Raw genomic sequence first — 115,343 nt, 5'->3', positions numbered from 1 at the left:
ACGCGCTGCCGGAGATCATCCACGATCTGCACGGCGGCCAGAGCGCCTACACCTGGGTCGTCACCGCGTCCCTGCTGGCGATGACGGCGACCACCCCGCTGTGGGGCAAGCTGTCCGACCTGTTCAGCAAGAAGCTGCTGGTCCAGGTCGCGTTGATCATTTACGTGGCGGGCTCGGTCGTCGCCGGCCTGTCGCAGAACACCTCCATGCTGATCACCTGCCGTGTCGTGCAGGGCATCGGCGTGGGCGGTCTGTCCGCGCTGGCGCAGATCGTCATGGCCGCGATGATCTCCCCGCGTGAGCGCGGGCGTTACAGCGGTTACCTGGGCGCCACGTTCGCCGTGGCCACCGTCGGCGGTCCGCTGCTGGGCGGTGTCATCACCGACACCGACTGGATGGGCTGGCGCTGGTGCTTCTACGTCGGCGTGCCGTTCGCGGTGATCGCGCTGATCGTGCTGCAGAAGACGCTGAAGCTCCCCGTGGTCAAGCGCGAGGGCGTCAAGGTCGACTGGGCGGGTGCCTTCTTCATCAGCGCGGCGGTCTCGCTGCTGCTGGTGTGGGTCACGCTGGCCGGTGACAAGTACGACTGGATGTCCTGGCAGACCTTCGTCATGGTCGGCGGCGCGATCGTGCTGGGCGCGATCTTCGTGTTCGTCGAGTCCAAGGCGAAGGAGCCGATCGTCCCGCTGCGGCTGTTCCGCAACAAGACGATCACCCTGGCCTCGGTGGCCTCGCTGTTCGTCGGTATCGCGATGTTCTCCGGCACCGTCTTCTTCAGCCAGTACTTCCAGCTGGCGCGCGGCAAGTCGCCGACGATGTCCGGTGTCATGACGATCCCGATGATCGCCGGTCTGTTCGTCTCCTCCACCGTCTCGGGCCAGGTCATCACCCGGACCGGCCGGTGGAAGGCGTGGCTGGTCTCCGGTGGCGTGCTGGTGACGGCGGGTCTCGGCCTGCTGAGCACCATCCGGTACGACACCGACTACTGGCAGGTCGCGATCTTCATGGCCCTGATGGGCCTGGGCATCGGCATGATGATGCAGAACCTGGTGCTGGCGACCCAGAACCAGGTCTCGGCCGCCGACCTCGGCTCCGCCTCCTCCCTCGTCACCTTCTTCCGCTCCCTCGGTGGTGCGGTGGGTGTCTCGGCGCTCGGTGCGGTGCTCGCCAACCGCGTCACGCACTACGTCCAGGAGGGCCTGGCCGAGTTGGGTCCGAAGGCCGCGCAGATGGGCCACGGCGGCACCGGCGGCGGGGGCATCCCCGACCTCGACGCGCTGCCCGCCCCCTTCCGTACGGTCATGGAGAGCGCTTACGGGCACGGCGTCGCCGACGTCTTCATGTGGGCCGCTCCGTGCGCCCTGCTGGCCTTCCTCTTCACGATCTTCATCAAGGAGGTCGCGCTGAAGACCCGCGGCGGGCTGTCCGAGGGCTCCGAGGGTTCCGAGGGCGACGCCCCGGCGGCGGCTCCGGCCGCCCGTGCGGAGGAGCTGGAGCCGGCCCTGGCCGGTGCCCCGTCCGTGACCCCGGCGGCCACCGCGGCCACCGCGGCCACCCCGGCCCCGGCAGCCGCGCCCCGTCCCGTCCAGGACACCCAGCCGATCGCGACGCTCGCCCCCGAGGCGGACGCCCCGACCGGCCCGGCGATCCACGGTTTCGTCCGCAACGCCGAGGGCAACCCGGTGCCGCGGTCCGCGGTCACGCTGATCTCGCTCGGCGGCGAGCAGCTCGGCCGGTCCGTCGTCGAGACGAACGGTTCGTACGCGCTGAACGCCCCCGGCGCCGGCAGCTACGTCCTGATCGCGGCGGCCGACGGCCACCAGCCGCAGGCGTCCACGGTCGTCGTCGGCGACCAGCCGCTCGCCTACGACATCCTGCTCAGCGGCACCAGCGGCCTGTGCGGCCAGGTCCGCGGCGCGGTCAGCGGCGACCCGGTGGCGGGCGCGATGGTCGTCGTCACCGACGTCCGCGGCGAGGTGCTGGCCACCGGCACGAGTGGCGAGGAGGGGTACTTCTCCTTCGACGAGCTGGCCGCCGGTTCGTTCACCATCGCGGTGAACGCCGCCGACTACCGTCCGATCGCGCTGCCGGTCGAGGTGAGCGTGCAGGGCACGACCCGCGTCGAGGTCGAGCTGCTGTCCGGCGCCCGGGTCCAGGGCGTCGTGCGGGCCGGGGCGGACGGCCGTCCGCTGCGGGACGCGCGGGTCACCCTGGTGGACGCGGCGGGCAACGTCGTGGCCACCGCCACGACCGGTGAGGACGGCGCGTACGCCTTCACCGATCTGGACGCCGGCGAGTACACCGTCATAGCCAGCGGCTATCCGCCGGTCGCGAGCGGCCTCACGGTCGACGCCCGCGGGGTCGACGGCCACGACGTGGAACTCGCCCACCCGGAGGACTGACCGAGGTCCGGGCGCTCTGGCTCCATCAGGGGCCGCAGCGCCCGGCCCGGGTTCGTCGAACCCGGCCGGTCCCCCACCCGGTGCCGTACGCATCCCGCGCACGGCACCACCAGCCCGGGAATCGCCCGGGCCGCCAGACCCCGGCCCGCGACGCGCTATGAGCGGAGACGCGGGCGGGCCGGGCCCCAGGGCCCCGGACGGCACCTGCGCACAGGCAGGGGACGGCCTGCAGACTGCCGTCCGGGGCCCGACATGTGTACGAGGGAGGAAAACGGGAGTGGGTATGACTTCGACCGGAGCGTCGGCCGCGGGGGTGCGGGCCCAGGTCCGCACGCGGGACGGCTGGGCGGTGCAGCACGCGGTGCTCACCGTCACCGACATGACGGGCTCGCAGGTCCTGCGCGCCTCGGCCGACGAGGAAGGCGTGATCCGCAGCCCCGAACCGCTGCCCGCCGGCTCGTACACGGTCATCGTGACGGCCGTCGGCTACGCCCCGGTCGCCTCCAGCGCGATCGTGACGGCCAGCGGCCGGCTCAACGCCGGGAACGTGGTGCTGGCCCGCCAGGGCGGCACCGAACTGCCGCCGCCCGGCGCCTGGACCATCGACCCCGCGCACTCCACGGTGGCCGCGGTGGCCCAGCACCTGGGGATCTCCAGCGTGCACGGCCGGTTCACCGAGTTCGGCGGACGCATCCAGATCGCCGAGAACCTCGCCGAGTCCCGCGTCGAGGCCGTCATCCAGGCCGCGACGATCGACACCGGCAACGCCATGCGGGACGGCCACCTGCGGTCCGCGGACTTCCTGAACGTGGCCGAGTACCCGGAGCTCACCTACCGCAGCACCGGCCTGGAGCCCGCGGGCCCGGACCGCTGGACCGTCCACGGCGAACTCTCGCTGCACGGCGTCGTCCGCCCGGTCGACCTGGACCTGAGCTACCTCGGCTCCGGCCCCGACCCCTGGGGCGGCACCCGCGCGGCCTTCCACGCCACCGCCGACCTGCGCCGGGACGACTTCAAGCTCAACTACAACCAGGTCGTGGCCGCCGGCATCGCCGCCATCGGCACGACGCTGAGGGTGGAGCTGGACATCCAGGCGGTACAGGGGGAGTCGCTGCCGGCGGTGTAGCGCTGGGGCACGCCGGACGGCTTGTGGTGAGCCGTCCCGGCTCCACCAGGTGTCCTGGTATGCGAATGACAATGGGGCGCGTTCCTTGGATTGAGGAACGCGCTCCGTTGTTGTTTGCGTGCGGGGTTGTTTGCGGGCGGGCGGCCGAGCGGTGACGGCCGTCGGCCTGGGGGACGTCGAGGTGTCCCCTATAAGGGCGCTTCCTACGGGGGTCCCTTACGGGGATCCCCCCTACGGGATTCCTCTTCCGGAATGCCCCTTACGGGCCTGTCCCCTACGGCAGCACACCTACGGCCTGTCCCTTACGGGCATGCCCTGACATGTCTCCCCTACGGACGTGCCCAGACGAGCCCCGACGCGCGTGCCCTGACACGTCTCCCCTACGGGCGTCAGCGTGCCGCAGTCGCGCGGGACGCCCCCTGCACGCGGGCCGGCGCTGCCGCGCCCGCGCCCGGGGGCGGCGCCTCGGCCCCGGGGAGGCCGGGACCCGCTGCCTCGGGTGACAGCCGGGCGGCCGGTGCATCCGGGCCCCCAGCGCCGAACGAGGCAGTGGAGGAATCCCCGGACGAGGCGGCGGAGGACGGGGCCCGATCGCGCGGAGCCCGATCGCGCGGAGCCCGATCGCGCATCGCCTCGATGCCGGCGATCTGGAGATCGAGCGCGAAGTCGAAGTCCCGGTCGCGCCGCTCCCGCGCGCTCGCTCCCTTGGCGCTCCCCACCGCCGCGTCGGCCAGTTCGAGCGCCTCGGCGAACCCGTGCCGGCCCTGGACCGCGCCCATGAGTTCCTCGTGGTACTCGTCCATGGTGATGCCCACCTCACGGCAGCGCCCTTCGTGCAGGACCTCCACGGTGCTGAAGCCGTAGACGAACTGGAAGAGCGAACCGAGCGCCGCCGCGTTCTGCTCCAGGGGGAGGCCACTGCGGCGCATCGTGCGCATCGTGGCGTTGGAGAAGGCCATCGACCGCGGGCCGATGTTGATGTACTCGCCCAGCAACCGGGCCGCCCACGGGTGCACGAGCAGCATCCGGCGGTACTCGTGGGCGAGGTGCCGCAGGTCGTCCCGCCAGTCCGTACCGCCCTCGCCGGCCCCGGGCAGAGCGGCCGAGGGGAAGGAGGACACGACGGGAGCCGTCACCCGGGCGCCGGTCGCCCCGCGCGCGCCCTCGCACCCGGCGATCACACGCGCCCCACCGGTAACTTTCACCCCACCGGCAGCTTCCACCCCACCGGCACCTTCCACCCCGCCCGCGCCTTCCGGCTCGCCCGCGTCCTCGTCACCGGTCCCGCTCACGCCATCGCCCGCCCGTGCCCCGGGCGGCAACGTCAGCTCGCCGCACACCGCGTCCAGAGCCAGTTCCAGCAGTTCGTCCTTGGTGTCGACGTACCAATAGACCGACATGGCCGTCACGCCCAGCTCGGCCGCGAGGCGGCGCATCGAGAACTTCGCGAGCCCGTCCGCGTCCAGCAGCCGCACCGTGGCCGCGACGATCTTGTCGAGATCCAGACCGGCCGGCTGCTCGGCCTTCCGCTTGAGCGGTCGGCGCTCGGACAGCCATACGCTGTTCAGCCGCTTCTTCGCGCTGCTGTCCGTCGCTGCCATGGCGCGCCTCCCCACTCTCCGTACGCGGTGCTCCGTACCCGATGCTATTCCGCTTGCACCCCGCGCGACCCCGGATGACGGGCCCCTTCCGCGGCCCCGCCACCGTCGCCGGAGCGGCCTTCCGCACCGGTCGGCTCACCGGCTCCCAGGACACCGGCCGTCCCGGACTGCCCGTCCGTCTCCGCCTGTCCGTCCGGCCCGTCACCGTCCGACGCGGCCCCGGCCCCGTCGGCCCCCGCGCGTTCCGCCCGGCGCAGCAGCAGCGCCGCGACCAGGCCGCCGAGGAAGACGGCGGCGGCGCCCACCAGTTGGCTGGTGCCGATGCCGGTGGCGAACGCGTCCCGCACGGCCGTGCGCTCCGCGTCCGTACGGGTCATCGCCAGCGCGGCGGGCAGCGATCCCGCGCCCACGGCCACGGCCGGGAGCAGCGCGGCGAACCGGAAGTTGAGGACGGCGCCCAGCACCGCCACGCCCAGCCCCTGGCCGAACTCCATCAGCGTGCCGTTGACTCCGGCACCCACCCCCGCCTTGGCGGGCGGTATCGCGGACATCACCGCGTTGGCCATCGCGGGCATGGAGACGGAGATGCCGACGCCCATAAGGATCAGCCCCACCAGCATGCCGCCGTAGGAGTGCGCGCCGAGCAGGGAGATGGCCACCAGGCCGCCGGCCAGCAGGCTCATGCCGGAGACGATCGAACCCGGGGTGCCGATCTTCGCCAGCAGCCGCGCGCCGACACCGGAGAAGTTGAGGACGACGACGGTCAGCGCGAGGGGCGCGATGCGCAGTCCGGCGTCCAGCGGCTCGAATCCCAGGACGAGCTGGAGGTGCTGGGTGAGCAGGAAGAGCGAACCGCCCATGCCGAACGCGACGAGGATCCCGCCCGCGACCGCGCCGACGAACCGGCGGTCCCGGAAGAAGTGCATGTCCAGCATGGGATACGGGGTGCGCAGCTCCCAGGCCGCGAAGACCGCCAGCCCGACGACGCCGACGGCGGCCGAACCCAGCACCCGCCCGGAGAGCCAGCCGTGCTCCGGCCCGGAGATGATCGCGAAGACGACACCCACCATGCCGACCATGGACAGCACCGCGCCGAGCAGGTCGGGCCGGTCCCCCGTGGCGCTCTTGGATTCCGGTACGAGCTTGGCGGCGGCGATGACACCGAGCACCGCGACCGGGATGTTGATGAGGAAGATCGAACCCCACCAGAAATGATCGAGCAGCGTTCCGCCGATGAGCGGACCTGCCGCGAATCCGAGCGAGTTGACCGCCGCCCAAATGCCGATTGCTTTGGGGCGCTCGGCCTCGTCGAATATCTGGACGACGACGGCGAGCGTGGTGGTCATCAGCAGCGCCCCGCCGATCCCCATCCCGGCGCGCGCGGCGATCAACTGCCCCGACGTCTGCGCGAATCCGGCCACCGCCGACCCGATGCCGAACAGCACCAGCCCGATGACCAGCATCTTCTTGCGCCCGTAGCGGTCGGCGGCGTTCCCGGCGGTGAGCAGCAGGCCGGACTGGACGAGCGAGTACGCGCTGATCATCCACTGGACGTCGGCGGTGCTCGCGCCCAGCTCGCTCGTGAGGGAGGGGACGGCGACGTTCAGGACGGTGTTGTCCAGCAGGACGGTCAGTTGGGCGAGGCAGATGACGCCGAGGACGATCCAACGCGTGGGGTTGCGGGTCGGGTTCTCCGGCGGCGAGGTTCCGGTGGACATCGTGGGCATAGGGGCTCCTACGAACGCTGCGAACGGTTCTGCCGCAGCGTACGGTTGCCCCTTCTACACCGTACAGCGATTTATCGCCGCCCCTCGCCTGGCGCAGGACTCAGCGCCATCCGTCCACAGCTGCCGCCCGATCCGCCGCGCGGGGCAGTGACGGTCCCGCTGCCCCACTCCCCCTTCAGCCACCGCTGACGGCCACCGGCTCGCCGGAGTGCTCGTCGCCGGTCGCCGGCTTGATCAAGTAGCCCACGCCGCGCCGCGTATGGATCATCGGGCAGCACCCCGCGTCGATCTTCCGCCGCAGGTAGGAGATGTAGAGCTCGACGACGTTCGCCCGGCCGCCGAAGTCGTAACTCCACACCCGGTCCAGGATCTGCGTCTTGCTCAGCACCCGACGCGGATTCCGCATCAGGTAACGCAGCAGCTTGAACTCCGTGGCCGTCAGATGGATCTCCCGCCCGCCCCGCCACACCTCGCGACTGTCCTCGTCCAGCTCCAGATCACCGACCACGAGCCGCGACCCGGTGCGCGCGGGCTCGGCACCGGCCCGCCGCAGCAGCCCCCGCAGCCCGGCCACCACCTCCTCCACCCCGAACGGCTTGGTCACGTGCTCGTCCCCACCGACGGTGAGGCCGGCGATCCGGTCCTCCTCCGCACCCTTCGCCGTCAGGTACAGCACCGGCACACCGGGCAGCCCCCGGCGCAACCGCCCCAGCACGTCCGGGCCGTCCGGACCGGACAGCGGCATGTCCAGCACCACCGCGTCCGGCCGCCACACCTCCGCGGCCCGCAGTGCGCCGACTCCGTCCGCCTCCGTACGGACCTCCCACCCCTCGTACCGCAGCGCCATCGACAGCAGATCGGCGAGCGCCACCTCCCCGACGACGACCAGCACCCGGGACGGGCCGCCGGGCACCGCTCCGTACGCCGCTCCGGGAGCCGCTCCGCGCGCGGGGTCCCAGGCGGCGGACGCGCCCACGGCCCCGGCGCCGCCCGGCGCGCCGACCGGTGCATCGCCCGCCGGGCCGGTGGCGGCGCGTGCCGCAGACGTGTGCGCGGCGCTCTGGGCGGACGGACGGAGGGCCGAAGCAGTGATCCCCATGGCAGTCATACCAACCACCCTTGCCGCCGCTCCTGAAAGCTCTCTTGCCCCTTTCTGTGATTTACCTGAGAAACACTCCCCGCACCGTCTCCGCACAGCCCACCCCCAGAGAGGCCCCGCCCCCGACCGCGAAACGTCCGGCACCCCGGCAGGCGTCCGCCAAGGCGCCAACCCCAACTGCCGCCGCTCCGGCACCCGTTGCCCCCGCCACACCGGGAATAAGCCGACGAACCCTCCGGTTACCCGGCCATGACCTTGACCGAGCAGTTCACGGAACGGTTCGGGCGGTTCGGCATCTGGAGCCTCGGGCTGCGCGACGAGGAGCCCGGCCGCACGGACGAGGTACGCGAAGCCGCCGCGGAGCTGGACGCGCTGGGCTACGGGGCGGTGTGGATCGGCGGCTCCCCGTCCCTCCGGCACGCCGCGACCCTGCTGGAGTCGACATCCCGCATCACCGTCGGAACCAGCATCCTCAGCATCTGGGACCACCCCGCGACCGAGGTCGCCGCGGAGCACGCCGACCTCAGCTCCGCCCACGACGGCCGGCTCCTGCTGGGCCTGGGCGTCAGCCACGCGCCCTTCCCCCAACGCCAGGCGCACCCGCTGGCGAACCGGCCCTTCACGGCACTCCGCGCCTACCTGGACGCCCTCGACACCGCGCCCGCCCCCGTACCCGTCGCACAACGCGCGCTGGCCGCCCTCGGCCCCCAGATGCTCCGCGTCGCCGCCGAACGCTCCCTGGGCGCCCTCCCGTACCTCGGCACCGTCGAACACACCGCGCAGGCCCGCGCCACCCTCGGCCCCGACGCCTTCCTCGCGCCGGAACTCAAGGTGATACCCGACCCCGACCCGGCCCGGGGCCGCGCCATCGCCCGCACCTACCTGGGCACGTACCTGGCGCTGACCAACTACCTCAACAGCTGGCGCCGACTGGGCTTCACCGACCAGGACTTCGCGAACGGCGGCAGCGACCGCCTCATCGACGCCGTCTTCGCCATCGGGGAACCCGAAGCGATCCGCGCACGTGCCGAACGGTTCCTGGACGCGGGCGCCGACCACATCGCCCTGCAAGTCGTCACCGCGGGCCCCCGGACCGCTCTCCCCCGCGCCGAATGGCGCCAACTGGCATCCGCACTCCCCCTTTCCCCGTCGTCACGCTCCACCCACTGACGATCTCGGCACCGTGCCGCCACGCCGCCCTTGAAGGAACCAAAGGCCCTGCTCAAAGGGCCCTACGTAAAGGGCTTCGCCAGGCAAACCACCGTGGAAGCCGTTCAACCGGCCGTCATCAGCACCCCGATGGCCGGTCCGGCCCCCTCTTCCGGCCCCATGAACCGCTCGGCCCCCATGAACCGCTCGGCCCCCCGAACCGCTCGCCACCAACCCTTGACCGGTTCACCGCCACCCCGTGATCGGCCTGCCGCCGGCCCCCGTCCGCTCACCCCCAGCCCGACTATTGATCACCGCCCCGCACCACCCCCTCTCCGAACTCCGTCAGCTCCTCTTCGGCTCCTCGCCAGCTCCTCCCTCCCCCGTTCGTCGGCCGCACCGCCCACGACCGAAACGAACCATCCCGAGCAACGAACCACCCCGCGCCTGGACCGAAACACCCCCGCGCTCCCGGTCCGACCCCATCGATCGGAGATCCCGCCGATCGAAGCTCCCGCCGATCACCACGACCTCAGCATGACAGCGACCACTGACAATCCGCCCCGACGGCGATCACGGTCGTTCCCTCGGACCACGGTCGTTCCCTCGCGATGGCGATCGCCGGACATCCCGTCGCCCGCCCTTGACCGCCCACCACCATCGCCCCGTACCGTCCCGCGCATGAAGATCCTCGCCATATCCGGCAGCCTGCGCGCCCGTTCCACCAACAACGCGGTCCTGCGCTCCGCGCTCGACCTCGCCGACGTGCCCTCGTCCATCGCCGACATCGCCGGCCTCCCGCACTTCAACCCGGACCTCGACTGCGAGGACGCGACCGCCCCTGCTCCCGTGGCCGCCCTGCGCCGTGCCGTGACGGACGCCGACGCGGTGCTGATCGTGAGCCCCGAATACGCGCACGGCGTCCCCGGCGTGCTCAAGAACGCGCTGGACTGGCTGGTCAGCAGCGGCGAACTCGTGGGCAAGCCGACCGCCGTCATCACCGCGTCCCCGTTCCCCACCGGCGGCGACCACGCCAACGCCCAACTCCGCGAGACCCTACGCATGCTCATGGCCGACCTCGTCCCGGACGCCCACCGCGAACTCCCGGCCATCGGCCCGAAGACCGACCCCGCCCTCGGCGTCGTCACGGACCCCGTAACCCTCGACGACCTCCGCACGGCCGTAACAGCCCTGCTCACCACCGCCCGCACGACCGCCTCCGAGCCGACGGCCACCTGACCCCCGACCGGACTCGACGCCCCGGGGCACCCCCTCCCGCGCCTCGGAGCACCGGCCCCCCGCACACAAGCCCCGGCCGACAAACCCCCGAGCCCACAAGCCCCCGCGCCCCGCCTCCGTCCCCGTCATCAGCGCCCCACCGCCCCGCCTTCCCCCCAAGCCGCGAATTCCTCACCAGCGCCCTACCACCCCGCCCCTCAGAACAACCCCTCCTGCACCCCCTCCCCCTTACACCCCCCGGCACCACTCCCGCCCGACCCCCGGCCCGCACCCGCACCGTGGTGGCCCGCCCCCGCGCCGCCCCCAGCACCCACCCCGCCGGCAACCACGCGTCCAGGACGTACACCCCGCCCCCACCCGCGTCCCGCAGATACACATCGGAGCCGGCCCCGGCCACCACCTCCCCGACGATCTCGTCCCCGGCCGCCAACCCCACGACCTCGCCGACGCCCTCCCCGGGGATGCGCGCCAGCCCGAAGACCTCCGTATGGTCCGTGCAGGCGAACGGCACCGGCTCCAGCGTCTCCGGCCAGTCCGCCAGCGCGCGGGCCGCACCATGCAGCTCGCGCAACGCCTCGGCCCGCTCCGACACCGGCGGCAGCGCCGACCGCGCCGCCCGCTTCGCCGCCTTCCCGAACCGGTCCGGCACCTCCAGCGCGCTCCCCAACAACGCCTCCGCACGCCGCGCCGCCATCAACGGCCCGCGCCCCAACCAGGCGTACGCGACGGCGCCCTGCTCCAACAGCCGTGCCGCGCCGCGTTCGACGGCCGTGATGCCCACCTTGAGGAGTCCGGGGCCGAAATAGGCCAGGTAGACGCCGTACGGGCGGGGATCGTCGGCCATCGTGTCCGCGGCGACCGAACGCGACCGGTCCAGCCGCGCGCAGTCCGCGCACTGGTTCCGCGCGCTTCCGCCATCGAGCACCGCTCCGTGCGGGCACGTCGTCCACCGCGCGCCGCGCCGCACCCCGAGGCACCGCCGCTCCCCGTACACGGCGAACGCCACTTCCCTGCCGACGGGCAGCGCGCTCCATCGCTCCGCGCGCCGCTCCGGGCTGTACCAGCCGAGCCCCTGCCGCTCGCCCGACCACCGCGGGCCCGTACACCGCCACACGCCTTCACCCTACGAGCCACGGCACGGCGCCCGCCCTCGCCCGCACACGCGAAAGAGGCCCGGCACACATCGTGTGCCGAGCCTCTTCCCGCAGTAGCGGGGACAGGATTTGAACCTGCGACCTCTGGGTTATGAGCCCAGCGAGCTACCGAGCTGCTCCACCCCGCGTCGGTGATTCAGAGCTTACGCCACAAACCCGCCCGGAGGGAAATCGTTTGTTCCGCCGCCCCACCGACCCGTCCGCTTCTCAGGGCTCCGTGGCGATCTCGACCCGTACTCCGACCGCCTCCACCCCGGCGACCACGCGGTCCCAGTCCTCCCAGACGGCCCGCATCCGGTCCCGGACGGCGGCCCCCGGCACGACCAGCACGCCGATCCCCTGCGCCCGCAAAAACGCGGGCAGGTCGCTGCTGGGCCGCAGCACGGACCACACCTCGTGCCCCGCGCACACGTAGCCCTTCCGCTCCATCCACCGGCGGAGGAGCGCGAGCTGCCCTTCCCAGTCCTTCTCGAAGTCCGTGAAGATCGGGGCGCCGCACGTACTGTCGTCGATCTCCCGCGCCCCGAAGACCCACCCCCACGCGCGGGGACGCTCCCCCGCGACGCCGACCGTCCCGGAACCCCGCGTCTCAGGCATGAGCAGGACGTTAGTGCCCACGCCCACCGCCGGGCACCCCACCCGCCCGGACCGGCGAACACCGGAGTTCCCCGCCCACCGCGTCCCGCCACCCCAGGCCCCGCACAAAGGCACCACGGGTCGGCGGATCCCCCGCACAGCCACCACCGGCCCACGGGACGCCCCCACCCCGGCCGGACGTCTACCCTGACGAACGGAAAGATCCGGACGGCCGCGTGCCGCGGGCCCCTCGCCCCCAGCGATGACGGACCGGCACCCACCATGGCGTCCGGCGCCCGCGCGGCCCGGCCCGCGCCCCACGAAAACGAAAGGGCCCCAGGTCAGCCCCGATGAGCGAACGCGGATACACCCCGGAGCAGGATGCGGACGGGAAGACCTGCCAGTGGTGCCAGGGTTCCGGCTACGTGACCCGCGTCCTGGCCTACAACCCCGGCGTGGACCCCTTCAAGGGCCCGACCGAAAGCGTCCACCGCGCCGGCCAGTGCAAACACTGCCGGGGAACCGGCACCTACGACTCCCACCTCGACCCCACCCTCGAACACTGGCGCCGCGCACGCCCCGACAGCTGAGGCCCTACAGGCCGCGTGGAAGCACCGGGAAGCCGGGCCCGGCGACCGGCCGCCGAGCGGTCCCGCACACCCCGCATACGTACGGCTGTCCGCTCACCCTGCGCGACCACCACCAGGCTGCGGGCGAGCGCGGAACAGGCCCGTGCGGCGGTCCGGGCAGGCTCTCCCGAGCGCCGAGTGATCAGCAGGACCCGCGCCCGTCGCGCCGAACGCTCCCGCACGCACGACAAAACCCCCTCCGGCGATCCGGAGGGGGTTTGCTGGGCTGTGCGCTCGGCAGGATTCGAACCTGCAACCTTCTGATCCGTAGTCAGATGCTCTATCCGTTAAGCTACGAGCGCTTGGCTTTCCGGCGGTTTTCCCTGCCGGTCGGCGTTGCGGGAACAACATTACATGACCTGCGGCGTAGCGCGAAATCCGTTCACCGCACCCGCTCCGACCTGCGAAAACACGAAGACCGCCGGGAAGCGGTGATCACTCGCCCCAGGGTGAGTCCTCGATGATCCGGACGAAATCGGGGCGCTCGTACCCCTCCTCGAAACGCGCCAGCACGTCCGCCTTCACGTTGCCGAACGCGGTCTGCGGGCGGTGGGCCAGCCCGCCGTGGAAAGCGCGCAGGATGCGGCGCTTGAAGTCGGGGCGGGGGTGGGCGGCGGTGATCGCCTCCCGGGTCGCCTCGGGGAGGTCGGCGTAGCCGATGCCCAGGACGTCCAGTTCGACGCCCGCCGTCACCAGGGCCACCTCCGGGGCCATGTGGTGGGGGATCTCCGGAGTGGTGTGCAGGGCGATGCCCTCCCAGACGAGGTGGGCGCGGTCCTCCGGAATGCCGCGTGCGGTCAGGAAGCGGCGGGCCTCGTCGGCGCCGTCGATCTCGAAGCGCTGCTGGGAGTCCCGGTACTTTTCGGTCAGCCCCAGGTCGTGGAAGAGGGCGCCCACGTAGAGCAGCTCCGGGTCGAAGTCCAGGCCACGGGCCTGGCCGTGGTGGGCGCCGAAGAGGTAGACGCGGCGGGAGTGGTGGTAGATCAGGTCGTCGGCGACCTCACGGACCAGTTCGGTGGCCTCGCGGGCGAGCTTGCTGTCGGGGACGGCGATGCCCCCGATGGTGGTGGCGGTGGCTGCGTCCGTCACGGGGGTGCGGTCGGATCCTGCGTGGGATGCGTTCGTCATACGAGGAGCATCGCGCCGGGGCGACGCGCGGCGCCCGGTCCGATCGGGACGTGGATCCCTCGGATGTGGACACGCGGGTGGCGGGCGAGCGGGGGCGTGGGCGGGAGTCGCGTCCTGTAAGACCGGCAAGGCCTGTCAGGCCGGTCGTTTACGCCTGCGAACGAAGGCTGGTGGCGAGGCGGACCGCAGGGCCGCGAAGGGGACGGCCTCAGCGGGTCGTCGTGCGGAAGCGGGCGCGGTAGGCGGAAGGGGTGACACCGAGGCGGCGGAGGAAGAGGCGGCGGAGGGATTCGTCGCTGCCCACACCGCTGCGGCGGGCCGCGGCCGAGACGCTCTCCCCGCCCGCCAGGAGGCCCTGCGCGGTCTCCAGGCGGACGGATTCGACGTACGCGGCCGGCGTGGCACCGGTGTGGGCCCGGAAGAGGCGGGCCAGGTGCCGGGGGCTGACCCCGCCGCGGGCGGCCAGGGCGGCGAGGGAGTGGTCGGCCGCGGGGTCGGCGGCGATGGCGTCCAGGAGGGCCCGCAGGGTGTCGTGACGGGGCCGCGGGGTGCGGGCGGGCACGGAGAACTGCGACTGGCCGCCGGGGCGCTGCATGAAGACGACCAGGTCACGGGCGACCTCGCGGGCCAGCGCCGGGCCGTGGTCCTCCTCGACCAGGGCGAGGGACAGGTCGATGCCCGCCGACACGCCCGCGGAGGTCAGGATCGCGCCGTCCCGTACGTAGATCGCGTCGGGGTCCACCGAGACGGCCGGGTGGCGGGCCGCGAGGGTGGCCGCGTGCCGCCAGTGGGTGGTCGCCCGGCGCCCGTCCAGCAGCCCCGCGCCGGCGAGCGCGAACGTCCCCGCGCAGACCGAGGCGACCCGGCGGGACGCGGCGGCGAGCCCCATGACCGCCTCCAGGAGCCCCTCGGGGAAGCGTCCCCGCGCCAGGTCCTCGGCGCCAGGCACGAGGACGGTGTCGAGGCCGACGGCGGCGTCGAGGGCAGGCGCGGATGCCGGGTGGACGACCGGGGCGGGAGCCGCTCCGTCCACCGGGTGGCTGCCGCGAGGCGCGGGGACCAGGAGGGCGCCGGGGGCCGGGACCGAGGCGTCCCGCTGGTGCGGTGTGATCATGGCGCGAGCCGACGGGGTGACGTCACCGGCCGGGGCGTAGGGAGCCAGGGCGCCGGGAGCCGGGGCGACGGTGGCCGGGGCGTCGGCCACCGGCGGAGCGCCGTTCCCGGCTGTGGCGCCGTTCTCGACCGGAGCGCCGCCCATCACTGTGGCGCCCCGGCCTCGTGCGCCGCCCTCTCCCGGGCCCGCCCCCGGAGCCCCTTCCGGGGCCGTATCCGGAACCACCACGCCCGCGTCGACCACCAGGCGCGTCCCCGACGCCGTGGTGACATCCCGGCCGTCGGGGGAGCAGATCAGCGTCTCGTATCCGCCGCCGAGCCGGTTCGCGGCGCTGAAGACCTCCAACGGGCCGGTGACGTCCAGCAGTCGGGCGCCCTCGAAGGCCAGCATCACGATGCGGCGCACGGCGGTGGCCGGGGGCCGTACGGGCGGGGTGGCGGGCGTGCGTCCGGACGGGGCCATGAGCGGAGCGTACGCGCACAAAAACGTTCAGGCCCTGATCGGATTCGACCAGGGCCTGAACGGTAAAGCGGAGGCGGAGGGATTTGAACCCTCGATGGGCTTTAAGACCCAAACCGCATTAGCAGTGCGGCGCCATAGACCGGACTAGGCGACGCCTCCATACCCCACTCGCGCTGACGCGTGCGGCGTGACCAGATGATGGCACAGCTCACGGTGCCGCCACCAATCGCCCCCTACGGTACTAGGCAGGCGGCCACCCGGGCAAAGGCGTTCCCGCGGGCGCGTGGCGCCGGGCCCGTCCGCCGCTCCGGCGCCCGGCCACCCGGATACCGGACGGACGGCGGGCAGCGCCTTCGGACGCCGGACCGGCGCCGAATGATGCCTCCGGAGACCGACTGGGCGATCCCTCCCGGATACCGGACGGACAGCGGGCGGACGGCGGACGGCACTCCCGGGGGCCGGGCGGACGACGCCTCCCGGACGCCGGGCGGACGGCAGACGGCACCCCGGATGCCGGGCGGAAGCCGGGCAGCGCCCCCGGATGCCGGGCGGATGCTCGTACGCAGAAGCGAACGGTAGGGGTCGAAACGCCGCGCGCTCCGGCGCGTTGGACGGGATGGGGGCGCGTGCGGCGGTGAGCGAGCCTCCGTACGCGGTCCGGTCAGCCGTTGTCACGCGTCACGCTCCAGGAGCCCGCCATGCACCTCCGCCGCCGTTCCCCCTCCGCCCCGGCTCTCCTCGCCACCGCTGCCGCGACCGTCGCGAGCGTGGTGGCCCCGTCCGTACCGGCGGCGAGCGCGTCGGCCGCCTCGTCCGCCGCCCCCGCCGTCTCGCACAGATACGGATCGCCGCGGACGAGCAGCGCCGCTCCCGTGTCACCCGGCGCCCGGACCGCGGGCGCGCCGGTCGCCTCCCCGGCCGCCGGCGGCTCGTCCGTCTCCTCCGCCGCCGTCGCGACGCCCGGCAACCGCTACGACACGTCCATGCCGCCCACGTCCCACCTGGCCCCCGACACGCGCGAGAAGCACGGAGACCGGCTGACGGTCATCGTTTCGGGTTCCGGCGTTCCCGGGGGCGACGGGAGGTACCGGCTGTCCTGCCACCCCACCGGGGGAGGGCATCCCACGGCGCAGGCCGCCTGTGACCGGTTGGACCAGCTCACGACGTGGGGGCGGGACCTCTTCGCGCCGGTGCCGCCGGACGCGCAGTGCTCGTCGCAGTACGGCGGCCCGGCCACCGCGCACGTCACCGGGAAATGGGCGGGCCGCCAGGTGGACGCGTACTTCTCGCGGCGGAACGGCTGCGAGATCGCCCGTTGGGACCGATTCGTCCCCTTCATTCCGGCCATCGAGCGCTGACCCGCGGCACACCCGTCCCCGGCAACGGCACACCCGTCCCCGGCAGCGGCGCATCCGCCCTCGGCGGCGCGTCCGTCCGTCGCGGCGCGTCCGTCCGTCGCGGCGCGTCCGTCCGTCGCGGCGCGTCCGTCCCTCGCGGCGCGTCCGCCCTCCGGGAATCGGCGCGCCACGCCCGGGGGACGGAGGTGTCTCCGCGTCAGGAGACGTGGGGGCGTGGGACGGAGCGCGGTGCGAACGAGCAGGAGGCCGGGAGCAGGGCGAGGAGTGGGGCGGAAGGGCGGAAATGGGGGCGCAGAGGTGCACGGGGGCAGCGCGGGCCCATGGCCGAACCTGGTCCTCATCCGCCTCCGCGCCCCCATCAGGTGCCCGTAGACTCCTTTCCAGTGACCCGCCGCGGCGGTGTCGGCAAGGTGCGGTATCCAGGGAGGAAGCGTCGTCGTGAGCAGCAGGCCATCCCGAGGCGCTGCTCGCCTCGCAGCCATACTCGACGCCCTCCCCGACGCCCTGTTGCTCGTCAACTGCAACGGGACGGTCGTCAACGCGAACTCCATCGCCCTGGAGACCTTCCAGGCCCCCGGCACCGCCCTGGTGGGCCGCGGACTCCTCGACCTGCTGCCGACGTTCGACTCCAAGCGCATCCCCGGTTCGATGCGCCGCCCCGACGAGGCCGACGACCCCGGCACCAGGCCGACGCGGATGATCGCCCGGCGCACCGACGGCACGGAGATGCTCGTCGAGGTCACCAGCGCCAACCTGGAGGACGGCCGCACCCCGTACGAGTCCGCCTTCGAGGCCGCGTACGCCGACCACCGCACCGCCTACACCGGCGACGAGCTGCTGATGCTCGTCGTGCGGGACCTGACCGGCACGCTGGACACCGAGGCCGAACTCGCCCGCCAGCAGCGGCAGACGGAGATGATCCTGCGCGCCGCCGCCGAGGGCGTGGTGGGCGTCGACTCCGAGGGCCGGATCGTCCTCGTCAACCCGTCCGCCGCGCAGATCCTCGGCTACCGGGCCAGCGAGCTCGGCGGCCGGAAGCTGCACCCGCTCATCCACCACTCGCGGCCGGACGGCGCGCCGCTGGCGTGGGACGAGACGCCGCTCGCGGACACCCTCAAGTCCGGGCGCAAGCACCGCGTGCGCAACCAGGCGCTGTGGGCCAAGGACGGCCGCTCGGTCGCCGTCGACCTGACGACCGCGCCGGTGCGCGACGGCGACCAGCTCGTCGGCGCCGTGATGACCTTCACCGACCGCCGCCCGTACGACGCCCTCGCCGCCCGGCACGCCCAGTTGCTGGCCGTGCTGGACCACGCGCTGCGCGGGCCGCTGGAGGAGCTGAAGGCCGAACTCGGCACGCTCGCGGACGACCCTGCGGGTCAGCTCTGGCCCGAGGCGAACCAGATCCTGCGCCACCTCACCGCCGGCTACGGACGGATGACGACGCTGCTCGACAACGTCCTGGACTTCCAGCGCCTGGACGCCGGCGGCGAGCGGTTGCGGCGCGCCAAGGTATCGCTGGAGTCGGTGGTCGCGGCGGGCGTGGACGGCGCGGTCGAGCTGATCGGGCCGGGCCGGGCGCAGTTCGCGGTGCACGCGCCCGAGATGGACGTCGAGGTGGACGCTGAGCGGCTCGCCCAGGCGCTGGCACATCTGATCGCGGACGTGGCGGGTGTGGACGCGACCGGGCGGGCCACCGGGCCCGCCTCCGGGGCGACCGGCCAGGCATCCGGCGGGGTCGGACGAGCCTCCGGTCCGGCCGGCGGCACGGAGGGCGCTCCGGCCGGGGATTCGACGATCGTGGTCGCGGCGGCGCGGCGCGGCGAGGTCGTCCGCATCGAGGTGCGCGGTCCGCACAGTGGGGGCGACCCGGTCCACCAGCCCATCGTGCGCGGCATCGTGCGGCGGCACGGCGGCGTGCTCCAGCCGCACGAGGTGCCGGGCGCGGGCGGCAGCGCGTACGTCCTGGAGGTGCCGGTCGGCGCGGCGGCCGGTCCCGCCGCGGACGACGGGCAGCCGCGCGAGGCGACCGGGAACGAGACGACGGTGATGCCCGCTCCGCGCGAGCGGGCACGCGGCACCCGCCAGGGCGGGGCTGCTGGGGCTTCCGGTCCGGTGGGGGCTTCCGGGGGGGCTGGGGCTACCGGGGCTGCTGGGGCTTTGAGTGGGGTCGGCAGTGCTTCTGCTTCGGGGAGTGCCGGTGGTTCTGGCGGAACCGGTGGTTCTGATGGCTCCGGCGGTTCTGGTGGCTCTGGTGCCGGGCAAGGTGGGCCTGGGCGGGGAGCTGGTGGCTCGGGTTCCTCGTCGGCGGCCGGGAAGGGCGGTACGGACGCGGGTACGGCGGCCGGCCGGGTGCCGGGGGCCCGTACGGGTGCGGCGGATCGCGGGGAGGGGCCTGCTGCTGGGCGTCGGGCGGTCTCCGGGCCGGGGACGGTTTCTGGGCCGGGGGCGGTTTCTGGCCCGGGGACGGCGCCGGGCGGTGCGGATTCTGCGGGTGCTGGCGTTCAGGGTGCTGCCCGGACGTCTCGGCGCGCTTTGGGGGCGCCGGGTGCCGCGGGTGGTCCGGGTGTTCCTGATCCGGGGGTTCCTGGGTCGACCGGGCCGGGGAGCGCCGGTCCTGGTGTGACGGGGCCTGGCGGGGCCGTTCCTGGTGGGGCCGTTCCTGGTGGGGCCGTTCCTGGTGGGAGCGGTGGTCAGGTGCCGGGGGCTCGTCAGGCGCCGCGAGCCGGGGGGCCGTCCGCGGCGACTTCGTACGGAAACGGGGAGGTGGCCGGGGCCGCCCTGGGCACCCGGCCTGGCGCTGCCGGTCAGCCGTCCAACGGCGGGCAGACGGGCGGCGCAGGGCAGACGGGCAACGGGCAACCGGGCATCGGCGGACAGCCGGGCGTCGGTGCTGGCCCGCACGTCTCAGGGCCCGCAGGTGACGGCCGTCAGGCGGGCGTCGGCGGACAGGCAGGCGTCGCCGGACAGCCGGGCGCGCCCGTAGTCGTCGAGCCGGGCGGCGGCAACCAGTCCGGCTCCGGCAACCAGTCCGGTCCCGGCCGTCAGCCCGGCTCCGGCAACCAGCCTGCCCCCGGCAGCGGTGACAACCACCCCGGCGTCACCAGTCGGCCGAGCGCCGTCGCCCCGCAAGGCGCCGGTGACCGGCCGGGTGCGCACGGGCGCGCGGACATCGCCCACCAGCAGGCGGCCGACGGCCGACCTGCGGTCGACGTGCGTCCGGGTGCCGGCACCCACGCCGGTCCCACCGGCCCCGCACCCGAAACCCACCCGGCCCCTGACGGCGTCCCGGCCGCGCCGCCGACCGGCGCCGAGACCGTTGCGCCCACAGGGCGGCGGCGGGCGCGGCCCGAGGCCGAGCCGGACGGGGCGCTGCCCGCGCTGCCCGCCGGGCCCGGTGACGCGGGACAGGGTGCCGTGGCCGGGTCGGCGCCCCAGCCCACCGGCCGACGTGCCCGTAGGGCGCTCGCGGACACGGCCGAGCGGTCGGTGCCCGGCCTGCCCGAGGCGTCCTCCTCGGCACAGTTCCAGCCTCCCTCCCAGTTCCCGGGCCAGATGGAACGGCAGTCCGCGCCCTTCCCTGCCCAAGGCGGGCCGTCCTCCCCGCAGGACCGGCTCCAGCCGTCGGGCCCGCTCCCGGCGCAGGACTGGCCGGCGGACGCGCCCGCGCCGGAGCACGCCTCGGCACCCGTCGGCGGGCGGGCCGCGTTCGCGCTGCCGCCCGCCGCCGCCGACCAGGGGCCGCAGGCCCGTTCCGCGGATCAGGGGGCGCAGGCCCATTCCGTGGGCCAGGGGCCGCAGGCGCGTCCCGCGCTGCCGACGGTCTCCGACCAGTTGCCCGCGCAGGCGTCCGGCGCCGCCGGTACCGGTCGCCGCCGGGCCCGTCGGCCGGTGGCCACCGGCCCGGGCGTCCAGGAACCGCCCGAGGGCGCCCACCCCGACGCGCGTCACATCGGTGCCCAGCGGCAGGCGAACGACGGCGCGGCGCTCGCCCCGAGCTGGTCCGCCGAGCCCGAGCCGACCGGTCGCCGACGCGCCCGTAGGGCCGCGGCCGAGGAGCGCGCGGCGGCGGCGATGGCCGACTCGGAGTCCACGGGCACGTTCGTCGCGGGCCCGGAGGGCCTGGTGGCGTACCCGGCCGCGGCCACGCCGAAGCCCGGGCCCCAGGCCGAGCCTGCGGACGCCCGCCCCGATGAGGCGCGGTCCTCCGGCAGCCACGTACCGCAGACGCACCCCTCCGGCACTCACCTACCGCAGGCGCAGCCCTCCGGCGAGAACGTCGGCAACGGGCAGAGCGTCGGCAACCCCGTCGGCGACGCTCCCGCACCTGTTCCCGCTCCCGCTCCCGACGCGAGCGTCGTCGACGCCGGGCGTGCGGACAACGGTGTCGGTGGCCAGGCGGCGCACGGCCGTCCCCCCGCCGCCGAGGTCGTCCCCGGCGCCCCGGGAACCCTGGGCGCCCCCGAGGGAACCGTCCCCGCCCCCACCGGGCGACGCCGTGGCCGACCCAGCCCCGCGGAAGCCCTCCCCCAGCCGCCGCAGGCACCGGCCGCCCCGGAGGAGGGCGGCCCCGCCGCGGGTCACTCGCACGGCAGGGCCTTCAGCGTGCGCACGCTCGGGCAGGGCGTGCCGTTCGCCCAGCAGCTCACCGACCAGCGGCAGCCCCCGGCTCCGGGCGGCCCGACCCCGCCCGGTGGGGCGCCGGGCGTCCCGGCGGCCGGTTCCGGGCGGCGGCGGAAGCTCGCCACGCCGCCGGAGCCGGACCGTACGGCGCCGGCCGACGCCGAGCCCCGGCCGCAGGCCCCCGCGCCCGCCGTGCCCCCCACGCCCGCGCCGCCGCACCTGCTCGGTTCGCCGGAGGGGCGCGCGTACGCCATCTCCGCGCCGGACGAGGGCAGCGAGGGGCCGGAGTTGCTGGACGGGCCGAACGGAGCGGTGGAGGTCACCGACCGCCAGCCGCTGCCGATGGACGACGAACTGCCGCCGGAGCCGCTGGACAACCCGCGGCGCCTGCTCGTCTGGCCCGCCCCGGACCCCTCCACCGAGCAGGCGCTGAACGACCGCGGCTACCGTCCCGTGATCGTCAACTCCCGCGAGGAGGTGGACGCGCAGATCGCCGCGTACCCGGCGGCGCTGTTCGTCGACCCGCTGACCGGGCCGATCACCCGTAAGGCGCTCCAGTCCCTGCGGGAGGCGGCGGTCGCGGCCGAGGTCCCCGTACTGGTCACGGCCGGTCTCGGCCAGGCGACCAGAGAGGCGGCGTACGGCGCCGATCCGGCCGTGCTGCTCAAGGCGCTCGCACCGCGCGACAGCGAGGTGCACCCGCCCCGGGTGCTGCTGATCGAGGAGAACGACGCCATCGCGGGCGCGCTGACCACGTCGCTGGAGCGGCGCGGGATGCAGGTCGCGCGGGCGGCCTCGGACGCCGACGCCATCGCGCCGGCCGCGCAGACGCGCCCCAACCTGGTGGTGATGGACCTGACGCAGGTACGCCGCCGCCGGGCCGGGATCGTGGACTGGCTACGCGCCAACGGCCTGCTCAACCGCACCCCGCTCGTCGTCTACACCTCGGCCGACCTGGACCCGGCCCAGCTGCCTCGGCTGGCCTCCGGCGAGACGGTGCTGTTCCTGGCGGAGCGCTCGACCAGCGCGGACGTGCAGTCGCGGATCGTGGACCTGCTCGCCAAGATCGGGACGAACTGAGGGAGCCCTTTGTCGGCCGGAGGTGCCCTCGACGGCCTGCGGTGCCCTTCGGGCTGCCCGGGGTACCCGACGACGGCCCGAGGGGGCGCCTCAGCGGCCCGAAGGCTACGGGCGGGTCCTGTCGTCGGCGCGTTCTTGGGGGATGCGGTGGGCCATAGACACTGTCTATGGCCCCCGTCGCCGACGCGTCTCCAGGGGGTGTGGTCGGCCGTAGACACTGTCCACCACCCGGTCGCCGACGCGCCTCCAGGCGGCGCGGTCGCCTGTAGACACTGTCCACCGCCCCGTCGCCGACGCGCCTCCAGAGGGTGCGGCCAGCCATGGACACGCCCAGCCACACCCCCACCTTCAGCGCGCCCCTAGGCAGTGCGGTGAGCCGTAGACATCGTCTACGCCCCGGTCGCCGACGCACCTCCAGGCGGCGCGGTCGCCCGTAGACGCCGTCTACCGCCCCCATCTGCAGCGCGCCTCCAGGCGGCCCGGTCGCCCGTAGACGCTGTCTACCCCGCCCCCGTCATCGGCGCGCCTCCAGGCGTTCCAGAAGGCGCGCCAGACCGTAGACACTGTCCACCACTCCCCCTCAGAACGTCGTCAGCCTCTCGGCCCCCGGCATCGGCCGGCATCCCCCGCAGGCCCCCTCACTCCACCCGCGTCACCTCCAGCTCCCCTTCGGCGTACTGCCCCCGCAGGACCTTCTTGTCGAACTTGCCGACGCTCGTCTTCGGCACCGCCGGGATCGCCGTCCACCGTTCCGGGAGCTGCCAGCGCGCGACCCGTTCGGCCAGGAAGGAGCGAAGGTCCGCGAAGGCCGGCCGCGCGCCCTCGCGCAGCACCACGGCCGCCAGCGGGCGCTCGCCCCACTTCTCGTCGGGCACGGCCACCACGGCGGCCTCCGCGACGTCCGGGTGCGCCATCAGGTGGTTCTCCAACTCCAAGGACGAGATCCATTCGCCGCCCGACTTGATGACGTCTTTGACCCGGTCGGTAAGCGTCAGGAAGCCGTCGGGCGTGATGGTGCCGACGTCCCCGGTGCGCAGCCAGCCGTCCGGGCTGAACTTGTCCTCTGGGCGGAGCGCGGCGTCCTCGGGCCCGCCGTAGTAGGCGCCCGCGATCCACGGGCCGCGTACCTCCAGTTCGCCCGCGGACCGTCCGTCCCAGGGCAGCGCCGTACCGTCCGGGCCGACGATGCGCGCCTCGACCGAGCAGGGAAAGCGCCCTTGGGTGGCCCGGTAGGCCCACTCCTCCTCGTCGCTGACTCCGGCGGGCGGGTGCGAGACCGAGCCCAGCGGGGAGGTCTCCGTCATGCCCCAGGCGTGGACGACGCGGATGCCGTGCCGTTCCTCGAACGCCCGCATGAGCGACGGCGGGCAGGCGGCGCCCCCGATGACGGCGGTGCCGAGGCTGGAGACGTCCCGCTCGGTCGCGTCCAGCTCCCCGAGCAGGCCCTGCCAGATGGTCGGCACTGCCGCCGCGACGGTGGGCCGCACGCTCTCGATCATGTCGGCGAGCGGTGCGGGCTGGAGGAACCGGTCGGGCATCAGCAGTGACGCGCCCGACATGAAGGCGGCGTGCGGCAGCCCCCAGGCGTTGACGTGGAACATCGGCACCACGGGGAGCGCCGTGTCCCTAGGGGAGAGCGCGAACGCCTCGGCGCTGTTGACCTGGAGGCAGTGCAGGTAGATCGAACGGTGGCTGTAGACCACGCCTTTGGGGTCGCCGGTCGTCCCTGAGGTGTAACAGAGCATCGCCCCGGCCCGTTCGTCCAGTTCGGGCCACGCGTACTGCTCCGGACGCCCGTCGAGCAGCGCCTCGTACTCGTGTACCTGCGCGCGACAGCCTGCCAGCACGGAACGGTCCCCCGGCCCCGCCACCACGACGTGCTCCACGTCCGGCAGGTGGGGCAGCAGCGGCGCGAGCAGCGGCAGCAGCGTGCCGTTGACGAGGATGACCCGGTCCTGCGCGTGCCGGACGATCCAGGCCAGTTGCTCGGCCGGGAGCCGGAGGTTGAGGGTGTGCAGCACCGCGCCCATGGCGGGCACCGCCAGGTACGCCTCCAGGTGCTCGGCGTTGTTCCACATCAGTGACCCGGTCGCACTCCCCTCGCGCACGCCCAGCTCGCGCAGCGCGTGCGCGAGTCGCGCGGCGCGGGCGCCGATCTCGGCGAAGGTGCGGCGGTGTGGCTCGGGCTCCCCGGTCCAGGTGGTGACGACCGCCCCGCCGTGCACCCGGGCTCCGTGCTCCAGGATGCGGGTCACTGTCAGCGGTACGTCCTGCATCGTGCTCAGCACCAGGGGCCTCCCGAAGGACTGGTTACGTGCCAGTAATGTGCCGCCGATTCTGCTGACGTACCGGGGGTATGTCACTAGGCCCGTCAACAAGGGCAGCCGGTGGCGACCGCTTCAGGAGTGTTCTGGGCCGATGGCCCTGACCAGAGGTTTTCGGGGACCCGGCTCTCGTTCCGTCACGCCGCCACGGACAGCTCCGGGTCCTCGCGCAGCTTGGCCAGGGCCCGGGAGACGGCGCTCTTGACCGTGCCGATCGAGACGTTCAGCACCTCGGCGGTCTGGGCCTCGCTCAGGTCCTCGTAGTACCGCAGGACGACCATGGCCCGCTGGCGGTCGGGCAGCCGCAGGACGGCGCGCCACATCGCGTCGCGCAGCGCCTGGGACTCGGCCGGGTCCGGGGCCGGGGTCGGGTCCGGCTCGGGGAGTTCGTCGCAGGGGTACTCGTCGACCTTGCGCTTGCGCCACTGCGACGTGCGCGTGTTCACCAGGGCGCGGCGCACATAGCCGTCCAGCGCCCGCTGGTCCTCGATGCGCTCCCACGCCACGAACGTCTTCGCCAGTGCGGTCTGCAGCAGGTCCTCGGCGTCGTTCGGGTTCGCGGTGAGCGAGCGGGCGGCCCGCAGCAACACGGGGCCCCGGGCCCGTACGTACGACGAGAACGACGGGAACACAGCAGCCGTCGCGGCGCTTGTGCACACTGGCGTGGTCATGTGCCAACGCTAGAAGCGAGAGGCACCACCACGGATCGGCCCGAAGTGCCGACCATGCATCCGTCTCAGGTTGTAGGGGTAGGGCTTGCTGCACCTTCTCAGGACGTACGGGGCGGTCACCGGGCTCAGGGTCTTACGTCGGTCTTTCGGGCGGTCGTCCGGCGGTCTTTGGGGTGGTCGTCCGCCGGTCTTTCGGGCGGTTGTCCGGCAGCCTTTCGGTCAGTCGTCCGGCGGTTCGGCGCCGACGGGGGCCGAGCGGGACTGAGCGGGACGAGTTGCCTTGCGGTGCCGCCTCCCGGTGATGCCTTGCGGTGACGCCTTGCACTGATGCCTTGCGCTGACGAGGACAGGGACGAGGACGAGGACGGCGGGGACCGGGACGGTCATGAGGCCAGGTGCCCCGGTGGCCCCCTCCGCGTCCGCCCCGGTGGGTGCCCGCCGCTATCTGATCCACGCCACCGGGGCGTCCACCCTGTTGCGGTCGATCTTCAGGGCGTGCCCGCCGTGCGTCTCCCGGACGTTGCCCGCGTACTGGTGGATACGCCGATGCGGGTGCCAGGCGCGACGGGACAGCGCCGCCTCGCCGTACAGGGCCGGCCGCCCGGACCAGCGCGCGAACCACATCACCGTCGGCAGATCCGGCACCCCGGCCGCCCGGGCCCGGTCCACCTGGCGCACCCCCGAACCCGTACTGCCGTAGAACCCGGCCAGATAGCCGTGCCGGCGCACCTCGCGGCTCCACGCCCGGATGTAGCGCAGCGTCGTACGGCCGCAGGCGGTGGCGCCCGGCCGGTACGCCTCGATGTCCAGGTAAAGCGGGCTGACCGGGGCGATGCCGAGCCGCCGCGCGCTGCGCACCGCGTCCCGCCCCTCGGCGACACCCTGCTCCCAGGGGTGGTCCCCGATCGTGAACCGCCGCCGGTGCTTCCCGACGACGCAGGGCGGCTGCGAGCCGACGTAGACGGGCAGCACGCCCCAGCCCAGGCGGTCCGTGGCCCGCAGCCAGTCGGGGGTGAGGTTGGGCTGCTGCCGGCAGTACCGGCCGCGCCCGCCGAAGTAGACGCCGATGGCCCGGTACTTGGCGTCCTGCCAGGCGCGCAGCGTCTCCTGTGACGGCGCGTTGCAGGTGTCCAGGGCCCAGCCGTCGAAGACCCTCGGCGTCCGTTGGTCCGTCGTCGGCTGGAGGGGCTGGGGCGTGGGCGTGGGCTGGGAGGGCGGAGGAGTGGCCGTCGGCTGGGAGGGGGGTGGGTAGGTGGGGGGTGGGGTGGGGTTCGTCGGGCTCGTTTGGCTCGGTTGGCTTGTTTGGTCCGGCTGCGTCGGTTGGTTCGTGGTGGGGGCGGGGCGATCAGGGCGGGGTGGTCGCCCGGTGAGGCCGGTGAGGTTGAGCAGGCCGGTGGGATCGGTGTGCCCGGAGAACAGGAACGGGAGCCGCGAGAACAGGGAGTCGGACGTATCCGGCCCGTCCCCCGGGTCGGCGGCGCGGGGAGCGGCGACCGGGAGGGCGTCGGGCTCCATATGGGAAGCCGTCGTCATACGCGTACGAGGGGTGAGGCCTGAGCCCCCTGGCCCTGCGGGCCCCATGGCTTGCGTACGGACGGCCTGCGTGCGGATGGCCTGCGTACGGACAGTGGAAGGCACGGAAGGCACGGAAGGCACGGAACGCTCGGAAGGCGCGCGGATCGCGACATCCGTGGGCCGCGCCCTGCCTCCCGCATCCGTGGGCTGTGTACGGGCCAGGAGACCCGCGCCGGAGAACGCCGGGGCCATCGGCACAGTGGACGGCAGGCTCGCCACGGAACGCGAACGAGCCCTGTCCTCCCCGCCGTCCATTGCGTTCGGCCCGCCGTCCATGGCGTTCGGCCCGCGCGCAGGCCCGGCTCGCCCCTCTGGCATGGGGCTGTGGCCGGTCGCCGGTGCGTATCCCCGCCCCGGACCGTCCGGACGTCGCTCCACCGTCGACGCCGTGGCGCCGGGCCCGGTCGCGGCCGTCAGCGCGATCAGGACGGTGGCCAGCAACAGGCCCGTTGGGATCATCCGCTTTGTCGATCGCATACGGCGAGTGAAAGCGCCATACGGGCACGAAACGGGGCGGACACGCCCGCACCCGGGCGCTTTCAGCCGTCTGCCCGCAGGCAGAACCGATGGAATGCCCTGGGAGAACCTGTCCTCTGCGCTGATGCGGAGCCGAGTGGGTGTTGGTGGGATCGGTGGGATCGACCGGCTGGACACCTCCAGGGAGCGACGGGTGGTCGAGGAACCAAAGGGAGAGCTACCGGCACCCCCGCATCAGGGGCCGGGCTCGCGGGCCGGGCTCGCGGGCCAGGAACGAAGCCGGACCAGAAGCGGCGACAGAAGCTGGGCCCGAAACGGAATCAGTGACCCCGTACCCCAGCCGCCCCATGAGGCCGGGCCGAGAGCACCCAGGCCCCGCCCCCTAGGCCATCCGGCGGCATATCCCCGTACGGGACAACACCTACGGAAGGACCGAGAGACATCCCCTACGGGACAAGCCCCCTACGGGCAGCCCCCAAGTCCCCTACTGGCGCGGCCCACAAGACCCACCAGACCCACAAGGTCTCCGCGTCCCCAAGCGCACCACAGGAGACGAAACACCCCTACGGGAAACGGACCGGCTCGCACGGCGAAGAGGATCCCTGACCAACCGCCAGGAACCCTCTCGCCGTAAAGGTCGGCACCTGAACCTCCCGGGTTCAGAGCCTGTTCGCCGGGGTGTCAGTCGTTGTCCACCGAGACCTGGGTGAAGTTGATCTCCCACTTGCTCTGGTCGACGTAAGCGCTGCTGTTGTCGGCGGCGTTGGCGGACGTGTGGGTGTTCTTCGCACCTGGCCCGTTGGCGACCTGCTGCGTGGTCTCGTTGTTGCCGATGTTGTCGTCTCCGACGCCGGAGTCCTTCAGGGCTGACGTCACCGCGTTCGACAGGTCGTCCGCGTAGCCGCCGTTGTCGGCCTGAGCCACGCCGGTGAAGCAGGCCGCCGCGAGAGGCAGCGCCGCCAGGGCGGCGGCGACTCGGGCGGTACGGATGCTTGCCATGTCTTTCCTCCTACGGAACACACCGCTGTGGTGTGTGAGAACTGCTGGGGGTCGCAGGACAGTTGGCCAATCGTTCCTGCAGTGGCTTCACGACGTCGCGAAATGAAAGATGCCCGCCCAAACCATGCCGATATCGTGCAGAACCGGCTTTCCCTCGTAAGTATGAATAATTGCCTGTAAACATCTTTCGAGCGAACATCCCTCGCCCCCCGCGCGCCTCGTTGGCACCCACCGGATCCCGTTCATGATCAAGCACCGCCACGAAGTGTTCCGCCTCCGGCGCCCGCCCACGACCGCTCCACCCGCCGCCACCGTCCGCCCGCACCCTCAGGACGATCTCCCTACGGGCTCCGCCCCATCCCCTAAGGGCTCGCCCCGCCCAAGTCCCCACCCCCGCAGGGCGACAAGAGCGCTCCGGGGCCCTCCACCCCACCACCCCGAACGCGGTCGGTCCGCCGCACCCCGGGCACCCAGGCCCCCGCCGCCGTCCCGCACTCCCCTTACCGGGACACCGCGCCGTCGGCCATTTGCCATGGCGAACCGCGGGCAACTGCTTCCGTCCACGGGACAGCGCGCCATAGAGGTGGAGACGGTCTCAGGCGCCCGGCTCCGGGCGGCCGGGTCGGATCGGACGGCAGCCGGTCTCCGGGCAGCCGGGTCGGATCGGACGGCAGCCGGTCTCCGGGCAGCCGGGTCGGATCGGACGGCAGCCGGTCTCCGGGCGGCCGGGGCCGCCTTCCGAGACGCCCGGCCCGTCCCCCGCCCGTTCCCCAGCCCCAGGCTCGGGCCCCGGCTCCCCCAAGACACCGGACACGGACTCGCGCGGGCCACACCACCACGCCCGGAAGGGCCATCACCGCCCCGCCCCCGGAAACACCGGCACACAAGAAGGAAGGGCGCCCGGGATACCCCGGACGCCCTTCCTCTCGGCCTACGGCCCTGGCGGAGGCTGTGGGATTTGAACCCACGGTGACGTTGCCGCCACGACAGTTTTCAAGACTGTTCCCTTAGGCCGCTCGGGCAAGCCTCCTCGCGCCGCCGCTCGGCGGTGGCGCGAGGATCAGACTAGCGCGTCAGCTGTCACCCGTGCGCTGGCCCAGGGTGACCTGTGCCGTGTGCTCCTTGCCGCCGCGCTTGTACGTCAGGGTCACCCGGTCGCCCGGCCGGTGCTGCCAGATCTCGCTGATCAGCGTCGGACCGCTGTCGATCACGGTGTCGTCCAGCTTGACGATGGTGTCGCCGGGCTTGAGGCCCGCCTTGTCGGCCGGGCCGCCCTGGGTGACGGGCTCGGAACCGTCGTTCCCGGACTGGGCGATCGTCGCGCCCTGCCCGGTGTCCCGCATGCCGACCTGTACGCCGATCTGCGGATAGACCGGCTGACCGGTCTTGATCAGGTCGACCGCGACCCGCCGGGCCTGGTCGATGGGGATGGCGAAGCCGAGGCCGATGCTGCCGGACTGGCCGCTCTCGCCGCCGAAACCGCCGCCGTTGCCCGCCGACTGGATCGCGGAGTTGATGCCGATGACGTTGCCGCTGGCGTCCATCAGCGGGCCGCCGGAGTTGCCGGGGTTGATGGAGGCGTCCGTCTGCAGCGCGCTCATGTAGGAGGCGCCGCTGCCGCCGCCGTCACTGGAGGCCACCGGCCGGTTCTTGGCGCTGACGATGCCGGTCGTGACCGTTCCGGACAGCCCGAAGGGGGCGCCGATCGCGATCGTGGCGTCGCCGACCTGCACGTTCGCGGACTTGCCCAGGGGGAGCGGGGCGAGGTGCGCGTCCGAGGCGTCCTTGAGCTTGATGACGGCGACGTCGTAGCCCTGCGCCCGGCCCACGACCTCGGCATCGTACTTCTTGCCGTTGGAGAACGTCGCGGTCAGCCGGCCGCCGTCGGCGGCGCTGGCGACGACGTGGTTGTTGGTGAGGATGTGGCCCTGCTTGTCGTAGACGAAGCCGGTGCCGGTGCCGCCGTCGCCGCCGGAGCCCTGGGCCTCGATCGTCACGACGCTGGGCAGGGCCTTCTGCGCTATGCCGGCGACCGAGGTCGGCTTGCGGTTGAGCGCCTCGGGGTCGCCGGAGGCGCTGACGGTGGTGGAGGAGGCGTCGCTGCGCCCCGCCGCCCAGAAACCGATGCCACCGCCGACGCCGCCCGCCACCAGCGCGGCCACCAGCACGGCGGCGACCAGGCCGCCGCGGCCCTTGCGCCGGGGGGCGGGCGCGCCGGGCGCTCCCCACACGTCGCCGCCGTAGCCGGGCGGCGGGGTGGGGCCGCCCCAGCCGCCGGACGCTCCGTGGCCCGCCGTTCCGTACGGGGGCGGGACGGGCGGTGCGGCGGGGGCCCCGCTCTCGGGGTGGGCCGGGCCCCAGCCCTGCTGACCGGGGGGCGTTCCGCCGGACGGGTGGCCGCCGTGGGGTGCGCCGGGTGCCGGGTGGGGCTCCCCGGGGGCTCCCGATGCGGCGCCGGGGGCCCCATGGGCGGCGCTCGGGGCCTCATGGCCGGTGCCTGCGGCCCCGTGGCCGGCGTCGGAGGGGGCGGGGCCCGCCGCAGGGGCCGGTGCGGGGTCCGGCGCCGTCGGCGCGGGGCCGGGTGCCGGGGGTGCGGCGGGCGGGGCGGGCGGAGTGGGGGCGCCGGACTCGGGTGCGCGGTCCGGCACCGGGGGCGCCGCCGGCGGCTTGGCCTCCTGCGGGACGGCGGCGCCCTCGTTCTCGGTGCTCACGGCTCTCTCCTCCAGCTGTACGACGGTGCCGGCCCTCGTGCTGCCCGGCCCCCACGGTCACGGTGCGGGCCCGGGCTCCGGGCACGGATGGCGACATGGTCAGCCTTTCCCACGGCGCGTCAGAGCACCGTAAGCCGAGGCTATGACTGTCCCCTCATCCTTTATGCCGGACAAAAGCGACGCATCCGGTGACAAGCCGCACCAGGTGGTGACCGGCACATCCGCCCGACCGTGACCGCGCCACTGCCCACGCTCGCCCGGACCCGCGCGGAAGGCAAGGGACGACGACCCGGAGGGGTTCGCCCCGACAGGGATTCCCCGGAGGGGTACGCCCTGACGGAGATTCCCCGGAGGGGTTTGCCCCGACGGAGATTCCCCGGAGGGGTTCGCCCCCACAGGGACATCCCGTAGGGGCCCTTGGTGGAGACGGCCCCGGAGGTCCCGTAAGGGGCTTCCCGGAGCCCCGACGCCCCGTAAAAGGCTTCCGGAGCCGACGCCCCTAGAGGGCTTCCAAACGGGCCCAGATACCGGAGCGCCAGGCCCCGTCCCGTAAGGCGCTCCCCGCGCGAGCACCCCGGCGAACGGCGCCGCACGGCTCCCGGCACGGCACGCCGCGGCCCGGCCCTGCCCGGCCCGGCACCCCGTACGACATGTCCCACAAAGGGTGCGCGGGCGCGAGCGGTGGCACGATGACGCGATGACCACCGCACACCGGGCCGTCCCCGACGGGACACCCGCCATTTCCGTCGTCGCCCATCGCGGCGCGTCCGAGGACGCCCCGGAGCACACCCTGGCCGCCTACCGCAAGGCGATCGAGGACGGGGCGGACGCGTTGGAATGCGATGTGCGGCTCACCGCCGACGGGCATCTCGTGTGCGTCCACGATCGCCGGGTCAACCGCACCTCCAACGGGCGCGGCGCCGTCTCCGCCCTGGAACTGGCCGATCTGGCGGCCCTGGACTTCGGCTCCTGGAAGGGGGACGAGGACGCGGAGGCCCCCGACCGCCAGCACGAGGACCCGGAGCGGACGTCCGTCCTGACGCTGGAGCGGCTCCTGGAGCTCGTCGCGGACGCCGGCCGCCGCGTCGAGCTGGCGATCGAGACCAAGCACCCCACTCGCTGGGCGGGCCAGGTCGAGGAACGGCTGGTCGACCTACTGGCGAGATTCGGCCACACGAAATCCGCCGCCGATGCGCCACCGGCCGTGCGGGTCATGAGTTTCTCGGCCCGTTCGCTGTATCGCGTAAGGGCGGCGGCTCCGGACATTCCCGGTGTCTATCTGATGCAGTTCCTCACCCCTCGTTACCGCGACGGCCGGCTTCCGACCGGGGTCCGCATCGCCGGCCCCGGTGTCCGGATTCTGCGCGCCCATCCCGAGTACGTCGCCAAGGCCCACAAGGCCGGGCACCAGGTGCACGTCTGGACCGTGAACGATGAGGCGGATGTCGCCTTGTGCCAACGGCTGGGAGTAGACGCAATCATTACTAATCGCCCGAAAAAGGTACTTAACCAGCTTCGCGCACACTGAAGACCATTACAGGGAGTGCACCGGCGCATTCGGCACGTATTTGATCGTTCCGAGTGCGTCACTACGCGAGGATTGGCCGGTTTCCGGTCCAGTCCATTGGGGCATTCATCCCGTGGCGTGGGGCAAAGGAGGTCTCGGGGGTGGCGTTGGTGGTGGCACAGGAGGTGCCGACGTCGTCGATCATGGCCGTACCCCATGGTCCGGAGGGCGTGGGCGCGGCACGACGGCGCATGCGGGCAGAACTGCTGACAAGTGGGGTTCAGGACACAGTCGTCGACGACGCGGTCCTCATTCTTTCCGAATTGCTGAGCAATTCCTTTCGTCATGCCCGACCGGTTTGTGTACTGGGCGCGGACGCGAGGCAATCCAGGACGGCCCCCGGGCCCTTTCCGGACGGACGTTCCGCGGCAGCCGACGGCGGAGCGCAGGGGGGCAACACGAGCAACGGCGTGGCAAGAGCCGGCGTACGCGGCCTGATGCACGCCGTCCCGGACGACGCGCGTCCGGGACCGAATTCCCTACGGGCCGCGCCGGAGGCGGCGGGGCGGATGAGCGTCAGCCCGGAACCCGTAGGGGCAGTCGTCGGAGACGGCCCGGGAGCCGCCCTGGGACCCGGCCCCCTAGGGGGAGCCGCCGTCGCGCAGCCCGTAGGGGACGCCCCGGAGACGGGCGCGCCGGGGACGGCGGAACCCGATGCCGTCTGGGCCGCGTGGCGGGTTGACGCGCATAGACAACTGACGATCTCGGTCACCGACGGGGGCGGCCCGACCCGTCCGCAGCCCGCCACGCCCTCCATCACCGCCCACGGCGGCCGGGGGCTGGCCATCATCCGGACGCTGGCCAAGGACTGGGGGGTGCGGGACGAGGAGCCGGGCGAGGTGACCGTCTGGGCGGTCCTCGCCCTGCCGGACGCCTACGCCGCACGCGGGGACCGGACGCCGCACCGGACCAACGGCACCGCGCTGCCACCCGGTCTCGCCCCCGCCCTGTCCCCGGACCTGGCCTTCGCCGACCTGGACGAACCGGCGCAACTGGACGAACCGGCGTAACTGGACGAACCGGCGTGAGCGGACGAGCGCCCGCCCTCGGTGCGGCGCACGGCCCGCCCTGATCCGATCGTCCGCGGTGCCGGGCCCGCCCCGGCGCCCCGGCCGTCCGCGGTGCCGGGCCCGCCCCGGCGCCCCGGCCGCCCCTGCTCCCGGTTCCCCGTGTCCCCTGGCTCCGCCCTCATGACGGAGCCAGGCCCCGGATCCGGGGCCGGTCGCGGACCCGACGGTCACACCCGCGCGCGGCACCCAGGCGGGCTCCCGGCGGCGCGCTCCGCGTGCGCGGCGGATCGGGCTAGGCTCGCGCCCAACGCGTCCGCGTGCCCAGGACCTACCAGGAGACACCCTCGCCATGGCCAAGAAGCGCCGTCCCCAGACCAAGGCCGCAGCCCCGCAGATCACGGACGGCGAGGTACCCGTCGTCGGCGCCCGGGAGCCCTGCCCGTGCGGCTCGGGCCGCCGCTACAAGGCCTGCCACGGCCGGACCGCCGCGCACGCCGCGACCGAGCTGGTGCACCGGCCCTTCGAGGGCCTGCCCGGCGAGTGCGACTGGGTGGCCCTGCGCGAACTCGTTCCCGCCGCGACCGCCGAGCTGACCCTCAAGGGCGGCCTGCCCGAGGGCGTCCCCTCGGTGACGCTGGCGACCGTCCTGCCCATGGCCTGGCCCGCGCTCCGCCGCGACAACGGCGCCGTCCTGCTCGGCCTGCAGAACGACACCTCCTCCGGCGACCTCAGCCGCGACCTCGCGGACACCCTGCGACGGGCGCTGGTGGCCGAACCCGGCACCCCGGTCGCCGCCGAGCGCTCCTCGCTCGACGGGCCCCGGCTCCAGGACCTGCTGGACCTGGACGCGCCGTTCGAGCCGACCGTGCACAGCGGCTTCGAGTTCTGGGTGGAGAACGCCGAGAACGCCACGGGCGAGGTCGCCGCCTCCCTGGAGCGGGCGAACGCCGCGGCCATCCCGACCGCGCCGCTGGCCGGGCTGCCGGGCGCGTACTGGTGCCAGGCCCCCGAGAAGAACCACCTGCGCTGGGTCATGGACCACCCCGAGGAAAAGCTGCTGGACGCCCTCGCCCGCCTGCACGCGGCCGGCACCTCCTCGCTCGGCGAGGGCACCCGCCTGGTCGGCTCCTTCCGGGCGCACGGGCTGGTCGTTCCGGTCTGGGACCTGCCCTCGGACCTGGGCGCCCAGGAAGTGGTCAAGCCCGCGACGGAGTTCGCCGAGCGGCTGGCCGCCGCGCTCGGGGAGGAGGCTCCGCTGACCGCCGAGGAGCGACGCGCCCGGGGCGGGCTCACCAACCGCCAGGTGACGCTCAGCTGACGACGGGCGCCCGGGGTCGGATTCCGGCCCCGGATCGCCCGTCCGCCGGGGCGCCGCCGCCCGTGTACGAGCGCCTGTCGGGGCGGCGGACGCCGGGCGCGCACTGGTGACACCTGTCACAACTCCCGGCCCCGCACCGCAAATAGGCGTCCGGAATTCCACGATCGAATTTGCGAACGGCCAATCTCTTGTTACCGTTCTAGGAGCCCGGTCGCTGGTGCATCCCCCGTCGCCAGCGACCGGGCGCTTCCATATACCGGCCCCGTCGCCCGTATACGGCCCGCCGCCGTCCGGCCCGGCCGATCTCCTCTTCTTCCCCACCGGCGACACTCGCGGGCAGCGCTCCGTCAGGTCCGTCGGGCTTGTGCCCCCGCGCCTCCCCTACGGGACGAGGCCGGCCCGCCGCCCGTACGGGAAGAACCGTACGGGCTTCCCCGTCAGGCTTCCGTTCGAGGAACCGCCCCCGGCGCACCGCCACCGCCCCCTACGGGCGGCACCCTTCCGGGACGAGCCTTACGGGAACCCGTACCGGGGACGCGTGCGAAGAACGCGCGGCGCTCGAAAACCCCGCCCGGCGCACTTCCCCCGCCCCGGGTCCGCGCCTGGTGGCCTCGACCGGGCTCTCCGCGCTGCGCCGGACGGGTGAGCCGCTCCCCAGCTCCCGCATCAGGTGACCCGGACTGTTCTCCGGCCTCTGGGCGGGCCGCCAAAACGCGGACGGCAGAGCGAACGAGGCCTCACAGCGCCCTTATTCAGCCTTTATTGGTTCGGACCAACGAGTTCGAGAAGTACCCGCGTCCCAGCGGGGTCCGCACGTCCGGGCCGTCCCAGCGGCGGGCCACACCGCCAACCGCGACGGCCCGGCAAGCCCCACGCACCGCTCCGGCAGAGGCCGACCCACGCCGACCACCCCGCACCGGCCACCGCCCCGGCTACCCCGCGCCGAGTGCGGGCGGCGTCGTGTTGCTGCCGGAGCGCAGCCACAGCCGCTCCCCGTCGAGGTCGGACAGCTCCGCCACCGCGTCATACGACAGCCGCCCCGCCTCGGAACCCTCCGCCGCCGTCTCACCTCGCGTGCCCTCGTCGGCCCGCGCCCGGATCGTGGGCTCGCGCGGCGTCTCGCACGTCCCCGGCTCGTCCCGGGGGGACAGTTCGCAGTGCACCTGGACGGTCCCGCCGTCCGGCCGCATCAGGGTCAGGACGGCGCGCAGCGGCTGCCCCGACGTGTTGCGGTAGTACGTCCGCGCCCAGGTGCGGTCGCTGCGGGAAAGGACGCAGGTCTGCGCCTTGACGCCCTGCGGGGAGGACAGTTCGGGACCGCATTCGGCGGTGTGCCGGCCGGGGTCCGCGGCTCCGAGGCCGAGTCCGGGGAGCACGTCGCCCGCGGCGGGGGAGGCGGTTTCCGGGGCGTCGGGCGTCGGCGGCCGGTCGGCGGGGGACGCGGTGTCGGGGGACGCGCCGCGGGCGCCTTGGTCCGCGGTGTCCGGGCGGGTGGCGGACCGGCCCGCGTGGGGTGACGAGGAGTGCGCCGCGACCGAGGCACGGCGCCCGGCATCGGTCGGTCCGGCGGTCGCGGCGGCCAGCGGCAGCGCGGCGGCGAGCGCGACCGTGCTCGCGAGCGCGATCATGCGGAGGTTCGGCGCACGCTCCATGAGACCCCACTAGGGATTCCGGTACGGAGGACCGGCCGGGACGATGGTTCGGCCGACGCCGTGTCCACCGGCAGGTCCGTCGGCGGGTCCGCCGACAGGATGGTGAGGCGAACATATCGGTCGGCGACCGCCGTTACCGTGGCCCGGACACCCGATTGCCCGGCTTCCGGAACACTGACACCCGCACGGGCGAACCACCGTTCGTCCGTACGAATACAAATGGCCGGCGGGTTGCCACGCCCACCTCGGACACCCGGCAGGGGCCCCTGAAGGTGCGCACCCCGGTCGTCCGGCAGTCCGAGCCCTCCGGCGGCCCGTGACCCTTCCCGCTCCCGTACGGACACGGACCATCCCCGTACGGACGCGGACCATCCCCGTACGGACGCAGGCCACCCCCGTACGGACGCGGTCCACCCCCGTACGGGAAAACCCCACCCTCCCCCTCCCCGTAAGGGCAATCCCGGACCCCGGCCGACCCCTACGGGTCGTCCCGGTCCCCGGCCGCCCCCTACGGGCCATCCCGGACGTCAGCACGCCAGCCGCCCCCGCCACCAGCCGCCCCCCGCCGCCACCGGCCGGCCCCGCGCCGAACGCGCTCCCGAGCCGTTCGCCGCAGCCGCCGTTCGCCGCGATCACCGGCCACCGCAAGCAGCACCGAGCACCGACCGCCGCCGACCCCTCAGTACGCCAGTCGGCTGCCGCCCTCCGGCGCGCTGACGCTCGCCGTCACCAACGCGTCCACGACCGTCTCCACACGCGGCAGCCAGGGCGCCGCGGACCGGGGGGCCGGCGGACGTTCCCAGCGCACCCGGCCGAGGCCGATCTGTGACGGCGGCAGCGCCAGGTAGCCGCCCTCGCCGTGGAAGCGCAGCGAGCTGGGGACCTGCTCACGGGAGTGCAGCAGTTCGCCCAACTCGCCGAGGGTGTACGGCGCCACCAGCAACGACCAGCGGGTGGGCGTGGCGACGACCGGGCCGAGGCGGACGCCGAAGTGGTCCAGTGCCGCCAGCGCCCGCGCCCCGGCGACGGCGGGCAGGCTGACCGCGCAGGGTGCCCGGCCGCCGGTGGCCAACACGATGGAGGCGTCCGGCCGGTTGGTCCACCACCAGCGCACCATCCGCTGGTCGGTCGTCGCCGCCAGGAGGCCGGGGTCGAAGGGGTGCGCGCCGGGCACCACGCAGTCGGGGTCGGGGCAGCCGCACGCCCGGGCCGCGCGCCCGGGCCAGCCGTTCGCCTGCCGGGTGCTCTCCCGCCGGGTGCTCTCCCGCCGGGCGCCGTCCGATGGCCGGCCGGCGCCTTGGAGGCCCACCCCCGGAAGGACGGGCCACTGCCACTCGACGGCGCAGTGCAGCGCCGCGCCGAGGAGGGCCGACTTTCCACCGCGCCGGAACAGGAGCTTGCGTCGCCTTCCGAGGATCTCGCGCATGAGCGCTCGTTCCTTTCCGTTAACGCCGAGGGCTGTGTCCATCGCAGTCCATCGCAACTACATGCCGGTTCATCCCGCTGTGTGGCGGTCGATGGCACGGATGGCCCATCGCGCCACGCGAAGCTCGCGTCGCCACGTGTACAGAGCAGCGCATCACGCCGAACACCGAGCGTGGAACGTGGCGCGGGGTGGCGCACGCGGGGCGCTTGCCTTCCCGTAGTGCGATTCCGCCACTTGGAGGTGCGGCCCGGTCGTCGACGAGTAAGACGCCCGTGCCGGTCGAAGAGTTCCTGGTGCGGCCCCCTCCGGCCCGCACCCCGTTCGTGCGCTCCCGCCCGCATCCTTTGGGTTACGTACCCGCCATGGTGGTGATGACGCGTTGTCGATCGCCGTCAGTGGACCGCTGTTTGACGTCCCGTGGGCCATTTTCCGGCCAAAAGCTCCGCACCACTGACACCACAAACCCCACCAGCACAATGCTGGACATCACATCACCGTTGCGTGTACATGTGGAGGCATTCATAGCGGAGCGGCATGATATGGGGGTTTGCGATGCTGTTGAGGAGAATGCGCAGGTGGCCGGGCCGCGTGGCAGCACCGGACGAAACGCCGCGATCCTCTCCGTACGACGCGCCTCCCCACGGGCTGACCTGGGACATTGCCGGGCACTACGTAAGCCCTCGGACATGAGTGCACCCCACCCGCCGAAAGTGGCCGGAATCGAACCCACTCTCCCCGCTCCGACGCACACTGCGGAATCCCCCGGCGCCGGACCGCCTCCCGCCGGGCCGCCCTCCGCCGTCCACGACCGGCTGGCCGGCTGGATCTCCGACCTCAGCACCCTGCACGACCTGACCGAGCGCCTCGCCCGCACCCGCACCCTCGACGACGCGCTCCACGAACTGCTGCGGGGCGGCGCCTGCCTCGTCGGCGCCCGCCGCGGCCTGGCCGTCCTCGAACCGGCCGACGGGCTCGGTCCGGACACCACCGTGGGCCTGGGCCTCGGGCCCGCCGACATCGGCCACATCGAGACCGTGCCGCGCCGCGCCCTGTCCTACGGCCGCCTCCTGGACGGCCCACCGCAGCCCCCGGGCCCCCCGGACGCCCGCGGCGAGCGGCACGGCGAAGACGAGCGGCACGACAGAGACCAACCGCGCGACAGAGACGAACGGCGCGACAGAGACGAACGGCACAGCGAAGGCGCGGACGGGCCGCTCGCCCGCCCCGACATCCCCGCCGAGCCGGATCTGGACCCGCGGCTGCGCGAGGTCGCCGCCCGCCTCGGGTACGCCGCCAGCTACGCCGTGCCGCTCGCCGCCGCCCCCATCGGCCGTACCGCCGCGGCGGTCTGGCTCTACGACGAGCCGGCCCAGCCCACCGAACGGCAGCGCCACCTCGTGGGCCTCTACCGCTCCTACGCCGCCGAACACCTGGCCCGTCTTTTGGAGTTGCACCGCCAGCGGCGCACCGTCACCACCCTGCGCGAGGAGTTGCTGCCCCGACGGCTGCCCCGCGTGCCGGGCGTCCGGCTGGCCGTCCGGCACAGCGCGGGGCCGCTCGGCGGCGGCGACTGGTACGACGCGCTGCCGCTGCCGGACGGCGCCCTCGGGCTGGCCGTCGGCTCGGTGACCGGCTCGGGCGCCGGCGTGGTGGCCGCCATGGGGCGGCTGCGGGCGTCCCTGCGCGCGTACGCGGTGATGGAGGGCGAGGACCCGGTGGCGGTCCTCTCCGACCTGGAGCTGCTGCTGCGGCTGACGGAACCGGCGCGCAGCGCCACCGCCCTGTTCGCCTTCGCCGAGGCGCCGTGGGGGCCGCCGGGTACCGCCGGGCCCGCGGACCATCCGGCCGCCTCGTACTCGGTGGCGACCGCCCGCGGCACCGCCGGCCCGGCCGCGCGCGGGGTGGTGCTGGCCGGGGCGGGGCACTGCCCGCCGCTGCTGGTCGGGGAGCGCCGTACGGAGTTCGTGGAGACCTCGCTGTCCGCGCCGCTGGGGATGCTCGCGTGCTGGGAGGCGCCGAGCGTGCGGGTGGAGCCGGCCCCGGGCGAGACGCTGCTGCTGTACAGCGACGGGCTGCTGCACCGCACCGGCGACCCCATGGACCGCGCGTTCGTCCGGCTGCACGCCGCGGCGGCCCAGCTGCCCAGGGCCGCGCGCCGCGACCCGGAGGCGATCGTGGACCACATGCTGCGGACGCTGCTTCCGCGGGGGCTGGTGGATCCGGAGTCACGCGAGGACGTGGTGTTGCTGGCCGCACACTTCGAGTGACGGAACGGAGGTCACGGCCCCGGCCGCGCCCCGCTCATCGCGCCGTCCCCTCTCCCCCCGGCCCAAAGTGCCGGTCAGGTCACAGCTTCGGCCCTCTGGACCCGCTTCCTTTCGCACATACGATGGAAACGGTTCCGTCTTAAAAGGAGGCATTGTGACCGACGAGCTCACGCCGGAGACCCCGGAGACCGACGAGCAGCCGATCAAGCAGCGCAAGAACGGCCTTTACCTGGGCGTCTCGGACGAGCTCGCGGCCAACATGAAGGAGGGCTGGGCCGACACCGAGCTGCGCGACCTGGAGCCGATCGAGCAGGCCCCGAACGCCGCCCGGCGCCGCGAGGCCCTCTCCCGCCGCTTCCCCGGCGAGCGCCTGGTCATACCCGCGGGCAACCTGAAGACCCGCTCCAACGACACCGAGTACGCCTTCCGCGCCTCGACCGAGTACGTCTACCTCACCGGTGACCAGACCGACGACAGCGTCCTCGTCCTGGAGCCCCGCGGGAACGGCGCCGACGGCCACGACGCCACGATCTACCGGCTGCCCCGCTCCAACCGCGAGAACGGCGAGTTCTGGCTCAACGGCATGGGCGAGCTGTGGGTCGGCCGCCGCCACAGCCTGGCGGAGGCCGAGGCGCTGCTCGGTGTGCCCTGCCGCGACGTCCGCGAGCTGGCGGACCAGCTCCGCGAGGCCACCGGCCCGGTCCGGGTCGTGCGCGGCCACGACGCCGGCATCGAGGCGGCGCTGACCGACAAGGTCACCGCGGAGCGCGACGAAGAACTGCGGGTGTACCTCTCTGAGGCGCGCCTGGTGAAGGACGCCTTCGAGGTCGGCGAGCTCCAGAAGGCCGTCGACTCGACGGTGCGCGGCTTCGAGGACGTCGTGAAGGTCCTGGACAAGGCCGAGGCCACCAGCGAGCGCTACATCGAGGGCACGTTCTTCCTGCGCGCCCGCGTCGAGGGCAACGACATCGGCTACGGCTCCATCTGCGCCGCCGGCCCGCACGCCACCACCCTGCACTGGGTCCGCAACGACGGCCCGGTCCGCTCCGGCGACCTGCTCCTCCTGGACGCGGGCGTCGAGACGCACACCCTCTACACCGCGGACGTCACCCGCACGCTGCCGATCAACGGCCGCTACACCGACATCCAGCGCAAGATCTACGACGCCGTGTACGAGTCCCAGGAGGCGGGCATCGCGGCCGTCAAGCCCGGCGCCGCCTTCCGCGACTTCCACGACGCCTCGCAGCGCGTCCTCGCCGCCAAGCTCGTCGAGTGGGGCCTGGTGGAGGGCCCGGTCGAGCGCGTCCTGGAGCTGGGCCTGCAGCGCCGCTGGACCCTGCACGGCACCGGCCACATGCTCGGCCTGGACGTCCACGACTGCGCCGCGGCCCGCACCGACACCTACGTCGACGGCACGCTGGAGCCCGGCATGGTGCTGACCGTCGAGCCCGGCCTGTACTTCCAGGCGGACGACCTGACGGTGCCGGAGGAGTACCGCGGCATCGGCGTCCGCATCGAGGACGACATCCTCGTCACCGAAGACGGCAACCGGAACCTGTCGGCCGCCCTGCCGCGCCGCTCCGAGGACGTCGAGGCGTGGATGAGCCGCCTCATCGGAGGCGAGGCCTGAGCGGAGACGCTCTTCCTGCGCTCGTGAGCCCGGCGGCCGGTGCCCCTTCCGAGGGGCACCGGCCGCCGGGCGTTCGCGTCCGTAATGGTTCAGGACGCCATGAGGGGCGCGTCCTCGCGCCATTTGAGGATCTTGTCGAAGCTGACCACCGCGCCGCGTCGTCCCGAGCGGTTGCGGTAGCGGACGTGGTCGGTGAGTGCCTCGATCAGAAAAAGCCCCCTGCCGTGTTCGGCCGGAGCCGGGGCGGGGGCGGGCGTCTGCGCACGCGGTGCGGGCTCGGTCGGGTGGGTGTTCCTTCCCGGCCTTCCGCTCCTCCCGGGGGCGCGTGATCGCTCCTGGAAACCCGGTCCGGAATCGGCCACCTCGATCCGGCACCGGTCGCCATTGATGAACGCGGTGACGCGGTAGTCCTCCGCGGCCCGGTCGCCGCCGTGCTCGACGGCGTTCGCGCACGCTTCGGACAGCGCCACCGACAGGTCGTGCGAGACGTCGGGATCGATGCCCGCCGTCTCCATCGTTCCCAGCAGCAGCCGCCGGGCGAGCGGGACGCTCGCGGCTTCGCGCCGCAGATGCAGGGACCACCAGATGCTCATCGCTCTCCAGCCTCCTGGTCGCGGCTCGACATACCGATACGTATTGCCGTGCACCATGGTCCGTAAGCGTGCGTGAAACGTGACTCCGCTCATTCGGCGGATGCCGCCGTGCCGCGTGTGGGTGTATAGGCCCGGGGCGTGCGGGTCGGGAGGTACCGCTGAGGTGGTCCGGCGGGGGTGGTGGAGCCGCCGCGGGGCGGCGCGGGTGGCGGGGTGGACGGCGTCGCCACACGTCGACGAGGGGGTTCGCCGACGCGCCGGCACGACACGCACGAAGGTCCGGTCCTGGCCCGGGCCCGGAACCACCCGTCCCTCCCGTGACCGGCTCGTCCGCACGCTCCGGCGCACTCCCCGTCGATTGCGGTACTCCGCCGGGGCCGCCCTGCCGTAGGCGACCGGCAGGCGCAGTGGGATGATGGCGCGGCCATGACTGCCCCGTCCGTATCCCAGCCACGCGCCGCCGCAGACCTGCGGCTGCTCCGGGCCGCGGTCTTCACCGCGGTCTGCGTCGTGCTGTCCGCGGCCGGGCACATCGCCGGGTCCTGCGCGGGCGTGCCGCTGTGGACGCTGGGCGTCGGATGCGCCGCGGTGTTCGCGGTGGCGGCACCCCTGGCCGGCCGGGAGCGGACGCTGCCCGGCATCGCCGCGACGCTGGCCGTGGGCCAGGTCGCGTTGCACGCCCTGTTCTCGTTGGGCCAGCACGCCGCGCCGCGCCCGCAGGGCACCGCGGGCACGTCCGACGATGCGATGATCGCTCTCGCCCGGCACCTCACCTGCGGGCTGAGCGCGGGGCAGTTGGACGGAGCCGAGGCACGCCGCGTGCTGGAGTCGGCCGGGCACGTCACGTCGGTCATCGACCCGGCGTTGTTTCACGTGAAACCGAGCGATCCGGCCATGTTTCACGTGGAACCAAGCACGATGCACGGCCTGCTGCCCTCGCTCCCGATGCTGCTGGGCCACCTCCTCGCGGCGCTGGCCGCCGGGTGGCTGCTGCGGCGGGGCGAAGCCGCGTTGTGGCGGTTGGTGCGGTTGTCCGCACCGGCTGCCCGAGCGGTAACGGCGCTGGTGGGCGCGCTGCGTGGGGCGCTCGCGCTGCTGCGCGTGCTGCTCGCCGGACTGGTGGGCGCGCTCGACGGTACTCCCCGCGCTCCGTTCCCGTACGGCCATGAGCAAGCCCGTCCGCAGGAACTCCTCCTCCAGCACAGTGTCGTCCGGCGGGGTCCCCCGTCCCTGGCCCTGGCGGCCTGACGACACGTGGACCTTCTCGCGCGGCGACCGGTGACCACCGGCCGGTGACGAGGGAGGACGCTCGCGTCGTGGCCGCACGCGCGTAGCTGTCCGGAAAGGGAACGACCACGAGCCGGCCTTCGCCTTCGATGGCGCATGGTCGCGGTCTGCCTGCCCGCTCCATCGGGGCGCGCTCCCCCTTTCCTCCTCCCTACCTACCCGTACGCCGAGGAGCGTTCCGTCATGTCGAAGACCACCGTGTCGCCGAGCACCACCGACGCGCAGAGCACCACCGCCCCATCCCGCCACCGGCTCGTCCGACGGCTGCCCGTGCTGGGCGGCATCGCGGCCGGCAGCGTGCTGCTGCTCGCCACCCCGGCGCTGGCGCACGTCAGCGTCCAGCCCGGCCAGGCCGAGCAGGGCGGCTACGCGACGATCAACTTCAAGGTCCCCAACGAACGGGACAACGCCTCCACCGTGAAGCTGGAGGTCACCCTGCCGACCGACCACCCGCTCGCGTCCGCCATGCCGCAGCCGGTGCCCGGCTGGAAGGTCGAGGTCACCAAGGCCAAGCTGGCCAAGCCGATCGAGATGCACGGCGAGAAGGTCACCGAGGCCCCGTCGAAGATCACGTGGACGGCGGACGGCGGCAAGATCGAGCCGGGCCAGTTCCAGCAGTTCCCGGTCTCGGTGGGCCAGTTGCCCAAGGACGCGGACCAGATCGTCTTCAAGGCCCTACAGACGTACGACAACAAGGAGGTCGTGCGCTGGATCGAGCCCGCGCAGGAGGGCCAGAAGGAGCCCGACAACCCGGCGCCGGTGCTCAAGCTCGTGGCCGCCACGACCGACGGCCACGGCGCCGACGCCGCCAAGAACGGCGAGAAGACCGAGGCCGCGGCGGCGGACGGCTCCGACACCACGGCCCGCGTCCTGGGCGTCGTCGGCATCGTGGTCGGCGTCCTCGGTGTGGCGTTCGGCGTGCTCGCCGGACGGCGCCGCCGCGCCTGATCCGCGGGCGGGCCGGACCCGGCCGGTCCGCCCCGCGTCCCGCCGACCATGCTGGTCCGGTGCCCGTCGGCGCCGGACCGGCAACGACCCGGCGGCGGCGCGGCACCGGACCGGCACCGGCCCCGCACCCGACTTCCGAGACCACGGGACACCACTTCATGCGTACTACCAGCACCAACGGAACCACTCCCGCCCGTCCGCGCGCGGCCTCGCGCGCCCGTACCCGGACGCGGAACGTCCTCGCGGCGGCCCTGGCGGCGACCGCCGCCGTCACCCTCACCGCCTGCGGCGGCGGTGACGACGACAAGCCCGTCGCGTCCGTCTCCGCCAGCCCCGCCAAATCGATCATCACGCTCGACACGCCGAAGGAGAAGCCGGACCTCGTCCTGACGGACACCGACGGCAAGAAGTACGACCTGATCGAGCAGACCAAGGGCCACCCGACGCTGATCTACTTCGGCTACACGCACTGCCCGGACGTCTGCCCGCTCACCATGGCGAACATCGCCGTGGCGGCGAAGCAGCTCCCCAAGGAGCAGCAGGACGACCTGCGCGTCGTGTTCGTGACCTCCGACCCGGAGCGCGACACCCCGGCCGCGCTGAAGAAGTGGCTGGCCGGCATCGACAAGCGCTACGTCGGCCTGACCGGCTCGTTCGACACGATCCAGGCCGGCGCGCGCAGCGTGAACATCGGGATCGAGAAGCCCGTCAAGAAGAAGAACGGCGACGTGGTCTCCACCCACGGGGCGCAGGTCCTGATGACCTCCCCCAAGGACGACCGCATCCACTGGATGGGGATGCAGGACGCCACCGCCGACGACTACACCACCGCACTTCCGAAGATCATCAAGGGGCAGAACCCGTGAACCGCCGTACCGCTCTCCTCGCCGCCGCCCTCACCCTGACCACCGGCCTGGCCCTGACCGCCTGCGGCTCCTCCGACAGCGCGCCGAAGCTCCAGGTCGACGACGCGTACATGCCCCAGCCGATCTCCTCGATGGCAGCCGGCTTCATGACCGTCAAGAACACCGGGGACACCGCCGACAAGCTCACGTCCGTCACCAGCGACCTGTCCGACGACGTCACCATCCACGAGACCGTCGGCAACAAGATGCAGGAGGTGAAGTCGCTCGACATACCGGCCAACGGTGAGCTGAAGCTGGCCAGCGGCGGCAACCACCTGATGTTCATGGGCCTGAAGAAGAAGCCCGCCGAGGGCGACAAGGTCACCGTCGAGCTCCACTTCGCCACGTCCAAGCCGGTCAAGGTCGAGATCCCGGTCAAGGCGAGCACCTTCGACCCGAAGAAGAAGTAAGGGGGCGCCACCCATGTCCATCACCGTCCCCCGCCCGTGCGGGGCGGCGCCCGCGTCCGGCTCACCCGGCCACGGCTCCGGTGTGCCCCGCGCCGCCGGAGCGGGTCGCGCGCCAAGGGACCGCCGGTCCGCCGTCCCGCGCCTGCTGGTGCTGGTCGCGGCCCTGCTCGCGGCGCTGCTGGGCACCGCCGCCCCGGCCTCCGCGCACGCCGCGCTGACCGGGAGCACCCCCGCACAGGGGGCGGTGGTGGACCGCGCGCCCGAACAAGTCGCCCTCACCTTCTCCGAGGGCGTCGCCATGGGCGACGACTCCATCCGCGTCCTGGACCCCCAGGGCAAGCGCGTGGACCGCGGCAAACTCCGCGACCTGTGCAGCGGCGGCGTCGTGAAGTACGGCGCCGGACTGCCGCCCGGGCTCCCCGACGGCACCTACACCGTCGCCTGGCAGGCCGTCTCCGCCGACAGCCACCCGGTGTCCGGCGCCTTCACCTTCTCCATCGGCGCGCCGTCCAAGACCAGCGCCCCGGTCCCCCAGCAGGAGGCCGGGGGCGGGGTGGTCGGCGCGCTGTACGGCATCGCCCGGTACCTCTCCTACGCCGGATACGTGCTCCTGGTGGGCGGCGGGGCGTTCGTCCTGCTGTGCCGCCCGGCCGCCGCCCGCGTGCGGGCCGTGCGGCGCCTGGTCGTCCAGGGGTGGGCGGTGCTGACCGGGGCGACGCTCGCCATGCTGCTGCTGCGCGGGCCGTACACCGGTTCGGGCCGCCTCGGTGACGTCTTCGACTTCGGCGGGCTCGGCGCCGTCCTCCAGACAAAGCCGGGGGCCGCGCTGCTCTCCCGGCTGCTGCTGCTCGCCACGGCCACGCTGTTCGTGGCGGTGCTCTTCGGGGCGTACGCGCGGACGCTGGGTGTGGCGGGAGTCGAGGAGAACGGGGACGGGGGCAACGGGGACGGGGCCGGGGCCGATTCGTCGGCTGGTGGTGGCGGCCCTGCCGCTGCCGCCGGCACCGACTCCGCGTCCGATTCCGCGTCCGCCTCCGACTCCGGGGACGAGCAGCGGCGCCGGGACCTGAGTATCGGGCTCGGGGTGGGCGGGCTGGTGCTCGCCGTCGGGCTCGCCGCCACGTGGGCGATGGCCGAGCACGCCTCGACCGGTCTGCAGACCGGCATCGCCATGCCCGTCGACGTCCTCCACCTGCTGGCCGTGGCCACGTGGCTGGGCGGCCTGTGCGCGCTCCTGGTCTCCCTCTACTGGGGGCCGTCGGTGGAACGGTCCTCCGTACGCCGCTTCTCCCGGCTCGCGTTCGGTTCGGTCGTGGTCCTGGCCGCCACCGGCGTCTACCAGTCCTGGCGCCAGGTCGGCTCGTGGAAGGCGCTGACGGACACCTCGTACGGGAGGCTGCTGCTGCTCAAGGTCGGTCTGATCGCGGTGCTCCTGGGCATCGCCTGGATGTCCCGGCGCTGGACGGCGCGGATCGCGGAACGCACGGCGCCGGAGGCGGAGGCGGTCGCGGTCCTGGAGGCGAAGGCCGAGGCCGAGGCCCGGACCGCCGCCCTCGGGGTGGCCACGGGGACGGCTTCCGACGCGGGTTCCGGGGCGGACGCGGTTCCTGGGGCGGACGCGGGTTCCGGGGCGGGCGTCGAGGACGCGTCGGGCCGGCGTTCCCCTACGGGGGTTGCCGTACGGGCCGGACGGGCTCTGCCCGAGCCGCGGGACGGATCCGGGCCCGCGGCCGTTCCCGGCCCCCCGGCCGGGGCCGACTCCGGGCCGGGCTCCGGGACGCCGTCGGGGTCCGCCTCGGGGGTGCGGTCGGACGGCGTCTCGGACAACGCCTCGGACGACGACGTGGACGATGACGAGGGCGCGGCAGCGGAGGATACCCGCCGTGCCGACTCCCCGGCAGCGGACACCGGCACCACCGATCCCGAACGGGCCGCGCAACTCGCCCGGCAGCGCACCGCCTTGGCGAGCGCCCGCCGCAAGCGGGTCCGCGACGCCGACCCGGAACGCTCCGGGCTGCGCCGTTCGGTTCTGGCGGAGGCGGTGGTCGCCGTCGTCCTGCTGGCCGTGACCACCGTGCTCACCTCCACCGAACCGGCCCGCACGGAAGAAGCCGTGCGCGCCGCGCAGACCGGCCAGTCCTCCCGTTCCAACGAGCCGCTGGTCCTGACCATCCCGTTCGACACCGGTGGGCCCAAGGGCAAGGGCACCGCCCGGATCGATCTGGATCCCGGCCGCAGCGGCAACGCCAACGAGCTGCACCTGCGCGTCGCCGATCCGTCCGGGCGGGCGGTGGACGTCCCCGAGGTGAAGGTGTCCTTCACCCTGGAGTCCAAGAAGCTGGGCCCCCTCCCGGTCGTACCCGAGCACGTCAGCGTGGGCCACTGGAGCGCGAGCGGCGTGCAACTGCCGGTCGCCGGTAAGTGGCAGCTGTCGCTGCTCGTCCGGACCTCCGACATCGACCAGGTCACCAAGACCAAGAACGTCACGATCGACTGACACGAAGACGCCACGATGACTGTTCACGACACCGCCGACGGCGGCTCCGCAGCCCGTAAGGGAAAAACCGGCCCCGCGGCCCCTAAGGGCAACGCCGATCCGAAGGCCCCTAAGGGGAACCCCGGACCCAACCCCGGACCCGAGTCCCGTAAGGGAAACGCCGACCCCGGGCCCCGTAAGGGATCTCCCGCACCCGCCCCCAAACCCCCGGCCACCCCCACCACAAACACCCCACCCGCAACCGGCGGAACCGCGCCCGCCCGCAGCCCCGTCCTGGAGGTCTCCCGCCGCCGCCTGCTCGGCACCATCGGTGCCGCGGGCGCGACCGGGCTGGTCGTCGGCGGGGGCGGGACGGCCCTCGGGGTCGCCGTCGGGCAGGACGACGGGCCCGCCCCGCTGTCCACGCTGGGGTCGACCCAGGTCGCCTTCCGCGAGGAGCGCGCCACCCACCAGGCGGGCATCACCACGCCGTTGCAGGCGTGCGGCCACCTCGTCGCGTTCGACCTGGCGCCGGGGGCCGGCCGCAAGGCCGCCGCCGCGCTGCTGCGCCGCTGGTCGCGGACGGCGGAGGAGCTGATGGCCGGGCGCGCCGGGACCGCCGACACCGGCGTGGCCCTGGACGCCGGTCCGTCCTCCCTCTCCGTCACCTTCGGCTTCGGCCACAGCTTCTTCGGCCGCACGGGCCTGGAACGGCACCGCCCCGTCCAGCTCGACCCGCTCCCCGACTTCTCCTCCGACGCGCTGGACCCCAAGCGCGGCAACGGCGACCTGTGGGTCCAGATCGGCGCCGACGACGCGCTGGTCGCCTTCCACGCGCTGCGCGCCATCCAGAAGGACGCCGGTGACACCGCGCGGCTGCGCTGGCAGATGAACGGCTTCAACCGTTCGCCGGGCGCCACCGCGCACCCCATGACCACCCGCAACCTGATGGGGCAGGTGGACGGCACCAACAACCCCAAGCCCTCCGACCCGGACTTCAAGGAGCGGATCTTCGTCGACCGGGACGCGCCGCAGGAGTGGATGCGCGGCGGCTCCTACGCCGTCGTCCGCCGTATCCGGATGCTGCTGGACGACTGGGAGAAGCAGCCGCTGCGCACACAGGAGCGGGTCATAGGCCGCCGCAAGGCGGACGGCGCGCCGCTGACCGGCGGCGATGAGACCACCCCGATGGACCTGGGGAAGAACGGGTCCGACGGGCTGCCGGTCATCCCCGCCGACGCGCACGCCCGCATCGCGGCCCCCGCCTCCAACCAGGGCGCCGCCATGCTGCGCCGCCCCTTCTCCTTCCACGACGGCTTCCGGGAGGACGGTGCCCCTGACGCCGGTCTGCTGTTCATCTGCTGGCAGGCGGATCCCCTACGGGCCTTCACCCAGGTGCAGCGCAAGCTGGACCGCGGCGACGCGCTCTCCCGCTTCCTGCGGCACGAGGCGAGCGGCCTGTACGCGGTGCCCCCGGCCGCGGCCCCTGATGGCTATGTGGGTCAGCCCCTACTGGAAGGGTGATCCCGTAGGGGGCGCCGGGCACCCGTTCGCGCCCCCGGCCCGTAAGGGCACCTGGCACCCGTCCGCGCCCCCGGCCCGTAAGGGCACCTGGCACCCGTCCGCGCCCCCGGCCCGTAAGGGCACCTGGCACCCGTTCGGCCCCAGCCCGTAAGGGGCACCGGGCATCGCCCGTAGGGGCCCGAACCCCCGTTCGCGCCCCCGCGCCCGGTCTGTGGGCCGGCGGGAGCGGCTCGGTATCGTTGCGGGGCACGGGAGATCGCGGGGTGCCCCGCACGTACGCGAGGGAGTCGGCCTATGTCGGACAGTCGTTACACCTACCTCGGTCCCGCGGGCACGTTCACCGAGGCGGCGCTGCGCACCCTGCCCGAGGCGGCCACGCGGGAACTCGTCCCGATGGTCTCCGTCCCGGCCGCGCTGGACGCGGTGCGCGCGGGCGAGGCGGCCGGCGCGCTGGTGCCGATCGAGAACTCCGTCGAGGGCGGCGTGACGACCACCATCGACGAACTGGCCACCGGCGAACCGCTGACGATCTACCGCGAGGTGCTGCTGCCGATCGCCTTCGCGCTCCTCGTGCGCCCCGGCACCGCGCTGTCGGACGTCAAGACCGTCACCGGGCACCCGGTCGCGCAGCCGCAGGTCCGCAAGTGGCTGGCCCGGCACCTCCCGGACGCCGTCTGGGAATCGGCCGCCTCCAACGCGGACGGCGCCCGGCTGGTGCAGGAGGGCCGCTACGACGGCGCGTTCGCCGGGGAGTTCGCAGCGGCGACGTACGGGCTGGAGCCGCTGGTCACCGACATCCACGACGCGAACAACGCCACCACCCGCTTCGTCCTCGTCGGCCGCCCGGCCCGGCCGGCGGCCCGGACCGGCGCGGACAAGACCTCCGTCGTGCTGTGGCTGCGCGAGGACCATCCGGGTGCGCTGCTGGAGCTCCTCCAGGAGTACACGGCCCGCGGGGTCAGCATGATGCGCATCGAGTCGCGGCCGACCGGCGAGGGCATCGGCCGCTACTGCTTCTCGGTGGACTGCGAGGGGCACGTCACCGACCGCCGGGTCGGCGAGGTCCTGATGGGCCTGAAGCGGGTCTGCCGCGAGGTGCGGTTCCTGGGGTCCTACCCGCGGGCCGACAAGGTGGCGGCCGACGTCCGGCCGGACACCACGGACGCGGCCTTCACGGAGGCGTCCGACTGGCTGACGCGGTGCCTGGACGGCCGGGTGTGAGGCGCAGCCCCGGAGGCCGGGCGCGGCAGCCGTGACCGGCGGGGCGCGGCAGCCGTGACCGGCGGGGCGTGACCGGCGGGTGTGAGGGGACGGACGAGCGGGGTCTCGCCGTAAGGGAGCGGGGGCACGGCGCCCGACTCCAAGGGGCCCCGGCGAACGCGGCGACCAACGTGCCGTCGTCACCGGAAACGCCGCCAACGGAAACGCCGTCACCGGAAACCCCGGAGGGCCGCACGCCCCCGGCCCGGTACCAACAGTCGTCACGTCGCACAAGATGATGGAGCGCCGCATGTTCCGTGGGGTGGGAGAGACGGAAGTGACTCCCGTGGATATCCACAAAGTTATCCACAGCTCCCCTTCTCGACCTGGGGACAAGTCGACTTGCGGGCTCCGTGCGACCCCCGGCCGAGTCGACAAGTGGCTCTACCGATCCGTCGTTCTTCCACAGAGCCCTTTCACACATTCGACCGCGCCACGTCAGCTCAAAGGGCACGATCAACCCTTTAGGGGGAGGTAATCCTCCTCGAAAGAGCGCGGAAGGGAGGTTTGGAGACAGATTCCATGGTTCACCTTCCAAAAAACGGAACTTTGCGCTCCGACTTCCACAGATCCCACACACAGGCTGTGGATAAATTCCCCGCCACACCCAGACCTGTGGACAACTCCGCCGGCGTCCACCGCCGCCAACTCCCCGACCCCGCAAGGCCGCACACCGACGCCCCGTCAGCTCGATCGCCGCGAATGCCCCCATACCGGGGATTGCGCGCGAATTCCCTTGACGCACTTCCAGCCGTCCGGTGCTCCTTTTCCCGCATCGCCAAACAGCGCCAAAATATCCCAAACCGGGCAAAGCGCCGACCGGAGCAATATAACGTCGAGCGTCCCCGCCGGGCCCCGGTAGCCTGGTGGGGTGATTGACCTTCGCCTGCTCCGTGAGGACCCCGACCGTGTGCGCGCCTCTCAGCGTGCCCGTGGAGAGGACGTCGCGCTCGTCGACGCGCTGCTCTCCGCCGACGAGCGGCGCAGGGCCTCCAGCGTCCGCTTCGACGAGCTGCGTGCCGAGCAGAAGGCGCTCGGCAAGCTCATCCCCAAGGCCGCCGGCGAGGAGAAGGCCGAGCTGCTGAAGAAGGCCGGCGAGCTGTCCGCCGCGGTCAAGGCGGCCGACGCCGAGCAGGACGAGGCCAAGGAAGAGACCCAGGCGCTGCTGCGCAGGTTCGGCAACCTCGTCCACCCCGACGTCCCCGTGGGCGGCGAGGAGGACTTCACCGTCCTGGAGACGATCGGCGCCCCGCGCGACTTCGCCGCCGAGGGCTTCGAGCCCAAGGACCACCTGGAGATCGGCGAGCTGCTCGGCGCCATCGACGTCGAGCGCGGCGCCAAGGTCTCCGGCTCGCGCTTCTACTACCTCACCGGCGTCGGCGCTCTCCTGGAGCTCGCGCTGGTCAACGCGGCCATCGCGCAGGCCACCGAGGCGGGATTCACCCCCATGCTGACGCCGGCGCTGGTGCGCCCGCACGCCATGGAGGGCACCGGCTTCCTCGGCCAGGCCGCCGAGAACGTGTACCACCTGGAGAAGGACGACTACTACCTCGTCGGCACCTCCGAGGTCCCCCTCGCCGCGTACCACATGGACGAGATCATCGACGCGGACCGGCTGCCGCTGCGCTACGCCGGCTTCTCGCCGTGCTTCCGCCGCGAGGCGGGCACGTACGGCAAGGACACCCGCGGCATCTTCCGGGTGCACCAGTTCGACAAGGTCGAGATGTTCTCCTTCGTCGCGCCGGAGGACGCCGAGGCCGAGCACCAGCGCCTGCTGGCCTGGGAGAAGCAGTGGCTGTCGGCCTTGGAGCTGCCGTTCCAGGTCATCGACGTGGCCTCGGGCGACCTGGGCGCCTCGGCCTCGCGCAAGTACGACTGCGAGGCGTGGATCCCCACCCAGGGCAAGTACCGCGAGCTGACCAGCGCCTCGAACTGCGACTCGTTCCAGGCCCGGCGGCTGTCCGTCCGGATGCGCGAGACCGTGGACGGCAAGCAGCGCGTCCAGCCGCTCTCGACGCTCAACGGCACGCTGTGCGCGGTGCCCCGCACCATCGTGGCGATCTTCGAGAACCACCAGCTCCCCGACGGTTCGGTGCGCGTCCCCGAGATCCTGCGCCCCTACCTGGGCGGCCGGGAGATCCTGGAGCCCGTCACCAAGTGAGCCCTCTCCCGTACAAGCTCGTCGCGACCGACCTCGACGGCACGCTGCTGCGCGAGGACCACACCGTCTCGCAGCGCACCCGGGACGCGCTCGCCGCGGCCACCGCGGCGGGCGCGGCACACATCGTCGTCACCGGTCGGGCGGTGCCCTGGACCCGGCACATCCTGGACGCCCTGGACTACCGGGGCCTGGCGGTGTGCGGGCAGGGCTCGCAGGTCTACCACGCGGGTGAGCACCGGCTGCTGACCTCCGTGACGCTGGACCGGCAGCTCGCCGGGCTGGCCCTGTCCAAGATCGAGGCGGAGGTCGGCCCGGTGTACCTGGCCGCCAGCCAGGACGGGTTGCAGGGCGACGTGCTGATAGGGCCCGGCTATCGCATGCAGGAAGGCCCGCTGCCCAACAACCTGGTCCAGGACCCGTCCGAACTGTGGGCGGCCCCGATCAACAAGCTCTACCTCCAGCACCCGGAACTCGACGACGACGCGCTGGCCTCGGCGGCGCGGGCGGTCGCCGGGGACCTGGTGGGCGTGACGATGGCCGGGCCCGGGATCGTGGAGTTGCTCCCGCTGGGCCTGACGAAGGCCACCGGGCTGTCCATAGCCGCCCGCCGGCTGGGGATCTCCGCCGCGCAGACCATCGCCTTCGGCGACATGCCCAACGACATCCCCATGTTCGGGTGGGCGGCCCACGGCGTCGCGATGGCCAACGCGCACACGGAGCTGAAGGCCGTGGCGGACGAGGTCACCGCCTCCAACGAGGAGGACGGGATCGCGGTCGTGCTGGAGCGGTTGCTCGGGTAACGGCGGTCGGTCGGCCGCCGGAGCGGTGGATCGGTGGAGGGGCGCCTGCGGGCGTCCCTTTTGCTGTGTGTGTGGGGGGGGCGGGCGGCAGGGCCGGGGTCGTTCTCGTACGGGGTTCCCGTAGGGGTGTGGGGGATTCGTTTCTCGTGCGGGAGCCCGTAGGGGTGTGGGGGCGTTTCGCGTACGGGATCCCGTAGGGGCAGGGTTTGCCCTTACGGGCCCTCGTAGGGGCAGGGTTCCCGTAAGGGCAAGAGGTGTTCCCGTACGGGCCCCCGTAAGGGCAGGCGCGCCCCCGCCCACCCGGCGAGATCGGGCCGTCAGGACCCGTCCGTCGGCCTCCCGCGCGCCGTGGGGCCGCCCTCCGGGGTCAGTGGCCACGCGGCGAGGCCCAGGGCGAGGGCGACGGCGTGCCCGAAGTCCGTGAAGGTCGCGCCGCTGACGAGGGGGACGCCGAAGAAGAGGAGCAGTGCGACGAGGTAGGGCCAGCGCCAAGGGGTGGGGACGCGGTAGGTGAGCGCCCCGGCCGCCGCCGCCAGTCCGTAGGACACACCGATGTCCACGACGTGGGCCATGGATCGGGGGAGCTGGCGCCCCTCGATGGCGAGCAGGACGATCTCCTGGCTGATGAGCGTCGCCGCGACGTGGGCCACGCAGACCAGGAGCAGCCAGCGGGCGGTGCCCAGCCAGCGCTCCACGTTGGCGTGGACGAGTTCGAAGAGGACCACGTACAGCAGGAAGGATCTCGGCCGCTCGATCCAGAAGCCGCTGATCAGCAGGGCCGAGACGGGGTGCTCGTCGAGCTCGTGGATGTTGCTGCTGGTGCGGTGCAGCAGGAAGTCCTCCAGCCCCTCGGTCGCACCGGCGATGACCAGGCTGGTGATGCCGATGATCAGTAGCCAGATGTGCGTACCGGGAGCCGAGCGGACCCAGGCCCGGACGTCCGGCAGGCGGCTGGGGAGCACCGGTTTCATCGGCGGCGCCCCGTCGGCGAGGGGCGGGCGGAAGGCGTGGCCGGCGACTTGGCCAGGGGGGAGATCACCGGCCGGGTGGCGGGGGACGCGGAGCCGATCGGGCCGGCTCCCTTGACCCGCCGGATCAGCGGCGAGGACTCCATGTGCCGGACGCCGGGCAGCGCGGCGACCCGGGTGGTCAGGTACGTGTAGAGCGAGCGGACGTCGGGGCACACAAGAGAGGCGAAGAGGTTGTTGGGCCCGGTGGTCGCGCAGGCGAAGGCGACCTCGGGGTGGGCCGCCAGCGCCTCCCCCGCCTCGGCGAGATCGGCCGGCGCGACCGAGAGCCACAGGGCGACCATGACGCCCATTCCGAAGATCCGCGAGTCGCAGTCCACGTCGTAATAGAGGACCCCGCTCGCGCGCAGTTCGGCCATCCGGCGCCGGACGGTGGACTGGGACCACCCAGTGGCGCCCGCAAGCTCCGCGAACCCTGTCCGCCCGTCCTGCGCGAGCACGTCCAGCAGCCGCCCGTCGGCGGGGGAGAGGGCGGGGGGCTGAGCGGGGTCGGGGAAACCGGGAGCGGGGGGCTCCGGGTCACCGGGCTCCGGAGGTGTTCCCCGCGTTGCGGGCGTTCCGGGCTCCGCAGGCGCTCCGGGGTCTTTCGTCGTCGGACCGTCGCCCTCCAGGACCACGGCCTCCCCGAGGGCCCCGTCCGCGCCCGGGCCGCCGCGGGGTGCGGTCGGCACCGGGCCGCGCAGCGACTCGACCTGTTCGTCGCTCAGCGCGCCCAGTTTCATGACGAGGCCCTGCGGCCCGGAGAAGAACTCGTGCAGGACGCAGTGCGCGGTGACGCCGACCACGCTGGGGGTCCGGGGAAGTTTTTGCAGCAGCAACGCGTCGCTCTGTCCGCTGCCCGTCGCCCGGCAGACGGCGGTGATCTCGGTGCCGCCGGACATCAGACTGACCCACGCGGTGTCCGGCCGCCTGGCCAGCGCCTCCGCGACGGCGGCTGCCGCGTCGGGCGTGCACTGCACCCGGACGAGCCACTCCACCTCTCCCAGGCGCAGCGGGTCGGTCAGCCCGCGGACCGTGATCAGTCCGGAGGTGCGCAACCGGGAGTACCGGCGGGCGACGGTCTGGTCCGAGACGCCGAGGACGGCCGCGATCCGGCTGAAGGGCGCCCGCCCGTCGAGTTGCAGCGCATGGACCAGCTGCCGGTCCACCTCGTCGAAACCGTCGGTTTTCACCATCGAAGGCTAGCCGGTGTCGGATCGCGCCGCTCGGCGGTGCGTGGCTGGGAGGTACGGACCTCCGCCATGGACAGTTGTTCGGCCGAGCCAGCCGGAGGACGAAAGGGAGCGCCCGGGTCTCCCAGCCGCGCTCCTCACGGCCGCGGGCAGGGGGCGGCCCCGGACGACGACGACGTCGATCCGCTGGGGTGAGCCGTGCCGCACGGTGCCGGCTCGCGAAGAAGCGGGGGCTTTACCGCCATTCCCGGCTGTCCCGGCTATTCCTCGGCACTCGATCGTCGATTCCCTTTCGGGGGTTCCGGCCGTCGATTTCCGATGACCCACGACCCGAACCACGACCGAAATCCACGGAGGATCCGTCATGCGCAGTAAATGGTGGCCGCTGGTCGCCATCACCTTGGGCAACTTCATGTTGCTGGTGGACGTCACGATCGTGAACACCGCACTGCCGCGGATGGCGGACGGTCTGCACGCCTCGTTCTCCTCGCTCCAGTGGGTGATGGACGCCTACGCGCTGGCGCTCGCGGCCCTCTTGATGGTGGCCGGTTCGGCGGCGGACCTCCTGGGGCGGCGCCGGTTGTACGTGATCGGCCTCGTGATCTTCGCCGTCGCCTCCCTCGCGTGTGGTCTGGCGCCCGACGAGGGCACCCTGATCGTCGCGCGCGTGGTGCAGGGCGCGGGCGCGGCGGCGATGTTCGCCACCAACACCCCGCTCCTGATGGCCGCCTACCAGGGCCGGGACCGCGGTGTGGCCCTCGGCATCTGGGGCGGCACCAACGGCGCGGCGGCAGCGGCCGGACCGGTCCTCGGCGGCCTGCTCACGCAGTACCTGGACTGGCGGGCCATCTTCCTGGTCAACCTGCCCATCACTGCCGTGGCCGTGTGGCTCACGGTCCGCACCGTCAAGGAGTCGCACGGCAACCGCTCGGCGCGCATCGACTGGCCGGGCGCCGTGTCCTTCACCGTGTGCGCGGGCGCACTGACGTACGGGCTGATGCGCGGTGGTGACGCGGGATGGACCGAGACCGGCACGCTGGTGTCGCTCGCGGCGGCGCTGCTGGGCCTGGTGGTCTTCATCGTCGTGGAGCGCCGGGCCCGGCAGCCGCTGCTGGACCTCGCGCTGATGCGCCGCCCGTCCTTCGCCGTCCTGATGACGGCCGCGCTGCTCCTTCAGGCGGCGGCGTTCCCGTACCTCACCTATGTGGGGCTGTGGACGCAGAACGTGCTGGGCCTGAGCCCGGTGCAGGCGGGGCTCGCCATCGTGCCGCTGGCTGCCACCTCGCTGGTCGTCGGCGTGGTGGCCGGACGGTTGCTGCACCGCGCGGCGCCGCAGTATCCGCTGGGGCTCGGCCTGCTGCTGGTCGGCGCCGGCGCGCTGCTGCACGTCGCGCTGCTGAACGACGGTTCCAGCTGGGCCACGCTCGTGCTGGGGCTGGTCGTCAGCGGTCTCGGCGTCGGCCTGGCCATGCCGGTGCTGGTCTCGGCGGCGCTCGGCGCGGCCCCGCCGCAGCGGGCGGGCATGGCCAGCGGCGCGGTCAACACCTTCCGGCAACTCGGCTACGCCCTGGGCATCGCCGTGCTGGGCACCCTGTTCGCCCGGGCGCTGGAGGAGACGCCGCGCCTGTCGGTGCGCGTCGCGTACGTCCACGGGTTGGAGCGGGTGACGCTGGTCGCCGGTGTCGTGGCGCTGGCGGCCGGGTTGCTGGTCCTGGCGGTCGTCCGGGGCTCCGGGGCGGCGGGATCGCGTCCGGGCACGCCCGCGGCTGCCGGGTCCGGGCGAGCGGAATCCGCCGGTCCGGCCGGTGGTGCGAAGGCGCCTGTGGTGGCGGACGCTCCCGTGGCGGCCGACGCGTCGGGTGCGTGAACCGGCTGGGAGCGCGGACCGGCTGAGAGCGCGGACCGGCTCGGAGGGTGAACCGGCTGGAAGAGTGACGAAGGGGCGGGCGTGGTCATCCGCGTTCGTCCCCTTCGAGCGGCTTGGCGCCCTCTGACGGCACGGTGTGGGTCGGCCCCCGGAACCGATCGGCGCCGTGCCGGTTCCGGGTGGCCGCCCTGGGCCCGGGGCCGGGTTCTCGGGTTCCGGCCCCGACTCGATCGTCGTCCGCGCCGAACCCCAAGTCAATCCGCGGGTTTTCTTCCATATCCCCGAGCAATAGCTTGGGTTGGTGACCCTTGACGACCTTCGCGCCTTCGTCGCCGTGTGCGACGCGGGCAGCCTCAGTGCCGTGGCCCGAGACCTGGGGTGCACCCAGTCGGCGGTGAGCCAGCGCATCAAACGCCTGGAACGCGAGACGGGCATGGACCTGCTGGAACGCCGACCGCGCGGGGTGGCCCCCACGCAGGCCGGCCGGGTGCTGCGCCGCGCGGCGGCGGACTCGATCAGCGGCCTGGACCTGGCGCTTCGCCACCTGGCCGACATGCGGGCGGGGCACGGCGGGACCCTGCGCATCACCACCGGGGCCACCACCGTCCGGCACTTCCTGTCGACCGCCGTGGTCGACTTCCGGCGGCGGCATCCGAAGGTGAACCTCGAATTCCACACCGAGAATTCGAGCCGCCGCTGCTTCACCGCCGTCGCCGACGGCACCGCCGAACTGGCCTGGATCACCATCGGCCCGCCTGTACGGGGCATCGAGCAGCATCCCGTAATGGAACTCCCCTGGGTGCTGGCCGTACGGACCGACGACCCGCTCTCCGCCCGCGCCCGTATCGAACCCGCCGAACTGGCCCGCATCCCGCACATTCGCCTGCCGGAGGATTCGACCTCCCGGATGCGGTTGGACGGGCACTTGTGGCGGCAGGAGCCGGCCGATGGCCGGGGCATGCCTGGATCGGCGCGTCTTTCCGGGAGGCACGCCCCTATCGCCGCCTCCGGAACGCCCGCCTCCTCCCCCGTTTCCGCACCGTCCGCTGCCGCTTCCGGAACGCCCGCCGCTCCTACCGGAGTCCCCGCTGCCCGTTCCGGGGTCCCCGCCCCGGTCGCCTCCTCCAGGCCGTCCGCCATCACCCCGCCCGGCGTCGCTGCCCCCAATGTCGACGGGACGGCCGGCACCGCCAGCGTGGCCGACTGGGACACCGCCCTGCTGCTCGCCGAGTTGGGCGTGGGGCACGCGGTGGTCCCCCGGCTCCCGGGCTGGCGGGAGGAGGCCCACCCGACGCTTCGGCTGGTCCCCATCCCGTCGCTGCCACCGCTCGCGGCCGGGTGGGCCGTACGGCAGTGGGCGGCGCTGAGCCCGGTGGCCGTGGAGTTCGCGGAGACGGTGAACGCGTGCCTGCGGGAAGGGGCGTAGGTCGGCAGGGGCGCGGAGTTGCCGGGATGCCCCTACGGGCGCGGTCCTCGCCGCCGCTGATCGCGTGTGGGCCCGTAAGGGGCGTATCCGTAGGGGCGTATCCGTGGGGGCGTATCCGTGGGTGTGTATCCCTAGGTGCGTATCCGTAGGGGTTCTTGCCCGGCCCGTAAGGGCCGCACCAGTAGGGGCAGATGCCCGCAAGGGCCGCACCAGTAGGGGCACGTGCCCGTAGGGCGTATCCGTAGGTGGCCGTGCCCGTAGGGGTCGCACCCGTACGCCCCCGTAGCGCCCCGCGCGCCCTTACGGGACGGCGCTCCCCCACGCCTCCCGCACCGCTCATGCGTCACCCTCAAGGGTGATGCCCCGCCACCCTCCCCGCATGGCTCATTACGTCCCATCCGCCCCACGCGCCACTCCGCGTCGGCATATCGTCAAGGCCCGTGGACGCCCCGTCAACAACGCGTCAGGGCGAGCGGGGCTCGTGGGGCACTCGGGCATACCGTCGGGACGAGCCCCGGCGCCTTCTCGCAGCCAGTCCGGGGCCGCTCTCCGTACGAGGAGTCGTACCGTGTCCGAGAATCCGCATCCGGAAGATCCCGAGCCTGCCGAACGCGTCCCGGCCGGGCCTCTGTTCGTCCCCGTCCGGCCGGGTCCCGCGGGGTGGACGGCCCGCCTGTTCCGTACGCCGCTCGGCGGCCGGACCGCCGTCGGTTTCACCTCCCACCAGCGGCTCGCCGCCACCCTCGGCACCGGGCACCGCTGGGTCCGGCTGGCCGAACCCGCGCTGCGCGCGCTCGCCGAACCACTGGGGGCCTCGGTCCTGACCGTGGACCCGCGTCCCGCGTCCGCCGCCACCCACCTCGCCGCCACCGACGGCCCGCTCCCCGCGGACGCCCCGCCCCGGCCCGCCACGGACGCCACCCGGCTCCCCACCGGCGCGGGCCTGCTCGGCACCGGCGTCCCGCCCGTTCGTCACCTGCGCGCCGTCTGAGAAGGGGCGAGGAACCGATCATGACCGTCACCACCAGCGGCCCGGCCCCGTCCGGCGCCGCCCGCGCGCTGCCCGACGACCTCTCCGTGTGGCCCGCGTCCGCCGCCCTCCTCCCGGACGACGACCTCGCCATAGGGGGCGTGCCCCTCACCGCGCTCGCCGAACGCTTCGGGACGCCCGCCTACGTCCTGGACGAGGACGAGGTGCGCCGCCGCTGCCGCGCCTACCTGGGGGCTTTCCCGGAGGGGGAAGTCCTCTACGCCGCCAAGGCGTTCCTGTGCCGGGCGATGGCCCACTGGGTGCGCGAAGAGGGGCTGGGCCTGGACGTGTGCTCGGCCGGCGAGCTCGAACTCGCCGTCGCCACCGGCTTCCCGCCCGACCGCATCGTGCTCCACGGCAACGCCAAGAGCCCGGAGGACCTGAAGGCCGCGCTGCGGCTGGGCGTCGGGCGGATCGTCATCGACAGCACCTCGGAGATCGCCCGGCTGGCCGCCGCGCTGCCGCCCGGCAGCCGGCAGCGCGTCCTCGTCAGGGTCGTCCCCGGGATCACGGCCGGTGGGCACGTCAAGATCCGTACGGGGACGGACGACCAGAAGTTCGGGTTGTCGATCGCGGACGGGTCGGCGCAGCACGCGGTGGCGCGCGTCCTGGGGCAGCCGCGCCTGGAACTCGTCGGGCTGCACTGCCACATCGGCTCGCAGATCACCACCGTCAAGCCGTACCTCGCGGCCGTGCGGCGGCTGGTGGGCTTGCTGGCGCGGATCCGCGAGCAGCACGGCGTCACCCTGCGCCAGCTCGACATCGGCGGCGGCCACGGCGTCGCCTACCGGCCCGGCGAACCGGCCCTGGACATCGCCGCCCTCGGCGCCAAAGTGCGGGCCGAACTGCTGGTGAGCTGCGCCGCCGCCGGGCTGCCGGTGCCGCGCCTCACCGTGGAGCCGGGACGCGCCGTGGTGGGGCCCGCGGGCGTCGTCGTCTATCGGGTGCTGACCGTCAAGCGGACCGGCGACCTGACGTTCGTGGCGGTGGACGGCGGGATGAGCGACAACCCCCGCCCGGCGCTCTACGGGGTGCGCTACGCGCCCCGGCTGGTGGGGCGCCGCTCGTCCGCCGCGCCCGCGCCGGTGACCGTGGTCGGCCGCCACTGCGAGGCGGGTGACGTGGTCGCGGCGGACGTCCGGCTTCCCGGGGACGTCCGCCCGGGGGACCTGATCGCGGTGCCGGTGGCCGGGGCGTACCACCTGTCGATGGCCTCCGGGTACAACCTGGTGGGCCGCCCGCCGGTGGTCGCGGTCGCGGACGGCCGGCCGAGGCTGCTCGTCCGCCGGGAGTCGCTGGCGGACATCCAGGGGAGGGATGTGGGGCTCTGAGGGCGAGCTGGCGGGCGCCGCGGGGCGTCCGTGGGGCGGCCGTAGGGCGTTCCCCCACAGGGCGTCCGTCAGAGGCTCGGGGCGGCCTCCGAGGGGGCCGCCCCTTCTCCCTCTCCCACAGGCACCTCTGGCTCCTCCGGTCGGATTTCGTGTAGCCTACAGCCAGTATTTGTAGGATGACTGGGCAACCGGGCGACTGGCCTGAGCGCCACAGGGCGATCCGGCGTACCGGACAGGAACCGGCGAACACGCGGAAGACGGAGGACGGACGGCGATGGCACTGCGGGCGGCGGGGCGGCAATCCCTGGTGGACACGGTGGTGGACGCGCTGCGCGCCCAATTGGCCGCCGGGGAGTGGAAGGTCGGGGAGCGCATCCCCACCGAGCACGCGCTCGCCGAGCAGCTGGAGGTGGGCCGCAACACCGTCCGCGAGGCCGTACGGGTGCTCGTCCACGCCGGGCTGCTGCGCTCGCGCCAGGGCGAGGGGACCTTCGTGGTGTCCACCGCCGACCCGGGCGACATCATGCGCGGGGTCCGGCGGGCCGGCGTCCGCGACGTCCTGGAACTGCGGATCGCCCTGGAGGCGGAGGCCGCCCGGCTGGCGGCGCTGCGCCACGAACCGGAGGACCTGGAGCGGATGCGCGCGGCACTGGACGCGCAGGTCGCCCTGGAGGACGCCGACGGCGAGCCCCTGGAGAGCACGCTGGAGCTGTACGCGGACCACGACATCGCCTTCCACAAGGCGGTCGTCGAGGCGGCGCACAACACGGCGCTGACGGCGACGTACGAGTGGTTCAGCAGTTCCGTGCGGGAGACGCTGGTCTCCTCGCTCGGGGACCGGGAGATGCCCCGCATCCTGCACGGCGACCACCGCGCCGTCCTGGAGGCCATCGCCTCCGGTGACGCGGAGGCCGCGGACCGCGCCACACGGGCGCTGCTGGAGAAACCGAAACGGGCGGTGGAGGCCTTGCTCGGGGACCGCTGAGAACGCTGACGCCCGCTTCGCTCCGCGACCGGCCGGGGTGCGCCGGGGCCCCTTATGGCTCCGGCCCCTCGTGTCGCTCCTTGTCGCCCTTACGGGGGGATCGGGGGGACGGTGACGGGTCTGTGCCCGCGTCCGTATGCCCTTGTGGCGGCGCCGTACGGGGGCCAGACCTTCGTCTCTGGATCTCTGGATCTCTGGCCCTCTGGCTTTCCGACGACGCGTGCGCGCCCCTAGGGGATTCGAGGGCCCCGCAGGAGTCCTGACCGGACGAGCCCGTACGGGGCCGGGTCCCGGCAGGCCCGCCCGTCCGGCGGCAGCGACCCCGAGACGACCCCTTACGGGAACGGCCCTTACAGGAACGGCCCCTACGGGAACGGCCGCGGCACAGCTCCGGTCGGTGAAGCCCTGGGTGGGCCCCTACTGGATTCCTGCTGGACCCCCTGGGTCGTCCCCTACGGCCTCGCTCCCCGCCGTCCCCCACACCACCGCCACCCCACAACCGCACCACCGCACGACCGGAGAGGAACGTACCCATGACAGGGCCCAGATCCGAAGCACCGCTGATCGACGCCGAGGAGGACCTGACACCGGCGCCGCAGGTCGCCGCTGCCCGCCGTCGGCTGCGCGCGCACCCGGCCCTCCTGATGGCCGGCATCGTGCTGGCGGCGCTCAACATGCGGGCGGCCCTGGCCGGTGTATCTCCGCTGGTCAGCGAGATCAGCGCGCACTTCCACCTCTCCTCGACCGCGAGCAGCCTGGTCACCACCATCCCGTTGATCTTCATGGGGCTCGGTTCGATCGCCGCGCCGCGACTGGCCCGCCGCTGGGGCACCGAACTGGTGCTGTGCGGCACGCTGGTGCTGCTCTGCGCGGGAATCGTGCTGCGCGTCGCGCCGCCGGTGGCCGCGCTGTTCGGCGGGTGCGCGGTGGTCGGCGCGGCGATCGCCCTGCTCAACGTGCTGATGCCGGGGCTGATCAAGCGGGACTTCCCGGAGAAGGCCGCCTCCATGACGGCCGTGTACTCGACGGCGATGATCCTGGGCGCGACGGTCTCGGCGGCCTCGGCCGTGCCGCTGGAGAACGCGCTCGGCGGTTGGCAGGGTTCCCTCGTGTCGTGGGCGCTGCTCGCCGCGATAGCCGCCGTGGTGTGGGTCCCGCAGGCGGTGCTCGCCCGCCGCGGCACCCGGCACGGCCAGGCCGCCGCGACGCCCGCGCCGGGGACGGCGCAGGACGGGCCGCGGCTGGGCCGTTCGGCGCTGGCCTGGCAGGTCACGCTGTTCATGGGATCGCAGTCCCTGGTGGCGTACGTGATGATCGCCTGGATGCCGGCCATCTTCACCGACCACGGGATGAGCAAGGGCGAGGCGGGCCTCGTCTTCGCCTTCAGCACGCTGGTGCAGGCATCCGGGTCGTTCGTGGTGCCGATGCTCGCCGGGCGGATGCGCCGCCAGCGCCTGCTGGCCGTGGCGGTGTCGGCGCTCATGGCGTGCGGCGTGGTGGGCCTGCTGGTGGCGCCGGTCGCCGGGGCCTGGCTGTGGGCCGTCCTGGTGGGCGTGGGGCAGGGCGGCGCGCTTGGCCTGGCGCTGACCATGATGGTGCTGCGCTCCGGTGACGCGCACACCGCCGCCCGCCTCTCCGGCATGGCCCAGACCTGGGGTTACCTGCTGGCCGCCGCCGGGCCGCTGGTCCTGGGCGCGGTGCACCAGGCGACCGGCGGGTGGACGGTGCCGATCGTGCTGCTGCTGGTGGTGTGCGCAGGCCTGGCGCTCCTCGGCATGGGCGCGGGCCGCGACCGGCGGATCGGCACGACGGCGTCCTGAGCCCGGGCGGGACAGGCGGGTTACGGGACAGCGGACGGCGAGCGGATTACGAGCCGACGGTCGGCGAGCGGGTTACGGACCGGCGGACGGTTTACGGGTCGGCAAACGGTTTACGGGCCGATGGCCGCCGAGCGGGTTACGGGCCGACGGCAGGCAGACGGCAGGCAGACGGCCGTGCGCTCACCCGCCCGCCGCCACCCGGTCCGGCCCCTCCACCTCGTCCGCCTCGGCCCATGGCCCCGCCCCCGCGCCCTCCCCGTTCGAAGCCGCCGTCCGCGTCCCGTCCAAAGCCGCCGCCCGCAAGGTGGCGCGGTGGACGGCGCGGGCCAGGCGGGCGCCCCAGAGGGAGCGGGGACCGGCGAACCGTTCCACCGGCTCGCCGCCCCGGGGCGCCCGGGCCGCCACGCACACCGCGTCGGTCGGCGTCCCGGACGCGTCGTGCCCGTGCTCCAGGAGCGCCTGCACCTTCGCCTCGGTGGCCGTGGCGACCGCGTTGACCAGCGCCGCGTCGGACAGCGGGACCGGCAGGGCGACCAGGATGTTGATGGTGCCGGGCCCGGAGTGCGCCGGAACCCGCGCCTCCGCCGGGACGGCGGCCCACCCGGATATCCCGATCCCCGCGGTGACCAGCGCCTCCGCCCCGCCGTCGACCGCGTACGAACGGGTGCCCGGCACATCGGCGGCGGTCATCAGGCCCACCCCGGGCCCCTCGGCGCCGGCCGCCGCGGCGATGGCGGCCAGGTGCGCGTCCGGATCGCGGCGCGCGTAACCGTGCCCCACCTGCGCGTTGAGCACCCAGGAGCGCTCGCCCAGGCCGCCGCCCAGCACAGCGCTGGAGATCATGCGCCAACCGGGCCCGGCCCGCCACAGGAGTGCGGGCCAGGGCCGTTCCGGGTGCCCGTCGCGGTGGTGCACCAATTCGGCCGTCGACAAGGAAGCGGGTCTGATCACCCGCGTCACCTTACGGACCGCTCCTCGGCACCCTCGTAAGTGTTCGCAGACCTCGTGAGCGTTCGCAGACCTCGTAAGCGTTCGCAAATCTCGTCAGCGATCGCAAACCTCATGGACAGCCGCGAGCCTCGATACCGCCCGCACACCCCACACTCCGACGGGCGGCCCCACCCTCCCCGGATGGCACCGCCCGCCCGAAAACGGCCTCGACCCCGTCCTCCTACTCCTCCCCCGCCAACGTCAGCCCCTTCAGCCGCCGCCCCGCGTACCAAGTGGCGGCCACCGTGACGACCGCCAGCAGGGCCATGCCCACCGGCAGCCCCACCTCGGACGTGATGCCGCTGCCCGGGCCGGCGATCTTCTCGGCGAGCGAGAGGGCCCACTGCTGGATGCTCAGCGCCCGCGCCCCGGAGACCAGGCTGCCGAACAGCGACTCCCACACCAGCGCGTAGATCAGGCCGAAGACCACGGCGTGCCGACTGATCGTGCCGAAGAAGAGGAACAGGGCGGCGTAGGCCACCGAGGCGACGGCTGCGGCAATCGCGTACGCCACGGCGATCTGCCCGCCGTTGTCGTTCAGGATGTAGCCGGCGACGAGCACGGGAACGGCGGAGAAGACGGCCGTCACGCCGATCGCCACCACGAGCTTGGTGAAGACGATCGAGAACCGCCGCACCGGCTTGGCCAGCAGGTAGACCACCGATCCGTCGTCGATCTCCGGACCGATCGCGCCCGTGCCGGCGATGACGCCGATCAGCGGCACCATCGTCGCGAGTGCGAAGCTGCCCAGGATCTCGCGGGCGGTGGTGTCGTCGGCGCCGGTCAGCGCCCGTACGGCGATGGCGATGACGACCAGGAGGACGGGCAGCGCGAAGAGGATCAGCGCGCGCCGCCGCCCGAGGACGCCGCGGTAGGTGAGCCGGGCGACGGTGGGGTTGAACAGGGGCGACGCCACAGGCGCGGCCAGGGCGGACGGCATGGGCGAGGACGGCGCGGACATCGCGTCTGGGCTCCTTTCCGGCCTCGTACTCAGGCCGTTGTGAGTTTCCGGCCCCACACTCAGGCCGCTGTGCGTTTCCGGCCTCACTCAGGCCGCTATGAGGTAGGAGAAGACCGACTCCAGCGACTCGTCCGAAGGCGAGACCGTCAGGAGGCGAATGCCGTGGTCGCGGGCGACGCGCGGCAGGAGGGCGGTGAAGCGGCCGAAGTCCACGGCCTGGACGTGCAGCGCGCCTTCCTGGAGGTCCACCTCGATGCCGGACGTGGAGGGATCGGCGATCAGGGCCGCGGCCAGCGCCCGGTCGTCGTCCGACCGGATGAGGTAGCGGTGCGGGCGGTCCGTCATCAGGCGGCGGATCCGGCGGAAGTCCCCGGAGGCGGCGTGCCGCCCGGCCACCACCACCTCGATGTGCGCGGCGAGTTGCTCGACCTCTTCGAGGATGTGGGAGGAGAACAGGACGGTCCGTCCCTCCTGCCCCATGCGCCGCAGCAGGTCCATCAGGTGCATCCGCTGGCGCGGGTCCATGCCGTTGAACGGCTCGTCCAGCAGCAGGACGGACGGCTCGTGGACGAGCGCTGAGGCCATCTTCACGCGCTGCCGCATGCCCTTGCTGTACGTGGAGATCCGGCGGTCCTGCGCGTACTCCATCTCCACGGTGGCCAGCGCCTTGGCCGCCGCCGCCCGGCCCAGCCCGTGCAACCGGGCGTTGGCCAGGACGAATTCGCGGCCGGTGAGGAAGTCGTACATCGCCTCGCGTTCGGGGACGATGCCGATCTCGCGGTAGATCGTCTCGTTGCGCCAGATGGTGCGGTCGTCGAGGGTGACGCTCCCGTTGGAGGGTGCCAGGAACCCGCCCATCATGTTGATGAGGGTGGATTTCCCCGCGCCGTTGGGGCCGAGGAGCCCGGTGACGCCCGGGCCGACGCGCATGGAGATGTCGTTGACGGCGACGACGTTGCCGAACCAGCGGGAGACGTGGTCGAGGGTCAGGATGGTCACAGCCCGGCCTTCCGGTAGCGGCGCATCAGGAGGGCGTAGCAGCCCGCGATCAGGACGAGGACGACCAGGAGGTAGAGCCACCCGGCCGCGGCGGTCGGCTCCGCGCCGTTGGGGAAGGAGCTGGTGCCGCCGAGGAACCTCGTCTGCAGGCCGTCGATGAGCGAGATGGGCGAGAACAGGCCGAGCCACCCGACGATCTCCTCCCGGCCCTGGACGGAGGCGATGCCCTGGACGGCGCTGACGGCCCCGTAGGGGATGGTCAGGACGGCGATGACGGCGGCGACGCCGAACCCCCGGCGCGGCGTGAGCGCGGCGATCACCAGCCCGATCCCGGCGTACAGGAGCGAGAGCAGCGCCACTCCGAGCAGCCCCTGGGCCATGCCCTTGGTCTGTTCGAGGAAGTCCGCCTTGATCAACAGCGCGCCCACATACAGGACCAGCACCGGCGCCGCCGTCAGGACGAACAGGGCGCTCGCCATCGCCGTGTACTTGGCGGCCACGTAGTCCACCCGCTCGATGGGGCGCGAGAAGTACAGCGGCATGCTCTTGAACCGCAGGTCGCGCGAGACGGACTGCGGCGCCTGGGCGGCCAGGTAGAGCCCGATGACGGCCTGGAGGAGGATCGCGTACCGGGTGTAGGAGACCGGCAGCCGGTCGGCTCCGGTCGTCGTCGCCACCGCGACGATCACCACCGCGGGCACGCACATGACGGCGAACAGCGTCATGGGCAGCACCTTGGACTTGGCCGAGCGCCCCAGTCCGTACGCGCCGCGCAGGCTCTGCGAGAACAGCGAGCGGCGGGTGTAGGCGCGGCCCAGGCGGGGGCCGTCGTAATGGCGGTAGCCGATGTTGTGGATGACGTTGCGCGCCGACGCGGCGGCGCTCGGGGACTCAAGCGGCATCGGGGGCGCCTCCGTCCTGGTCGGGCCGCGCGGCACCCGCGATGGCGGGGGCGGGGCCGGATGCTTGCGGGGCGGGGGCGGGATCTGGGTCGGGATTGGGGGCTTGCGGGGCGGATGGGTGCGGGGCGGCGGCATCGGCCGCGTCGTCGGTGTGGAAGATCTCGGAGATGTGGTGCCGGCGCTGCTCCATGCGGACCAGGCCGAGGCCGAGTTCCGCGACGGCGTCCCGCACCAGGTCGTACGTCTCCTCGCCGGTGGCCTCCACGAACAGTTGCGGTCCCAGGGACGCGGCGCTCCCGGTGCCCGGGGCGGCGGCGGCCACCGTCACGCCCGCGGCGGTCAGCGCGGCGCGCAGCGCGGCCGTACCGTCCGGGTGGGCGTCGGTGTCCGTCACCTCGACCGTGAAGGAGGGCGTGCTCCGCGTGAACTCCGCGGTGGAGGACGAGCGCAGCAGCTTCCCGCCGTCGATGACGACGACGTGCTCACACGTGCGTTCGAGCTCGCCCAGGAGGTGCGAGGTGACCAGCACCGAGATCCCGAAGTCGGTGTGCACCCGGCGGATCAGCGCCAGCATCTCGTCCCGGCCCACCGGGTCCAGCCCGTTGGTCGGCTCGTCCAGGAAGACCAGTTGCGGGTCGTGGACCAGCGCCTGCGCCAGCTTCACCCGCTGCTTCATGCCCGTCGAGTAGCCCCCGATGGGGCGGTACCGCTCCTCGTACAGGCCGACGTGCCGCAGCGTGTCGGCGGTGCGCTCGCGGGCGGCGGCAGGCGGCAGACCGGACATGCGCGCCATATGGACGACGAGTTCGGTCGCCGAAACGTCCGGCGGCAGGCAGTCGTGCTCGGGCATGTACCCGACCCGCGCCCGGATGGCGCCCCCCTCGGAGGCCACGTCCAGCCCCAGGACGCTCGCGCTCCCGCCGGTCGCGGGGATCAGCCCCAACAGGATCTTGATCAGGGTGGACTTGCCCGCTCCGTTGGCGCCGACGAGGCCAGTGACGCCGGGTCCGATGTCGACGGAGAGCCGGTCCAAAGCGGTCACCCTCGGGTACCGCATGCTCAGGCTTTCGGTGGCGATCACAGTCACGCTCTCGACGCTAGTGGCGCGGGCCACAGCGGGCGTCAAACCTGGTGGTGGTTTACGGGTCCGCCTCCGGTCGTACGGGCCCGTAGGGGGTCGTCAGGGACTCATAGGGAACTGGTCGGGAACTCGTAGGGGACAGGGCCTGGGATGGGGGGCGGTGAGCGGCGGCGAACGGCTGGCAACGGGCCGGTCGTTGGGGATCAGGGATGGAAAAACGGTGGTCGGGGGTGGTGTGCCGGACGCACGAGGGGCGGACGTCTTGCCGCCGGGTGGGTGCGCGGCTCGTGGGGAACGGATGCCTTTCGTGGGGGACGGCCGCCTACCGGCATCGATCGCAAGGAGGACGGCGGATACGGGAGGCCGGGAGTTATCCACAGGCCGCGCGCGAGCCTTGACTCAGCCGCCGGGCATTGTCACATTCGTTGGTGTCAAGTTACGGACGCGTACGGCGTTCGTCGGATCGCGCGGGGTACGGGCGGGTGTCGGCGGGTGGCGGGCGGCGGGCGGCGGGCGGCGGGGCGGACGGTGACGCGGGGGGCTGCGGATGGCGGACGGCAGGCGGCGGACGACGACAAGGCGGACGACGAACGACGACAAGGCGTACCGCGGACGGCGGGCGGCACGCGGTGGCATACGGGACGGGCGGTTGGCGATGAGCTCGAAAGTGACCTCAACGGCGGGAACGGCAGCGGGAACGGCTACGGCATCGGCAGCGGGATCGGCGACGGCGACGGCGACAATGCCGGCGTCTGCGGCGGCTCCCGCGGTCCCTGGGGGCCTCGGTGGTGCGGAGCTGCGCGGGTTCCGGGACGTGCAGCGGCTGGCCTACGCCTGCGCGGAGGCGGTGGCCGCGCAGCTCAAGCCGGGGGTGACCGAGCGGGAGGCGGCCCGGATGCAGCGGGAGTGGCTGCGCGGGCGCGGGGTGCGGGACTGGTTCCACCTGCCGTTCGCGTGGTTCGGTGACCGAACGGCGTTCACCGGATTCCGGTTACCGCTCCAGTTCTTCCCCACCGACCGCGCGCTGGAGCCGGGGATGCCCTTCATCCTCGACCTCGCCCCCGTCCACAACGGCTACACCGCGGACGTCGGCTACTCCGGCTGCCTGGGCCTCAACCCGGTCCACGACCGGCTGCTCGCCGACCTGGAGGCGCACCGCGAGCTGATCCTGCGCGAGGTGCGCGAGCGCCGCTCCCTGCGCGAGATCTACCAGGACGTCGACCGGCTCATGGTGCGCCAGGGATACGCCAACCGGCACCGCGCCTACCCCTTCGGCGTGATCGCCCACAAGGTCGACCGGGTCCGCCCGCGCCGCTGGTCAGCCACGCTGTTCGGGTTCGGCACTCAGGCGCTCAGGGGCCTGGCCTCGGACGCCCTGCACGGCCACCGCGAAGGCTGGTCCCCCCTCTGGAGCCCGTACCGGTTCTCCGACCACCCACCGCGGCCGGGCCTGTGGGCGGTCGAACCCCACCTCGGTTTCCGGGGGACCGGCGCCAAGTTCGAGGAGATCCTGGTCGTCACCGACTCCCGGGACCCCGAGGAGAGCGCCTTCTGGCTGGACGACGAGCTGCCGCACGTACGGCGGTGGCAGGAGGAGAAAGCCGCATGACCAGGGAGTGGACGGAAGCCGACCGGTCCGGCGAGGACGCGGGGCGGACACGGCGGCCCGGTACGGACCCGGGGCTGCGGAACGCCCGGGAACGCCGGGTGCGCACGGGCGGGGTGGAGCTGAGCGTCGCGGAGCTGGGCGATCCGGACCGGCCGACGGTCGTGCTGGTGCACGGCTACCCGGACAGCAAGGAGGTGTGGTCCCGGGTCGCCCCCGGGCTGGCCGAACGGTTCCACGTGGTGCTGTACGACGTGCGCGGCTGCGGCCGTTCCACGGCGCCCGTCCCGCTGCGCGGCGGGTTCACCCTGGAGAAGCTGACGGACGACTTCCTCGCCGTCGTGGACGCCGTCAGCCCGGACCGGCCGGTGCATCTGGTGGGCCACGACTGGGGCTCCGTACAGGGCTGGGAGTTCGCCACCGTCTCGCGGACGGAGGGCCGCATCGCCTCCTTCACGTCGATGTCCGGCCCCTCCCTGGACCACTTCGGCCACTGGCTCCGACGGCGCGCGACCCGCCCCACCCCGCGCCACGCCGCGCAGTTCCTCGGCCAGAGCGCCCGGTCCTGGTACGTCTACCTGCTCCACACCCCCGCGCTGCCCGAACTCGCGTGGAAGGGCCCCCTCGGCAAGCGGTGGCCGACGATCATGCGGCGGGTCGAGAAGCTGCCCCAGGACGGCGATCACCCCGCGGCGACGCTGGCCACGGACGCCGCCCACGGCGCCTGGCTCTACCGGGACAACGTGCGCGACCGCCTGCGCCACCCGCGTCCCGACGCCTACGCCCACTGCCCGGTCCAGCTCATCACCCCCACCGGGGACGCCTTCCTCTCCCAGCGGCTCTACGACGACCTGGAGCAGTGGGCGCCGCACCTGGTGCGCCGCACGATCTCCGCCAAGCACTGGGTGCCACGCACCCGTCCCGACCAACTCGTGGCGTGGATCGGCGATTTCGTCACCGCCAAGGAGGAGGGCGACCCGGCCCGTCCCCTGGTGGCCGACGCCCCTTACGCGGACCGCTTCGGCGGCCGATTGGTGCTGGTCACCGGCGCGGCGAGCGGCATAGGGCGGGCGACGGCGTTCGCCTTCGCGGAGGCCGGGGCGCGAGTGGTGGCGGTGGACCGGGACGCCGAGGGCGCCGCGCGCACCGCCGAACTCGCCCGCCTGATCGGCGCGCCGCAGGCCTGGGCCCAGACGGTGGACGTCACCGACGAGGCCGCCGTGGAGAAGCTCGCCGACACCGTCACCGCGGAGTACGGCGTGGTCGACGTGCTGGTCAACAACGCGGGCATCGGGTTGTCCGGCGCCTTCCTGGACACCACGTCCGAGGACTGGCGGGCGGTCCTGGACGTCAACCTGTGGGGCGTCATCCACGGCTGCCGGGCCTTCGGGCGGCGAATGGCCGAACGCGGGCAGGGCGGCCACATCGTCAACGTCGCGTCCGCGGCGGCCTACCAGCCTTCCCGCGTGCTGCCCGCCTACGGGGCCTCGAAGGCCGCCGTCCTGATGCTGAGCGAGAGCCTGCGGGCGGAGCTGGCCGGGCGGGACATCGGGGTCTCCGCGATCTGCCCCGGCATCGTCAACACCGGCATCACCACGTCCGCCCGGTTCGTGGGCGTCTCGGCGGACGAGGAGAAGCGCCGCCAGGCCGGTGCGGCACGCCTGTACGGCCGACGGGCCTACCCGCCGGAGAAGGTCGCCACGGCCGTCCTGCGCGCCGTCGCCCGCAACCAGGCGGTGGTCCCCGTCACGCCCGAGGCACGCGCCGCCCGGGTGCTGTCCCGGCTCGCTCCGCGTGCGCTGCGGGCGCTGGCGAGAGTGGAGCCGCGGTTGTAGGGGGCTGGGTCCATCGGTGCGGTCTCGCCAAGAGGTGGGTTCATCGGCGTGGTCCCGCCAAGGGGCGGCTGTCGGCGTGGGGGAGGCGGCTGACGTGGTGAGGGGCGGCTGTCGCCGCGGTGAGGGGCGGGCGGCTGTCGGGTGGTGCGGGCCGGGGGCGGGGTGGCTCGGCAGGCGCCGCCGTACGGGTGGGGCTGGCGCGTGGGGCGGGGTGCCCGTGGCTGGGGACGGGGCCCACGGGCGCGGCCTGGAGTGACCCGGCCTCGCGGGTGACCGACATGGACCGGGACCCGTAACCGACGCGACCCGGGACGCCTACAACCGGAGGGCCAGGCCTGCCCACAGCCCACACGAACCAAGCCCTCGGGCGCGGCCTGGCCTGCGTCCGGCACGGGTGGAGCCGACGCGAGCCGGGAGGCCCGTACCTGGCGTCACCAGGGGCCGTAGTCGGCACGAGCCCGGCGCGGCCACATCCCACGGCCATATCCCGCCGTTCGCAGCGGTCGTACCATCCCCCGCAGGCCGGGTCACCGCGCACGGCCGTCGCCCACCCGGCGCGCTACCGGCCACCTGCCCCACGCCGGGGCCGCGGGCGAGCGGCCATCTCGTAAGGAGCAGCACATTGACCGAGCAGTCGCACCCACCGCACCCGACGGGGACAGGTGGCCCAACGGGCACAGGAAGTCTGGCGGGAACAGGAGGTCTGGCGGGCTCGGAGCGTTTGGAGGGCCTGGCGGACCCGGAAGCCGCGGCGGACGTCCCCGTTCCGCAGGATCCGTCCCCACCCGAGTACCGCATCGAGGAACTGGCCCACCGCAGCGGTGCGACCGTCCGGACGATTCGCGCCTACCAAGACCGCGGCCTCCTCCCCAAGCCCGAGCGCCGTGGTCGGGCCAACGTCTACGGCGACACCCACCTGACCCGGCTGCGGCAGATCGCCGAACTCCTGGAGCGCGGCTACACCCTCGCCAGCATCAAGGAACTCCTCGCGGCCTGGGACGCCGGGCGCGGACTCGACGGGATCCTCGGGCTGGTCGCGGAGTTGGACGGCCCCTGGAGCGACGAACAGGCGTCCCGCATCACCCGCGCCGAACTGGCGGCCCGGTTCGGCGGCGCCCCCGACGACGTGGCCGTGGCCGACGCCGTCGAGCTCGGAATCCTTGAGCCGGTGCCGGGACGCCCGGACGCGTTCACCGTCCCCAGCCCCCAGGAACTCACGGTCGCCGCCGAGCTCCACGCCGCCGGCGTCCCGCTCCCGGCCATCTCCGGCCACCTGCGCGAACTGCGGGTCCAGGTGGAACACATCGCCGCCCGTTTCCTGGACTTCACCACCGAGTACGTCTTCCACCCGTACTTCGATCATCCACCCAGCGACGCCGAGGCCGAGGAGGCCGCCACCCTCGTCCGCCGCCTGCGTCCCCTGGCCCAGCAGACCGTCGACGCCGAACTCGCCCGCGCCATGCGCACCCTGGCCACCCGCTACCTGCGCCGCCATCTCGTCGGCCCGAGCGAGGCGGAGGCCGCCGCGCGGGCCGAGGGAGCGGGTGTGCCGGAAGCGGCCGGGCCGAGGGCGACAGACGAGCCGTCCCCCGTGGCCGGTTCGACGGAGATGTCCCGACCCATACCTACCGCCCGCCCCACGCCGACGACTCCCCACGCGCCGACCCAGCCCACGCCCACGACCGTGCCCACGACCGCGTCCGCGCGCACGCCCGATCCGGCACCTACCGACGCTGAGGCCACGGACGAACCCACGGAGCAACCCACTGACGAGTCCGTGGCCCTGCCTGCCGCCACCCTCCGCGCCGTACGGGAACTGGTGGGCCCAGGCCGGGTCGCCGCCTTCGTCACCGCGGCCACCGAGCGCGAGGTCCAGGCCCGCACTATGGACGCCCTCGTGACGCGATCGGCGTCCCAGCAGCCACCCCATGCGACCGCGACCGGCGCAAGGGAGCAAGGGCCAGCAAGAACAACAGGCCCGACACCGGAATCAGGTCAAGGGTGACGATCATCCCCGCCGTACCGGCCAGCACCACCAACGGCTGCCAGACCTTCACCTCCCGGAGAAACGCGAGCTGCACCAGCAGGGCGAGGACACCGACGTAGAAGAGGACCGGTACCACCGTGTAGATCACCGGTTCCACGCCCGGGTGGCTCTTGACCCAGGCGAAGGTCTCCCGCATCTCGGCCTTGTCCGAGGCCAGGAACCCGGCCACCAGATCGATGCCCGCCTGCACCGCCACGGCCAGCACGCCCACCGTTCCCAGCGCCGCGCCCACCGTGGCGATGGCCCGCTGCCTCGCTCCGTACCGAGCGGCCACACCGCGCATCCGGAACAGGATCGGCCCGAACAGCACCACCCCGGCCAGGAAGAACAGATGGCTCAGCGACCAGGCGAACCCCGGCCCCCGCTGCTGGTCGAGCAGTCGGACGACTCCGTACGCCGCCATGCTCACCGGTCCGGCCACCAGGGCCCGGTCCCCCCACGTCGTTCTTGTCATGGGTCGATCATTCGTGGCGGGCGGGGGTCCGGGCCTCCGGGAACACCCTGGCCCGACCCCGACCCGACCCTGATCCCGTCTCCGGGTTCCCGGTCCGGGATATCTCAGGGCTCCGGGTCAGGGATGGCTCGGTGGATGGCCCAGATCAGGGATGCCTCAGGGATCACGGACGTCTCAGTGGTCCAGGTCAGGGGCACCTCCCTCCTGCGGGTCGGGGATCCAGTTGCCGTGGAAGCCGAACGGGACGCGTCGCGGCAGGTGGACCGTCGCCACCGGGGCGGCGGCTATGTCCTCGGCATCGAGGATCACCAGATCGCTCTTGTCGGTGGCGGCGTCGTAGACATAGGTGATCAGCCAGCCCGGCCCGCCGGGCCGGTCGTCCGCCGGCGCGAACGCCGCCTCGCCCGGACTCCGGCCCGGCCCGAACTCATGCCGGGCCGAAGCGCCGGTGAACAGGTCGCACCGGATCAGCGCGCCGGCCATCGGCCCGCTGCCGGGCAGCTCGCTGCGGGTGGCGTGACCGTAGCGGGCGGCCTGCCCCGCGAGGCGGTCGTCGACGCGGGGGAACTCGCAGAACTGGTCGTCGAGTTGCTCCTCCCTGACCGTGCCGGTGGTCAGGTCCAGCGTCCAGCGCCAGAGCACGGAGGGCTCGCCGCCACCGAAGTCGGGGTAACGGGCCACGTACAGGACGATCCGGTGCTCGCCCTCGTCGTGGGCGTTGAGGGAGTGGAACACGTAGCAGGGATCGATGGTCAGCCAGCGCACTTCCCCGTAGGGATCGTCGCGGCGCAGCACGCCGAGCCGGGCGCCGTAGTCCGGATCCCAGCCGTAGGGCATGCCGGGCAGGTCCCGGTCGAAGACGACCGGGAGGTCCATGAAGACAACGTGCCGGGCGGTCAGGTGGAAGTCGTGCATCATCGTGTGCCCCGGCACGTCGATGGGCCGGCTGATCACCAACTCCCCCGCCGCGTCCGCCCGGTGGTAGGTGAGGTGGGGCGGAGTGAGCCCGCCGTACCCGAAGAAGTGCAGCTCCCCCGTGGTGGGACAGGTCTTGGGGTGAGCGGTCATGGCGGTGGTGAGCCGGCCGCCGAAGTCGTGGGGCCCGATGGTCTCCAGCTCGTGCCCCGGACGGCAGTCCACCTCGAACGGGAAGGACGACTCGACCAGGGCGAGCGTGCGGCCCGCGTGGCGGACGATATGGGTGTTGGCGGCGCCGGTGGCCAGGTTGACGTTTCCGTGCTCGTCGACGACGCGGGCGCCGTCGGTGAAGGTGGGTGTCCGTACCCAGCGGTTGCGGTAGGAGATGGCCCGGCCGCCCTCCAGGCGGACGCCGTGCACCATGCCGTCGCCGAAGAACCAGTGCTTTGACGCGGCGTCCCGGGGATTGGGGCCGTTGCGCAGGTACCAGCCGTTCAGCTCGGGCGGGACGGCGCCGGTGACCGGTAGTTCGTGAGTGGTCAGTTCGTCCATCACCGGGGCGAAGTTCCCGGCCAGGTGCGGGGCGGGCGCGCCCTCCCCGGGTGCGTGGGACGCCGCGTGGTCGGTCGATGCGGTCATGTGTGATCAAACCCCCTGAGTTTCGATGCGCATACCGGCCTGCCGCAGGAAGCGCGCCCGTGCACGCTCCGGATACACGGCGGTGAAGCGGATCGGGACGGCGAACCCCGCGAGCTGGACGAGAACCGAGCTCACCGTCCCCAGTCCGTAGGCGGATATGACCGCCTGTGCCGCCGCGGTGAGCGTGAACGACAGGGCCCACGCAGCGGTGAGGACGACATTGATCCGCAGGAAGACACGGGTCTTCCACACCTCCGGCGGCGCCATCCGGCGGGCCACCGCCAAGGTGAAGGGGCGCCGGACCGCGAGCGAGGTCCACGCGATGAGCGCGAGCCACCCCGACGAGAGCGCACTGCCGTAATCCCGCAGCCCACTGTCGGGACGGGCGAGCGCCAGGGCCGCGAGCGCCGCGAAGAACACGATCGTGCCGTAGTCCAGAAGGCGCAGGTCGAGGGAGAACCCCGCCGCGCGATCCATGAGGAGCAGTCCGCAGGCGAGCAGCAGGCCCGTCAGCGCGCCCCACTGCCATCCGGCCGAGGACACGACCGCGTAGGCGATCCACGGGATGAAGCCGCGCAGGTAGTTCATGATCCCCCGTTACCTTCACGTTCCAGTTCTGACATGTCGAAGGTAGAGGGTCCAGCTTTGACATGTCAACAGTGGAACGTGAGAATGGGGGCATGAGCCTGCGCCACGCTGTTCTCGGACTGCTCGCCGAAGCCCCGGCCAGCGGCTACGACCTGATGAAGCTGTTCGACGCGACACTCGCCAACGTCTGGCCCGCCACGCAGAGCCAGGTCTACGGCGAGCTGGGCAAGCTGACGACCTCCGGCCTCGCCGTGGTGGCGTCCCACGGCCCGCGCGGGCGCAAGGAGTACGCCATCACCGACGAGGGCCTGGCGGAGCTGCGGCGCTGGCTCATCGAGGAGGAGCCGAACGTCCCGACGCGCCACGCCGGCCTGCTGCGGGTCTTCTTCCTCGGCGTGCTCACGCCTCTCGAAGCCCAGATGTACCTGCTCCAGCAGGCGGAGAGCGCCGCCCGCGCCCACGCCGCCTACCGGCACATCGCCGAGAACGCGCGGTGGGACGACGAGATGCTGTCGGTGTACGGACGGATCGCGCTGGAATTCGGGCTCCGCCAGAGCGCGAGCATGGAGGAATGGGCGCGCTGGGCGGCCGACGAGGTCACCTCGGCACGCGCCGTTCAGGCCGGCGAGCTGGCCCGGCAGCAGGAAGGGCGCCACAAGACGACCGGGCCGGAGGAGGAGAAGAAGGCAGCGGCCGAGGGCTGAACGCGGACCGCGGCGAACGGGACGGGGCCCGTTCGCCGCACCGCCTCACAGCCCCGGCGCGCCCCACACGGGGAACCAGCGCGACAGGTCCTCCTCGATCACCAAGTCGTCCGCGAGCATCGCCCTGACCTGGAGTTCGAGTGGGTTGTCGCGCTTCTCGGCGGCCCCCGTGCGCGGGGCGAACGGGTAGAACGTCCCGCGTTTGTACAGGTAGACGAGGGCCAGTGAACGCCCGTCCGCGGCGCGGAAACCCATCAGGGAGCAGAGCAACTGCGGTCCGAACCCGGCGTCGGCCAGCGTTGTGTTGACCGCGTGCAGGTCGTTGACCAGGCCCGCCGTGTCCTCGGGCGCGTGACGGGCGAGCGCCCAGGTGTAGTCGTACGCGTCCACGGTGAACTCCACCGGAGCGTCCAGCAGCGCCCGCACCTCCTCCTGGAGACGGGCGAAAGCGCCTCCCTCGACGCCCGCGAAGCACACCGACCCCGCCCCCGTCGGCCGGAAACCCGCCGCGGCCTCCAGCGTGACGGCGGCCGACGGCAGCGCGAAGAGCCGGTCGAGGTCCGGGCGCACCGGCTTGCTGCGCCCCAGGATGACGTCCAGGAAACCCATCCGCGCCTGCTCCTTCCCCTCTGGGCCATTTCAGCGACGCCGCCGGCTCCAAGCGCCCCGCCACGAGGACAGCCGGGCGGCGCCCACGCCCCCGGCCGAACCACCTCAAGGATCCACCCGCCCTACGGCCGCCCGAGCTGCGCCGACAGCCGCCCCAACTGGTCCAGCCGCTTCTCCAGCGACGGGTGCGTGGACATCAGCGTCCCGAACCCCTCCTTAGTGAGCGCCGGCGCGAAGTAGAACGCGTTGAACGGCTCGGCCTGCCGCAGGTCACGCGTCGGGATCCGCGCCATCTGCCCGCTGACCTTGGTCAGCGCGGAGGCGAGCGAGGACGGCCGGCCGGTCAGGATCGCGGCGGCCCGGTCGGCCGACAGTTCCCGGTACCGGGACAGCAGCCTGGTCAGCAGGAAGCTGACGGCGTAGACGACGGCGCTGACGACGGTGACGACCAGTACCGCGACCGCCGCGTTGCTGTCGCGGTTGTTGCGTCCGATGCCGCCCCACAGCGCCGCCCGGGTGATGAGACCGGCCAGCACACCCAGGAACGAGGCGATCGTCATGACCACGACGTCGCGGTGCGCCACATGCGACAGCTCGTGGGCGAGCACCCCTTCCAGTTCGGCGGGCTCCAGCCGCCGCAGCAGTCCCGTGGTCGCGCACACCATGGAGTTCTTGCGGTTGCGGCCGGTGGCGAACGCGTTGGGGACGTCCGACTGGGCGACGGCCACCCGCGGCTTGGGCATGTCGGCCAGCGCGCACAGCCGGTCCACGGCGCCGTGCAACTCCGGCGCCTCCTGTGGAGTGACCTCGCGGGCGCCCATGCTGAACGCCGCGATGCGGTCGCTGAACCAGAACTGACCGACGAACATCGCGCCCGTAAGGAGCAGCACCACCACCCACGCGCCCTTGAGCAGAACCACCAAGGCGCCCACGACGACCACGTACAGCAGACCGAGGAGGAACATCGTCAGGACCATGCGGGACGTCAGGCCGCGGTCGGGGGCAAATCGGGTATGTGCCATGAGCTCTCCGTCCTTCCGGGCAAACGGAGTACCCCCGAACGGCCAAGTCGTCCCGAGCGAGCACGGACCACCCCGAGCGGGCACGGACCACCCCGGGCGGGCACGCCTGCCCCGGACGGCCAGGCCCTCCGGGAGCCGGCCGGCTCGCCCGTACGGCGGAGTTCCTTCCAGGCTACGCGCACCCGCCCGAACCGTCCCGGGACGCCGCCCCCGCGGCTCACCGCGGCTGCTCGTCATCCCAACCGGGGCAGCGCCTCAGTGGCGATCCGTTCGTACACCGACTCGTCGGCCGCGAAGACGGTGCCCGGGACGGGTTCGTGGACGACGATCTCGGTGATGCCGAGTTCCGCGTGCCGCCCTGCGAAGTCCACGAAGGCGTCCACGGACCGCAGCGGATCGTTCTTGTCGGGCGTGAAGCCGGTGAGCAGCACCTTGTCCAGGGTGTCCGGGTCCCGCCCCAGGTCCGCGCAGGCCTTGCCGAGCCGCTCGATCTGGTCCCGGATGGCGTCGCGCGACTGCCGCGGCGTACCCGCCTCGGAGAGCCGCGGGTCGCCGGTGGTGACCCACGCCTGCCCGTACTCGGCCGCGAGCCTCATCCCGCGCGGCCCGGTGGCGGCCACCGCGAAGGGAAGCCGCGGGCGCTGGACGCAGCCGGGGATGTTTCGGGCCTCGTCGGCGGAGTAGTGGGTGCCCCGGTGGGTCACGGCGTCCTCGGTGAGCAACCGGTCCAGCAGCGGGACGAACTCGGCGAACCGGTCGGCCCGCTCGCGCGGCGTCCACGCCTCCCGGCCCAGCGCGGTGGCGTCGAAACCACTGCCGCCGGCACCGATGCCCAGGGTGAGCCGCCCGCCCGAAATGTCGTCGAGCGTGATCAGTTCTTTGGCGAGCGTGACCGGGTGGCGGAAATTGGGGGAGGTGACGAGCGTGCCCAGGCGCAGCCGTTCGGTCACGGTGGCCGCCGCGGTCAGGGTCGGGATCGCGCCGAACCACGTCGTGTCGCGGAAGCTCCGCCAGGACAGGTGGTCGTAGCTGTACGCGGCGTGAAACCCCAGGTCCTCGGCCCGCTCCCACGACCTGCGACCACCTTCGTGCCAGCGGCGGACGGGAAGGATCACCGTACTCAGGCGCAGAGGAGTCGACATGCCGACAGCCTACGGCGAACGCCTCATAAACCACTGTGGGCGCATATGCCTCAGTAGTCACAGGAGTACGGGCGTACCGCCGGTGTGCGCTCCACTGGGATGCTCGTTCCTCGCTCGGCGGGCCTTGTGGCGCCCCTGTACGGAAAACACGCCCCCGTCAAGCTCAGGCGCGCAACCCGTCGCACGCTTGTGCGTGCATATGCGCGAAGATGGTTCCCGTGACTGATGCCGCCGCCACGCCGCCCCTGGTGCCCTCCCCGCCGGCCCGTCCCGTACGGCTGATCGCCACCGACCTGGACGGCACCCTGCTCCGTGACGACAGATCGGTCTCCGACCGCACCGTCGCCGCGCTCGTCGCCGCGGAACGGGCGGGCATCGAGGTCTTCTTCGTCACCGGCCGGCCCGCTCGCTGGATGGACATCGTCAGCGACCACGTCCACGGCCACGGCCTGGCGATCTGCGCGAACGGCGCCGCCGTCGTCGACCTGCACCGCGGCGGGCGCATCGTCGAGGTCGACCCGCTGGCGCGCACCGACGCGCTGGCCGTGGTGCAGGCCCTGCGCGCCGTCGCGCCCGGTACGTCCTTCGCGGTGGAACGCACCACCGGGATCGCCTACGAGCCGGAGTACCCGCCCTTCTACCTCGACCCGGCCGTCGTGATCGCCCCCGTCGAGAAACTCCTCGCCGAGGACCCCCAGGACCCCGAGGAGCCGGGGGCCCCCTGTCCCTCGGAGACCGTCGGCCCGGTCGCGGAGTCCCACGCGGTGACGGACGAGGCGGCAGCCGCGGCGGGCACGGACCGGCCGGTCCTCAAGCTCCTGGCCCACCACCCCGACCTGGACCCGGACGCCTTCCTCGCCCTCGCCCGCGAGGCGGCGGGCGATCTCGCCGCCTTCACCCGCTCCAGCCCCACCGCCCTCCTGGAGATCAGCGGCCTCGGCGTCAGCAAGGCAGGCACGCTCGCGCGGTGCTGCGCCGAGCGCGGGATCAGCCCGGAGGAGGTCGTCGCCTTCGGGGACATGCCGAACGACATCGAGATGCTGACCTGGGCGGGCACCTCGTACGCCATGGCCAACGCCCACCCGGACGTGCTGGCCGCCACCACGCATCGCACGGCCGCCAACACGGAGGACGGCGTGGCGGCCGTCATCGAACGCATAGTCGAGCGGCAGCAGGGGTAGGAGAGCAGCGGTATCGGACGGTCCGATGCCCGGCCGCCCTCCTCGTCGGAGGGTCCGGCGCCTGGCCGCCTTCTTCGAACGGTCCGCCGCCCGGTCGCCTTCTTCGAACGGTCCGCCGCCCGGTCGCCACGCCGCCTCCGGACACCCCAACGCGCCTCCGGGCCGCCCCGTTCACACCACCACCCCCCGCTGCCGCAGCCACGGCACCGGATCGACCGCCGAGCCCAGGTCCGGCGTGCGGCGGACCTCGAAGTGCAGGTGGGGGCCGGTGGAGTTGCCGGTGTCTCCGGACAGGGCGATGCGCCGGCCGGACCGTACGCGCTGGCCCGGGGCCACCAGGGCCGCGGACAGGTGCGCGTACTGGGAGTACACGCCGTCCGCATGGCGTACGACCATGCTGATCCCGAAGGCGTCACCGCAGGTCACCCTGATGACGCGGCCCTCGCCGACGGCGCGTACGGACGTCCCCACCGGCACCGCGAAGTCCTGGCCCGTATGGGTGGAGGCCCAGCGGGCGCCGGTGCCCCCGAAGGGCGCCGACAGGGTGTAGCGCTCCACGGGCGTAACCCAGCGCGTGCCGGTGGCAGGCATCGGCGCGTGGCGCGCGGCGACGGCGGAGGTCGCGCTGGGCAAGCCGGTGCAGTCGCCACTGATGGCTGCCTCTGTGGCCAGCCACCGCAGCCGTTCGCGCGCCTCTTCCAGGTGGCGGCGGGTCCGGGAGCGTTCGGCGTACAGCTTTCCCTGCCGCCCGTCGAGCTCCGCCGAACGGTCGCCGGCCGCCTCGCTGCGCGCCGCCAGCGCCTGGGTCGCGCGCAGTGCGCCGTGCAAACGCGCCGCGAGCGCCTGCTCTTGGCGCTCCGTGTTCCCGCTTCCCCGCTGTTCGGTGCTTCTTCCCCGGTCGGTGCCTGCCTTTCGCCCAGCCGAAGCGCCGGCCGGAACGCCAGCCGAAGCGCCGGACGAAACACCGGCCGGAACGCCGGACGAAACACCGGCCCGAGCGTGTGAGTCCCCCAGCACCCCCGCCACGGACCGCAGCGGGCCTCCGGTCCGGTAACGGGCGCTGGCGAGATGCCCCACCGAGCGCCACAGGCGGGTGGCCTCGCGGCGCGCCCTGCCCAGCGCCGCGAGGAGCCGACCCGTTCTGACGCGCTGGGCCCGGGCTGCCCGCGCCCCTTCCTCGTAACGCCGTTCGCCCCGGGCCTCGGCCTCGGCGGACCGGATCACCTCCAGGCTCACGTCCGCCAGCCTCCCGGCACGCCCGCCCGGCCCCTGCCGCGCGACCGGCTGAGCTCCGCCCCACGGCGGCACCGCACCGGCACCCATCGCGGCGGCCTCCATCGGCAGTGGCCCGCTCCTCCGAGCGCCCGCACGCCGCAGACCACTCCGGCGGGCCGGAACCGGCTCCTCGGTCGGCCCCGTCTGCGGCCCGTCGTCCCCCGACGGCCCCGCCCGGACCGGTACGGGCCCCCGCGCCGCCCCGGCCGCGGCCACCTCGCCCCCCGGCATGGCCGTCAGCAGCACCGCCATCGCCCACACCGTGGCCGCGTGCCGGCGCCTCGCCGCCACCCCGCGTCGAACCGTCCCCGCCGGTGCGGGAGCGATGCGCGGACGGCGGGGCCATGGGGTCCGCCGCCCGCCAGATCCTCGTGGGCCTCCCGGGGCCCCCGCCACCGACGGCCCCCGCCGGCGTCGTGCTCTCCATGCCCCTCGGGGGCTCCATGGTCTCCGTGACCCTGACGAACCACGTCGGCCCGGCAATGACACATATGGACACATATGCCGATAATTACTCGGCCGACGAGGCAGACGTGGGAGGTCGTTTCCCCCGCCCCTCCCGAAAGCCCCGTATGGAGCAGCGGCCCGGCCACCTCAGATGCCCCGGGCCCACCGGGCACCACCCCCGCGCCCCCTCACAAAGGCGCCTCCCACCGCACCGTCGTCCCGCCGCCGCCTTCCCCCAGCCCCGGCCCGTACGTGCTGGAACCGCCCAGTTCCTCGGCGCGCCGCGCCAGGTTCCGCAGGCCGCTGCGCCGGCCGCCCTCCGGGATGCCCACGCCGTCGTCCGCGACGGTGAGCCGTACGCCCTCGCGCCCGTCCGGGAGCGTGACCGTCGCGTCCACCACGACCTCGATCCGCGACGCGTGGGCGTGCCGGAAGGCGTTGGACAGCGACTCGCGCAGCGCAGCGACGAGGTTCTTGCCGGTGCGCTCGCCGACCCGCGCGTCCACCGCCCCGGTGAAGGTGACGGACGGCTGGAAGCCCAGCGGCGCGGCGGCGGTGCCGATCTCGCGCAGGACGCGGGTCCGCAGGCCGGTCGGCGCCTCGTTCGGGCCCTGCTGCAGCGCGAAGATCGCGGTACGGATCTCCTGGATGGTGGTGTCGAGTTCGTCGACCGCCTGGCCCACGCCGTCCCGTACCTCCGGTACGACCGACCGGCGCTGGGCGCTCTCCAGCATCATGCCGGTCGCGAACAGCCGTTGGATGACGAGATCGTGCAGGTCACGGGCGATCCGGTCGCGCTCCTCGTAGACGGCGAGCCGTTCGCGGTCGCGCCGCGCCTCGGCCAGGACGAGCGCCAGCGCGGCCTGCGCGGCGAACTGCGCGGCCAGCCTCCGTTCCGCCGCGCCGAAGGGCCGTCCGCCGCGCGCCCGTGGGGTGGCGAGGGTGCCCAGCACCCGGCCGCCGCTCTTGAGCGGCAGCAGCATGCTCGGGCCGAACCGCGCGGCGGCCTCCGTGATCATCCGGGGGTCGGTGGCCGAGTCGTCCACGAACACCGGCTCTCCGGCGAGCAGCCGGGACGCGACCGGGCTGTCCGGCGGCATGTGCACTCCCATGAGTCCGGTGGTGTCCTCGCCCGACACCGCGACGATCTCCAGGCCGCCGTCCTCGGCGGGCAGCAGCACGATCCCGGCGGCGGAGTCCGCCAGCCGCCGGGCGTGCTCCGCCACGACCGCCAGCGCGTCGTCCACGTCGCTGCCGGCCAGCAACGCCGTGGTCACGGCCACCGAACCGTCGATCCACCGCTCCCGCTGGCGGATCGCCGCGTACATCCGGGCGTTGCCGATGGCGATGCCCGCCTCGGTGGCGAGCACCCGCACCATGTGCAGGTCGCCCTCGCTGAACTCGCCGCCGCCGCGCTTCTCGGTCAGGTAGAGGTTGCCGAAGATCTCGCCCTGGACGCTGATGGGGACGCCGAGGAACGTCCGCATCGGCGGATGTCCCGGCGGGAAGCCGGCCGACCGGGGGTCCATGGTCAGGTCGGCGAGCCGCAGCGGCCGGGGGTCGTGGACGAGCGCGCCGAGCAGGCCCTTGTGCCCGTTCGGGAGCTTGCCGATCCGCTCGTGCGTCGCGCCGTTCACTCCGTACGTGACGAAGTCGGACAGTCCTTCGCGGGCGTCGTCGATGATGCCGATCGCGGCGTACCGGGCGTCGGCGAGCTCCGCCGCGGTCTGCACGATGCGGTCGAGCGTGATGTGCAGGTCCAGGCCCGCGCCGACGGTCCGCATCGCCTCCAGGAGCTGCGGAACCCGGGCGGTCAGCTCGGTCGACAGGCCCTGGAGACTGCGCGTCGCCTCGGTGGCGGCGTCCATGGGTTCGGGGGGTCCTGCCGTGACTGCCATGCCCAGAGCCTAATTAGCGGCTTTTCTCATCGAAAGTCGGCTATACGGCTGGTGGGGACGTGCGCGGGGGTCGCGGCTTCCCTTCGGCGCGGGTGCGCGGGGAGGGCGGATACCGGACGGGATGCCGAGCTCACACCGTCTCCCTCTCCCGCACCCCGCGCTCGTCCACCGCCCGCTCCCGCTCCAGCATCCGCCGGAACGGGCCGTCGGCCGCCGCCAGCGCCGCGTACGTGCCGCGCTGCACGGGTCGGCCCCGGTCCAGCACCAGGACCTCGTCCACCGCGTCCAGCCCGGTCAGCCGGTGCGTGATCAGTACCGTCGTCCGGCCCTCGGTCGCCCGCAGCAGGTCGGCCGTCAGGGCGTCGGCGGTGGCCAGGTCGAGGTGTTCGGCGGGCTCGTCCAGAACGAGGACGGGGAAGTCGGCCAGCAGGGCGCGGGCCAGGGCCAGGCGCTGGCGCTGACCGCCGGAGAGGCGGGCGCCGTGCTCGCCGACCATGGTGTCCAGGCCGTCGGGCAGTCCCCGCACCCAGGTGTACAACCGCGCCCGTGCCAGCGCCGCCCACAGCTCCGGTTCGGTGGCGTCCGGACGGGCGAGCCGCAGGTTCTCCCGCACGGAGCTGTCGAAGAGGTGGGCGTCCTGCGCGCACAGGCCGACCAGTCGCCGCACCTCGTCGCCCGCCGGCTCCGCGGCGTCCACGCCGCCGAGCGTGTACGTCCCGGACTCGCGGTCCAGGAAGCGCAGCAGCACCTGCGCCAGCGTCGTCTTGCCCGAGCCGGACGGCCCGACCACGGCGATCCGGTGGCCGGGGGTCAGCGTCAGGTCCACCCCGTCCAGCGCGGGCCGGTCCTGCGTCCCGTACCGGGCGCTCAGACCCCGTACGACCAGTGGGAACGGGGAACGGGGCGGGTCCGCGGGCGCGGCCGGCTCGCGCACCGGCTCGGGGGCGTCCAGAACCTCGAAGACGCGCTCGGCGGCCCGGCGGGTGCGCTGCCGGTACTGCACGGCGAGCGGCAGTCCGGCGACGGCCTCGAAGACGGCGAGCGGCATCAGGACGACGACCGCGAGGCAGACGCCGGACAGCCGCCCCGCGTGCACCGCCTGGACGCCGACGGCCGCCGAGGCGGCCACGGTCAGGCCGCACAGCAGCGCGGACAGTCCGGCGCCCGCCCCGGCGGCGACGGCCGAGCGGGACGCGATCCGGGTCAGCTCCTGGTCGGCGAGCCGGGTCTGCCGGGTACGGGCGCGCAGGGCACCGGCCACCGTCAGCTCGGCCGTCCCGGAGAGCAGGTCGACGACGCGGGCGGACAGGTCGCCGCGGGCCGGAGCCAGCCGCCGTTCGGCGCGCCGGGCCAGGAGCCCGGACAGCGCGGGCACACCGGCGCCCGCCAGCAGCAGCCCCGCGGCGAGCACGGCCCCCGCCTCCGGCAGCAGCCACGCGGTGAAGCCCACCGAACCGGCCCCGACCACCACGGCCGCCCCCACGGGCAGCAGCCACCGCAGGAAGTGGTCCTGCACGGCGTCCACGTCCGCGACCAGCCGGGAGAGCAGGTCGCCGCGCCGGCGCCGCTGGAGCCCGGCCGGCGCCAGCCGCTCCAGCCGCCGGTAGACCGTGACGCGCAGGTCCGCCAGCATCCGGAACACCGCGTCGTGCGCCACCAGCCGCTCCGCGTACCGGAACACCGCCCGGCCGATGCCGAACGCCCGGGTCGCGGTCACCGCCACCATCAGGTACAGCACCGGGGGCTGCTGCGACGCCCGCGAGATCAGCCAGCCGGACGTGGCCATAAGGCCCACCGCGCTGCCCACCGCCGCGCTGCCCAGCAGCAGCGCCAGCGCGAACCGGCCGCGCCGCGCCCGGGCCAGCTGCCGCATCCGGGCCACGGCCGATGCCTTCACCGGGCGATCGGTGGCCTCGGCGTCGGGGGTGATGGGCGACGAGGACGCGGCGGGCGCGGAGCCCGACGCCTCGGCCGGGCCCGCTTGCTCGTCCGCGACGGACGCGGAGACCGCGGCCCCGGCCGTGCCCGCTGCCCCGTCCACGACGGGTATGGGGCCCGATCCCGCTCCCCCGTCCTCGGTGACCGGCGCCTCAGCGGAGACCGCCCCTTCCAGCCGCACCACCCGGTCCGCGACCGCGAGCAGCGCCGGGCGGTGGACGACCAGCAGGACCGTCCGCCCGGCCGCCAGCCGCCGCACGGCCGAGACGACCGCGGCCTCGGTCTCCCCGTCCAGGTTCGCCGTCGGCTCGTCGAGCAGGAGGACCGGGCGGTCTGCGAGGAACGCGCGGGCCAGCGCCAGGCGCTGCCGCTGGCCCGCCGACAGGCCCGCGCCGTCCTCACCGAGCACGGTGTCCGGACCGGCGGGCAGCGCGGCCACGAAGTCCCACGCCCCCGCGTCCGCCAGGGCCGCGCGCACCGCCACCTCGTCCGCGTCCGGACGGGCCAGCCGGACGTTCTCGGCGATGGTGCCCGCGAACAGGTACGGGCGCTGCGGCACCCAGGCGATCTTCCGCCGCCAGCTCTCCGGGTCGATCGAGGCCAGGTCGTGCCCGTCGACCAGGACCCGGCCGGCGGCGGGCGGGGTGAAGCCGAGCAGCACGTTCAGCAGCGTGCTCTTCCCGGCGCCGGAGGGGCCGACCAGGGCCACCGTCTCACCGGGCCGCACCTCGAAGGAGGTCTCGGCCAGGCTGGGCGCGGGCCGGCCGGGGTGGCGTACCACCAGGTCGCGTACGGACAAGGCGGTGCCGTCCGGCGCGGGCGCGCCACCATGGGCCGGGAGTTCGGTCTCCAGCACCGCGAAGATCTCCTCGGCGGCCGACAGCCCCTCCGCCGCCGCGTGGTACTGCGCGCCCACCTGCCGCAGCGGCAGGTACGCCTCCGGCGCCAGGACCAGCACCACCAGTCCCGTGTACAGGTCGAGGTCACCGCTGACCAGCCGCATGCCGATGCCGACCGCAACCAGCGCCACGGAGATCGTCGCGAGGAGTTCCAGGACGAAGGAGGAAAGGAAGGCGATGCGCAAGGTACGCAGGGTGGCGCGGCGGTACTCGCCGGTGATCTCCCGGATGGCCGCGGCCTGGGCCTTGGCACGTCCGAAGACCTTGAGCGTCGGCAGGCCCGCGACCACGTCCAGGAAGTGGCCGGAGAGCCGGGCGAGCAGCTGCCACTGGCGGTCCATCCGTGCCTGGGTGACCCAGCCGATGAGGACCATGAACAGCGGGATCAGCGGCAGCGTGACGACGATCGTCGCCGCCGATATCCAGTCGCCGACCACGACCCGGACCAGGACGGCGATGGGTACGACGACGGCGAGCCCCAGTTGGGGGAGGTAGCGCGCGAAGTAGTCGTCGAGAGCGTCGATGCCGCGGGTGGCGAGCGTGGTGAGCTCGCCGGTGCGCTGGGTGCCGAGCCAGCCGGGACCTAGCGCGGTGGCCCGGTTCAGGAGCCGCGTCCGCAGCGTGGACTTCACCGACGCGCTCGCCCGGTGGGCCGCCAGCTCGGTGCACCAGGACACCAGCCCGCGGCCGACCGAGACCAGCGCCAGAAGGGCCAACGGGGTGCCCAGATCACCGAGATCCCGGCCGTGCTGGAAGGCACCGACCACGATCTCGGCGATGAGCATGGCCTGGGCCACGACCAGGCCCGCCCCGGCCAGCCCAAGCATCACCACGGCGACGAGGAAGACACGGGTGGCACGGGCGTGCCGAAGCAGGCGTGGGTCGACCGGTTTCACGTGAAACACCGTCCTCGCGGGCCGGGCAGGCGGGCTTGGCCGACCGGTTTCACGTGAAACACGCGAACCGGCCAGGGGCACTGACTGACCGGTTTCACGTGAAACATCGCTCTCGCGAACCGGTCAGGTCGTTGGCTGAACAAGCGGCACTGATCGGTTTCACGTGAAACACCGTTCTCGCGAACCGGCCAGGCCAGTTGACTATCGGGACGGCGCGCCGGTCACTTCGTGGACCGGCGAACCGCTGGGCGCGGCGGGCTCACTCGGGGCTGCGGTGCCGCCGTGCGCGTCGGCGATGTGCTGGGTTCCGATGCGCTTGCGGAAGACCCAGTACGTCCATGCCTGGTAGAGCAGCACGATCGGGGTGGCGATGGCGGCACACCAGGTCATGATCTTGAGGGTGTACGCGCTGGACGCGGCATTGGAGACCGTCAGGTTCCAGCCCTCGTTCAGCGTGGACGGCATGACGTTCGGGAACAGCGTCAGGAACAGCATGGCCACCGCGGCCACGGCCGTGACGCCGGACAGCGCGAACGCCCAGCCCTCGCGACCCCGTTGGTTCGCCCCCAGCGCCGCGACCAGCGCCAGCACCGCGACGACCAGGGCGACCAGGCTCGCACCGTCCCCGTTGTCCGCCTGGGTCCACACCAGGAAGCCGAGCGCGAGCACGGCCGTGACCAGCCCCATGACTCCGGCCATTCGACGCGCCCGGGCCCGGATGTCCCCCACCGTCTTGAGCGCCGCGAACACCGCGCCGTGGAAGGTGAACAGCGTCAGCGTGACCAGGCCGCCGAGGATCGCGTACGGGTTCAGGAGATCCAGGAGGTTCCCGGCGTACTCCTTGTGCGCGTCGATCGGCACGCCGCGCACGATGTTCCCGAAGATCACGCCCCACAGCACCGCCGGGATCAGCGAGGCCCAGAAGATCGCGTGCTCCCAGTTGCGCTGCCAGCGCTCCTCGGGCCGCTTGGCGCGGTACTCGAAGCCCACACCGCGCACGATCAGGCAGAAGAGGATGACCAGCAGCGGCAGGTAGAAGCCGGAGAACAGGGTGGCGTACCACTCGGGGAAGGCCGCGAACATCGCGCCGCCCGCGGCGACCATCCACACCTCGTTGCCGTCCCAGACCGGGCCGATGGTGTTGATCAGCACCCGCCGCTCGGCCCGGTCCCGGGCCAGCAGCTTGGTCAGCACGCCGATGCCGAAGTCGAATCCTTCGAGGAAGAAGTACCCGGTCCACAGCACGGCGATGAGTACGAACCAGACGTCGTGGAGTTGCACGGTCACCTCCTAGTACGAGAAGGCCATCGGCCGGTCGGCGTTCTGGTCGCCGCCGATCCGGGTGGGCGGGTTGAGGTCGGAGTCGGACAGCTCCGGCGGGCCGGCCTTGACGTACTTGACCAGCAGCCGGATCTCGATCACGGCGAGCAGCGCGTACAGCGCGGTGAAGCCGATCAGCGAGGTCAGCACCTCGCCCTGCGAGACGCCAGGCGACACCGCGTCCGCGGTCTTCAGGACGCCGTACACCGCCCAGGGCTGGCGGCCGTTCTCGGTGAAGATCCAGCCCCACGAGTTCGCGATCAGCGGGAACCCGATGGTGAGCAGCGCCAGCCACCAGTAGCCCTTGGCCCAGCGCCCGCTCAGCGCCCGGTCCCGGGTGAGGGCCAGGTGGGGTGGCTCCTCCTCCCCCGTGCGCAGCCGGGGCGCGAGCCAGAACTTCTTACGGGTGAGCCACAGCCCGAGCACACCGACGACGAAGGACGTCATGCCGAAGCCGATCATCCAGCGGAAGCCCCAGTAGGCCACGGGGATGTTGGGCCGGTAGTCACCCGGTCCGTACTTCTGCTGCTCGGCCTTGTTGACGTCGTTGATGCCGGGGACGGGCGAGCTGAAGTCGTTGTGCGCCAGGAAGGACAGCAGCCCGGGCACCTCGATGGCGACCTTGTTGTGCCCCTTGTCGACGTCCCCGTACGCGAAGATCGAGAACGGCGCCGGCTCCTCCTTGTCCCACAGCGCCTCGGCCGCGGCCATCTTCATCGGCTGCTGCCGGAACATGACCTTGCCGAGCGAGTCGCCGCTGATCGCGGTGAACAGTCCCGCGATCACCAGGGTGATCAGACCGAGCCGCAGCGAGGTCTTCATGACCTTGATGTGCTTCTTGCGCAGCAGGTGGTACGCGGCGATGCCCACCATGAACGCGGCGCCCGTGAGGAAGGCGGCGGCCAGCGTGTGGAAGACGACGACCAGGGTGGTGTCCTGGGTGAGCACCTTCCAGAAGTCGGTCAGCTCGGCCCGCTTGGTGGCGGGGTTGTACTTGTAGCCGACCGGGTGCTGCATCCAGGAGTTGGCCGCGAGGATGAAGTACGACGACAGGATCGTGCCGATCGAGACCATCCACATGCAGAAGCAGTGGATCTTCTTGGGCAGCTTGTCCCAGCCGAAGATCCACAGGCCGATGAAGGTGGACTCGAAGAAGAAGGCGATCAGCGCCTCGAACGCGAGCGGGGCGCCGAAGATGTCACCGACGAAGCGCGAGTAGTCGGACCAGTTCATCCCGAACTGGAACTCCTGGACGAGGCCCGTGACGACACCCATCGCGATGTTGATCAGGAAAAGCTTGCCCCAGAACTTCGTCGCCTTGAGGTACTTCTCCTTGCCCGTCCGCACCCACGCGGTCTCCAGCCCGGCCACCAGCGCGGCGAGGGAGATCGTCAGCGGGACGAACAGGTAGTGGTAGACGGTCGTGATGCCGAACTGCCAACGCGCCAGGGTCTCCGGCGCCAACGCCAGTTCCACGTGCGTGACTCCTTACGGTCGCCGTTCACCGCGCCGTTACTTCCCGTTTGTCGTGTACAAACCCACACAATCCGGGACGCGCTTGTGAACGCGTTCACATTCACAAGCATTATCTCCCACACGGTTTCGGCCATATCGCCGGGGGGTGCGTGACAGTGGTCACCTCGCGGACGACGCCGGTCCGCGCCCGGCCAGCAGTCGGCCCGGGTCCGCGCCCGCGATGCCTCGCCCCTCCCCTGACGAGCGCGAGCGCGGGCGAGGGCTCGTGGGCAGATGGCGGGTGATTTGTTGGTACCGGTGAACGCCGGGGGCGTTGTCCTCAATCGCCGGACGGGCTGGAAATGGCCGCCCGCAGCCCACCAGGCGGCCCGAGCGGACCGGGCCACGCCGGAGGCTGCGTCCTCAATCGCCGGACGGGCTTGATGCGACCGACCCGCCGCCCCTCATGCGGTCCGGACTGAAGAAGCGAGGCGACCGTCGCCCCCGGGTTCCGCGCCCAAACGAAAGGGGAGACGAGCCTCTGCCCGTCTCCCCTGGTTCAGCGCACACACGACCGGATCCGGCGGACCGCGAGCCGGGGGCGCCCCGGTACCCGCGGCGCCACGGGCCAAAGCTCCCGCCCCGGCCCGTCACCCGCTCGCGCTCGCCCTCACAGCTCCTTGCGGAACTCCTCCGCCGCCCGGAGGAACAGCTCCATCGCCTCCGGCTCGCCGATCGTCACGCGCACGCCCTCGCCCGCGAACGGCCGGACCACCACACCGGCCCGCTCGCACGCCGCCGCGAAGTCGAGCGTCCGCTCGCCCAGCCGCAGCCAGACGAAGTTGGCCTGCGACTCCGGCACCGTCCACCCCTGGCCGAGCAGCGCGTCCCGCACCCGGGTCCGGTCGGCGACCAGCGTCTCCACCCGCTCCGCCAGCGCGTCCTCGCTGCGCAGCGAGGCCACCGCGGCCTCCTGCGCGAGCTGGCTCACCCCGAAGGGCACCGCGGTCTTGCGCAGCGCCGCGGCCACCGGCTCGTGCGCCACCGCAAACCCGACCCGCAGGCCGGCCAGCCCGTACGCCTTGGAGAAGGTGCGCAGCACGCACACGTTCGGCCGGTCCCGGTAGAGCTCGACGCCGTCGGGCACCTCGGGGTCCCGGATGAACTCCCGGTACGCCTCGTCCAGCACCACCAGCACGTCCCCGGGCACCCGGTCCAGGAAGGACTCCAGCTCGGCGCGGCGGACGACGGTGCCGGTGGGGTTGTTGGGGTTGCAGACGAAGATCAAACGGGTCCGGTCGGTCACCGCGGCCAGCATGGCGTCCAGGTCGTGCACCTCACCGGAGGTCAGCGGGACCTGCACGGACGTGGCGCCGGAGACCTGCGTGACGATCGGGTACGCCTCGAAGGACCGCCAGGCGTAGATCACTTCGTCCCCGGGGCCCGCCGTGGCCTGGACGAGCTGTTGGGCCACGCCCACCGAGCCGGTACCGGTGGCCAGGTGCTCCACCGGCACGGAGAACCGTTCCGCCAGCTCGGCCATCAGTCCCGTGCAGGCCATGTCGGGGTACCGGTTGAACTCCCCGGCCGCGGCGACCGCGCGCTCCAGGACGCCCGGCAGCGGCGAATAGGGGTTCTCGTTGGAGGACAGCTTGTATGCCACGGGGCCCCCGGCCGCCGCCGGCTTGCCCGGCTTGTAGGTGGGGATGCCGTCCAGCGCGGCACGCAGCTTCGGGGTCTTCTCACTCACCGCAGGTCCTCCTCGTTCGTCCCGCCCGGCGCCAAGCCAATACTGCACACCTTATGAGGATTGCTCTTCCAGGCGTAGGGCTTGCTTTTCCCGGCACCTTGGCACTCGGCCCGACGGGGGGCGGCTCCGCCCGCTCCCGCCTGGGTGCGTCCGGCCCGCGGCTCCGTCGGGCGGAGCCCTCGCGGCTCGCGTTCCGCCCCCGCGCGCGGCGATCGGGGAGCGCCCTCCGCCACGGCGCGCGCCGGTGGCTCACGCCGTGGCGCGCGTCCCCCGTGAAGGTGACTTGAGCCGACCGCGATGCCTGGACCAATCGGCAGGCGAGTCCCGCCGATCGATGAATAGACCACCGGAATCCCCGCCAACCCCCTCCGGTTCCAAGGTCATTGCTCGGTCAGGAGCATGCAGAAACGTGCCTTTCCACGGACGCCCGCACACCCCCGCGACCGGACCGCACGAGCCCTACTATCAGGTCGCCATGACAGCAGCAGGGAAGCACCAGGTGAGCCGGTCAACCGGTCGCCGGTTGGGGCGGGCAGGCATCCGGGACGTGGCCGCCGCAGCCGGGGTATCCATCACGACCGTCTCCGACGCGCTCAACGGCAAGGGCCGGCTTCCGGATGCCACCCGTCGCCACGTCCGCGAGGTCGCCGACCGGTTGGGCTACCGCCCTTCCGCCGCCGCCCGCACCCTCCGTACCGGCAAGTCAGGGCTCATCGGCCTGACCGTGACGACGTACGGGGATGAACCTTTCACCTTCACCGAGTTCGCGTACTTCGCCGAGATGGCCAGAGCGGCCACCTCCGCCGCGCTCGCCCGGGGCTACGCCCTGGTCATCCTGCCCGCGACCTCCCGCCACGACGTCTGGTCCAACGTCGCGCTGGACGGCACGGTCGTCATCGACCCGGCCGACGGCGACCCGGTGGTCACCGAGCTCGTCCGGCACGGCATCCCGGTCGTCTCCGACGGCCGGCCCGGCGGCAAGCTGCCCGTCACCGCCTGGGTCGACAACGATCACGAAGCGGCCGTCCTCGGCCTGCTCGACCACCTCGCCGACGCCGGCGCCCGCCGCATCGGCCTCCTCACCGGCACCACCACGGACACCTACACGCGGCTGTCCACCACGGCCTACATCCAGTGGTGCGAGCGCGTCGGACAGGACCCGGTGTACGAGTCCTACCCGGCCCACGACCCGTGTGCCGGCGCGGTGGCCGCCGACCGGCTGCTGGCCCGCGCCGACCGCCCCGACGCGGTGTACGGCCTCTTCGACCCCAACGGGACCGATCTCCTCGCCGCCGCCCGCCGCTACGGCCTGCGCGTACCCGACGACCTGCTGCTGGTGTGCTGCAGCGAGTCCACCGTCTACGCCACGACCGAGCCCCCCATCACCACGCTCTCCCTCAAACCCCGCCGCATCGGCACCGCCGTCGTCCAGCTCCTCATCGACGCCATCGAAGGGCTGGACAGCGGTCGCCGGGTCGAGCAGGTGATACCGACCGACCTGATCGTGCGCACGTCCTCCCAGCGGGACCGTCCGCGCGCGGTCATCAGCCCCCCGCGCGGCCCGGCCGACGCCTGAGCCGCGCAAGGACGGGCGTCCGGCCCGCGGATCCCGCCGGTCCGGGCCGCTTCCACGGCGTCCGGACACTCCCGGCGCGGGCCACGCGTACGGCGTGCCGAAAAGCGCCGGACACTCCCGGAGGCAGGGCGAAAAAGAGCGCTATACCAGGACGAAACAGCCAGGAATGCCGGGCGCCCGCCGATTCACCACCCCCTGGTGCGTCACAACCCGCGAGCGGCATTCCTATGATGGGCGCACGACACCACGGACCGCCGTCGACCAGGCAAGGTCCGCGAGGTGCACGGCGGCGCGATGGTGGAGGGGTCGATGACTCAGGGGGCCGGTCAAGGACCCATGGTGTGGACCGAGGCAGCACCACCTCCGGTGCCGCCCCTGCCCCCCGTGCCACCCTCCGTTCCGCCGGCCGGCGAGCTGCCCGACGGCTACACCCCCACCGAGCGCGACCTGCCGGTCCTCGGCCCGCGCGGAGCCACCCGCACGGACACCCTCATCGACCGCCCGACCGTCGATCTGGCGGCGGTCCCGGAGACCGCCGTACCCGACGGACCGGGCCCCCTGTATGTCGTCGGTGACGTGCACGGTTACTACGACGAGCTGCGCGCGGCGCTCGCCGCCGAGGGCCTCGTCGACGCCAACGGCACCTGGGCCGCCGGCAACACCCGCCTGTGGTTCCTCGGCGACTTCACCGACCGCGGCCCGGACGGCATCGGCGTCATCGACCTGGTCATGCAGCTCTCCGCCGAGGCCGCGGCGGCCGGCGGCTACTGCAAGGCCCTCATGGGCAACCACGAACTGCTCCTGCTGGGCGCCAAGCGGTTCGGCGACACCCCGGTGGGCTCCGGTGCCGGCACCGCGTCCTTCCAGGCGGCCTGGCTGCTCAACGGCGGCCAGAAGAACGACATGGACCGCCTCCAGGACCACCACGTCCAGTGGATGTCCCGCCTCGACGCGGTGATGGAGGAGGACGGGAACCTGCTCCTGCACTCCGACACCACCGCCTACCTGGAGTACGGCCAGACCATCGAGGACGTCAACGACACCGTCCACGAGGTGCTCAACCGCGGCGACGCCGACGAGTGCTGGGAACTGTTCCGCAAGTTCACCAAGCGCTTCGCCTTCCGCGACGACGCGGGCCCGCAGGCCGTCCGCGAACTGCTCGACGCGTACGGCGGCGAGCGCGTCGTCCACGGCCACAGCCCGATCCCCTACCTGCTGGGCGAGGTCGGCACGGAGGACGACGAGAGAGACGGCATCGCGGTCGCGGGACCGCACGTGTACGCCGACGGGCTGGCCATCGCCATGGACGGCGGGGTCACGATGGCCGGAAAACTCCTCGTGGTGCAACTCCCCCTGACTGACTGAGCGCCGACCGGGCAGGTGTACGCCAGGTCGGCATTCGGCGGATCGGGGGCGCCGGTCGGAGCGGGCCCGATTTCCGCGAATACCCTGTCACCCCGTGCCGGGGGCGCTCTACCATCGGTCTATCCGTAGCAGGCTCTCCTCCGTTTCCGCCCACTGCCCGGCCTCAGCCGGCCTGTACGGCCCTACGGAGCATCGGGGGATGCACATGAACAGCGCTCCGCACCTGCGACACGAGGACCGCGCGGAATTCGCGCGGCTCCTCGATGAGGCGCTGCGCGCCGCGGAATACCGACCGGATCCGGCCTCCGCGGCGGGAAACCGCCTCAACACCGAGCAGTTGCGCACCATGGCGCTCAGCGCCACGACCGCCATCGCCGCCTGTGCGACGGCCGAGTACCAGCACTACGTCAAGCTCCGCGACGAGCTGCGCGCCCCGGCCTCCCCGGCCGCCGGAAACGGCAACGGTCAGGGGAAGCAGGGGAACACGTCCGCGAACGTGGACCTGGCCGCGGCCGTGAGCGACGCCGCCGAGCCCGCGGGCGCCGGACTGACCGCGGTGATCATGGTCTTGGCCCCGGTCCTGGCCGGGGTCGCCGCCATTCTGTTCCTGCTCATCGGCTACATCCTCCGGGGGGTCGGGCCGGAACAGACCGCGGCCGAGCCGCTGATCAACGTCGGCTGGGTGTTCGGGGGCATCGCCGCCGCCGGGCTGCTCGTCGCGATGGCCGGCATGGTGCTCACCGCCCTGCGCAACGGCGCCACGTCGACGCGCGCCGGGCACGTCCGGGGCCCCGCACGGGAAGTCGAGCTCGCCCGGGAGGCGTGGCGCGAAGCCCTCCTGGAGCGCGGCCTGCACCCGTTCCTGCGCGAGGCACTCAAGCAACCACCCATGGGGCCCGTCCGCGGCGCCTCCCGCTACGTGCCGCGGCGCGGCAGTGAAGCCGAAGGCCGGATCCCTGCCCTCGGCTACTCGCGCCCCGACTTCACCAGCCCGGACGGCGGACCGCCCGCCGCTCCCCGACCCCGCTTCACCAGCCCGGACTTCACCAGCCCCGACTACGGAGGTCCCGACCACCAGCCGGACTGACCCGCCACACCCGCCCGCCGCCGGGCAGGCCGCGAGGTGCCGCCCACGCGGTCACCGGGCAACGGAGGAGACGCGGCCGACCGCGACGGCACGGCGGGCCACCACGGGCAGTGCGGCGCAGCCGGGCCGCTGATGATCAGCGGCCCGGCTGTCGCCGTTGTCGGCGGACGTGCGGATGCGCGGGCCGCCCGACTGCGGGCGGGGGGCGGCTACTGACGGCGTGCGGCTACGGGTGCCGACCGGCCTGGGGAGTCCGCTCCCGGTCGGTCCGTGGCCCTCGTCGCCGTACTCCGTGCGCTCAGTCGGCGATCGGCAGGTACACGCGGTTGCCCGCCGCCGCGAACTCCTTCGACTTCTCCGCCATCCCGGCCTCGACGTCGACGGCCAGGTCGCCGCCGTGCTCGCGGCGGATGTCCTGGGAGATCTTCATCGAGCAGAACTTCGGCCCGCACATGGAGCAGAAGTGCGCCGTCTTCGCCGGTTCGGCCGGCAGGGTCTCGTCATGGAAGGCCCGTGCCGTCTCCGGGTCGAGCGCCAGGTTGAACTGGTCCTCCCAGCGGAACTCGAACCGCGCGTCGGACAGCGCGTCGTCCCACTCCTGCGCCCCCGGGTGGCCCTTCGCCAGGTCGGCGGCGTGTGCCGCGATCTTGTAGGTGATGACGCCGGTCTTCACGTCGTCGCGGTCGGGCAGGCCCAGGTGCTCCTTGGGGGTGACGTAGCAGAGCATCGCGGTACCCCACCAGGCGATCATCGCGGCGCCGATGCCGGAGGTGATGTGGTCGTAGGCGGGCGCGATGTCGGTGGTCAGCGGGCCGAGGGTGTAGAACGGCGCCTCCTCGCAGATCTCCTGCTGGAGGTCGATGTTCTCCTTGATCTTGTGCATCGGGACGTGCCCCGGGCCCTCGATCATGGTCTGCACACCGTGCCGCTTGGCGATGGTGTTGAGTTCGCCCAGGGTGCGCAGCTCCGCGAACTGCGCCTCGTCGTTGGCGTCGGCGATCGAGCCCGGCCGCAGGCCGTCACCCAGGGAGTACGTGACGTCGTACGCCGCCAGGATCTCGCAGAGCTCCTCGAAGTGCGTGTAGAGGAACGATTCCTTGTGGTGCGCCAGGCACCAGGCGGCCATGATCGAACCGCCGCGGGAGACGATGCCCGTCTTGCGGCGGGCCGTCAGCGGCACGTACCGCAGCAGCACGCCGGCGTGCACCGTCATGTAGTCCACGCCCTGTTCGGCCTGCTCGATGACGGTGTCCTTGTAGATCTCCCAGGACAGCTCCTCCGCCTTGCCGTCGACCTTCTCCAGGGCCTGGTAGAGGGGGACGGTGCCGATGGGGACGGGGGAGTTGCGCAGCACCCACTCGCGGGTGGTGTGGATGTTGCGGCCGGTCGAGAGGTCCATGACCGTGTCCGCGCCCCAGCGGGTCGCCCAGGTCATCTTCTCCACCTCCTCCTCGATGGAAGAGGTGACGGCGGAGTTGCCGATGTTGGCGTTGACCTTCACCAGGAAGTTCTTGCCGATGATCATCGGCTCGATCTCCGGGTGGTTGACGTTCGCCGGCAGGACGGCACGTCCGGCCGCGATCTCGTCGCGGACGAACTCGGGCGTGACGTTCTCGCGGAGGGCGACGTACTCCATCTCCGCGGTGATCTCGCCGCGCCGCGCGTAGGCGAGCTGCGTGACGGGGCGGCCGTCCCGGCTGCGGCGGGGCAGCCGGGGGCGGCCGGGGAAGACCGCGTCGAGGTTCTTCAGGCCGCCGCGCGGGGAGGTGTGCTTGAGGCCGTCGTCCTCGGGCCGCGGCGGGCGGCCCGGGTACTCCTCGGTGTCGCCCCGGGAGATGATCCAGTTCTCCCGCAACGGGGCGAGGCCGCGGCGGACGTCCGTTTCGATGTTCGGATCGGTGTACGGCCCCGACGTGTCGTACAGCGTCACGTCCTTGCCGTTGGTGAGGTGCACCCGCCGGACCGGGACCCGGAGGTCCGGCCGCGAACCGGTGAGGTAGCCCTTGTGCCAGCCGATCTCCTGGGCGGAGCCACTGGTTTCGGACACGCGTGCATCCTGCAGAGTCATGAAGACCCACTCCCTACGCCGGCATTACCCGGTAACAGGTTCGGCGGTCGACGCAGCGGTTTCCGTGTCCGACGCCGGCTGGTGCCGGCGGCCCACGGAGGTCAGCGCCCTCTCAGCCCGGTGCTCCGAGCTCCCGCGATTGCAAAGGTGCCCCTACGGTAGCCGCCGATGTGGCGCGGTGCACAGGGGGCCCTGCCGGTTCTTGCGATGATCGGACGGTGACGCGTACCGAGTCCTCCCCGTCCGGCCACTCCCACGGGCACGCGCACGGGCACGGTCCCGCCGCGCCCGTTTCCCGCCATCTGCGCAAGGTCGTCGCGGCGGTGCTGATCCCCTTCGCCGCCGCGGTCGTGGCCGGTTTGGTCCTGCTGTGGCCGGGCGGGGCGCCCGGGCACGCGCCCTCCGGTGTGGGGTTCGACCAGCCCACCGAGCAGGCCAAGGTCCTTTCGGTGGACGAGGTGGACTGCGCCGCGGTGCACGCCCAGCCACAGCCGCCGCCCCAGGGGGGCGCGGGCGCCCGGCCCGGCGCCGAGAAGCGCGGCGCCCGCTGCGAACGGGCTAAGGTCGAGGTCACGACCGGCAAGGACAAGGGCCGCACCTTCGAGACGATCGTGACGCCCGACGCCTCCCGCCGCTACACGGCCGGGCAGGACGTGGTGGTCTCCTACGCGCCCAAGGCGCCGCGGGATTTGCAGTACTCCGTCACGGACGTGAACCGGACCGTCCCGATGTGGGTGCTCGCCGCCGTCTTCGCCGGCGCGGTCGTGGTGGTCGGCCGGCTGCGCGGCGTCCTCGCGCTGGTCGCGCTGGTGGTGAGCTTCGGGGTGCTGACGCTGTTCATCCTCCCGGCCATCCTCCAGGGCTCGAATCCCTTGCTGGTGGCGGTGGTCGGGGGCAGCGCGATCATGCTGATCGCGCTCTACCTGTGCCACGGCCTGACGGCCCGCACGTCCGTGGCGGCGCTCGGCACGCTGGTCTCGCTGCTGCTGATCGGGCTGCTCGGCTCGGTGTTCATCGGCTGGGCGGCGCTGACCGGCAACACCGACGACCAGACCGGTCTCGTGCACGGCCTCTACCCGGACATCGAGATACGCGGGCTGCTGCTGGCGGGCATCATCATCGGCTCGCTGGGCGTCCTCGACGACGTGACGGTGACCCAGACCGCCGCCGTCTGGGAGTTGCACGAGGCCGATCCCTCCACGCACTGGCGCACGCTGTACCGGTCGGCCATGCGGATCGGCCGGGACCACATCGCGTCGGTGGTGAACACCCTCGTCCTCGCCTACGCGGGCGCGGCGCTGCCGCTGATGCTGCTGTTCTCCATCGCGCGCAGCGACGTCGGCACCGTGGCCACCAGCGAGTTGGTCGCGGAGGAGATCGTGCGCACGCTGGTCGGCAGCGTGGGACTGGTGGCGTCGGTCCCGCTGACCACGCTGCTCGCGGTGCTGGTCGTCTCGGCGGACCGCACGCCGGGAGGCCGCGCGGCGAGGGGCCGCACACCGAAGGGTCGCGCGCCGAAGGGCCGGGGACGGGCGGTGGTGCCCGGTGGTGGTGCGCCCTCCCCTGCTGCCGGGGCGGAGGCGTACGCGTCCGGTGCGTCGGCGGCGTCCGGTGCGTCGGCGGCGTACGAGGCCGGCGCGCCGTACGGCGAGGAGCGGGCGGCGGCGTCCGGGGGTGTGCCCGGGCCTGGTCCCGCCTCGGACCCGCTGTCCGGCCCGGTACCGGTCGCTCCCGTCGGCCGGGCCGCGGCCAGGCGCGGGGGACGGGGACGGCGGCGCAAGCACTGACGGGGCCCCGGGGCGCTCCCGGTGCCGTCGTACCGGTGCCTCACCCCGCCTTCTGCGCCTCGGAAAGAATGCGGTCCAACATCGTCTCCAGCGTGTCGTGCACCTCCTCCTGTCCGATCGGCACCAGTCGGTCCGTACGGTCCAGGAAGGCCACCAAGGGCGGGGCGCCGGCCCGGAAGAGCGCGCGTTCGTCCCCGACCTGGAGGCCGATGAAGACGTCCCCGAGGCGACCGGCCGTGGAGGGCGCGATGCGCACGTCGCCCTCGCCGGAGGGTCTGCTGAGCCCGTCGAGGAGCAGTTCACGCCCGAAGGCCCAGGTCACCGGGGCGTCCCCGGGCAAGTCGAAGGTGAAGTGGATGGCGTAGGGGTCGGCACTGTCAAAGGTCAGCTCCACCGGAATCCGAAAGGCGAGTTCCTCGGACACGAGGAAGCTCATAATCACTTCTGCCTGCACTGTGTCGGTCATCAGCCTCTGCCCCGCAGTGGTCGAATACGGCCGGGAATCATCCCCCGTAGCCCTATTGCCGCCATCGTCTGTCAGATGCAAGCAGATCACAAAGAGTGAGCCCTTAGATACTGATGGGCGTGCCGGTCGTGTCGTGCGTCCCGGCGGTGGAGTTCATCCCTCTCCCCGGCTCACCAATCTCCCTTCGAGGACGAGGAGGCCGACGAGGACGAAGCCCCCTTGGCCCGGCGCACCAAGTAGACGACCCCGGCTATCAGCACCACCGCGATCAGGATCTTGAACAACAGGCCCACCAGGAAGCCGACCACGCTGCCGATCAGCCCGCCGAAGACGACGAGCACCACGACCGGCACCGCGACCCACTTCACCCACCACGGAAGCCCCGCGAACACGCTTTTCGCAGCCACTGCTCTGCCCTGCTTTCTGGTCTCTGCGGCGCGGCACCCCGCGTGCCGGGGCGCCGCCTACATCCGTGGGAGCACCTCGCACGTCCCGCCCGGCGCGTCCTGCCCGCCCGGCGCTCCGTGCCTCGGATCTCCCCCTGCACCATCGATGCTAGGTCGGCGCGCCCGCGCGCGGGGGCCCCGCAGCCCCGGCTGATCCCTGATCCGACCCCTACGGGTTCCCGGGGGTGCCCCTCAGCTCTCAGGCGGAGAAAAGACCACCATGACCCGCAGGTCCTCGCTGATGTGGTGGAACTTGTGCGGCACCCCCGCGGGCACGTACACGACACTGCCGCGCGCCACCGACGTCGTCTCCATGCCGACGGTGATCGCCGCCCGGCCGCTGACGACGAGGTACACCTCGTCCTGGTTGTGCGGCTGCTGCGGGTCGACGCTTCCGGCGTCCAAGGCGTACAGCCCGACCGACATGTTCCGCTCCCGCAGGAACTGCAAATACGCGCCGTCGTTGGCCGCGCGCTCCGCTTCCAGCTCGTCCAGCTTGAAAGCCTTCATGTCGTCCGTACCCCTCATCGTGTCCGTCTGGTCTGCGACGATCTCACCATGAAGAATTTTCTGGTCAAGACGATCGCCAACGCCGCGGCCCTGGCCGTGGCCACCTGGCTGCTCAAGGACATCACCCTGACCGGAGAGAACACCGGCCGCAAGGTACTGACCCTGGTCCTGGTGGCGCTGCTCTTCGGAGTGGTGAACTTCATCGTCAAGCCCGTGGTGAAGCTGCTGTCCTTCCCGTTGTTCGTCCTCACGCTCGGGCTGTTCACACTGGTCGTGAACGCGCTGATGCTGCTGCTCACGTCCTGGTTGGCGGGGAAGCTCGATCTCAGCTTCCATGTGCAGGGCTTCTGGACGGCGGTGCTCGGCGGGCTGATCATCTCGATCGTCTCGTGGGCACTGCACGTGGTCCTGCCCGACGACCGGGACTGACCGCCCGGCCCGCCCCGACGGGAAAACGAGGCGGGACCGACAGCCCGGCCCACCAAGGGAATCGCGGCGGGTCGGGGGCGGATCCGGGCACCAGCGGCCGATCAACGCCGCCTGAACGATCAATGGCGATCACCAGGGCGATCACCACCGTTCAGAAAGAAAGGCACCACCATGGGAACGCACGACCCCGCGGACGACCCACGCCCCATGGGAACGACGCCCGGCGCCACCCCGCCGGCCCCCGGACGGACCCCCGTACCGGACCAGGCCGACGCCACCCGTGTGGTCCGCGCCGGACTGCCCTCCCCTCAGGCGTACGAACCGCCCCTGCCCGGCCCGGTGTTCGCCGCCCACTTCCACCTCCCCGGCGACGCCACCGGCCCGTACACCTACGGCCGGGAGTCCAACCCCACCTGGGTCCGGCTGGAACAGGCCATCGACGAGCTGGAGTCCCCGGGCGCCGCGGCCGAGACGGTGACCTTCGCCTCGGGGATGGCCGCCATCTCGGCCGTCCTGTTCTCCCTGGTGCGCACCGGGGACGTGGTGGTGCTCCCCGACGACGGCTACCAGTTGCTGCCCGCCGTGCGCGAGCGCCTGGAGAGCTACGGCGTGACCGTGCGCACCGCCCCGACCCGCGGCGACGCCCAGCTCGCCGTACTGGACGGAGCCCGCCTGCTGTGGATCGAGAGCCCCTCCAACCCTGGCCTGGACGTGTGCGACATCCGGCGGCTCGCCGAGGCCGCACACGCCCGTGGCGCCCTGGTGGCCGTCGACAACACCCTGGCCACCCCCTTGGGGCAGCGCCCTCTCGACCTGGGTGCCGACCTCTCGGTCGCCAGCGGGACGAAGGCGCTGACCGGCCACGGTGACGTCCTCCTCGGCTACGTCACCACCCGCGACGCGGGACTGGCGCAGGCGGTGCGCCAGTGGCGCAAGACGATCGGCGCGATCCCCGGGCCCATGGAGGCGTGGCTGGCACACCGCTCACTGGCCACGCTGGCCCTCCGGGTGCGGCAGCAGGCGGCCGGCGCCCGCGCGCTGGCCGAGGCGCTGCGGGACCGTCCCGAAGTGACCGGCCTGCGTCACCCCGGCCTGCCGTCCGACCCCGCGCACGAGCTCGCCGGGCGCCAGATGCTGCCCGGGCGCTTCGGGTGCGTGGTGTCGTTCACGCTGCCCGATCGCGCGCACGCCGAACGGTTCCTGCGCGCGCTGACGCTGGTGGACGACGCGACGAGCTTCGGCGGCGTCCGGTCCACGGCGGAGCGGCGGGCGCGGTGGGGCGGCGACGCGGTCCCGGAGGGCTTCATCCGCTTCTCCGTCGGCATCGAGGAGCCGCGGGACCTGGTGGCCGACGTACTCCACGCGCTCGACGTGGCGCGGCGGGAGGCGTAGGCCACGGACGCGTCATCCGACTGCGGGAGGCACAGGCCACGGGCGCGTCTTCCGGCCGCGAGAGGCATAGGCAACGGGCGCGCCATCCGACTGCGGCTGGCATAGACCACGGGGGCGTCTTCCGGCCGCGGAACGGCCGCGTCCGGCCGATCACCCCGGGGCGGAGGACGTGCCTGCCGCAGCCACGGATGTGTCTTCCGGCCACGGAAGGATCCCGTCCGGCCGACCGTCCCGGGGCGGGGTTCATGCCCACCGCACGCCCCCGGCCAGCGCGCCTACGCCAAGCGGGCCGACAGGGTATCCCCCCTCGTTACCCTGTCGGCCCCGGTCCGCGTCAACGCGAACCGCTCGAACAAGGCTAGTTGACTCAGCGTCAGTGTCCAATCACGCTGACGGCATAACCCTATCGACATATTTATAGTTCTGATGCGACCAGGCCGCGTGGCGCGACCGGGCTGCCGAGAGCGGAGTGGGTACGTATGGATCTGGCTCTCCTGCGCACGTTCGTCACGGTGCACCGGGCCGGATCGTTCACCCGCGCCGCCGCCCTTCTGGGGCTCTCCCAACCGGCGGTGACCAGCCAGATACGCTCACTGGAGCGCCAGTTGGGGCGCCCCCTGTTCCTCCGCAGGGCACGCGGCGTCACGCCCACCACCGTGGGCGACGAACTCGCCCACAAGGTGGCCCCCCACCTCGACGCCCTCACCGAGATCACCGAGGCCGGGGTCGACGACGAGTCCGCCGCCCGGACCCTCCACCTGGCGGGATCACCCGAGTTCACCTCCGAGCGCGTGCTCCCCGCCCTGACGCCCCTCATCGCCCGGGGGCTGTCCGTGCGCGCCGCCTTCGGGCCCGCGGACGACCTGCTCAACGGGCTCGCCGCCGGCCACCACGACCTGGCCGTGACCACCACCCGGCCGCGCGGCGACCTGCTCGCCGCCACGCCGCTGTGCGACGAGGAACACGTACTGATCGCCGCCCCGTGCTGGGCGGCCCGTCTGGGAGGACCGGCGGTCCTCCAGGTCACCGGGTTACGCGCGCTCGACCAGGTGCCGCTGGTCGAGGTCCACGAGAGCCTGCCGCTGGTCACCCGCTACTGGTCCGCGGTGTTCGACTGCGCCCCGGAGGCATCCGCGACCGTCGTCGCCGCCGACCTCCGCGGGGTGCTCGCCTGTGTGGTGGCCGGCGCGGGGCTGGCCGTGCTCCCCCGGTACCTGTGCGCCAGGGCGCTGGACAGCGGAGAGGTCGTCGCCCTCCTGGACCCGCCCGTGCCGCCGCTGCGCACCTACTTCCTCGTCGTCCGGACCGGAACGCTCGCCCTGCCGCACATCGCGCGCCCCCATGAGTGGCTGCTGCGGTCGGCGGTGAACTGGTGAGGCCTTCTCGTGCGGGCGCGTCGTACCGCTGTCTCCGCTGCCCCTCCGTCTTTCCGTCGCCTCTCCTTGTGAACGCTTCGCCGACGATGGCCCGGTGGGCGCCGTGGGGCATGGTGCGTGGGTTTCGTCAGGCACGGAGTGCGGCATCTGTCCCGTATGACCGTACGGCCAGTCGTCAAACGCACCGCCCGCGCAATCCTGCTCGATGACGCGGACCTCGTCCTCATCAAGCGCACCAAGCCGGAGCGGGCCCCCTACTGGATCACCCCTGGCGGCGGGGTGGAACCCCAGGACGCCACCGTCGTGGACGCGTTGCACCGGGAGCTGGATGAGGAACTGGGCGCCAAGGTCACCGACGTGGTGCCCGTCTTCGTCGACACCGTCGAGCACGTCGACGACCGGGGCGTGGACGGCGTCAAGGTGCAGCACTTCTTCCTGTGCCGCCTGGAGTCGATGGACCTCACGCGGCGGCACGGGCCCGAGGTGGAGGCGCCGGACGGCCGGTACGAGGTCGTCCGGGTGCCTTTCACCCGGGTCGGCATCGCCTCCGTCGACATAGTGCCGCTGTCCCTGAGGCACTACCTCGACGGCAACATCGAGGGCGTCCGCGCCCTGCACGCGCACGACCTGGGCTAGGGCGGGCCGTTCCCGGCGGCATGGTGCGCGGACGGGCGCGCCGTGCCGCCCTGGTGTCTCCCGGGGCTGCTCACCGAGGCGGTGGGTTGCCGGCCGGTGGCGCCGGGGTGTGGGCGAGCCCGTCCTCGGCGCGGCCCCGCCGGGCCTTCCCGTCCCCAGCGCGCTCGTCGGCCCGCGCCGCCGCGCCGAAGAAGTCGCCGCCCTTGCGCCGGGTGTCGTCCGTGCCCCACGCGCGTTCCTCCTCCACCGACGCCTTCCGCAGGTGGGGGATGTGTTTGGCGCAGTGGATGTACGCCTCCTCGACCTCGATCCGGACCCACACCTGGGCCCGGCGGCCCGGCACCGGGTCGACGGGCAACTCGGGATGCCGCTCGCGCAGCTCCTCGTCCGTCAGGACCTGGGCACGGCCGTTGACGTGCAGGCCGATGCGGTCACGCGTGAAGTCGATCATCAGCATCCCGAGGCGCGGGTTCTCCGCGAGGTTCCCCAGGGACGCCATGACGCCGTTGCCCCGGTATTCCGGGTAGGCGAGCGCGAACGCGTCCAGCACCCGCAGGAAGCCGGGCGGTCCGGCCCGGAACGTCGCGTCGCATTCGCCGTGGCTGTCCGCGGTGGCCAGGAAGAACATCTCCTGGCGCGCCACGAACTCCCGCATGGCGTCGTTGAGGTGGTCCAGCACCTGATCGCCGTAGAACCGTTCCGCCCGTTCGGTCGAGCCGAACCAGCTCTGCAGAAGGCGCTCGCCCTCACTGCCCCTGTGCGTCCGCCGCGTGCCCGGTTCCGCAGCCGGGCACCCGTTGTTCTCGCAAGTCGTCAAGACCTCAGTCTCCCGCCGCAACGAGCTCTTCGATGGAGTCGTGCCGTATGCGATCGGAGGGGATCCCGACCCCGACCAGTGCGTCCACGCCACTGCGGATCATTCCGGGCGGCCCGGACAGGTAGGCGTCATATTCCCCCCACGGCCCATAATGACGCACCGCGTCGGGGAGTTGACCGATGATGCGGTGCGACTGCGAACGCGGTCCGCCCCGTGGCCCCCGGGCGACGACCGGACGGACGGAGAGCCAGGGGTGCCTTCGGTCCAGCCGGAGCATCGTGTCCAAGTCGTAGAGGTCGTGGTCGCTCCGGGCGCCGTAGAAGACGTCCACGGCTCGTCGGCGCCCGTGCTCGGCGATCTCTTCCACCAGCGCCTTGATCGGGGCGATGCCGGTGCCGCCGCCCAGGCACAGCAGGCCGTTGTCAGTGCCGTGGTCTACGGTCATGGAACCGGCTGGGGGACCGAGGCGGAGGACATCGCCGGGGCGGGCGCGATGGACGAGGGCGTTGGAGACCCAGCCGGCCGGGACCGCCTTCACGTGGAAGGAGAGCAGGCCGTCGGAGCGGGGGGCCGCGGCGAAGGAGTAGTGCCGCCATATGCGCGGCCACCAGGGGGTTTCCAGACCGGTGTACTGGCCGGCGCGGAAGGGGTAGGGCTGGTCCGGCCGTACGGTGACGATCGCGACGTCGGACGTACGCGGCTCGTGAGCCACGATCTCGGCGTCCCACCAGGCGGGCGCCACCGCGGCGTCCCGGGCTGCCGCGTCGGTCATGATGCGCGCCATCGCCGCGTAGGTCCGGGCCCAGGCAGCCGCGCATTCGGGGGACCAGCTGGCCGGTGCGTACACGGCCAGCGCGTCGATCAGGCAGGTGCCGACGGCGGGGTAGTGCTCGGGGAGCGTGCCGTATTTGCGGTGGCCGCGCCCGAGCCCGCCGAGGTACGCCGCCAGGGTCCCGAGGTCGTCGGCGTGCCGGGCGGCGGCGAGGAGAGCACGGAAAAGGCGGTCGCGCTGGGCGTCCATCGCGGCGGGGAAAAGGGCGCGCAGCTCGGGATGGCGGAGGAAGAGCAGGGCGTAGAAGTAGGACGTGACCTTGTCGGAGAGGGGGGCGATCTCGGCCATGGTGCGGTGGATGAGCGCCGCGTCGTGCGCGGAAGGGGCCTGGGGGTGGGGCTGGGCCTGCGCGGACGGGGCCCGGGGCCGCGGGGGAGGGCCTGGGGCTGCCGGTGGCCGGGGCGGGGGCGACGGGGGCGCGGGGGGATGGTCCGGGCGTGGTGGGGCGTGGCGTGGGAAGGCCGGGGGCGGCGGTGGGGTGACGCCGGCGGGCGGGGGGAGCCGGTCGGCAGCCGATACGGCGGGCGGGGTCGGGCGGGGAGGAGTCGGGCCGGGCGGAACGTCCATGATCTGTCTCGCCTCAAACGTCTTTCGATCGTCTTCGCACATCCGCGGTCCGGACCGTGCCGGACGTCCTCCCGCCCACTCCGGCTCTGCTCGCCTGCGGGCGCGTCCGCCTCCTCCCCGGCGGACGGTTGCGGCGGACCGGCACCGTCGTGGCAGCACGACGCGGAACCGAGCGGATCACGGCTCCGGGCCGAGCGGATCGCGGCGTGCGCGTCTTCCGTGCCGGAAGCGTGTCACCCTGGTCCGCTGCCCGGAGGAACAGCGCGAAGTACGGGCGGAGCCGGCCACCTTGCCGCTAGGCTGGCGAGCTTTCCCGGGGTCGTACGCTCGTACGGGTGTCCGGAGAGCGGGGCCTTGCGCCGGGGTGGCTCCGGGGTTGGTGGCATGTCCTCGTCTGTCGTACGGGCCCGTCACTCGCGCGCGCTCGCCATCACTCGCGCTCGCTCACCCCGCCATCGCGGGCGCGCGCGTGTCAGTCGCGGTCTCGGACCAGCGTGTAGGCGTCGCGCAGGTCCCGCCCGGTGTACGCGTAGGACGCGAGGCCGCTGACATGGTGGTCCGCGTTCACCGCCACGGACACCGGCAGCGCCGCGAACAGCTCGGCGTCGGAGCGCGAGTCCCCGTACGCCACGCAGTCCGCCCGGGTCAGTCCGTAGAGCCCGCACAGTTCGTCCGCGACCCGCAGCTTGGCGGCGGGCGACAGCACGCCCGACGGGTCCACCGGCTCCGTGAACGGCACCGCGGGCCACCGCGAGCCGCGCGCCGCGTCCGCGCCCCAGCCGACCAGCCGTTCGACGAAGAAGTCCGGGGACAGGGAGATCACCGCGCACCGCTCGCCGCGGGCACGGATGTCCGCCCACACGTCGCGGATGCCCTCCAGCCACGGCGCCCCTTCGAAGGCGGCCGTGACCAGCTCATCGGTCAATTCACCCCACAGCTCGCACGCCCGCTGGGCGTACTGCGCCGGGGTCATCGCGCCGGTGACGAAGGCTTGCTCCAGCGCGTCGATCTCCTGCTCCAGGCCCAGTTGCCGCGAGATCTCGATGGCGGCGGCCGACCCGTGGAGCAAGGTCCCGTCCATGTCGAACAGATGCAGTTTTCCCATGGTCGGCAGCCTAAGCTCCGCCGTCAGCAGGCTTTGTCCTTCGCAGACTTGGCCCCCGCCTCGTCGATCACTTGCCGACGGGCTCCGCCACCGGGTCCGCGAGCGAGCCGCCCGCCGCCACGACCCGGCCGCGCCCCCGCGAGCGTCGCTCCAGCAAACCGGCGAGGACCGCCACACCCAGTGCCGCGGCGGTCATCAGCGCGCCCACCCAGTTGGCGGCCGTGTAGCCGAGGCCCGCCGAGATGACGAGGCCGCCGAGCCAAGCGGCCAGCGCGTTGCCAAGGTTGAACGCGGCGATGTTCCCGGCCGAGGCCAGGGTGGGCGCGGCGGCGGCCTCGTCCATGATCCGCTTCTGGAGCGGCGGCACCGTCGCGAAGCCGAAGGCGCCCACCAGGACGAGAGTGATCACGGCACCGGCCTTGTCGTGCGCGGTGAAGGTGAACGCCGCCAGGGACAGCGCGAGGCCGGTCATCGACGCGTACAGCATGGGCATCATGGCCCGGTCGGTGAGGCGCCCGGAGACGATGTTGCCCACGAGGAGGCCGACGCCGAAGACGGCGGTCAGCCAGGTGACGGAGGATGCCGCGAAGCCCGTGACCTCGGTCATCATCGAGGCGAGGTAGGTGACGGCCGCGAACACGCCCCCGAAGCCGAGGACCGTCATCAGCATCGCCAGGCCGACCTGCGGGTTGCGGAAGACGGCGATCTCGCTGCCGAGCCGGGCGGCGGCCTTCTCGGGCCGCGCCGGGATGAGCCTGGCCACGCCCAGCAGGCCGATCACGCCGAAGACCGCGATGGCGAGGAAGGTCGCGCGCCAGCTGACCTGCTGGCTGAGCAGGGTGCCGGCGGGCACGCCGACGATGTTGGCGGCGGTCAGGCCGGTGAACATCAACGAGATGGCGGTGGCCCGCTTTTCGGGCGCCACCAGGTCCGCGGCCACGAGTGAGCCGATGCCGAAGAAGGCGCCGTGGGTGAAGGACGAGACGACGCGTCCGGCCAGCATCAGCCCGAAGAAGGGAGCCACGGCCGTCAGCAGGTTGCCCGCGATGAACAGCCCCATCAGCAGCATCAGCATCTGCTTGCGCGTGAGGCGGGTGCCGAGCGCGGTCATCAGGGGCGCGCCGACGACGACGCCCAGCGCGTAGACGGTGGTCGCGTAGCCGGCCAGCGGGATGGAGACGCCGTAGTCCGCCGCCACGTCCGGCAGTAGGCCCATGACCGCGAACTCGGTCATCCCGATCCCGAAGGCACCGATGGCGAGCGCCAGGAGTGCGAGTGGCATGACGGATCCCCCTTTGCGTTGCATTAACGGGTAACACGCGGGGACATTAATTGCAGACGCCTCTTACTGGCAATAGCCCACTATCTTTGAGATGTTGTGTTCTACTCTGGTCCGAACGAACCGTAAGGAGGGTCCATGGCGCAGCAGGCACAGACCCGGCAGGTCGACGAAGCCCAGCGGACTCCCCCGGCCCGCGGCCTCGCTCAGGGATGGTGCGCCCTGTCCCTCCTGCACAACCGCATCGAGTCGCACATCGAGCGGGCGCTGCAGGCCGCGCACGACCTGAGCGTGCGGGAGTTCTCCGTGCTGGACGTCCTGAGCAAGCAGCACGACGGGCCCGGCGGCCACCTCCGGATGCACCAGGTCGCGGACGCGGTCGTCCTCAGCCAGAGCGCCACCACCCGCCTGGTGACCCGCCTGGAGGACCGCGGCCTGCTCTCCCGCTACCTCTGCCCCGACGACCGGCGCGGCATCTACACGGACGTCACCCCCGAGGGAAACGCCCTGCTCGCGGCGGCCCGCCCGACACACGGCACGGCCCTGCGCGAAGCCCTTCAGGAGGCGGCGGAGCGTGCGGAGTTGGCGCCCCTGGTGCGTGCGGTGGAGAGCCTGGAGACTGCCGAGTAGGGACGCCCCGGCAGGTGCGGTCCCTGCGGGTGCGCCGCTGGTGGTCGTTGCCGGCTGGGGCTGTTGGGCGCGGTGGTTGTCCTGACCGGCGAATCCGCGGCTGCCGTACGGGACGTGATGGCGGGGTGCGGAATATGGTCCAGCTATGAGTGATCTTGAGATTCGCCCCGCGACGGAGAACGACATCCCCGCCATAGTCGCCATGCTGGCCGACGATCCCCTCGGCGCCACCCGCGAGTCACCCGACGACCTCGCCCCGTACCGCGCGGCCTTCCAGCGGCTGGCCGACGACCCGAACCAGCACCTCGTCGTCGCCGTACGCGAGAACCGGGTGGTCGGCACCCTGCAACTGACGGTCGTCCCCGGCCTCTCCCGGCGCGGCGCCAGCCGGTCGATCATCGAGGGGGTGCGCATCCACGCCGACGAGCGCGGTGGCGGGCTCGGCACCCAGCTCATCGACTGGGCGGTGGACACCTCGCGCTCGCTGGGCTGCCAGTTGGTGCAGCTCACCTCGGACGCCACCCGCGTGGACGCGCACCGCTTCTACGAAAGGCTCGGGTTCGAGGCGTCCCACCTGGGCTTCAAGCGCGCGCTCAACTGACTCGACCGGCCTGACCAGGGCCTTTACGGCATTCCGCCCACCGGCGAGAGGGTGACGCCCCCGCGCCACCGCCATGGGGCGGTCCCGCGTCCGACTCGGGTTCCCGCACCTACGCGCTCCCCCGAGCCCGGGCGCGGGCGCGGGCTTGTGCGCGGGTGCGGTGCGCCTTTTGCCGGCAGGACCCGCCGCAGTACCGAGCGGGGCGCCCGGTCCGTGCCGGCGGCACCGGCTCGCCACAGACGCCGCACCGGGTTTCGTTACGAATAGGCGTTCGGTCGGGTAGTTTCGTTACACCACGCCCCGGGCGCAGCCCGTCACACATCAGAGCCGTCATACGGCCGGGGACGCCGATCGCGGGGGAGGCGCCTCCCTCGCCATCCGATGCGTTCGCCCGGGCTTCCGACGGGCTTCCCAGCGGCAGCGGCCTGCGCCGTTCCATCGAAACGCAGCCGATCAGCAGCGTTCGTACGTCCGTCACAAGGACGTCTTTCCTTACAGCGCCCGCCTCTTGGGCCCGGCGCAGCAGCACCCCCAGCGCCTCACCGAACTCCCGCTCCATTGCCGGCGAGGGGGCGAACCCGCCCGTCCCCGACGCTTCCAGCGCCTCGCACAGCGCCCTGTTCCGCGCCGTCAACCGCACCACCGAGGACAGGTAACGGAAGAAGACGCCGCCTGGATCGTCGACGTCGGCGAGTTCCCGGGCAGTGTCCACGAACAGCCGGACCCGGTCCGCGACGGCCGCCCTGAACAGCGCTTCTTTCGATGGAAAGTGCCGATGGACGGTGCCCGCGCCGACCCCCGCACGGCGCGCGATCTCTCCGATCGGGACGCCCAATCCCTCTTCCTCAAAGGCTACTTGGGCCGCCTGAAGCACCAGTGCGCGATTACGTCGAGCGTCCGCACGCGAAGGCGCTGGGCCGGTGACTGTCATTCGCGAGGGCTCCTGGAGATCGTTCGGCACCCGGTGTTTTTGCTCCGCAAGCACAAACGGGTCGGTGGTCCCGATTCTATCCGGGACTAAAAATGATCATGGGTTATCGAGTCATTGGGGTGTTCGGATCCACGGGGCGGCAAGACGGGGTGGCGGTGAGACGAGTTCCACGGGGCGACGATGAGACGAGTTCCGGGTAGTAGCTGCGGGACGCGCGCCGGGGAGAACGGAGAGGCGCGACTACGGGGATGGCGCGTGGACGCTCTGGACCACAGCCGGGACCATCCGGCGTGTGCGCTTTCGCGCTGGGCGCGGCCGGCGCGGGGGCGAGCCGCATGCCGTGTCCTTCGAGGCCGCGCACGGCGTTCGCGACGCCCGGCCTATCTTCGGCTTCCCGGGCTGTGATCGGGCCGCGTACGCAGAACGAGGGCGCGTGCGATCGGGACGTGGCCTATGCGGCGCTCACCCAAGGCGTCGGCTTTGCGTTGCCCTAATCAGGCGTTCCGGCATCAACTTCCCTTTGTGCAGGCTGGGTTGGCGACACTCAGGCCCAATCGGCGCATCCGGGATGGGCGCGTATCAGCACCCGCGTCCCTTCGCCGCCGATACGGGGCCTACACAAGGGAACGGTGAGCAGCCCCGTGAATGCTGGACAGGCTCTCTTACGCGTAGTGGGGGGGGGTTGTAGTGTAAAAAAAAGCACCAAACCACGCGGCCCCGCCCCCCTAGATTTAACAAGAGAACAACGAAATAAAAAAAAAACCAGAATAGAA

82 protein-coding genes, 4 tRNA genes, 4 pseudogenes and 1 riboswitch (1 of these 91 running past the window's edge) are annotated in these 115,343 nt (G+C 72.9%); of the genes and pseudogenes, 43 read left to right on the top strand and 47 right to left on the bottom strand.

Annotation, left to right across the window (positions count from 1 at the left end):
• Both ABZX96_RS09935 and ABZX96_RS09930 read left to right on the top strand, forming a co-directional pair.
• A protein-coding gene (locus ABZX96_RS09935; protein ID WP_355540763.1) for an MFS transporter crosses the window boundary here: on the top strand, positions 1-2,402 show its 3' portion. 163 nt of this gene lie to the left of the window's left edge; only the last 2,402 of its 2,565 coding nucleotides appear in the window; its start codon lies off the left edge, out of view; its stop codon occupies positions 2,400-2,402.
• Positions 2,403-2,685: 283 nt separating this feature from the next.
• The gene (locus ABZX96_RS09930) at positions 2,686-3,528 is read left to right on the top strand and encodes a YceI family protein (protein WP_355540760.1); all 843 of its coding nucleotides are present in this window, start codon (positions 2,686-2,688) and stop codon (positions 3,526-3,528) included.
• Positions 3,529-3,917: 389 nt separating this feature from the next.
• Here the strand turns inward: ABZX96_RS09930 and ABZX96_RS09925 are convergent, their stop codons facing one another.
• The 4 genes and pseudogenes from ABZX96_RS09925 to ABZX96_RS09910 form a co-directional block, all read right to left on the bottom strand.
• Positions 3,918-4,709, bottom strand: coding sequence for a TetR/AcrR family transcriptional regulator C-terminal domain-containing protein (locus tag ABZX96_RS09925; protein WP_355540961.1), 792 nt, complete (start codon positions 4,707-4,709; stop codon positions 3,918-3,920).
• 135 nt (positions 4,710-4,844) lie between these two features.
• A pseudogene (locus tag ABZX96_RS09920) lies at positions 4,845-5,129 on the bottom strand (helix-turn-helix domain-containing protein); the annotation flags it as partial.
• Between the two features lie 44 nt (positions 5,130-5,173).
• Positions 5,174-6,856 (bottom strand): MFS transporter, encoded by a 1,683-nt coding sequence (locus tag ABZX96_RS09915; protein WP_355540757.1) that lies wholly within the window; start codon positions 6,854-6,856, stop codon positions 5,174-5,176.
• A gap of 175 nt (positions 6,857-7,031) precedes the next feature.
• The gene (locus ABZX96_RS09910; RefSeq protein WP_355540958.1) at positions 7,032-7,769 is read right to left on the bottom strand and encodes a response regulator transcription factor; all 738 of its coding nucleotides are present in this window, start codon (positions 7,767-7,769) and stop codon (positions 7,032-7,034) included.
• A 435-nt stretch (positions 7,770-8,204) separates the two neighbouring features.
• Between ABZX96_RS09910 and ABZX96_RS09905 the strand changes: the two genes are divergently transcribed.
• Positions 8,205-9,125, top strand: coding sequence for an LLM class F420-dependent oxidoreductase (locus tag ABZX96_RS09905; protein WP_355540754.1), 921 nt, complete (start codon positions 8,205-8,207; stop codon positions 9,123-9,125).
• A 660-nt stretch (positions 9,126-9,785) separates the two neighbouring features.
• Positions 9,786-10,343 carry an NADPH-dependent FMN reductase gene (locus tag ABZX96_RS09900; protein ID WP_355540751.1) on the top strand — a complete coding sequence of 186 codons (558 nt, stop codon included), beginning with the start codon at positions 9,786-9,788 and terminating at the stop codon, positions 10,341-10,343.
• Positions 10,344-10,638: 295 nt separating this feature from the next.
• Here ABZX96_RS09900 and ABZX96_RS09895 read toward each other — a convergent pair.
• From ABZX96_RS09895 to ABZX96_RS09885, 3 genes and pseudogenes are all read right to left on the bottom strand, one after another.
• A pseudogene (locus ABZX96_RS09895) lies at positions 10,639-11,457 on the bottom strand (DUF2797 domain-containing protein); the annotation flags it as partial.
• Between the two features lie 94 nt (positions 11,458-11,551).
• A tRNA-Met gene (locus ABZX96_RS09890) sits at positions 11,552-11,625 on the bottom strand.
• A 79-nt stretch (positions 11,626-11,704) separates the two neighbouring features.
• The gene (locus ABZX96_RS09885) at positions 11,705-12,094 is read right to left on the bottom strand and encodes a hypothetical protein (protein ID WP_355540748.1); all 390 of its coding nucleotides are present in this window, start codon (positions 12,092-12,094) and stop codon (positions 11,705-11,707) included.
• A 329-nt stretch (positions 12,095-12,423) separates the two neighbouring features.
• Here ABZX96_RS09885 and ABZX96_RS09880 point away from each other — a divergent pair, with 329 nt between their 5' ends.
• On the top strand, positions 12,424-12,663 hold the full coding sequence (locus tag ABZX96_RS09880) for a hypothetical protein (protein WP_355540745.1): 240 nt from the start codon (positions 12,424-12,426) through the stop codon (positions 12,661-12,663).
• 268 nt (positions 12,664-12,931) lie between these two features.
• Here the strand turns inward: ABZX96_RS09880 and ABZX96_RS09875 are convergent.
• The 4 genes and pseudogenes from ABZX96_RS09875 to ABZX96_RS09860 form a co-directional block, all read right to left on the bottom strand.
• A tRNA-Arg gene (locus tag ABZX96_RS09875) sits at positions 12,932-13,004 on the bottom strand.
• Positions 13,005-13,137: 133 nt separating this feature from the next.
• Entirely contained in the window at positions 13,138-13,830 is a 693-nt protein-coding gene (locus ABZX96_RS09870; protein WP_355540743.1) for an HD domain-containing protein, read from the bottom strand.
• A gap of 208 nt (positions 13,831-14,038) precedes the next feature.
• Positions 14,039-14,791: pseudogene (locus ABZX96_RS09865) on the bottom strand (helix-turn-helix domain-containing protein); the annotation flags it as partial.
• Positions 14,792-15,474: 683 nt separating this feature from the next.
• Positions 15,475-15,565 (bottom strand) — tRNA-Ser (locus tag ABZX96_RS09860).
• A gap of 539 nt (positions 15,566-16,104) precedes the next feature.
• On the opposite strand from ABZX96_RS09860, the gene ABZX96_RS09855 reads away from it, so the two are divergent.
• Together ABZX96_RS09855 and ABZX96_RS09850 are read left to right on the top strand one after the other, a co-directional pair.
• Complete coding sequence (locus ABZX96_RS09855; protein WP_355540741.1) at positions 16,105-16,764, top strand: SSI family serine proteinase inhibitor; 660 nt, start codon at positions 16,105-16,107, stop codon at positions 16,762-16,764.
• A gap of 438 nt (positions 16,765-17,202) precedes the next feature.
• Positions 17,203-22,464, top strand: coding sequence for a PAS domain-containing protein (locus ABZX96_RS09850; protein ID WP_355540739.1), 5,262 nt, complete (start codon positions 17,203-17,205; stop codon positions 22,462-22,464).
• A 638-nt stretch (positions 22,465-23,102) separates the two neighbouring features.
• On the opposite strand, the gene ABZX96_RS09845 is transcribed toward ABZX96_RS09850, so the two are convergent.
• The 6 genes from ABZX96_RS09845 to ABZX96_RS09820 form a co-directional block, all read right to left on the bottom strand.
• On the bottom strand, positions 23,103-24,752 hold the full coding sequence (locus ABZX96_RS09845; RefSeq protein ID WP_355540737.1) for a long-chain fatty acid--CoA ligase: 1,650 nt from the start codon (positions 24,750-24,752) through the stop codon (positions 23,103-23,105).
• 173 nt (positions 24,753-24,925) lie between these two features.
• On the bottom strand, positions 24,926-25,459 hold the full coding sequence (locus ABZX96_RS09840; protein WP_355540734.1) for a SigE family RNA polymerase sigma factor: 534 nt from the start codon (positions 25,457-25,459) through the stop codon (positions 24,926-24,928).
• A gap of 441 nt (positions 25,460-25,900) precedes the next feature.
• Complete coding sequence (locus ABZX96_RS09835) at positions 25,901-26,992, bottom strand: DUF1906 domain-containing protein (protein WP_355540731.1); 1,092 nt, start codon at positions 26,990-26,992, stop codon at positions 25,901-25,903.
• A gap of 1,200 nt (positions 26,993-28,192) precedes the next feature.
• Complete coding sequence (locus ABZX96_RS09830; RefSeq protein WP_355540728.1) at positions 28,193-28,510, bottom strand: hypothetical protein; 318 nt, start codon at positions 28,508-28,510, stop codon at positions 28,193-28,195.
• Between the two features lie 940 nt (positions 28,511-29,450).
• Positions 29,451-29,540, bottom strand: a tRNA-Ser gene (locus ABZX96_RS09825).
• Between the two features lie 43 nt (positions 29,541-29,583).
• Entirely contained in the window at positions 29,584-31,221 is a 1,638-nt protein-coding gene (locus tag ABZX96_RS09820) for a trypsin-like peptidase domain-containing protein (protein WP_355540725.1), read from the bottom strand.
• A 697-nt stretch (positions 31,222-31,918) separates the two neighbouring features.
• Here ABZX96_RS09820 and ABZX96_RS09815 point away from each other — a divergent pair.
• The 4 genes and pseudogenes from ABZX96_RS09815 (at position 31,919) to ABZX96_RS09800 (ending at position 35,116) form a co-directional block, all read left to right on the top strand.
• Entirely contained in the window at positions 31,919-32,749 is an 831-nt protein-coding gene (locus ABZX96_RS09815) for a glycerophosphodiester phosphodiesterase (RefSeq protein WP_355540722.1), read from the top strand.
• A 53-nt stretch (positions 32,750-32,802) separates the two neighbouring features.
• A pseudogene (locus tag ABZX96_RS09810) lies at positions 32,803-33,087 on the top strand (ATP-binding protein); the annotation flags it as partial.
• A 111-nt stretch (positions 33,088-33,198) separates the two neighbouring features.
• Complete coding sequence (locus tag ABZX96_RS09805) at positions 33,199-33,798, top strand: ATP-binding protein (protein ID WP_355540956.1); 600 nt, start codon at positions 33,199-33,201, stop codon at positions 33,796-33,798.
• Between the two features lie 349 nt (positions 33,799-34,147).
• On the top strand, positions 34,148-35,116 hold the full coding sequence (locus ABZX96_RS09800) for a DUF5926 family protein (protein ID WP_355540719.1): 969 nt from the start codon (positions 34,148-34,150) through the stop codon (positions 35,114-35,116).
• 932 nt (positions 35,117-36,048) lie between these two features.
• Here the strand turns inward: ABZX96_RS09800 and ABZX96_RS09795 are convergent.
• A complete protein-coding gene (locus tag ABZX96_RS09795) occupies positions 36,049-36,768 on the bottom strand; it encodes a hypothetical protein (RefSeq protein ID WP_355540716.1) in 720 nt (239 codons plus the stop codon).
• Positions 36,769-37,447: 679 nt separating this feature from the next.
• Positions 37,448-38,194 carry a bifunctional DNA primase/polymerase gene (locus ABZX96_RS09790; protein WP_355540713.1) on the bottom strand — a complete coding sequence of 249 codons (747 nt, stop codon included), beginning with the start codon at positions 38,192-38,194 and terminating at the stop codon, positions 37,448-37,450.
• A gap of 686 nt (positions 38,195-38,880) precedes the next feature.
• Between ABZX96_RS09790 and ABZX96_RS09785 the strand changes: the two genes are divergently transcribed.
• Both ABZX96_RS09785 and ABZX96_RS09780 read left to right on the top strand, forming a co-directional pair.
• On the top strand, positions 38,881-40,461 hold the full coding sequence (locus tag ABZX96_RS09785; RefSeq protein ID WP_355540710.1) for a PP2C family protein-serine/threonine phosphatase: 1,581 nt from the start codon (positions 38,881-38,883) through the stop codon (positions 40,459-40,461).
• A 154-nt stretch (positions 40,462-40,615) separates the two neighbouring features.
• Entirely contained in the window at positions 40,616-42,091 is a 1,476-nt protein-coding gene (locus ABZX96_RS09780) for an aminopeptidase P family protein (RefSeq protein WP_355540707.1), read from the top strand.
• A gap of 89 nt (positions 42,092-42,180) precedes the next feature.
• On the opposite strand, the gene ABZX96_RS09775 is transcribed toward ABZX96_RS09780, so the two are convergent.
• The gene (locus ABZX96_RS09775; RefSeq protein ID WP_355540704.1) at positions 42,181-42,684 is read right to left on the bottom strand and encodes an ATP-binding protein; all 504 of its coding nucleotides are present in this window, start codon (positions 42,682-42,684) and stop codon (positions 42,181-42,183) included.
• Between the two features lie 426 nt (positions 42,685-43,110).
• On the opposite strand from ABZX96_RS09775, the gene ABZX96_RS09770 reads away from it, so the two are divergent.
• The 9 genes from ABZX96_RS09770 (at position 43,111) to ABZX96_RS09730 (ending at position 54,455) form a co-directional block, all read left to right on the top strand.
• Positions 43,111-43,932, top strand: coding sequence for a hypothetical protein (locus tag ABZX96_RS09770; RefSeq protein WP_355540701.1), 822 nt, complete (start codon positions 43,111-43,113; stop codon positions 43,930-43,932).
• Between the two features lie 222 nt (positions 43,933-44,154).
• The gene (locus tag ABZX96_RS09765; protein ID WP_355540698.1) at positions 44,155-44,919 is read left to right on the top strand and encodes a YcnI family protein; all 765 of its coding nucleotides are present in this window, start codon (positions 44,155-44,157) and stop codon (positions 44,917-44,919) included.
• A gap of 158 nt (positions 44,920-45,077) precedes the next feature.
• Positions 45,078-45,785, top strand: coding sequence for an SCO family protein (locus ABZX96_RS09760; protein ID WP_355540695.1), 708 nt, complete (start codon positions 45,078-45,080; stop codon positions 45,783-45,785).
• Positions 45,782-46,234 carry a copper chaperone PCu(A)C gene (locus ABZX96_RS09755; protein ID WP_355540692.1) on the top strand — a complete coding sequence of 151 codons (453 nt, stop codon included), beginning with the start codon at positions 45,782-45,784 and terminating at the stop codon, positions 46,232-46,234. Before ABZX96_RS09760 ends, ABZX96_RS09755 begins: the two co-directional genes overlap by 4 nt.
• 13 nt (positions 46,235-46,247) lie before the next feature.
• Positions 46,248-48,731, top strand: coding sequence for a copper resistance protein CopC (locus ABZX96_RS09750; protein ID WP_355540689.1), 2,484 nt, complete (start codon positions 46,248-46,250; stop codon positions 48,729-48,731).
• 15 nt (positions 48,732-48,746) lie between these two features.
• Positions 48,747-50,234, top strand: a complete 1,488-nt coding sequence (gene efeB, locus ABZX96_RS09745) for an iron uptake transporter deferrochelatase/peroxidase subunit (protein WP_355540686.1) — start codon at positions 48,747-48,749, stop codon at positions 50,232-50,234.
• 294 nt (positions 50,235-50,528) lie between these two features.
• Positions 50,529-51,455, top strand: coding sequence for a prephenate dehydratase (gene pheA / locus ABZX96_RS09740; RefSeq protein ID WP_355540683.1), 927 nt, complete (start codon positions 50,529-50,531; stop codon positions 51,453-51,455).
• A gap of 910 nt (positions 51,456-52,365) precedes the next feature.
• Entirely contained in the window at positions 52,366-53,655 is a 1,290-nt protein-coding gene (gene serS / locus ABZX96_RS09735; protein ID WP_355540680.1) for a serine--tRNA ligase, read from the top strand.
• Positions 53,652-54,455, top strand: coding sequence for an HAD family hydrolase (locus tag ABZX96_RS09730; RefSeq protein ID WP_355540678.1), 804 nt, complete (start codon positions 53,652-53,654; stop codon positions 54,453-54,455). The genes serS and ABZX96_RS09730 overlap by 4 nt, the downstream gene beginning before the upstream one ends.
• 317 nt (positions 54,456-54,772) lie before the next feature.
• Here the strand turns inward: ABZX96_RS09730 and ABZX96_RS09725 are convergent, their stop codons facing one another.
• Together ABZX96_RS09725 and ABZX96_RS09720 are read right to left on the bottom strand one after the other, a co-directional pair.
• A complete protein-coding gene (locus ABZX96_RS09725) occupies positions 54,773-55,426 on the bottom strand; it encodes a rhomboid-like protein (protein WP_355540675.1) in 654 nt (217 codons plus the stop codon).
• Positions 55,423-56,655 (bottom strand): AsnC family transcriptional regulator, encoded by a 1,233-nt coding sequence (locus tag ABZX96_RS09720; RefSeq protein ID WP_355540672.1) that lies wholly within the window; start codon positions 56,653-56,655, stop codon positions 55,423-55,425. The genes ABZX96_RS09725 and ABZX96_RS09720 overlap by 4 nt, the downstream gene beginning before the upstream one ends.
• Before the next feature lie 364 nt (positions 56,656-57,019).
• On the opposite strand from ABZX96_RS09720, the gene ABZX96_RS09715 reads away from it, so the two are divergent.
• The 6 genes from ABZX96_RS09715 to ABZX96_RS09690 all read left to right on the top strand — a co-directional run bounded on the left by ABZX96_RS09715 (position 57,020) and on the right by ABZX96_RS09690 (position 65,114).
• The gene (locus ABZX96_RS09715; protein WP_355540669.1) at positions 57,020-58,522 is read left to right on the top strand and encodes an MFS transporter; all 1,503 of its coding nucleotides are present in this window, start codon (positions 57,020-57,022) and stop codon (positions 58,520-58,522) included.
• 301 nt (positions 58,523-58,823) lie between these two features.
• Entirely contained in the window at positions 58,824-59,948 is a 1,125-nt protein-coding gene (locus ABZX96_RS09710) for a LysR substrate-binding domain-containing protein (RefSeq protein ID WP_355540666.1), read from the top strand.
• Between the two features lie 568 nt (positions 59,949-60,516).
• Positions 60,517-60,939 carry an SAV_915 family protein gene (locus ABZX96_RS09705; protein WP_355540663.1) on the top strand — a complete coding sequence of 141 codons (423 nt, stop codon included), beginning with the start codon at positions 60,517-60,519 and terminating at the stop codon, positions 60,937-60,939.
• 20 nt (positions 60,940-60,959) lie between these two features.
• Positions 60,960-62,309, top strand: coding sequence for a diaminopimelate decarboxylase (lysA, locus tag ABZX96_RS09700; RefSeq protein ID WP_355540660.1), 1,350 nt, complete (start codon positions 60,960-60,962; stop codon positions 62,307-62,309).
• 274 nt (positions 62,310-62,583) lie between these two features.
• Positions 62,584-63,294 (top strand): FadR/GntR family transcriptional regulator, encoded by a 711-nt coding sequence (locus ABZX96_RS09695; RefSeq protein WP_355540657.1) that lies wholly within the window; start codon positions 62,584-62,586, stop codon positions 63,292-63,294.
• 533 nt (positions 63,295-63,827) lie between these two features.
• Complete coding sequence (locus ABZX96_RS09690; RefSeq protein ID WP_355540654.1) at positions 63,828-65,114, top strand: MFS transporter; 1,287 nt, start codon at positions 63,828-63,830, stop codon at positions 65,112-65,114.
• A gap of 180 nt (positions 65,115-65,294) precedes the next feature.
• Here the strand turns inward: ABZX96_RS09690 and ABZX96_RS09685 are convergent, their stop codons facing one another.
• The 5 genes from ABZX96_RS09685 to ABZX96_RS09665 form a co-directional block, all read right to left on the bottom strand.
• The gene (locus tag ABZX96_RS09685) at positions 65,295-66,047 is read right to left on the bottom strand and encodes an adenosylcobinamide amidohydrolase (RefSeq protein WP_355540954.1); all 753 of its coding nucleotides are present in this window, start codon (positions 66,045-66,047) and stop codon (positions 65,295-65,297) included.
• A gap of 238 nt (positions 66,048-66,285) precedes the next feature.
• Positions 66,286-67,008 (bottom strand): ABC transporter permease subunit, encoded by a 723-nt coding sequence (locus ABZX96_RS09680; RefSeq protein ID WP_355540951.1) that lies wholly within the window; start codon positions 67,006-67,008, stop codon positions 66,286-66,288.
• A 144-nt stretch (positions 67,009-67,152) separates the two neighbouring features.
• Positions 67,153-68,064: an ABC transporter ATP-binding protein gene (locus ABZX96_RS09675; protein WP_355540651.1), complete on the bottom strand. Its 912-nt coding sequence runs from the start codon at positions 68,062-68,064 to the stop codon at positions 67,153-67,155.
• Positions 68,061-68,966: an ABC transporter permease subunit gene (locus ABZX96_RS09670; RefSeq protein WP_355540648.1), complete on the bottom strand. Its 906-nt coding sequence runs from the start codon at positions 68,964-68,966 to the stop codon at positions 68,061-68,063. Before ABZX96_RS09670 ends, ABZX96_RS09675 begins: the two co-directional genes overlap by 4 nt.
• Complete coding sequence (locus ABZX96_RS09665) at positions 68,956-70,047, bottom strand: ABC transporter ATP-binding protein (protein ID WP_355540948.1); 1,092 nt, start codon at positions 70,045-70,047, stop codon at positions 68,956-68,958. The genes ABZX96_RS09670 and ABZX96_RS09665 overlap by 11 nt, the downstream gene beginning before the upstream one ends.
• Positions 70,048-70,789: 742 nt before the next feature.
• Between ABZX96_RS09665 and ABZX96_RS09660 the strand changes: the two genes are divergently transcribed.
• The 3 genes from ABZX96_RS09660 to ABZX96_RS09650 all read left to right on the top strand — a co-directional run bounded on the left by ABZX96_RS09660 (position 70,790) and on the right by ABZX96_RS09650 (position 75,493).
• Positions 70,790-71,656, top strand: coding sequence for a M24 family metallopeptidase (locus ABZX96_RS09660; protein ID WP_355540645.1), 867 nt, complete (start codon positions 70,790-70,792; stop codon positions 71,654-71,656).
• Positions 71,653-73,488 carry an SDR family oxidoreductase gene (locus ABZX96_RS09655; protein ID WP_355540642.1) on the top strand — a complete coding sequence of 612 codons (1,836 nt, stop codon included), beginning with the start codon at positions 71,653-71,655 and terminating at the stop codon, positions 73,486-73,488. The genes ABZX96_RS09660 and ABZX96_RS09655 overlap by 4 nt, the downstream gene beginning before the upstream one ends.
• Positions 73,489-74,218: 730 nt before the next feature.
• Positions 74,219-75,493, top strand: coding sequence for a MerR family transcriptional regulator (locus ABZX96_RS09650; RefSeq protein WP_355540945.1), 1,275 nt, complete (start codon positions 74,219-74,221; stop codon positions 75,491-75,493).
• 670 nt (positions 75,494-76,163) lie between these two features.
• Here ABZX96_RS09650 and ABZX96_RS09645 read toward each other — a convergent pair.
• Together ABZX96_RS09645 and ABZX96_RS09640 are read right to left on the bottom strand one after the other, a co-directional pair.
• Entirely contained in the window at positions 76,164-77,546 is a 1,383-nt protein-coding gene (locus ABZX96_RS09645; protein WP_355540639.1) for a carotenoid oxygenase family protein, read from the bottom strand.
• A 6-nt stretch (positions 77,547-77,552) separates the two neighbouring features.
• The gene (locus ABZX96_RS09640) at positions 77,553-78,134 is read right to left on the bottom strand and encodes a hypothetical protein (protein ID WP_355540636.1); all 582 of its coding nucleotides are present in this window, start codon (positions 78,132-78,134) and stop codon (positions 77,553-77,555) included.
• 92 nt (positions 78,135-78,226) lie between these two features.
• On the opposite strand from ABZX96_RS09640, the gene ABZX96_RS09635 reads away from it, so the two are divergent.
• Positions 78,227-78,838 (top strand): PadR family transcriptional regulator, encoded by a 612-nt coding sequence (locus ABZX96_RS09635; protein WP_355540633.1) that lies wholly within the window; start codon positions 78,227-78,229, stop codon positions 78,836-78,838.
• Between the two features lie 45 nt (positions 78,839-78,883).
• On the opposite strand, the gene ABZX96_RS09630 is transcribed toward ABZX96_RS09635, so the two are convergent.
• From ABZX96_RS09630 to ABZX96_RS09620, 3 genes are all read right to left on the bottom strand, one after another.
• Positions 78,884-79,447 carry a hypothetical protein gene (locus ABZX96_RS09630; RefSeq protein ID WP_355540630.1) on the bottom strand — a complete coding sequence of 188 codons (564 nt, stop codon included), beginning with the start codon at positions 79,445-79,447 and terminating at the stop codon, positions 78,884-78,886.
• A 122-nt stretch (positions 79,448-79,569) separates the two neighbouring features.
• Complete coding sequence (gene htpX / locus ABZX96_RS09625; RefSeq protein ID WP_355540627.1) at positions 79,570-80,469, bottom strand: zinc metalloprotease HtpX; 900 nt, start codon at positions 80,467-80,469, stop codon at positions 79,570-79,572.
• A 233-nt stretch (positions 80,470-80,702) separates the two neighbouring features.
• Positions 80,703-81,611 (bottom strand): LLM class flavin-dependent oxidoreductase, encoded by a 909-nt coding sequence (locus tag ABZX96_RS09620; protein WP_355540624.1) that lies wholly within the window; start codon positions 81,609-81,611, stop codon positions 80,703-80,705.
• Positions 81,612-81,820: 209 nt separating this feature from the next.
• Here ABZX96_RS09620 and ABZX96_RS09615 point away from each other — a divergent pair, with 209 nt between their 5' ends.
• Complete coding sequence (locus ABZX96_RS09615; RefSeq protein WP_355540621.1) at positions 81,821-82,792, top strand: HAD hydrolase family protein; 972 nt, start codon at positions 81,821-81,823, stop codon at positions 82,790-82,792.
• A gap of 171 nt (positions 82,793-82,963) precedes the next feature.
• On the opposite strand, the gene ABZX96_RS09610 is transcribed toward ABZX96_RS09615, so the two are convergent.
• From ABZX96_RS09610 to hisC, 6 genes are all read right to left on the bottom strand, one after another.
• Entirely contained in the window at positions 82,964-84,319 is a 1,356-nt protein-coding gene (locus tag ABZX96_RS09610) for a peptidoglycan DD-metalloendopeptidase family protein (RefSeq protein WP_355540618.1), read from the bottom strand.
• A 383-nt stretch (positions 84,320-84,702) separates the two neighbouring features.
• Positions 84,703-86,382: a GAF domain-containing protein gene (locus ABZX96_RS09605; RefSeq protein ID WP_355540942.1), complete on the bottom strand. Its 1,680-nt coding sequence runs from the start codon at positions 86,380-86,382 to the stop codon at positions 84,703-84,705.
• A 160-nt stretch (positions 86,383-86,542) separates the two neighbouring features.
• Positions 86,543-90,145, bottom strand: a complete 3,603-nt coding sequence (gene cydD, locus ABZX96_RS09600; RefSeq protein WP_355540615.1) for a thiol reductant ABC exporter subunit CydD — start codon at positions 90,143-90,145, stop codon at positions 86,543-86,545.
• A 201-nt stretch (positions 90,146-90,346) separates the two neighbouring features.
• Positions 90,347-91,426, bottom strand: a complete 1,080-nt coding sequence (cydB, locus tag ABZX96_RS09595) for a cytochrome d ubiquinol oxidase subunit II (RefSeq protein WP_355540612.1) — start codon at positions 91,424-91,426, stop codon at positions 90,347-90,349.
• 9 nt (positions 91,427-91,435) lie between these two features.
• Entirely contained in the window at positions 91,436-92,941 is a 1,506-nt protein-coding gene (locus ABZX96_RS09590) for a cytochrome ubiquinol oxidase subunit I (RefSeq protein ID WP_355540609.1), read from the bottom strand.
• 649 nt (positions 92,942-93,590) lie between these two features.
• Positions 93,591-94,670 (bottom strand): histidinol-phosphate transaminase, encoded by a 1,080-nt coding sequence (gene hisC, locus ABZX96_RS09585; RefSeq protein WP_355540606.1) that lies wholly within the window; start codon positions 94,668-94,670, stop codon positions 93,591-93,593.
• 475 nt (positions 94,671-95,145) lie between these two features.
• Between hisC and ABZX96_RS09580 the strand changes: the two genes are divergently transcribed.
• The 3 genes from ABZX96_RS09580 (at position 95,146) to ABZX96_RS09570 (ending at position 98,698) form a co-directional block, all read left to right on the top strand.
• Entirely contained in the window at positions 95,146-96,246 is a 1,101-nt protein-coding gene (locus tag ABZX96_RS09580; RefSeq protein ID WP_355540603.1) for a LacI family DNA-binding transcriptional regulator, read from the top strand.
• A 294-nt stretch (positions 96,247-96,540) separates the two neighbouring features.
• On the top strand, positions 96,541-97,611 hold the full coding sequence (locus ABZX96_RS09575) for a metallophosphoesterase (protein ID WP_355540939.1): 1,071 nt from the start codon (positions 96,541-96,543) through the stop codon (positions 97,609-97,611).
• Between the two features lie 199 nt (positions 97,612-97,810).
• Positions 97,811-98,698, top strand: coding sequence for a hypothetical protein (locus tag ABZX96_RS09570; protein ID WP_355540600.1), 888 nt, complete (start codon positions 97,811-97,813; stop codon positions 98,696-98,698).
• Positions 98,699-98,996: 298 nt separating this feature from the next.
• On the opposite strand, the gene thiC is transcribed toward ABZX96_RS09570, so the two are convergent.
• Entirely contained in the window at positions 98,997-100,766 is a 1,770-nt protein-coding gene (thiC, locus tag ABZX96_RS09565; protein ID WP_355540597.1) for a phosphomethylpyrimidine synthase ThiC, read from the bottom strand.
• A riboswitch (TPP riboswitch) is annotated at positions 100,760-100,913 on the bottom strand. (Overlaps the previous gene by 7 nt.)
• A gap of 71 nt (positions 100,914-100,984) precedes the next feature.
• Here thiC and ABZX96_RS09560 point away from each other — a divergent pair.
• Entirely contained in the window at positions 100,985-102,553 is a 1,569-nt protein-coding gene (locus tag ABZX96_RS09560; protein WP_355540595.1) for a YibE/F family protein, read from the top strand.
• Between the two features lie 40 nt (positions 102,554-102,593).
• Here the strand turns inward: ABZX96_RS09560 and ABZX96_RS09555 are convergent, their stop codons facing one another.
• From ABZX96_RS09555 to ABZX96_RS09545, 3 genes are all read right to left on the bottom strand, one after another.
• Positions 102,594-103,019 (bottom strand): SsgA family sporulation/cell division regulator, encoded by a 426-nt coding sequence (locus tag ABZX96_RS09555; RefSeq protein WP_355540592.1) that lies wholly within the window; start codon positions 103,017-103,019, stop codon positions 102,594-102,596.
• 170 nt (positions 103,020-103,189) lie between these two features.
• Positions 103,190-103,426, bottom strand: a complete 237-nt coding sequence (locus tag ABZX96_RS09550) for a DUF5326 family protein (RefSeq protein WP_355540589.1) — start codon at positions 103,424-103,426, stop codon at positions 103,190-103,192.
• 231 nt (positions 103,427-103,657) lie between these two features.
• On the bottom strand, positions 103,658-103,975 hold the full coding sequence (locus tag ABZX96_RS09545; protein ID WP_355540586.1) for a cupin domain-containing protein: 318 nt from the start codon (positions 103,973-103,975) through the stop codon (positions 103,658-103,660).
• 48 nt (positions 103,976-104,023) lie between these two features.
• Here ABZX96_RS09545 and ABZX96_RS09540 point away from each other — a divergent pair, with 48 nt between their 5' ends.
• The 4 genes from ABZX96_RS09540 (at position 104,024) to ABZX96_RS09525 (ending at position 107,808) form a co-directional block, all read left to right on the top strand.
• Positions 104,024-104,404, top strand: a complete 381-nt coding sequence (locus ABZX96_RS09540) for a phage holin family protein (protein WP_355540583.1) — start codon at positions 104,024-104,026, stop codon at positions 104,402-104,404.
• A gap of 207 nt (positions 104,405-104,611) precedes the next feature.
• The gene (locus ABZX96_RS09535) at positions 104,612-105,796 is read left to right on the top strand and encodes a cystathionine gamma-lyase (protein WP_355540580.1); all 1,185 of its coding nucleotides are present in this window, start codon (positions 104,612-104,614) and stop codon (positions 105,794-105,796) included.
• Positions 105,797-106,275: 479 nt separating this feature from the next.
• Positions 106,276-107,172 carry a LysR family transcriptional regulator gene (locus ABZX96_RS09530; protein WP_355540577.1) on the top strand — a complete coding sequence of 299 codons (897 nt, stop codon included), beginning with the start codon at positions 106,276-106,278 and terminating at the stop codon, positions 107,170-107,172.
• Positions 107,173-107,328: 156 nt separating this feature from the next.
• Positions 107,329-107,808 (top strand): NUDIX hydrolase, encoded by a 480-nt coding sequence (locus ABZX96_RS09525; RefSeq protein ID WP_355540574.1) that lies wholly within the window; start codon positions 107,329-107,331, stop codon positions 107,806-107,808.
• A 70-nt stretch (positions 107,809-107,878) separates the two neighbouring features.
• On the opposite strand, the gene ABZX96_RS09520 is transcribed toward ABZX96_RS09525, so the two are convergent.
• The 4 genes from ABZX96_RS09520 to ABZX96_RS09505 all read right to left on the bottom strand — a co-directional run bounded on the left by ABZX96_RS09520 (position 107,879) and on the right by ABZX96_RS09505 (position 112,411).
• Complete coding sequence (locus ABZX96_RS09520) at positions 107,879-108,541, bottom strand: pyridoxamine 5'-phosphate oxidase family protein (RefSeq protein ID WP_355540936.1); 663 nt, start codon at positions 108,539-108,541, stop codon at positions 107,879-107,881.
• A gap of 88 nt (positions 108,542-108,629) precedes the next feature.
• A complete protein-coding gene (locus ABZX96_RS09515) occupies positions 108,630-110,024 on the bottom strand; it encodes a globin domain-containing protein (protein ID WP_355540571.1) in 1,395 nt (464 codons plus the stop codon).
• Positions 110,025-110,496: 472 nt separating this feature from the next.
• Complete coding sequence (locus ABZX96_RS09510) at positions 110,497-111,129, bottom strand: HAD-IB family phosphatase (protein ID WP_355540568.1); 633 nt, start codon at positions 111,127-111,129, stop codon at positions 110,497-110,499.
• A 67-nt stretch (positions 111,130-111,196) separates the two neighbouring features.
• Positions 111,197-112,411 carry an MFS transporter gene (locus tag ABZX96_RS09505; protein ID WP_355540565.1) on the bottom strand — a complete coding sequence of 405 codons (1,215 nt, stop codon included), beginning with the start codon at positions 112,409-112,411 and terminating at the stop codon, positions 111,197-111,199.
• Positions 112,412-112,546: 135 nt separating this feature from the next.
• Here ABZX96_RS09505 and ABZX96_RS09500 point away from each other — a divergent pair, with 135 nt between their 5' ends.
• The gene (locus ABZX96_RS09500; RefSeq protein ID WP_355540562.1) at positions 112,547-113,038 is read left to right on the top strand and encodes a MarR family transcriptional regulator; all 492 of its coding nucleotides are present in this window, start codon (positions 112,547-112,549) and stop codon (positions 113,036-113,038) included.
• A gap of 145 nt (positions 113,039-113,183) precedes the next feature.
• Positions 113,184-113,639 (top strand): GNAT family N-acetyltransferase, encoded by a 456-nt coding sequence (locus ABZX96_RS09495; protein WP_355540559.1) that lies wholly within the window; start codon positions 113,184-113,186, stop codon positions 113,637-113,639.
• Positions 113,640-113,748: 109 nt separating this feature from the next.
• Here ABZX96_RS09495 and ABZX96_RS09490 read toward each other — a convergent pair whose 3' ends face one another.
• Entirely contained in the window at positions 113,749-114,570 is an 822-nt protein-coding gene (locus ABZX96_RS09490) for a TetR/AcrR family transcriptional regulator (RefSeq protein ID WP_355540556.1), read from the bottom strand.
• Positions 114,571-115,343 lie beyond the last annotated feature (773 nt).

The organism is Streptomyces sp. NPDC003077 (assembly GCF_040611095.1).
Classification (GTDB): Bacteria; Actinomycetota; Actinomycetes; order Streptomycetales; family Streptomycetaceae; genus Streptomyces.
The sequence above is the reverse complement of the archived record's forward strand: the minus strand, read 5'-3'. Positions and strand labels throughout refer to the sequence as shown.

What these genes read in the sequence shown, in the direction of transcription:
- ABZX96_RS09930 (WP_355540760.1), top strand. Translation starts at nt 2,686, where the DNA reads ATGACTTCGACCGGAGCGTCGGCCGCGGGGGTGCGGGCCCAGGTCCGC.
- ABZX96_RS09915 (WP_355540757.1), bottom strand. Translation starts at nt 6,856, where the DNA reads ATGCCCACGATGTCCACCGGAACCTCGCCGCCGGAGAACCCGACCCGC.
- ABZX96_RS09905 (WP_355540754.1), top strand. Translation starts at nt 8,205, where the DNA reads ATGACCTTGACCGAGCAGTTCACGGAACGGTTCGGGCGGTTCGGCATC.
- ABZX96_RS09900 (WP_355540751.1), top strand. Translation starts at nt 9,786, where the DNA reads ATGAAGATCCTCGCCATATCCGGCAGCCTGCGCGCCCGTTCCACCAAC.
- ABZX96_RS09885 (WP_355540748.1), bottom strand. Translation starts at nt 12,094, where the DNA reads ATGCCTGAGACGCGGGGTTCCGGGACGGTCGGCGTCGCGGGGGAGCGT.
- ABZX96_RS09880 (WP_355540745.1), top strand. Translation starts at nt 12,424, where the DNA reads ATGAGCGAACGCGGATACACCCCGGAGCAGGATGCGGACGGGAAGACC.
- ABZX96_RS09870 (WP_355540743.1), bottom strand. Translation starts at nt 13,830, where the DNA reads ATGACGAACGCATCCCACGCAGGATCCGACCGCACCCCCGTGACGGAC.
- ABZX96_RS09855 (WP_355540741.1), top strand. Translation starts at nt 16,105, where the DNA reads ATGCACCTCCGCCGCCGTTCCCCCTCCGCCCCGGCTCTCCTCGCCACC.
- ABZX96_RS09840 (WP_355540734.1), bottom strand. Translation starts at nt 25,459, where the DNA reads ATGACCACGCCAGTGTGCACAAGCGCCGCGACGGCTGCTGTGTTCCCG.
- ABZX96_RS09835 (WP_355540731.1), bottom strand. Translation starts at nt 26,992, where the DNA reads ATGACGACGGCTTCCCATATGGAGCCCGACGCCCTCCCGGTCGCCGCT.
- ABZX96_RS09830 (WP_355540728.1), bottom strand. Translation starts at nt 28,510, where the DNA reads ATGGCAAGCATCCGTACCGCCCGAGTCGCCGCCGCCCTGGCGGCGCTG.
- ABZX96_RS09815 (WP_355540722.1), top strand. Translation starts at nt 31,919, where the DNA reads ATGACCACCGCACACCGGGCCGTCCCCGACGGGACACCCGCCATTTCC.
- ABZX96_RS09800 (WP_355540719.1), top strand. Translation starts at nt 34,148, where the DNA reads ATGGCCAAGAAGCGCCGTCCCCAGACCAAGGCCGCAGCCCCGCAGATC.
- ABZX96_RS09795 (WP_355540716.1), bottom strand. Translation starts at nt 36,768, where the DNA reads ATGGAGCGTGCGCCGAACCTCCGCATGATCGCGCTCGCGAGCACGGTC.
- ABZX96_RS09790 (WP_355540713.1), bottom strand. Translation starts at nt 38,194, where the DNA reads ATGCGCGAGATCCTCGGAAGGCGACGCAAGCTCCTGTTCCGGCGCGGT.
- ABZX96_RS09785 (WP_355540710.1), top strand. Translation starts at nt 38,881, where the DNA reads ATGAGTGCACCCCACCCGCCGAAAGTGGCCGGAATCGAACCCACTCTC.
- ABZX96_RS09775 (WP_355540704.1), bottom strand. Translation starts at nt 42,684, where the DNA reads ATGAGCATCTGGTGGTCCCTGCATCTGCGGCGCGAAGCCGCGAGCGTC.
- ABZX96_RS09770 (WP_355540701.1), top strand. Translation starts at nt 43,111, where the DNA reads ATGACTGCCCCGTCCGTATCCCAGCCACGCGCCGCCGCAGACCTGCGG.
- ABZX96_RS09765 (WP_355540698.1), top strand. Translation starts at nt 44,155, where the DNA reads ATGTCGAAGACCACCGTGTCGCCGAGCACCACCGACGCGCAGAGCACC.
- ABZX96_RS09760 (WP_355540695.1), top strand. Translation starts at nt 45,078, where the DNA reads ATGCGTACTACCAGCACCAACGGAACCACTCCCGCCCGTCCGCGCGCG.
- ABZX96_RS09750 (WP_355540689.1), top strand. Translation starts at nt 46,248, where the DNA reads ATGTCCATCACCGTCCCCCGCCCGTGCGGGGCGGCGCCCGCGTCCGGC.
- efeB (WP_355540686.1), top strand. Translation starts at nt 48,747, where the DNA reads ATGACTGTTCACGACACCGCCGACGGCGGCTCCGCAGCCCGTAAGGGA.
- pheA (WP_355540683.1), top strand. Translation starts at nt 50,529, where the DNA reads ATGTCGGACAGTCGTTACACCTACCTCGGTCCCGCGGGCACGTTCACC.
- ABZX96_RS09725 (WP_355540675.1), bottom strand. Translation starts at nt 55,426, where the DNA reads ATGAAACCGGTGCTCCCCAGCCGCCTGCCGGACGTCCGGGCCTGGGTC.
- ABZX96_RS09715 (WP_355540669.1), top strand. Translation starts at nt 57,020, where the DNA reads ATGCGCAGTAAATGGTGGCCGCTGGTCGCCATCACCTTGGGCAACTTC.
- lysA (WP_355540660.1), top strand. Translation starts at nt 60,960, where the DNA reads ATGACCGTCACCACCAGCGGCCCGGCCCCGTCCGGCGCCGCCCGCGCG.
- ABZX96_RS09695 (WP_355540657.1), top strand. Translation starts at nt 62,584, where the DNA reads ATGGCACTGCGGGCGGCGGGGCGGCAATCCCTGGTGGACACGGTGGTG.
- ABZX96_RS09690 (WP_355540654.1), top strand. Translation starts at nt 63,828, where the DNA reads ATGACAGGGCCCAGATCCGAAGCACCGCTGATCGACGCCGAGGAGGAC.
- ABZX96_RS09670 (WP_355540648.1), bottom strand. Translation starts at nt 68,966, where the DNA reads ATGCCGCTTGAGTCCCCGAGCGCCGCCGCGTCGGCGCGCAACGTCATC.
- ABZX96_RS09660 (WP_355540645.1), top strand. Translation starts at nt 70,790, where the DNA reads ATGCCGGCGTCTGCGGCGGCTCCCGCGGTCCCTGGGGGCCTCGGTGGT.
- ABZX96_RS09655 (WP_355540642.1), top strand. Translation starts at nt 71,653, where the DNA reads ATGACCAGGGAGTGGACGGAAGCCGACCGGTCCGGCGAGGACGCGGGG.
- ABZX96_RS09645 (WP_355540639.1), bottom strand. Translation starts at nt 77,546, where the DNA reads ATGACCGCATCGACCGACCACGCGGCGTCCCACGCACCCGGGGAGGGC.
- ABZX96_RS09640 (WP_355540636.1), bottom strand. Translation starts at nt 78,134, where the DNA reads ATGAACTACCTGCGCGGCTTCATCCCGTGGATCGCCTACGCGGTCGTG.
- ABZX96_RS09635 (WP_355540633.1), top strand. Translation starts at nt 78,227, where the DNA reads ATGAGCCTGCGCCACGCTGTTCTCGGACTGCTCGCCGAAGCCCCGGCC.
- ABZX96_RS09630 (WP_355540630.1), bottom strand. Translation starts at nt 79,447, where the DNA reads ATGGGTTTCCTGGACGTCATCCTGGGGCGCAGCAAGCCGGTGCGCCCG.
- htpX (WP_355540627.1), bottom strand. Translation starts at nt 80,469, where the DNA reads ATGGCACATACCCGATTTGCCCCCGACCGCGGCCTGACGTCCCGCATG.
- ABZX96_RS09620 (WP_355540624.1), bottom strand. Translation starts at nt 81,611, where the DNA reads ATGTCGACTCCTCTGCGCCTGAGTACGGTGATCCTTCCCGTCCGCCGC.
- ABZX96_RS09615 (WP_355540621.1), top strand. Translation starts at nt 81,821, where the DNA reads ATGGTTCCCGTGACTGATGCCGCCGCCACGCCGCCCCTGGTGCCCTCC.
- ABZX96_RS09610 (WP_355540618.1), bottom strand. Translation starts at nt 84,319, where the DNA reads ATGGCGGTGCTGCTGACGGCCATGCCGGGGGGCGAGGTGGCCGCGGCC.
- ABZX96_RS09605 (WP_355540942.1), bottom strand. Translation starts at nt 86,382, where the DNA reads ATGGACGCCGCCACCGAGGCGACGCGCAGTCTCCAGGGCCTGTCGACC.
- ABZX96_RS09580 (WP_355540603.1), top strand. Translation starts at nt 95,146, where the DNA reads ATGACAGCAGCAGGGAAGCACCAGGTGAGCCGGTCAACCGGTCGCCGG.
- ABZX96_RS09575 (WP_355540939.1), top strand. Translation starts at nt 96,541, where the DNA reads ATGGTGGAGGGGTCGATGACTCAGGGGGCCGGTCAAGGACCCATGGTG.
- ABZX96_RS09570 (WP_355540600.1), top strand. Translation starts at nt 97,811, where the DNA reads ATGCACATGAACAGCGCTCCGCACCTGCGACACGAGGACCGCGCGGAA.
- thiC (WP_355540597.1), bottom strand. Translation starts at nt 100,766, where the DNA reads ATGACTCTGCAGGATGCACGCGTGTCCGAAACCAGTGGCTCCGCCCAG.
- ABZX96_RS09555 (WP_355540592.1), bottom strand. Translation starts at nt 103,019, where the DNA reads ATGACCGACACAGTGCAGGCAGAAGTGATTATGAGCTTCCTCGTGTCC.
- ABZX96_RS09545 (WP_355540586.1), bottom strand. Translation starts at nt 103,975, where the DNA reads ATGAAGGCTTTCAAGCTGGACGAGCTGGAAGCGGAGCGCGCGGCCAAC.
- ABZX96_RS09540 (WP_355540583.1), top strand. Translation starts at nt 104,024, where the DNA reads ATGAAGAATTTTCTGGTCAAGACGATCGCCAACGCCGCGGCCCTGGCC.
- ABZX96_RS09535 (WP_355540580.1), top strand. Translation starts at nt 104,612, where the DNA reads ATGGGAACGACGCCCGGCGCCACCCCGCCGGCCCCCGGACGGACCCCC.
- ABZX96_RS09530 (WP_355540577.1), top strand. Translation starts at nt 106,276, where the DNA reads ATGGATCTGGCTCTCCTGCGCACGTTCGTCACGGTGCACCGGGCCGGA.
- ABZX96_RS09525 (WP_355540574.1), top strand. Translation starts at nt 107,329, where the DNA reads ATGACCGTACGGCCAGTCGTCAAACGCACCGCCCGCGCAATCCTGCTC.
- ABZX96_RS09515 (WP_355540571.1), bottom strand. Translation starts at nt 110,024, where the DNA reads ATGGACGTTCCGCCCGGCCCGACTCCTCCCCGCCCGACCCCGCCCGCC.
- ABZX96_RS09510 (WP_355540568.1), bottom strand. Translation starts at nt 111,129, where the DNA reads ATGGGAAAACTGCATCTGTTCGACATGGACGGGACCTTGCTCCACGGG.
- ABZX96_RS09505 (WP_355540565.1), bottom strand. Translation starts at nt 112,411, where the DNA reads ATGCCACTCGCACTCCTGGCGCTCGCCATCGGTGCCTTCGGGATCGGG.
- ABZX96_RS09500 (WP_355540562.1), top strand. Translation starts at nt 112,547, where the DNA reads ATGGCGCAGCAGGCACAGACCCGGCAGGTCGACGAAGCCCAGCGGACT.
- ABZX96_RS09495 (WP_355540559.1), top strand. Translation starts at nt 113,184, where the DNA reads ATGAGTGATCTTGAGATTCGCCCCGCGACGGAGAACGACATCCCCGCC.
- ABZX96_RS09490 (WP_355540556.1), bottom strand. Translation starts at nt 114,570, where the DNA reads ATGACAGTCACCGGCCCAGCGCCTTCGCGTGCGGACGCTCGACGTAAT.